Annotated in this window: 95 protein-coding genes, 1 tRNA gene, 1 other RNA gene and 1 pseudogene (2 of these 98 cut by a window edge); 22 read left to right on the top strand and 76 right to left on the bottom strand. The window is 59.1% G+C overall.

The window, feature by feature from the left end:
- The 4 genes from H2O65_RS03790 to pheS form a co-directional block, all read right to left on the bottom strand.
- A protein-coding gene (locus tag H2O65_RS03790; protein ID WP_182142326.1) for an argininosuccinate synthase crosses the window boundary here: on the bottom strand, window positions 1-387 show its 5' end (the start). The gene continues 837 nt to the left of window position 1, outside the view; the window shows 387 of its 1,224 coding nt (coding positions 1-387); it begins with the start codon at window positions 385-387; the stop codon falls past the left edge of the window.
- 130 nt (window positions 388-517) lie between these two features.
- Window positions 518-1,021: an arginine repressor gene (gene argR / locus H2O65_RS03785; RefSeq protein WP_182142324.1), complete on the bottom strand. Its 504-nt coding sequence runs from the start codon at window positions 1,019-1,021 to the stop codon at window positions 518-520.
- A gap of 193 nt (window positions 1,022-1,214) precedes the next feature.
- On the bottom strand, window positions 1,215-3,935 hold the full coding sequence (pheT, locus tag H2O65_RS03780) for a phenylalanine--tRNA ligase subunit beta (RefSeq protein ID WP_182142322.1): 2,721 nt from the start codon (window positions 3,933-3,935) through the stop codon (window positions 1,215-1,217).
- Between the two features lies 1 nt (window position 3,936).
- Complete coding sequence (gene pheS / locus H2O65_RS03775; RefSeq protein WP_182142645.1) at window positions 3,937-5,037, bottom strand: phenylalanine--tRNA ligase subunit alpha; 1,101 nt, start codon at window positions 5,035-5,037, stop codon at window positions 3,937-3,939.
- Window positions 5,038-5,228: 191 nt separating this feature from the next.
- Here pheS and panB point away from each other — a divergent pair, with 191 nt between their 5' ends.
- The 5 genes from panB to rnpB all read left to right on the top strand — a co-directional run bounded on the left by panB (window position 5,229) and on the right by rnpB (window position 9,262).
- Window positions 5,229-6,041, top strand: coding sequence for a 3-methyl-2-oxobutanoate hydroxymethyltransferase (gene panB, locus H2O65_RS03770; RefSeq protein ID WP_182142644.1), 813 nt, complete (start codon window positions 5,229-5,231; stop codon window positions 6,039-6,041).
- 85 nt (window positions 6,042-6,126) lie between these two features.
- Entirely contained in the window at window positions 6,127-7,011 is an 885-nt protein-coding gene (map, locus tag H2O65_RS03765; protein ID WP_259349604.1) for a type I methionyl aminopeptidase, read from the top strand.
- 48 nt (window positions 7,012-7,059) lie between these two features.
- Window positions 7,060-7,839 carry a polyphosphate--glucose phosphotransferase gene (gene ppgK, locus H2O65_RS03760; protein ID WP_182142320.1) on the top strand — a complete coding sequence of 260 codons (780 nt, stop codon included), beginning with the start codon at window positions 7,060-7,062 and terminating at the stop codon, window positions 7,837-7,839.
- Window positions 7,840-7,844: 5 nt separating this feature from the next.
- Window positions 7,845-8,807: a nucleoside hydrolase gene (locus H2O65_RS03755; protein ID WP_182142318.1), complete on the top strand. Its 963-nt coding sequence runs from the start codon at window positions 7,845-7,847 to the stop codon at window positions 8,805-8,807.
- 68 nt (window positions 8,808-8,875) lie between these two features.
- Window positions 8,876-9,262, top strand: an RNA gene (gene rnpB / locus H2O65_RS03750) — RNase P RNA component class A.
- Window positions 9,263-9,505: 243 nt separating this feature from the next.
- Here the strand turns inward: rnpB and H2O65_RS03745 are convergent.
- The 4 genes from H2O65_RS03745 to H2O65_RS03730 all read right to left on the bottom strand — a co-directional run bounded on the left by H2O65_RS03745 (window position 9,506) and on the right by H2O65_RS03730 (window position 14,366).
- Window positions 9,506-10,231: a zinc ribbon domain-containing protein gene (locus H2O65_RS03745; protein ID WP_182142316.1), complete on the bottom strand. Its 726-nt coding sequence runs from the start codon at window positions 10,229-10,231 to the stop codon at window positions 9,506-9,508.
- A complete protein-coding gene (locus tag H2O65_RS03740; protein WP_182142314.1) occupies window positions 10,228-11,097 on the bottom strand; it encodes a Nif3-like dinuclear metal center hexameric protein in 870 nt (289 codons plus the stop codon). Before H2O65_RS03740 ends, H2O65_RS03745 begins: the two co-directional genes overlap by 4 nt.
- Window positions 11,098-11,186: 89 nt before the next feature.
- Window positions 11,187-13,091, bottom strand: coding sequence for a chorismate-binding protein (locus tag H2O65_RS03735; RefSeq protein WP_220458784.1), 1,905 nt, complete (start codon window positions 13,089-13,091; stop codon window positions 11,187-11,189).
- Between the two features lie 210 nt (window positions 13,092-13,301).
- A complete protein-coding gene (locus H2O65_RS03730) occupies window positions 13,302-14,366 on the bottom strand; it encodes a zinc-binding alcohol dehydrogenase family protein (protein ID WP_182142306.1) in 1,065 nt (354 codons plus the stop codon).
- A 174-nt stretch (window positions 14,367-14,540) separates the two neighbouring features.
- On the opposite strand from H2O65_RS03730, the gene H2O65_RS10465 reads away from it, so the two are divergent.
- Window positions 14,541-15,326: a DNA-3-methyladenine glycosylase I gene (locus H2O65_RS10465; RefSeq protein ID WP_259349577.1), complete on the top strand. Its 786-nt coding sequence runs from the start codon at window positions 14,541-14,543 to the stop codon at window positions 15,324-15,326.
- 48 nt (window positions 15,327-15,374) lie between these two features.
- Here the strand turns inward: H2O65_RS10465 and H2O65_RS10650 are convergent.
- From H2O65_RS10650 to H2O65_RS03695, 6 genes and pseudogenes are all read right to left on the bottom strand, one after another.
- Window positions 15,375-15,983: pseudogene (locus H2O65_RS10650) on the bottom strand (DNA-formamidopyrimidine glycosylase family protein); the annotation flags it as partial.
- A 106-nt stretch (window positions 15,984-16,089) separates the two neighbouring features.
- Window positions 16,090-20,823 (bottom strand): DEAD/DEAH box helicase, encoded by a 4,734-nt coding sequence (locus H2O65_RS03715; protein ID WP_220458783.1) that lies wholly within the window; start codon window positions 20,821-20,823, stop codon window positions 16,090-16,092.
- 150 nt (window positions 20,824-20,973) lie between these two features.
- Window positions 20,974-21,888, bottom strand: a complete 915-nt coding sequence (locus H2O65_RS03710; protein WP_182142302.1) for a sugar ABC transporter permease — start codon at window positions 21,886-21,888, stop codon at window positions 20,974-20,976.
- Between the two features lies 1 nt (window position 21,889).
- Window positions 21,890-23,524: an ABC transporter permease subunit gene (locus H2O65_RS03705; protein ID WP_182142299.1), complete on the bottom strand. Its 1,635-nt coding sequence runs from the start codon at window positions 23,522-23,524 to the stop codon at window positions 21,890-21,892.
- Between the two features lie 249 nt (window positions 23,525-23,773).
- Window positions 23,774-25,027: a maltose ABC transporter substrate-binding protein gene (locus H2O65_RS03700; protein WP_182142297.1), complete on the bottom strand. Its 1,254-nt coding sequence runs from the start codon at window positions 25,025-25,027 to the stop codon at window positions 23,774-23,776.
- Window positions 25,028-25,319: 292 nt separating this feature from the next.
- A complete protein-coding gene (locus H2O65_RS03695; RefSeq protein WP_182142295.1) occupies window positions 25,320-26,951 on the bottom strand; it encodes a cell wall-binding repeat-containing protein in 1,632 nt (543 codons plus the stop codon).
- 339 nt (window positions 26,952-27,290) lie between these two features.
- Here H2O65_RS03695 and H2O65_RS03690 point away from each other — a divergent pair, with 339 nt between their 5' ends.
- Window positions 27,291-27,887 (top strand): TM2 domain-containing protein, encoded by a 597-nt coding sequence (locus tag H2O65_RS03690; RefSeq protein WP_182142294.1) that lies wholly within the window; start codon window positions 27,291-27,293, stop codon window positions 27,885-27,887.
- Between the two features lie 74 nt (window positions 27,888-27,961).
- Here H2O65_RS03690 and glnA read toward each other — a convergent pair whose 3' ends face one another.
- From glnA to H2O65_RS03655, 7 genes are all read right to left on the bottom strand, one after another.
- Window positions 27,962-29,383: a type I glutamate--ammonia ligase gene (glnA, locus tag H2O65_RS03685; RefSeq protein WP_182142292.1), complete on the bottom strand. Its 1,422-nt coding sequence runs from the start codon at window positions 29,381-29,383 to the stop codon at window positions 27,962-27,964.
- A gap of 266 nt (window positions 29,384-29,649) precedes the next feature.
- A complete protein-coding gene (locus tag H2O65_RS03680) occupies window positions 29,650-30,177 on the bottom strand; it encodes a hypothetical protein (protein ID WP_182142290.1) in 528 nt (175 codons plus the stop codon).
- A 183-nt stretch (window positions 30,178-30,360) separates the two neighbouring features.
- Window positions 30,361-31,131, bottom strand: a complete 771-nt coding sequence (locus tag H2O65_RS03675; RefSeq protein ID WP_182142288.1) for an SDR family oxidoreductase — start codon at window positions 31,129-31,131, stop codon at window positions 30,361-30,363.
- A complete protein-coding gene (locus H2O65_RS03670; protein ID WP_182142287.1) occupies window positions 31,128-32,117 on the bottom strand; it encodes a DUF4862 family protein in 990 nt (329 codons plus the stop codon). Before H2O65_RS03670 ends, H2O65_RS03675 begins: the two co-directional genes overlap by 4 nt.
- Window positions 32,118-32,182: 65 nt before the next feature.
- A complete protein-coding gene (gene guaA / locus H2O65_RS03665; RefSeq protein WP_182142285.1) occupies window positions 32,183-33,781 on the bottom strand; it encodes a glutamine-hydrolyzing GMP synthase in 1,599 nt (532 codons plus the stop codon).
- Between the two features lie 57 nt (window positions 33,782-33,838).
- Window positions 33,839-34,549, bottom strand: coding sequence for an SDR family oxidoreductase (locus H2O65_RS03660; protein WP_182142283.1), 711 nt, complete (start codon window positions 34,547-34,549; stop codon window positions 33,839-33,841).
- Window positions 34,550-34,684: 135 nt separating this feature from the next.
- The gene (locus H2O65_RS03655) at window positions 34,685-35,167 is read right to left on the bottom strand and encodes a MarR family winged helix-turn-helix transcriptional regulator (protein WP_220458782.1); all 483 of its coding nucleotides are present in this window, start codon (window positions 35,165-35,167) and stop codon (window positions 34,685-34,687) included.
- On the opposite strand from H2O65_RS03655, the gene H2O65_RS03650 reads away from it, so the two are divergent.
- From H2O65_RS03650 to H2O65_RS10645, 3 genes are all read left to right on the top strand, one after another.
- Window positions 35,155-36,159, top strand: a complete 1,005-nt coding sequence (locus H2O65_RS03650) for an alkene reductase (protein WP_220458781.1) — start codon at window positions 35,155-35,157, stop codon at window positions 36,157-36,159. The genes H2O65_RS03655 and H2O65_RS03650 overlap by 13 nt on opposite strands.
- A gap of 56 nt (window positions 36,160-36,215) precedes the next feature.
- Complete coding sequence (locus tag H2O65_RS03645) at window positions 36,216-37,163, top strand: nucleoside hydrolase (RefSeq protein WP_182142279.1); 948 nt, start codon at window positions 36,216-36,218, stop codon at window positions 37,161-37,163.
- 608 nt (window positions 37,164-37,771) lie between these two features.
- Window positions 37,772-38,125 carry a helix-turn-helix domain-containing protein gene (locus H2O65_RS10645; RefSeq protein WP_398396982.1) on the top strand — a complete coding sequence of 118 codons (354 nt, stop codon included), beginning with the start codon at window positions 37,772-37,774 and terminating at the stop codon, window positions 38,123-38,125.
- 2 nt (window positions 38,126-38,127) lie between these two features.
- On the opposite strand, the gene H2O65_RS03635 is transcribed toward H2O65_RS10645, so the two are convergent.
- The 6 genes from H2O65_RS03635 to H2O65_RS03610 all read right to left on the bottom strand — a co-directional run bounded on the left by H2O65_RS03635 (window position 38,128) and on the right by H2O65_RS03610 (window position 47,818).
- A complete protein-coding gene (locus H2O65_RS03635; RefSeq protein WP_182142276.1) occupies window positions 38,128-39,999 on the bottom strand; it encodes a hypothetical protein in 1,872 nt (623 codons plus the stop codon).
- Between the two features lie 80 nt (window positions 40,000-40,079).
- Window positions 40,080-43,037 (bottom strand): type I restriction endonuclease subunit R, encoded by a 2,958-nt coding sequence (locus tag H2O65_RS03630; protein WP_220458780.1) that lies wholly within the window; start codon window positions 43,035-43,037, stop codon window positions 40,080-40,082.
- 2 nt (window positions 43,038-43,039) lie between these two features.
- Window positions 43,040-44,131 carry an ImmA/IrrE family metallo-endopeptidase gene (locus H2O65_RS03625; RefSeq protein ID WP_259349576.1) on the bottom strand — a complete coding sequence of 364 codons (1,092 nt, stop codon included), beginning with the start codon at window positions 44,129-44,131 and terminating at the stop codon, window positions 43,040-43,042.
- Between the two features lie 22 nt (window positions 44,132-44,153).
- On the bottom strand, window positions 44,154-44,387 hold the full coding sequence (locus H2O65_RS03620; protein ID WP_259349575.1) for a type II toxin-antitoxin system RelE/ParE family toxin: 234 nt from the start codon (window positions 44,385-44,387) through the stop codon (window positions 44,154-44,156).
- Window positions 44,388-44,495: 108 nt separating this feature from the next.
- Window positions 44,496-45,851, bottom strand: a complete 1,356-nt coding sequence (locus H2O65_RS03615; RefSeq protein ID WP_182142272.1) for a hypothetical protein — start codon at window positions 45,849-45,851, stop codon at window positions 44,496-44,498.
- Window positions 45,852-45,853: 2 nt separating this feature from the next.
- Complete coding sequence (locus H2O65_RS03610) at window positions 45,854-47,818, bottom strand: class I SAM-dependent DNA methyltransferase (RefSeq protein WP_220458779.1); 1,965 nt, start codon at window positions 47,816-47,818, stop codon at window positions 45,854-45,856.
- Window positions 47,819-47,993: 175 nt separating this feature from the next.
- On the opposite strand from H2O65_RS03610, the gene H2O65_RS03605 reads away from it, so the two are divergent.
- Window positions 47,994-48,590: a TetR/AcrR family transcriptional regulator gene (locus tag H2O65_RS03605; protein WP_182142268.1), complete on the top strand. Its 597-nt coding sequence runs from the start codon at window positions 47,994-47,996 to the stop codon at window positions 48,588-48,590.
- A 188-nt stretch (window positions 48,591-48,778) separates the two neighbouring features.
- On the opposite strand, the gene H2O65_RS03600 is transcribed toward H2O65_RS03605, so the two are convergent.
- Window positions 48,779-50,314 (bottom strand): IS1634 family transposase, encoded by a 1,536-nt coding sequence (locus tag H2O65_RS03600; protein ID WP_182142267.1) that lies wholly within the window; start codon window positions 50,312-50,314, stop codon window positions 48,779-48,781.
- Between H2O65_RS03600 and H2O65_RS03595 the strand changes: the two genes are divergently transcribed.
- The 3 genes from H2O65_RS03595 to H2O65_RS10640 all read left to right on the top strand — a co-directional run bounded on the left by H2O65_RS03595 (window position 50,314) and on the right by H2O65_RS10640 (window position 54,454).
- Window positions 50,314-51,542 (top strand): IS3 family transposase gene (locus H2O65_RS03595; protein WP_182142265.1). Its coding sequence is split into 2 segments (ribosomal slippage): window positions 50,314-50,608 and window positions 50,608-51,542, totalling 1,230 coding nucleotides; the frame shifts between segments, so codons are not numbered across the junction. The genes H2O65_RS03600 and H2O65_RS03595 overlap by 1 nt on opposite strands.
- Before the next feature lie 330 nt (window positions 51,543-51,872).
- The gene (locus H2O65_RS03590) at window positions 51,873-52,469 is read left to right on the top strand and encodes a TetR/AcrR family transcriptional regulator (protein WP_182142262.1); all 597 of its coding nucleotides are present in this window, start codon (window positions 51,873-51,875) and stop codon (window positions 52,467-52,469) included.
- 260 nt (window positions 52,470-52,729) lie between these two features.
- Window positions 52,730-54,454, top strand: coding sequence for a recombinase family protein (locus H2O65_RS10640; protein ID WP_398397247.1), 1,725 nt, complete (start codon window positions 52,730-52,732; stop codon window positions 54,452-54,454).
- Here H2O65_RS10640 and H2O65_RS03580 read toward each other — a convergent pair.
- From H2O65_RS03580 to H2O65_RS03565, 4 genes are all read right to left on the bottom strand, one after another.
- A tRNA-Val gene (locus H2O65_RS03580) sits at window positions 54,414-54,487 on the bottom strand. The genes H2O65_RS10640 and H2O65_RS03580 overlap by 41 nt on opposite strands.
- A gap of 100 nt (window positions 54,488-54,587) precedes the next feature.
- Window positions 54,588-55,523, bottom strand: a complete 936-nt coding sequence (locus tag H2O65_RS03575; protein ID WP_182142260.1) for an alpha/beta hydrolase fold domain-containing protein — start codon at window positions 55,521-55,523, stop codon at window positions 54,588-54,590.
- On the bottom strand, window positions 55,520-56,800 hold the full coding sequence (locus H2O65_RS03570) for an MFS transporter (protein WP_182142259.1): 1,281 nt from the start codon (window positions 56,798-56,800) through the stop codon (window positions 55,520-55,522). The genes H2O65_RS03575 and H2O65_RS03570 overlap by 4 nt, the downstream gene beginning before the upstream one ends.
- A gap of 144 nt (window positions 56,801-56,944) precedes the next feature.
- Window positions 56,945-57,346: a DUF3052 domain-containing protein gene (locus H2O65_RS03565; protein ID WP_182142257.1), complete on the bottom strand. Its 402-nt coding sequence runs from the start codon at window positions 57,344-57,346 to the stop codon at window positions 56,945-56,947.
- Between the two features lie 275 nt (window positions 57,347-57,621).
- Between H2O65_RS03565 and aceE the strand changes: the two genes are divergently transcribed.
- Window positions 57,622-60,321 carry a pyruvate dehydrogenase (acetyl-transferring), homodimeric type gene (aceE, locus tag H2O65_RS03560; protein WP_398397244.1) on the top strand — a complete coding sequence of 900 codons (2,700 nt, stop codon included), beginning with the start codon at window positions 57,622-57,624 and terminating at the stop codon, window positions 60,319-60,321.
- 100 nt (window positions 60,322-60,421) lie between these two features.
- On the opposite strand, the gene H2O65_RS03555 is transcribed toward aceE, so the two are convergent.
- The 6 genes from H2O65_RS03555 to H2O65_RS03530 all read right to left on the bottom strand — a co-directional run bounded on the left by H2O65_RS03555 (window position 60,422) and on the right by H2O65_RS03530 (window position 67,203).
- The gene (locus H2O65_RS03555; RefSeq protein ID WP_182142253.1) at window positions 60,422-61,285 is read right to left on the bottom strand and encodes an HpcH/HpaI aldolase/citrate lyase family protein; all 864 of its coding nucleotides are present in this window, start codon (window positions 61,283-61,285) and stop codon (window positions 60,422-60,424) included.
- Complete coding sequence (hpaH, locus tag H2O65_RS03550) at window positions 61,270-62,055, bottom strand: 2-oxo-hept-4-ene-1,7-dioate hydratase (protein ID WP_182142251.1); 786 nt, start codon at window positions 62,053-62,055, stop codon at window positions 61,270-61,272. The genes H2O65_RS03555 and hpaH overlap by 16 nt, the downstream gene beginning before the upstream one ends.
- A 91-nt stretch (window positions 62,056-62,146) precedes the next feature.
- Window positions 62,147-63,295, bottom strand: coding sequence for a 3,4-dihydroxyphenylacetate 2,3-dioxygenase (gene hpaD / locus H2O65_RS03545; protein ID WP_182142249.1), 1,149 nt, complete (start codon window positions 63,293-63,295; stop codon window positions 62,147-62,149).
- 94 nt (window positions 63,296-63,389) lie between these two features.
- Window positions 63,390-64,904, bottom strand: a complete 1,515-nt coding sequence (hpaE, locus tag H2O65_RS03540; RefSeq protein ID WP_182142248.1) for a 5-carboxymethyl-2-hydroxymuconate semialdehyde dehydrogenase — start codon at window positions 64,902-64,904, stop codon at window positions 63,390-63,392.
- A gap of 20 nt (window positions 64,905-64,924) precedes the next feature.
- The gene (locus H2O65_RS03535) at window positions 64,925-65,629 is read right to left on the bottom strand and encodes a GntR family transcriptional regulator (protein ID WP_182142246.1); all 705 of its coding nucleotides are present in this window, start codon (window positions 65,627-65,629) and stop codon (window positions 64,925-64,927) included.
- Between the two features lie 2 nt (window positions 65,630-65,631).
- Window positions 65,632-67,203, bottom strand: coding sequence for a fumarylacetoacetate hydrolase family protein (locus H2O65_RS03530; protein ID WP_259349573.1), 1,572 nt, complete (start codon window positions 67,201-67,203; stop codon window positions 65,632-65,634).
- A 163-nt stretch (window positions 67,204-67,366) separates the two neighbouring features.
- Here H2O65_RS03530 and H2O65_RS03525 point away from each other — a divergent pair, with 163 nt between their 5' ends.
- Window positions 67,367-68,773: an MFS transporter gene (locus H2O65_RS03525; RefSeq protein WP_182142244.1), complete on the top strand. Its 1,407-nt coding sequence runs from the start codon at window positions 67,367-67,369 to the stop codon at window positions 68,771-68,773.
- Between the two features lie 157 nt (window positions 68,774-68,930).
- Here H2O65_RS03525 and H2O65_RS03520 read toward each other — a convergent pair whose 3' ends face one another.
- Window positions 68,931-70,397 (bottom strand): NAD-dependent succinate-semialdehyde dehydrogenase, encoded by a 1,467-nt coding sequence (locus H2O65_RS03520; RefSeq protein WP_182142242.1) that lies wholly within the window; start codon window positions 70,395-70,397, stop codon window positions 68,931-68,933.
- Window positions 70,398-70,592: 195 nt separating this feature from the next.
- On the opposite strand from H2O65_RS03520, the gene H2O65_RS03515 reads away from it, so the two are divergent.
- Both H2O65_RS03515 and H2O65_RS03510 read left to right on the top strand, forming a co-directional pair.
- A complete protein-coding gene (locus tag H2O65_RS03515) occupies window positions 70,593-71,342 on the top strand; it encodes an IclR family transcriptional regulator (protein WP_182142241.1) in 750 nt (249 codons plus the stop codon).
- Window positions 71,343-71,553: 211 nt separating this feature from the next.
- Window positions 71,554-73,437 (top strand): FAD-dependent monooxygenase, encoded by a 1,884-nt coding sequence (locus tag H2O65_RS03510; RefSeq protein WP_182142239.1) that lies wholly within the window; start codon window positions 71,554-71,556, stop codon window positions 73,435-73,437.
- Between the two features lie 458 nt (window positions 73,438-73,895).
- Here the strand turns inward: H2O65_RS03510 and H2O65_RS03505 are convergent, their stop codons facing one another.
- From H2O65_RS03505 to pyrH, 13 genes are all read right to left on the bottom strand, one after another.
- Window positions 73,896-74,417 carry an acyl carrier protein gene (locus tag H2O65_RS03505; protein WP_182142237.1) on the bottom strand — a complete coding sequence of 174 codons (522 nt, stop codon included), beginning with the start codon at window positions 74,415-74,417 and terminating at the stop codon, window positions 73,896-73,898.
- Between the two features lie 2 nt (window positions 74,418-74,419).
- The gene (locus H2O65_RS03500; RefSeq protein WP_182142236.1) at window positions 74,420-74,920 is read right to left on the bottom strand and encodes a DUF3145 domain-containing protein; all 501 of its coding nucleotides are present in this window, start codon (window positions 74,918-74,920) and stop codon (window positions 74,420-74,422) included.
- Window positions 74,921-75,029: 109 nt separating this feature from the next.
- On the bottom strand, window positions 75,030-75,521 hold the full coding sequence (gene def, locus H2O65_RS03495; RefSeq protein ID WP_182142234.1) for a peptide deformylase: 492 nt from the start codon (window positions 75,519-75,521) through the stop codon (window positions 75,030-75,032).
- Between the two features lie 6 nt (window positions 75,522-75,527).
- Window positions 75,528-77,366, bottom strand: coding sequence for a proline--tRNA ligase (locus tag H2O65_RS03490; RefSeq protein ID WP_182142233.1), 1,839 nt, complete (start codon window positions 77,364-77,366; stop codon window positions 75,528-75,530).
- An 8-nt stretch (window positions 77,367-77,374) separates the two neighbouring features.
- The gene (locus tag H2O65_RS03485; protein WP_182142231.1) at window positions 77,375-77,917 is read right to left on the bottom strand and encodes a hypothetical protein; all 543 of its coding nucleotides are present in this window, start codon (window positions 77,915-77,917) and stop codon (window positions 77,375-77,377) included.
- Entirely contained in the window at window positions 77,910-79,037 is a 1,128-nt protein-coding gene (gene ispG, locus H2O65_RS03480; protein ID WP_182142635.1) for a flavodoxin-dependent (E)-4-hydroxy-3-methylbut-2-enyl-diphosphate synthase, read from the bottom strand. Before ispG ends, H2O65_RS03485 begins: the two co-directional genes overlap by 8 nt.
- A gap of 52 nt (window positions 79,038-79,089) precedes the next feature.
- Entirely contained in the window at window positions 79,090-80,352 is a 1,263-nt protein-coding gene (locus H2O65_RS03475) for an RIP metalloprotease (protein WP_259349572.1), read from the bottom strand.
- 3 nt (window positions 80,353-80,355) lie between these two features.
- Entirely contained in the window at window positions 80,356-81,612 is a 1,257-nt protein-coding gene (gene dxr, locus H2O65_RS03470) for a 1-deoxy-D-xylulose-5-phosphate reductoisomerase (protein WP_182142229.1), read from the bottom strand.
- The gene (locus tag H2O65_RS03465) at window positions 81,609-82,163 is read right to left on the bottom strand and encodes a cell division protein DivIVA (protein ID WP_182142228.1); all 555 of its coding nucleotides are present in this window, start codon (window positions 82,161-82,163) and stop codon (window positions 81,609-81,611) included. The genes dxr and H2O65_RS03465 overlap by 4 nt, the downstream gene beginning before the upstream one ends.
- The gene (gene rlmN, locus H2O65_RS03460) at window positions 82,163-83,473 is read right to left on the bottom strand and encodes a 23S rRNA (adenine(2503)-C(2))-methyltransferase RlmN (protein ID WP_182142226.1); all 1,311 of its coding nucleotides are present in this window, start codon (window positions 83,471-83,473) and stop codon (window positions 82,163-82,165) included. The genes H2O65_RS03465 and rlmN overlap by 1 nt, the downstream gene beginning before the upstream one ends.
- A gap of 4 nt (window positions 83,474-83,477) precedes the next feature.
- Window positions 83,478-84,368, bottom strand: a complete 891-nt coding sequence (locus H2O65_RS03455) for a phosphatidate cytidylyltransferase (RefSeq protein WP_182142224.1) — start codon at window positions 84,366-84,368, stop codon at window positions 83,478-83,480.
- Window positions 84,369-84,421: 53 nt separating this feature from the next.
- Window positions 84,422-84,979 (bottom strand): ribosome recycling factor, encoded by a 558-nt coding sequence (gene frr, locus H2O65_RS03450; protein ID WP_182142222.1) that lies wholly within the window; start codon window positions 84,977-84,979, stop codon window positions 84,422-84,424.
- A gap of 4 nt (window positions 84,980-84,983) precedes the next feature.
- Window positions 84,984-85,733 (bottom strand): UMP kinase, encoded by a 750-nt coding sequence (gene pyrH / locus H2O65_RS03445; protein ID WP_220458778.1) that lies wholly within the window; start codon window positions 85,731-85,733, stop codon window positions 84,984-84,986.
- Between the two features lie 6 nt (window positions 85,734-85,739).
- Between pyrH and H2O65_RS03440 the strand changes: the two genes are divergently transcribed.
- Together H2O65_RS03440 and H2O65_RS03435 are read left to right on the top strand one after the other, a co-directional pair.
- Window positions 85,740-86,234, top strand: coding sequence for a hypothetical protein (locus H2O65_RS03440; protein ID WP_182142218.1), 495 nt, complete (start codon window positions 85,740-85,742; stop codon window positions 86,232-86,234).
- Between the two features lie 6 nt (window positions 86,235-86,240).
- Complete coding sequence (locus H2O65_RS03435) at window positions 86,241-88,154, top strand: DUF5671 domain-containing protein (protein WP_182142216.1); 1,914 nt, start codon at window positions 86,241-86,243, stop codon at window positions 88,152-88,154.
- A 169-nt stretch (window positions 88,155-88,323) separates the two neighbouring features.
- Here the strand turns inward: H2O65_RS03435 and tsf are convergent, their stop codons facing one another.
- Both tsf and rpsB read right to left on the bottom strand, forming a co-directional pair.
- Window positions 88,324-89,157: a translation elongation factor Ts gene (tsf, locus tag H2O65_RS03430; protein WP_182142214.1), complete on the bottom strand. Its 834-nt coding sequence runs from the start codon at window positions 89,155-89,157 to the stop codon at window positions 88,324-88,326.
- Window positions 89,158-89,187: 30 nt separating this feature from the next.
- Complete coding sequence (gene rpsB / locus H2O65_RS03425) at window positions 89,188-90,126, bottom strand: 30S ribosomal protein S2 (protein ID WP_182142213.1); 939 nt, start codon at window positions 90,124-90,126, stop codon at window positions 89,188-89,190.
- A 515-nt stretch (window positions 90,127-90,641) separates the two neighbouring features.
- Between rpsB and H2O65_RS03420 the strand changes: the two genes are divergently transcribed.
- Window positions 90,642-91,145, top strand: a complete 504-nt coding sequence (locus tag H2O65_RS03420) for a M23 family metallopeptidase (protein ID WP_182142211.1) — start codon at window positions 90,642-90,644, stop codon at window positions 91,143-91,145.
- Window positions 91,146-91,176: 31 nt separating this feature from the next.
- Here the strand turns inward: H2O65_RS03420 and H2O65_RS03415 are convergent, their stop codons facing one another.
- From H2O65_RS03415 to rpsP, 12 genes are all read right to left on the bottom strand, one after another.
- The gene (locus H2O65_RS03415; protein ID WP_182142209.1) at window positions 91,177-92,130 is read right to left on the bottom strand and encodes a tyrosine recombinase XerC; all 954 of its coding nucleotides are present in this window, start codon (window positions 92,128-92,130) and stop codon (window positions 91,177-91,179) included.
- A 60-nt stretch (window positions 92,131-92,190) separates the two neighbouring features.
- Window positions 92,191-93,447, bottom strand: a complete 1,257-nt coding sequence (locus tag H2O65_RS03410) for a DNA-processing protein DprA (RefSeq protein ID WP_182142208.1) — start codon at window positions 93,445-93,447, stop codon at window positions 92,191-92,193.
- Window positions 93,444-95,063 carry a YifB family Mg chelatase-like AAA ATPase gene (locus tag H2O65_RS03405; protein ID WP_182142206.1) on the bottom strand — a complete coding sequence of 540 codons (1,620 nt, stop codon included), beginning with the start codon at window positions 95,061-95,063 and terminating at the stop codon, window positions 93,444-93,446. The genes H2O65_RS03410 and H2O65_RS03405 overlap by 4 nt, the downstream gene beginning before the upstream one ends.
- Entirely contained in the window at window positions 95,060-95,440 is a 381-nt protein-coding gene (locus H2O65_RS03400; RefSeq protein WP_220458777.1) for a YraN family protein, read from the bottom strand. The genes H2O65_RS03405 and H2O65_RS03400 overlap by 4 nt, the downstream gene beginning before the upstream one ends.
- Before the next feature lie 78 nt (window positions 95,441-95,518).
- The gene (locus H2O65_RS03395; protein ID WP_182142204.1) at window positions 95,519-95,824 is read right to left on the bottom strand and encodes a DUF2469 domain-containing protein; all 306 of its coding nucleotides are present in this window, start codon (window positions 95,822-95,824) and stop codon (window positions 95,519-95,521) included.
- A 63-nt stretch (window positions 95,825-95,887) separates the two neighbouring features.
- Window positions 95,888-96,586 carry a ribonuclease HII gene (locus tag H2O65_RS03390; protein WP_182142202.1) on the bottom strand — a complete coding sequence of 233 codons (699 nt, stop codon included), beginning with the start codon at window positions 96,584-96,586 and terminating at the stop codon, window positions 95,888-95,890.
- Window positions 96,583-97,458: a signal peptidase I gene (gene lepB, locus H2O65_RS03385; RefSeq protein WP_182142200.1), complete on the bottom strand. Its 876-nt coding sequence runs from the start codon at window positions 97,456-97,458 to the stop codon at window positions 96,583-96,585. The genes H2O65_RS03390 and lepB overlap by 4 nt, the downstream gene beginning before the upstream one ends.
- Window positions 97,459-97,527: 69 nt before the next feature.
- Window positions 97,528-97,884, bottom strand: a complete 357-nt coding sequence (gene rplS, locus H2O65_RS03380) for a 50S ribosomal protein L19 (RefSeq protein ID WP_182142198.1) — start codon at window positions 97,882-97,884, stop codon at window positions 97,528-97,530.
- 168 nt (window positions 97,885-98,052) lie between these two features.
- Window positions 98,053-99,360, bottom strand: a complete 1,308-nt coding sequence (gene trmD / locus H2O65_RS03375) for a tRNA (guanosine(37)-N1)-methyltransferase TrmD (RefSeq protein ID WP_182142196.1) — start codon at window positions 99,358-99,360, stop codon at window positions 98,053-98,055.
- A gap of 13 nt (window positions 99,361-99,373) precedes the next feature.
- A complete protein-coding gene (gene rimM, locus H2O65_RS03370; protein ID WP_182142194.1) occupies window positions 99,374-99,910 on the bottom strand; it encodes a ribosome maturation factor RimM in 537 nt (178 codons plus the stop codon).
- A 178-nt stretch (window positions 99,911-100,088) separates the two neighbouring features.
- Window positions 100,089-100,334, bottom strand: coding sequence for an RNA-binding protein (locus tag H2O65_RS03365; RefSeq protein ID WP_182142193.1), 246 nt, complete (start codon window positions 100,332-100,334; stop codon window positions 100,089-100,091).
- Complete coding sequence (rpsP, locus tag H2O65_RS03360) at window positions 100,331-100,786, bottom strand: 30S ribosomal protein S16 (protein WP_182142192.1); 456 nt, start codon at window positions 100,784-100,786, stop codon at window positions 100,331-100,333. Before rpsP ends, H2O65_RS03365 begins: the two co-directional genes overlap by 4 nt.
- 232 nt (window positions 100,787-101,018) lie before the next feature.
- On the opposite strand from rpsP, the gene H2O65_RS03355 reads away from it, so the two are divergent.
- A complete protein-coding gene (locus H2O65_RS03355) occupies window positions 101,019-101,996 on the top strand; it encodes an inositol monophosphatase (protein WP_182142190.1) in 978 nt (325 codons plus the stop codon).
- 28 nt (window positions 101,997-102,024) lie between these two features.
- On the opposite strand, the gene H2O65_RS03350 is transcribed toward H2O65_RS03355, so the two are convergent.
- The 10 genes from H2O65_RS03350 to dhaK all read right to left on the bottom strand — a co-directional run.
- The gene (locus H2O65_RS03350; RefSeq protein WP_182142188.1) at window positions 102,025-103,656 is read right to left on the bottom strand and encodes an MFS transporter; all 1,632 of its coding nucleotides are present in this window, start codon (window positions 103,654-103,656) and stop codon (window positions 102,025-102,027) included.
- 23 nt (window positions 103,657-103,679) lie between these two features.
- Window positions 103,680-104,888 carry an amidohydrolase family protein gene (locus tag H2O65_RS03345; protein ID WP_182142186.1) on the bottom strand — a complete coding sequence of 403 codons (1,209 nt, stop codon included), beginning with the start codon at window positions 104,886-104,888 and terminating at the stop codon, window positions 103,680-103,682.
- 171 nt (window positions 104,889-105,059) lie between these two features.
- Window positions 105,060-106,670, bottom strand: coding sequence for a signal recognition particle protein (gene ffh, locus H2O65_RS03340; RefSeq protein WP_182142184.1), 1,611 nt, complete (start codon window positions 106,668-106,670; stop codon window positions 105,060-105,062).
- 39 nt (window positions 106,671-106,709) lie between these two features.
- Window positions 106,710-107,879 carry a signal recognition particle-docking protein FtsY gene (gene ftsY / locus H2O65_RS03335; RefSeq protein ID WP_182142182.1) on the bottom strand — a complete coding sequence of 390 codons (1,170 nt, stop codon included), beginning with the start codon at window positions 107,877-107,879 and terminating at the stop codon, window positions 106,710-106,712.
- A gap of 8 nt (window positions 107,880-107,887) precedes the next feature.
- The gene (locus tag H2O65_RS03330) at window positions 107,888-108,820 is read right to left on the bottom strand and encodes a hypothetical protein (protein ID WP_182142181.1); all 933 of its coding nucleotides are present in this window, start codon (window positions 108,818-108,820) and stop codon (window positions 107,888-107,890) included.
- A gap of 79 nt (window positions 108,821-108,899) precedes the next feature.
- Window positions 108,900-112,751 (bottom strand): AAA family ATPase, encoded by a 3,852-nt coding sequence (locus H2O65_RS03325; protein ID WP_182142179.1) that lies wholly within the window; start codon window positions 112,749-112,751, stop codon window positions 108,900-108,902.
- Window positions 112,752-112,786: 35 nt separating this feature from the next.
- Complete coding sequence (gene ndk, locus H2O65_RS03320; RefSeq protein ID WP_182142178.1) at window positions 112,787-113,263, bottom strand: nucleoside-diphosphate kinase; 477 nt, start codon at window positions 113,261-113,263, stop codon at window positions 112,787-112,789.
- 16 nt (window positions 113,264-113,279) lie between these two features.
- On the bottom strand, window positions 113,280-113,975 hold the full coding sequence (dhaM, locus tag H2O65_RS03315) for a dihydroxyacetone kinase phosphoryl donor subunit DhaM (RefSeq protein ID WP_182142177.1): 696 nt from the start codon (window positions 113,973-113,975) through the stop codon (window positions 113,280-113,282).
- 2 nt (window positions 113,976-113,977) lie between these two features.
- Entirely contained in the window at window positions 113,978-114,628 is a 651-nt protein-coding gene (gene dhaL, locus H2O65_RS03310) for a dihydroxyacetone kinase subunit DhaL (RefSeq protein ID WP_182142176.1), read from the bottom strand.
- A gap of 118 nt (window positions 114,629-114,746) precedes the next feature.
- A protein-coding gene (gene dhaK, locus H2O65_RS03305) for a dihydroxyacetone kinase subunit DhaK (protein ID WP_182142175.1) crosses the window boundary here: on the bottom strand, window positions 114,747-115,343 show its 3' portion. 399 nt of this gene lie beyond the right edge of the window; the window shows 597 of its 996 coding nt (coding positions 400-996); its start codon lies off the right edge, out of view; the stop codon is at window positions 114,747-114,749.

Below are 115,343 nucleotides of genomic sequence, written 5' to 3'. Positions count from 1 at the left end.
CACCTGATCATTGCCTTTGCCCGTGCAACCGTGCGCGACGGTGTGCGCGCCAAACTGGCGGGCAGCCTTCACCAGGTGCTTGGAAATAAGAGGACGGGAAATTGCGGACACCAGCGGGTACTGGTCCATGTAAAGGCTGTTCGCCTTGAGTGCCGGCATGCAGTACTCTTCGGCGAACTCGTCCTTAGCGTCAGCGACGTAGGCTTCGACGGCGCCACAATCGAGTGCGCGCTGGCGGATCACCTCGAGGTCTTCACCGCCCTGCCCCACGTCAACAGCCACTGCGACGACCTCGGCCCCAGTCTGTTCACCAATCCACCCGATTGCCACCGAGGTGTCCAAACCACCCGAGTACGCAAGAACAACCCGGTCATTTGTCTGGCTCATTGCCGCTACCTTTCACGCCCTTTTTGGGGACTTCCTGTTTCATGTCTTCACCCGGTGCAGTCACTCGGGATCTTTGTCTTCTCTTTGTCTGAAGTTCGTTTGCTAGGTGGGGCTAGCGCTCTGGCGCCGTCTACGAGGACGATCCGCGTTCAGCCAGCTTTGTGAGCAGGTCGCGGGTCTGTCGAGCACGCTCATCGTCGTCACAGATGAGCAGAATCGTGTCGTCCCCCGCTATTGTGCCGAGGACGCCTGGGAGCCGTGAGGTGTCAACGGCAGAACCAAGAAGGTTTGCCGCGCCCGAAGGAGTGCGCAAAACAAGCAGGTTTTGGGCCTCCTGGGCGCTGACCAAAAGGTCTTGACACCAGCGCGCCAAGCGAGCATTCCCCTCCAAAGTTGAACCCGTATGAACCCCGTTGACATCCGGAACGGAGTAAACGGACGCGCCGCTGCTCGTCTTGACTTTAACGGCCTGCAGTTCAGCAAGATCGCGTGACAGGGTTGCCTGGGCCGTTTCAAAGCCACGCTCAGAAAGCAGCTCCCGCAATTGCCCCTGCGATGTAACGGGCCCCGCAGAAACCAGTTCGAGGATGGCATCGTGACGCGCAGTCTTCGTGTCCAATCCGGTCTCCGCCACGGCACCCTCCGCCCCTAGTAGCACATCACCAACTGGATAATCATACGGTGGAGTGAATAAGTTGCAGTACCGTATCCAGGAATGAGACGGTGAGACTCAACACGTAGGCACCCCGTCAACGCGAAACCCGCCTTGCGGCTGCGCTACTGGGCGCAGGGAACCGAAAGGCGGGTTTGTGGGCGTCACACCAGTTTCATCCGGTGCGGACTGTTGCCTTCAACCTCTTCTCAACATCGCCAATAATCCTGGTGCGCACGTCGTTGACATCCTTGGGTTGCAGAGTGCGGTCCGCCGCCCTGAGTGTGAGTGAATATGCAAGGGACCGGGAACCTTGTGGAATCTGCTCACCTCGGTAAATGTCGAACAGGGTGAGTGACTCTAAGAGTGGACCCGCTCCGCGCCTGATCACTGCGGCAACGTCAGCCTCCGTGATGTAGTCACGAACGATGACAGCCAAGTCTTCCTTGACAGGTGGATATGTTGAGACTGGCTTGACCTGGAGGAACCCAGGTTTCGTCAAGGCAGCGATCGCCTCAAGGTCTATCTCCATCGCTGCGCTCCGTGCCGGTAGACCATATTCTTCAGCCACCTTGGGGTGCAGCTCGCCAGCGCGACCAACGACCTTGTAACCCTTACCTGCCCTGACAAACAGCGTCGCACAGCGTGCGGGATGGAAGGGAGCTGCCTCTTCGGGCTGCGCGACTGTCGCGGGTAGTGGTGCGCCACGCAGTGTCTCAGTCCCCTCGGGCAACCAGGTGCGGCTCGCTTCAACTTTGAGACCAGCGGTTGCGCCAACCTGCCGTGCCAAGTCGATCGCATCTGCCCAGCCCCAGTTCAGTTGCGGCTGAGCGCCTTCTTCCAGCTGCGTCCCAGACTGAGGCGCGAACATGCCGCCAACTATCGCGGCGGCATGCCACGGTTGTGAGGGAACCCCCTTCAGGAGTGCAGCCAGTTCCTCTTCGGAAGGCCGACGGTCAACGCCGAGGATCGGAGAAGGAACCGTGCCCGCAGGTAGTGTCACCTGTCCCATCTCGAATAACGCGAGGGGTGTGACTCCACGCGACGCATTGCGTTCCGCAATCTCAAGCATGCTGTCCAGCAGAGAGGTGCGCAGGAGCGGTGCGTCGTCAGCCAACGGGTTCCGCAAGCGGACTGCCTGACGTCTTGTGTCGTCGGCAGGCAGCAACTGGCGATCGTGGGCGTTCCCGACGAACGGGTATGACTTCACCTCGGCGAGGCCGGCATTGGCGAGGGCGTCAGCCGCGTTGCGTCGGACGGTCTGTGCTTCCGAAAGGCCCTGTGACCCCGGCCCCATCGCCACGCGAGTGGGGATCTTGTCGTACCCGTCGAGTCGAGCGATTTCTTCCACAAGGTGGGCTGGCCCAACAAGGTCGGGACGCCACGATGGTGGGACGACGAGGAACTGCGTGCCTGCGGCTCCCTTGTTGGCTGTGGCAGAGTCGGCTGCACCCTCATTTGCTTCGGTGGTGTGGACCGAGCACCCGATCGCCTCGAGGTAGTGGACAATCTGTTCTTCCGTGTAGGCAACCCCTGTGAGGCGCTCCGGTTCTGATGCTGCCATTGGGATTGCCTGGGGGGTGTGCACGGTGTTGAGGTCGAAGCCGGCCTCGTCAATTGTCCCTCCCCCGTATTCGGCCAGCAGTTCCGCCACCCGCGCCGCTGCAACCGGGGCGAGCCTGGGGTCTACCCCACGTTCAAACCGCTTGGACGATTCAGTGAAGAGGCGGTGGCGCCTAGATGTGCGGGCAATCGACACGCTGTCGAAATGGGCGGCCTCAATCACCACATCGGTAGTGTCGGCGCGCACTTCGGAATCCAGGCCACCCATGACCCCGGCGAGGCCGACAATGCGGCTTCCTGGTCCAGAGGGGGAATCTGTGATGACAATGTCGGTGCTATCCAGTTCCCGCTGCGTGCCATCCAGAGTCATGAATGGCTCACCCGCCCTGGCGCGGCGGACGACGAAAGGGGCTTGGACTGCGCGGAGGTCGTAGGCATGCAGGGGTTGTCCCAGATCGAGCATCACGTAGTTTGTGACGTCAACCGCGAGTCCAAGGGAACGCATGCCGGCCTGCTCAAGCCGCTTTCGCATCCAGTCCGGTGTCGGCGCGGATGAGTCAATCCCGCGCACAATTCTGGTTACAAACCGGTCGGCGCTAACACGCCCTTCGAGGATGGATTCTTCAGCCACCTGGACTTCAAACGCCCCTTCGCTTGACTGTGGCAACTGGCCATCTATCGCAGATTCCAGGCCACGGTCCGTGAACTTGGCGCCGGTGGAATGAGCGTATTCGCGCGCCAATCCACGCACAGCAAAGCAGTATCCCCGGTCTGGTGTTACGTTGACTTCCAGAACTTCTTCGCCGAGGTCGAGGAGGGGAATCATGTCCGTCCCCGCAGCGGGCAAATCTGCTGCTGAGAAGCGCTTGTCAAGGACGATGATGCCGTCGTGATCGTTACCTAGCCCGAGCTCGCGTTCAGAGCAGATCATGCCGTCCGAGACGTGGCCGTATGTCTTGCGTGATGCGATTGGGAAGGGCCCCGGCAAGATGGCGCCGGGAAGCGCAACGACGACCGTGTCCCCCACTGAGAAGTTGTGGGCCCCGCAGATGATGCCGCGGCTGGGCAAATCCGACTTTTCAACGCCAGTCCCGGGCGCGTCGTTGTACTGCGCAACATCGACACGGCAGTAGTTAATGTCTTTGCCGTTGGACTGCCTGGAAGTGTCGATGGAGAGGACTTTTCCTGCCACCAGAGGTCCCATTACGGCAGCCGGGAGGATTTCTTCCTCTTCTATTCCTACCTTTACCAGGGCCTCCGCAAGTTGGTCTGTCGTGGAGTCCTGGGGAACTTCAACGTGGTCACGCAGCCAAGAAAGAGAGATGTAAGGCATGTTATTGTCCCTTTCCGAACAGTCCGAACTGGCGCGAGAACCTCAAATCGCCCTCGACAATGTCATGCATGTCCGAGATTCCGTGTTGCAGCATCAGTGTGCGTTCCAAGCCCATCCCGAAGGCGAAACCCGAGTATTCGTCGGGGTCCAGGCCTGCGGCGACGAGGACGTTGGGGTTGACCATGCCGCATCCGCCCCACTCAATCCACCCTGGTCCACCCTTCTTCTGCGGGAACCAGAAGTCCATCTCAGCACTGGGTTCGGTGAAGGGAAAGAAGGAGGGACGGAGCCGTGTCTTTGCGCCCTCGCCAAACATGGCGCGAGCAAAATGGTCCAGCGTTCCCTTCAGATCGGCCATAGTCAGGTTCTTGTCAATCGCGAGCCCCTCCACCTGGTGGAATACCGGCGTGTGGGTAGCGTCCAGCGCATCACTGCGGAAGACCTTACCGGGGACTGCTGTGTAAAGAGGCACCCCATGTTCGAGCAGTGCGCGTGACTGAACCGGGGAAGTATGGGTGCGCATCACCAGCGCCCCATCGCCCTCGTCCGCCCCACCGACGGTGGTCCCGTCAATGTAGAAGGTGTCCTGCATCTGGCGGGCTGGGTGATCGGCATCAAAATTCAGTGCATCAAAGTTGAACCACTCATGTTCAACTTCCGGACCCTCACCAATCTGCCAACCCATGGAGAGGAAGAAGTCTTCAATTTGGCAAATCAGAAGCTCCAGCGGATGACGCGCACCAGTGGGGGTGCGACGGGTGGGAACGGTAACGTCGACGCCTTCGGAGCGAAGGACTTCCGCCTGGGCCTGCGCATCAACAGTTTCCTTACGGGCGTCGAATGCGGCAGTGAGCTCTTTGCGTGCCGCACCTAGGTTTTGCCCCGCCAACGCACGTTCACCAGCATCAATCTTGCCGATCATCCGGTTGGCAAGAACGAGGGCGGATTTGTCACCAAACACTTCGATCTTGACATCCCGCAGATCGCCCGGAGAACCGGCTGCGTCAATGAGCGCACGTGCAGAATCCACCCACGCTGAAATGGCTTCGCCATCGCGTGGGTCTAGTTGCGTGGCATTGAGAGCGTCGCCTGTGATCGGCATGAACGTCCCTTCATTCGTAAATCCGTAAAGAACCGGCGACACGACGTCGCCCAACTGTTCCCTTTTTCTTCGTCACTACTCTAACTGTCCCTTCCGACATCAACCGACAGAGCCCCAATCTTGAGAGAGCGAAGCGCAGCACACTGGAAATGTCGGAGGTGCGTGACAAGATAGTTGTGGAGGTGGAAGACATGACATCAACTGACCAACCACGCAGGGTTCGCTTGCACCACTTGCAACAGGCGAAAGAGGATCGCCGCCCCCTGACCATGCTCACCGCGTACGACGCTCTCATCGCCCCCATACTTGAAGCGGCCGGTGTCGATATGCTTCTGGTCGGTGACTCCCTGGGGAACGTGACGCTCGGGTTCGACTCAACACTCAAAGTCACCGTGGACGACATGGAACGTGCGGTGGGCGCGGTAGCCCGATCGACATCACGACCACTGATCGTTGCGGACCTTCCGTTCGGCAGCTATGAAACGGGACCGCAAGCAGCTTTTCAGACGGCGGCCCGGTTGATGAGGGCGGGTGCCCATGCGGTCAAGCTCGAAGGTGGCACGGAACGCGTGCCCGCCATAGAAATGCTGGTTGCGGGCGGAATCCCGGTCATGGGCCATATCGGGTATACACCTCAGTCTGAGCATGCACTCGGCGGTCCGCGACTTCAGGGACGCGGATCGGAAGGGGAACGGCTGTGGGCGGATGCCCTGGCGCTGCAGGATGCCGGCGCTTTTGGAATCGTCCTCGAAATGGTTCCAGCTCAACTAGCTAAAGAGATTACGAAGGCACTGAAGGTTCCAACCATCGGCATCGGTGCGGGTCCCAGGTGTGACGGGCAGGTCCTGGTTTGGTCGGACATGGCTGGAATGACCGAATGGACACCATCCTTCGTACGTCGCTTCGGTGAACTGGGAGCGCAACTGCAGCGCGCTGCAGCGGAGTATGTTGGTGCTGTTAGGCAGGGCTCGTTTCCGGGGCCTGACAACTACCGCGTTGAGTAGATAGATACGCACGTTGTAGGCGGTTTTTTGATTGTGGAGTGAAGCTCAGACCTGTTTCGTTTGGGCTGCAGAGAGGAAGTCGATGATGGTTGAAGCAACCGGAGCAATGCGAGCACCGCTGGGGACGCTTACCCCGGGGGTGGTCTCACCGATGCTGCCCGTGCCAACATCCATCGACCGGCCTGAGTACATGTTTCACGATGGGCCCGAAGTTGTGACAACCTCGGACGTGAAATCGCCAGAAACGATTCTCAAGATCCGCGAGGCGGGACGGATCGCGGCCCAAGCACTGGAACTTGCGGGATCCCTAGTTCAGCCCGGTGTGACCACCGATGCGATTGACCGGGCAGTACACAGTTTCATCATTGAGGCTGGCGCATATCCGTCATGTCTGGGATACATGGGCTTCCCAAAAGCGTGCTGCACGTCAATCAATGAGGTGATTTGCCACGGCATCCCCGATGATCGCCCTCTGGAGGAAGGCGACATCGTCAACATCGACATCACCGCTTACAAGGATGGCGTTCACGGCGACACCTGCGGCATGTTTGGTGTCGGCGCCATCGATGATGAGAGCGCACTGCTGATGGAACGGACGTACATGGCAATGATGCGCGGAATAAAGGCCGTCAAGCCGGGCCGCCCATTCAACGTCATCGGAAGAGTCATCACCGCGTATGCGAAGCGCTTCGGCTACGGCGTGGTACGTGATTACACGGGACACGGTGTTGGGGAAGCCTTCCACTCCGGCCTCATCGTCCCCCATTATGACGCGGCCCCTCTCTATGCGGACCTGATGGAGGAAGGCATGGTGTTCACAATCGAACCAATGCTCACACTTGGAACTGTTGAGTGGGACCAATGGGATGACGGTTGGACGGTTCTGACGAAGGATAAAGGCCGCACGGCCCAGTATGAACACACTATTGTTGTTACTGAAGATGGGGCGGAAATACTGACGCTCCCATAGCCGGTTTGCTAGGGGCACCCGATGGTGGGTTGCCAGAAGGGCTTTGACATGACACGTGTTGGCGTGGGAATTGACATTGGTGGATCAGGAGTCAAAGGCGCTCTTGTAGATCTCGACAAGGGAGAGTTCATCGGGGAACGAGTTCGCTATGACACCCCGGAAAGCTCAACGCCTTTGGCTGTAGCCAAGATCTGCAAGACCATTATTGATGAGCTGGGAGCCGCCCCGGAAGTCCCCATCGGCATTACAGTTCCCGCACCCGTCCTCCACGGTGTCATTCCGTTCATCGCTAACCTTGACCAGAGTTGGACCGGAATCAATGCTGATGAACTCTTCCAGGAGGTGACAGGTCACCAAGTCACGGTACTAAATGACGCAGATGCGGCAGGCGTCGCCGAATACTACTTTGGTGCCGCAAAAGGCGTGGCCGGGACCGTAATCGTCACGACGCTGGGCACTGGAATTGGCTCCGCCCTGCTCTATAACGGAATCCTGGTTCCCAACACTGAGCTGGGTCACGTTGAATTGGATGGTCGGGATGCGGAATCACATGCCGCAGCCAGTCAACGCGTCAAGCAAGATCTCTCCTGGGAAGAATGGATCTCACGTTTGCAGCGGTATTACAGCCACATCGAGATGCTCTTTTCCCCCGACCTGATGGTTGTCGGTGGCGGCGTCTCCAAGAAGCACGACAGGTTCCTGCCCAAGCTGGACTTGAAGTGCCCGATCGTTCCGGCTGCTCTGCGCAACACTGCCGGCATCGTTGGCGCGGCAGTCTATGCCGACGAGCAGGCCAAGAACAATGTCCCAACGGCCCCCGGAGTCTGAGAGACATGCAGAAGATAATCCTCGACTGCGATCCCGGGCACGATGATGCCATCGCTCTGATGCTCGCACACGGCAGCCCTGATATTGAACTGGTTGCCGTCACAACTGTGGGTGGCAATGCGGTCCTTGAGAAGACAACCCGCAACGCCCTCGGCATCATGACCATGGCAGGAATTACGGATGTACCCGTTGCCGCTGGATGTGTGCGCCCACTGATCGGGGAAGGTGAAGACGCGGACGTTCATGGCGTTTCCGGTCTGGATGGTGTTGACCTACCAGAACCGGCCATGGAGCTTGACCCACGCCATGGCGTCGACCTGATCATCGACACCATCATGGAGGCGGAACCAAAGACCATCTCCCTGGTCCCAACCGGTCCCCTCACCAACATTGCGATGGCAATCCGTAAAGAGCCACGAATCATTGACCGTGTCAAAGAGGTCGTCCTCATGGGCGGCGGCATGCACGTCGGCAACTGGTCGGCGGTCGCAGAGTTCAATATCAAGATTGATCCCGAAGCTGCTCACATTGTTTTTGATGCGCCGTGGGAGGTCACCATGATCGGTCTCGATGTTACCCACTTGGCGCTTGCCACAGATGAGGTAGCCGCAAAAATCGAGGCGCTTGACACCCCTCTTGGCCAGTTTGTGTTGGACTTGTTCGCTTTTTTCCGCCAGGCATATCACGACGAGCAGGGTTTCGACTTCCCGCCCGTTCATGACCCAGTTGCGGTCGCCAGAATCATCGATCCATCGATTGTCGGAACGGTGAGAGCACCAATCTCTGTGGAGATTCGTGGCGAGCACACGCAGGGCATGACGGTGACGGAACTGCGACCAGCGCATATTCCACCTGACTGCCATACCCAGGCGGCCGTATCTTTGGACGCCGACCGTTTCTGGGACCTGGTTGTTGACGCAATCGATCGCTTGGGCCAGGAACAGTCCTCCTCAACCCAAGTGAACTAGCACCGGCACTTCCTTGACCCCAGTGCTGTGTCGCCCTCATCGCCGCAACGATGTAGAGTTTGCATCGGTGAGTTGGCTAGGCGGCCGCGGGAGCTTCACGCAAGTGAAACTAACGAGGAACGTCCGGGCACCTCAGAGCAGGGTGGTGGCTAACAGCCACCCGGGGTAACCCGCGGGAAAGTGCCACAGAAAACAGACCGCCACGCCCTCGTCTCTTGGCGAGGACGCGGTAAGGGTGAAACGGTGCGGTAAGAGCGCACCAGCAGCCAAGGTGACTTGGCTGGCTAGGTAAACCCCACCCGGTGCAAGGTCAAGCAGAAGGCTGGAGCTGCTCGCTCCCCACCTTCGGGTAGACCGCTTGAGGCTTACGGCAACGTAAGCCCTAGATGAATGGTCGCCAGCGTTGTGCTTCGGCGCAGCGCCTACAGAACCCGGCGTATCGGCCAACTCACCACCACAAGCCCCTTCTTCGCAGACGGGGCTGTAGCCCCTTCGATGAAGAGCCGCATTGCGGAGCTGGTTACGCCATGCGGAGCCCGATAGGCCCAGCGCAGCCAGGGATTACACCGTTACGCAAGCCTAACCGGCTCCGTATGGCTCAAGTAGCTCCCTTATGACACGGGGTAGAGCACCGTTTCTGCAGGTTCCAGCTGGGGGCGAAACCCGCTGAGCCCGGGTTCGGGCCCGGGAGCAGTCCGCTAGACGCGCACCACCAAATACCCCGAGTCCTCCGCCTCCCACAGCTCATCCTTCGGGGCACGGGTCAGGGCCGCAAGTTCAGCATGGTTCAACTCAAGGGGGGCATTTACAAGCCGCCCCTCCTCAAACCGCAACACCACCAGGACCCCCAAACGACCTCTGAGATGGTCGTACTCATCCAAGACCGCCGCCGGAAGCTGTGCGCGCAGAGCCGTTGCCGTCTCTTCCGCCGCGGCCAACTCCGCCGCAGGTTCCGCAATATCCGCAGCCAACTGCTCGCGCGTCCTCGCCTCATCCTCAGCGAGTGCACTCACTGCTGCCTCAGTCTTTGCAAGAAACGCTTCATGCTTCTCGTAGTCCTCCTGTAGTTCGAGGACCTCCATCTCAAGCTGTTGCCGGCGGTCATGGATCTTCTTGATCTCATGCTCGACGGCACTCATATCGCGAATCCCTACCTTGCCGGAATCAAGACGTTGCTGCTGGACTACGCGGCGCTGTTCAACCTTCGCCACCTCAGCCTCAACATCAGCAATCTTGCGCTGCCGGTCACCAAGGTTTGCTGACTGAGCAATAACGGAACGGTGCAAATCCCCCGCACGCCCCGTCAGTTCCCGCAACTTCTCGTGGAGCGGGTTTGACTGAATGCGATGACCCAACCTCGAGATCTGCAAGTCAGTTTCCTGCAGTTCCAGCAGTGTCAATTGGTCCGCATGGGTTACTTTCACGCTGGTGCCCCTTCGTTAGGCATTGTGACGAGGTCCTGTGTCGAACCTGTCGTTGCAAGATGTTCGAACCATGGTTCAGTACAGATTTGGGAGACCACAACTTCCAGTTGCTCCCCCTCGGCTGCCGCCCGATCTACAAGTTGACGTGCGAGGACGGGAAGCCACGGCCATTCCGTAGCCCAGTGAGATCCACAGATCAGTGCAGGCCCACCCTCTTCCAAGTGTTCAGAGGCCGGATGGTGACGCAGGTCAGCCGTGACATACGCATCCGCCCCCAAATCACCTGCTAACGCGAGGAATGAATCCCCTGAGCCTCCCGAAACCGCCACGGAAGTCACCAGGCGGTCGGGATCCCCGCCCACCAGGATGCCATTTGGGCCAGCGGGCAGCGCGCTCGCAACCACGTCCGCAAAGTCCCCGAGGCGCATGGGTGACGGGAGCCTACCAATGCGGCCCAAACCAACCGTCGGGTCATCGGCCACTGGAACCATCGGGACGGTTTCAACAATTCCAACCAGGTCAGCAAGTGCTTGAGCAACACCACCGCGCGCCACATCGGCATTCGTGTGTGCATTAAGCAGAGCAATGTTGGACCTGATCAGGCCCGCGATCAAGCGCCCCTTCGCATCGTCCTCGGACACAAAAGAGGTTCCGCGCAAGTAGAGGGGATGGTGGGTAATGACCATTTGTGCCCCAAGCGCACGGGCCTGCTCCCCAACCGCTTCGACCGGATCAACAGCAAGTAACACTCGGGTAACCGGCGTGGTTCGCGATCCACTAATCAGCCCGACACGATCCCACGCCTCTGCAGTTGCTGGTGGATACCATTCCTGCATCCACCCGGCTACTGTGCCGACCTCTAGCATTTCGTCACGCTTCCACCCCTATACGCACACGTCAGACGGTTTGCCGATCAACGCCATTTGGCCCACCCGGCAGGTCTCTTTGCCTCAGCCTACCGAAGTGCACGCTCCACAACGGCACCTAGGGCGTCAAAACCATCGTACGACAGCACCGACTCAAGATGTCCCTGAACACTAACAACATGGTTTCCGACGAGGGCGTTGACGATCCCCGTCGTCGAATCCGCCTCAACAGTGAGGTTGAGGTCGGGAGTCATGCTCCCGTCCTCGGCAACCGCAGCAAACGTGTTGTAGAAGCCAATCAACCCTTCACTTCCAAGGATGCTGACCCGCAGAGGTAGACCTTGGCGCGACTCAGGAAGCACCTCGATGGGGAGCCCCGCCAACGTTGCGAGGATCTGGTGAGAAAGACACACGGCAACGGTTGGCAGGCCCGCCTCAACGCGGGCACGAAGAAGTTCCCTGACACGCACGACGCGGGGGTCGTGAAGGTCCGTCGGGTCCCCGGGGCCGGGGCCAAACACCACCAGATCGACATCCTCGAAGCCCGTCACGTCCTTCCAAGAGGCGATGTCGGCATCAAGCCCGAGGTGACGCAGCTGGTGGGCAAGCATTTGGTTGAAGTCATCACCGCAGTCCACAAGCAAAGCAGACCCGGAAAGCTCCCCGCGCGGTGTTTGCGCATCCCGCCAGAATGGGGCCAAGTCACGGTTGCGATCGGCGAGGGCGGCCTGAACCTCAGGTAGATTCACCATGTGAGCCGTCGGAGATGCAGACGGAGCCTGGATACCAGACTGCGCCGCTGTATGCCCCGCCCTCGGCAAAAGCCCCAACGCGGTGAGCATTCCGCTCGCTTTCGCACGCGTCTCATGTGCTTCGCTCAGCGGATCGGAGTGGCGAACCAACGTGGCTCCAGCCGAAACCGTGATGTCACCGTCCTCGTCGATGAACGCTGTCCGCAACAGTATTGGCGCATCCAAACGGTACCCTGCAGGCGTTGATTCAAACAGCGCGAGGACACCTGAGTAGTACCCGCGTGCGCTGGTCTCATGACGAGCAATGACCCGGCACGCACTTTCCATTGGTGATCCAATCACCGTGGGCGCAAACATGGTGGACCTGAGGATATCGCGTGGGTCGAGGTCGGACCTGCCCTCTAGTAAGTACTCGGTGTGCGTCACCCGGGTCATGGGCTTCAGGTAGGGGCCCCGCATGACACCACCGCCCGGGCAGACGGCCGACATCATCTTCAGTTCCTCGTCGACAACCATCACCAGTTCTTCGGATTCCTTACGGTTCGCAAGAAATTCCAGAAGGGCCTCCACCGTTGGGGCGTCAGGCTGGTGGCGGTATGTGCCGGAGATTGGGTTCATGAGGACGGTGCCGTCCTCGGCGGAAACATGGCGTTCCGGGGAAGCCCCCGCACATGCGACGCCTCCCCCAACCCAAGCAAACGTCCAGTACGAGCCGGCTTCAAAACTGAGAAGTGCGTGCAACCATGCCAACACAGCTTCGCGCGTTGGCGCATCGGTGTGGGCACGGTAGTCACGGCGAATGACGAAGTTTGCTCCTTCACCGCGGCCGATTTCGTCAGAAATGATCCGTCCGACCTCGTCCGCATACTCTTCGTCTGAAACGGCGAAACCGATATCCTCAGTCTTCGGTGGCGAAGGTGGCAGTGCGTCTAGGAGCGGCTGAAGAGGGACTTCCCAACGTGATGTGACCTGTAGGTAAAGCAGCTGCTCCTCTCCCGCAAGCGCTTCCCAACCCCTCTCACGAATCTGGTGGAAGGGAATGAGGGCGAGGACGTCGGGGCCGTCCAACGGTATCTCAGCAAGCAGGGCAACGCTGCCCACCGTCCCTGTCAACACGACGGCGACGTCGTCATCTTGCCGACGGACAATCGCCACAGGTTTGTCCGAGGCCGGATCCAGCAGCTCCGCGACGGCATCAGGAAGGACAGTCATGTCCTTCTCAAAGTTGGTGGTCGCTTCCATTGGGGCGTCCTTCCTTCCGGGTTGAACATTGTCCCCCGGGTTCGCCGCCCTCAGATTGCATAGCCTGCCTCTTTTGGGCGGCCGTCAATGATTGGCGACCGTTTAGGTCAGCCACCAGTCACTGCTCTGCATCTTCATCACTGAATGACTTTAGACCAGTGACACGCCTGACGGACGGGTGTCTCAGAAACCGGGTGCTCACCGAGGTTCTCACTGCATCTTGAACCCGCGCGGTATCAGGCCATTTTTTGGCACATCGTCACGGACGAGGACGATCTTTCCCGCAGTATGTCCAAGTTCGATGCGGCGGTGGGCTTCCCGGAGATTCGCAATGTTCACGCCGTGGAATACCTGTGTCATGGTGGGACGAATTTTGCGTGCCTCAACCAGGTCGGCGACGGCATCCAACACCCTGTGCTGGTTGGTGATGTCGAGGGCGCCATGCACGGCGCGTGCAAAGACGTTCTCCCAATGCCATGTCAACGCCTTGGGTTTCAGGACTTGGAAGTCGTCCTCGGGCGCAGAGTCAATCGCCACAATCTGCCCGAAAGGGTTCATAACACGCGCCAGGAGCGGGAGTATTCCGGCGGAATGGGTGGAAAACACGTAGTCGACACCCGCGGGAGCTGCGCGGCGGATCTCTTCCTCCAGGTTTTCAGATGAGTGATTCACGCTGACATGTGCGCCAAGTTCCCTCACCCAACGCTTCGTCTCCGGGCGCGAAGCAGACGCAATGATTCGCACGTCCGTGAGGGCGTGAGCCAACTGAATCACCATGGAGCCCACGCCGCCTCCACCACCCAAAACAAGGAGCGTGCCAACCGAATCCGAGGTGAGTCGCAGTTTGTCGAAGAGGCCCTCCCATGCCGTCAGGGCAGTAAGTGGAAGGGCTGCAGCCTCGGCAAACGAGACATTCTTCGGCTTGTGGCCAACGATCCGTTCGTCCACTACCTGTTGGTTCGTGTTAGCTCCGGATCTGTCTACTTGGCCCGCATAGTAGACGGGGTCTCCGACCTCGAACAGACGTGTCGTGGGCCCCACAGACGTCACAACTCCCGCGGCGTCAAAACCGAGTACACCACTTTCGGGCCCAACTGTCGCACCGCGGCGAATCCGGCAGTCAATGGGGTTCACGGATACAGCCCTGACCTCAACCAGCAGGTCACGACCTCGCGGTGGCGGTAGCACAGGGCCTTCCTGAGCTGTGAAGACTCCGGCGGCGTGGGCGCTACCAGTCTTCACCATGGCAATCGATGAACGCATTTCTCTTGTCATGGGCCCTCTCTTCCACAGCGTCGTGTTCTTGGCGATATCCACAGTAGCTTTTCTGCATTGAGCGCGGTGGGACCCTCACCGGGAAAACTAAGACTATGCCGTCATAAGGGGCATCTTCGCGTAGGGGCGGGGACAAGGGCGCGGCCATTCCGGGCTACGAGGGAGGGTATTTTCATGTTGCAGAGAACCAACGAACTCGCGGTGTTGGGGCGCAGAGATGGCGACGGGCAGGGCGGTGACCAGCACGGCGATGTCGTTGTCGGTGCCGATGAGTTGGCTCGGCCGCGGTGGGCGGCCCGCAACGCAGCGATGATGCGGTACTACGACAACGAGTGGGGTGTCCCGGTGTGGCAGGACAAGCAGGTTTTTCGCGTCCTTTCGCTACTGATTCTTCAGGCGGGACTGTTCTGGGGTTCCGCTTTGGGTCGCGCGGAGGAGCTGGCGGACCTGTTGGGAGCTTTCGACCCGGCCACCCTGGCTCTGTTCTCAGATGAGGACGTGGAGGCGTTGCTAGCAAACCCGCGAATGATCCGTAATGGTCGGAAGGTGCGGGCAATCGTTCACAATGCGCGCACGCTCGAGAGTTCGAACCCGGGGCTTGCGAAATTGGTGTGGAGCTTCCAGCCGGAGAGAACACCGCGGCCCCAAGCCCTTGAAGAAGTTCCTGTTGAGTCACCGCAGTCATCTGCGCTGGCGCGGGAACTGAAATCGTTGGGCTTCGTCTACGTGGGTCCGCGAATCTGCTATTCCCTTTTCCAGTGCATCGGCATGGTCGACACCAACCTCGTCGGGACACACAGGCGTGGTGCTTCGGGGTTATGGGCCGAGGACGGAACGAGGTTGGCAGCGCGGACACCAGTAGACATGCCGCCGCCGGCTCGGGTCTGCTCCCAGTCGTGTGAAGCGGATAATCTCTCCGCACCGCAAGCACGGTCGACCGGCTCTGCCGTAGATGAATAGCCGCCTACCTGGACGCGTGTCACCCGTCGTTGTGCGTTCCACCCGGTTGCGGTTTGCGCGAATCAGGCGGGCCCCAAGCCGCATGAAATCCATCGCGTCAACAGTGTTCGAAGGTGTCGAGGGGTCAATCCGCATTAGGAAGCACATTTCGTTTGCGTATTCGTTCCCGAAACCGGCAACGTTGGACTGATCCAGCAGCGCAACGTGAATCGGGCGGGGGTCTGCTGCGATGTTCGCTGCGGCAACAAAGCATCCTTCGGCATCCCAGTGCGGCTTGAGCGGGTCAGGTCCGAGGTGGCCCACCACGGTGTGTTCATCGGCTGTTGGAAGTAGCCGGATCTGGGCGACTCGGAAGCCAACAGTCTGCGCAGATTCCGTCGCTAGAACAATGCGTGCCTGATGGGCGGGGCGCCTCCACCTGGCGCCCGGCTTATAAATGTGCCAAGTCCCGTCCATCAGCATGTGGGAGTGCAGGGACCACTGCCCAATCCGGACGAATATGTGCTTACCAAAGGGTTCCACAGACGTGACGCTTTCCCCTGCTAGGTCTGCCGTTGCCAAAGCGGAGGTGCGTATCTCAAACTGCGTGAGTGCTGCGCCCTGGAGTGCTTTCCCCAGCTGCGCAGCCACGCGATATGCGCTGTCGCCTTCTGGCATTCCTTCACTCCCCTCTCTTCCCTAGCTATTTTCACTTCTCCAGTTATCTTCTCTTCCGTCCTTCACTTCCTTGCTTCTCTCCCGTGGCTAATTTTGCAGCGCGCTACTAGTGGATCTTGCGACGCAACGTCACACCCCGTGGTACCTCTGAGAAACCGGCATCGATCAGGTCTTGAAACCACTCGCTCTCCCTGACAGGCTTGCCATTCACCTTCTCAATCGTGAACGTGGCTAGGTCTCCGCGACGAGTCGCAGCCACGAGTGCAGTGACCCCGGCTTCGCGTTCCGCATCCGAGGCAGTCCGTTCTGTAAGTGCAGTGCGACCACCTCTCTCTAGGTAGAGGACTGGCTTTCCATCAACTAGCGCCACTAGCGCGCCAGGATTGCGCTTGGGATCGCCACCCTCACCCAGTGTTTCAGGCCAGGTAAGTGCTGCCCCATACGGGTTCGCCGGGTCCGTAGCCGCGAGTGCTAGCCCAACCTGGCCACCACCCACAAGTTGCGCCTCTTCATCGCTTGCGCGCAACTGATCGACTGCTCCCGGCGCGGCAAACTGGGCGCCACCCAAGCCCTGCACGAAGTAACCGCGCCGGGCATTGCCCGCGACCTCAAAGTCTGTGTAGAGCCGGTATGCCTGAGCAAAACCTCCAGGGAACTGTTCTGTACGTACCGCACCTCTTGTCACGATGCCATAGCGTTCAAGCATCTCTACGGCCCACGCCGTCGCCACGCCATCGGTTGCGGGCCCGTCCACAGGTTCTTCAACCAGTGACCACCTCCCGCTCAGAGATGGCTCAACTTGCCCGATGTTTGTGCCGCGTTGCCCGGGTGTGCTTGCCCCGGCTCCCTGATGTAGCGAAAGATTTCGTCTTGTCAGAGACCTTCCGCGAGGACGAACCCGCTGAGTCTTCTGCGCAGCTCGCCCTCCCCTGCTCCGCGCGCGCAGTGCCTGGGTGGAGTCGGAGGTGACCAATCCGTCCCAAACCAGAGCCCAGACGGCATCGACAAGCGTGTTTGCAGAAGCTTCGAATCCTTTGGTGACCAACCCGTCTTGGAGCGCGCCGATAAACAGCGCGCCGCGTGACGCCAGCTCATCGAGGATCGCCTGCTCAAGGCCGGTGCGAGGGCGCTCTGGTCGAAGTGCTCCGTGCACCGGTTGACCCGAGGTGAAGAACTTTACCCACCCGTCTTTGGCCCCGATCGCGCCACTACCCACCCAAAATACTTCACCATTGGCAACGAGGGTATCGAGCAGCGCACCCTCGTAGTTTGCGACCCGCTCTGGCAGAACCAGGCTCTCCCAAGCTGATGCGGGCACTGGGATCCCACTCAACTGTTCAAGGGCGGCATACACTCCGTCAAAACCGTTCAAACGTCGGCCACAATACTGCCACTTCGCCAGAAAACGCGTGAACACCGCGGGTGAGACAGGCTCCACAGCACCGCGGAGCATTGCCAAAGAACGTGACCGTATCCGCTCAAGTACAGGCTTTGCCAACCATTGCACGTCCCCGGGCTGAATGGATCTGGCTCTAGCCAGTTCCTCGGGAAGGAAGAGACCGGAGCTCACTTGCGAGTGATCTTCCAGCTCCCGCAATGCCAGCATGACCGTCGCGGGAGCAATCCCAAACCGTGCGGCTATATCCTCACAGCGAAGGGGCCCATGGCTGTTCATGTGGCGCAAAACCAACTGCATAACTGGGTCCGAGGGCGCCTCAAGAAATGCGGCGGGAACTCCTGCCGGAAGCATCGCACCGCACGCTGCGACCAAGAGCCCTGCATCCTCGCTAGCAGCCAGATATTTGATACCTGCTAGGCGGGTTTCCAGAACTTTCCGTCCCGCGATGGCTTCACCCACGATCATGTCAGTGGATGCTGGACTGCCCTCGGGAGCGACCAAACGCTCCCTAACCTCTTCTGCGGTGAGCGGACCCAGTATGCGTAACAGGTCGACGAGTCCTTCTTCACCACGTGCTTGCCAACCATCCTTGGTTCGCTGCAGTTCCGCCTCAACTTCAATGATTGCGTCTGCTTCGAACAACTCGGCCAGAGGAACGTCTCCCAGCAGCTCACGAAGCACTTTCGGGTCGACGCTGAGGGCCGCGAGTCGGCGTTCCCCGATGGGCGTGTCCCCCTGGTACATGAACTCCCCGACATACCCGAAGAGCAGGGAGCGAGCGAAAGGTGACGGCACCTCCGTTTCAACTTCCACTACGGAAGTCACCCGCTGCGCGATGTCAGCCATGGTCTGTGTCAGCGCCCCGATGTCGTAAACATCCTGCAACACCTCACGCATCGCCTCAAGGATGATGGGAAAATCCGGGTACTTTGCAGCCACTTCAAGCAGTGATGAAGCGCGAAGACGCTGCTGCCATAGCGGAGAACGCTTCCCGGGTTGTGAGCTCCCAAGAATTAACGCCCTCGACGCGGCCTCCCGAAACCGGGCAGCAAAGATGGCGGAGTTTTCCACTTCCGACTGAACGATCGTCGCTACTTCATCGGGATCGAGCAAAAAGATCTCACCCGCTGTAGGAGCCCCCTCCAGGCGAACAGGTGGGTACGAGCCAGATGCAGATCCTGACGCGGGTGGTGAGCCCAGCGTTCCCTGTGCTTCCGATGCCGGGAACCAGCCCAAGTCTACGTCCGCTTCTGAGTCTGGCAGCCGGACGATAATGCCATCATTGCTGGGAATGGCCTTACCCTCTAGGCCCCACTGGTCGCGAAGGCGAGCATTGATCGCCAACGCCCACGGCCCGTGAACAGCCAACCCTAGCGGTGATTGCAGAATCAGGAGCCAGTCGCCGACGTCATCACGGGTTCGTTCCACAACCAGTGTGGTGGAGTCCGGTACGTAGCCGGTGGCTTCCCTCTGTTCTTTCACGTACGCCAGCGCATTCGCGGCCGCGAACTCATCGAATCCCACATCATGCAACGTGGAAGTCCCGTCACGTCTACCTGCATCGACAGACGCGAGATTTGCAGACATTTCTCCGAGAGCAACCCCAACCTCAACGGGTCGAACCGGTGAGTCTCCGTGCCAGAACGGCATCTTTGCTACAACGCCAAATGCGGGCTCAACCTCCACGGTGTCCTTTGTGATCCGGCGAACACGCCAGGGGGTAGTACCCAGAGTAAAAACCTCGCCAATGCGGGTTTCGTACACCATTTCCTCATCTAGCTCGCCAACCCTAGTTCCGCCCTCGTCCCCAGAGCCAACGACAACGCGGTAGAGCCCGCGGTCGGGAATGGTGCCCCCATTGGTGACCGCCAGTCTTTGCGCACCTGGCCGCGCTGTCAGAGTGTTGGACGTACGGTCCCAGTCAACACGCGCGCGAAGTGAAGCAAAATCGGTGGATGGGTATCGACCCGAAATGAGGTCGAGGACGGAAACGTAGGCCGACCTCGGCAGGTTCGCAAATGGGGCTGAGCGACGAACCGTCGTGAACCATTCGTCCACGCTCAACGGACCAAGTACTGTCTGTGCGATTGTCTGTTGAGCCAGCACATCAAGCGGGTTCGACAGGACCCTCAACGTTTCAATCTCTCCTTTGAGCATGCGTTGTGCTATCACTGCGGTTTCAAGCAGTTTTGAACGGTGGGTGGGATAAAAGACTGCGCGAGACGCGCCACCGACCTGGTGTCCCGAACGACCCATCCGTTGTAGCCCAGCGGAAACAGAAGGAGGGGGATCAATCTGCACCACCAAATCGACCTCGCCCATGTCGATGCCTAGCTCAAGGGAGGCCGTCGCCACGACGCACCGGAGCGTTCCTGACTTGAGATCTTCTTCAACCTGAGCCCGCGTCTCTTTGGAAACGGAGCCGTGGTGCGCGCGAGCAAGGACCGGCTGATCCTCCCCTTGGAGTTGATTCAGCCGAGCCGTCAGCCTCTCTGCCATTCTGCGTGAGTTCGTGAACACGATGGTGGACTGTGCTGCAAGAATCCTTTGGTACAGCGATTTCTCAATGGCGGGCCACATCGAACCCAGTCGATGCTCTTCCACGGACGTGTTGGCGTTGATCATTTCCGGCTCAACTATTGGTGGGTTCGACATGTCCTCCACAGGCACCTCAACAGTGATGTCAAACCTCTTGTTGGCTGGCGGTCGCACCACTTGCACAGGTGACCCTCCTGCCAGAAAACGCGCGACTTCTGCCGCAGGCTCGACGGTAGCTGACAGTCCAATCCGTTGCGCAGGTTGCGGAAGTAGAGAGTCGAGGCGCTCCAGTGACAGGGCAAGGTGGGCGCCCCTCTTGTTTCCAGCGAGGGCGTGAACCTCATCAACGATGACGGTATCGACTGACTTGAGGGTTTCTGCTGCCTTCCCGGTGAGCATCAAGTAGAGGGATTCGGGCGTGGTGATGAGGATGTCAGGGGGATGCACTGCCAGCCTGCGTCGCTCAGCAGGTGTCGTGTCCCCTGAGCGGACTCCGACAGTGATGTCAGGCGGAGGTCCACCCGCCGCGATGCTGGCTTGTCGGATTCCCACGAGCGGCGCGCGAAGGTTGCGTTCAACGTCCACGCCCAGGGCTTTGAGAGGGGAAATGTAAAGGACCCGCACCCCGGCGGAAGGCGCGGGTTCCGCACTCTTGTCCCGTGCCAGGCGGTCGATAGCCCACAGGAATGCAGCCAGCGTTTTTCCGGACCCAGTCGGTGCAATGACGAGGACGTTCGCGCCACTGCGGATTGCCTGCCACGCTTCAACTTGCGCTGGCGTGGGGGCGCTAAAAGCATTTTGAAACCACGACGACACAGACGTGGAGAAACCACCCATTGTTGGGGGCCTCTGCTGGCTTTCGACGTCTGGCACGTCCACTTGCCTGCCTGGTTCTGTCTTCATAGTCGAACTGTAGCTTCGACCTCCGACATTGCGATCAATCTCCTCTTTGGGCTTACGCAATGGAGGGTGGGCCGCCAATTGGCGAACCACCCTCCAAGGGACCTTTCCCGGTGTCCTAAGCTTCCCGGTGGTCGAACCTTTCCCTGAGTTTTAGCCCTTCACAGCGCCGGCGGTCAGACCACCGACAATGTACTTCTGTAGGAAGAGGAACAGCGTCAGGACAGGAATTGTCGCGATGATAGCGCCGGCAGCGAACTGACCCCAGTTTGCATCCAAGCGGCTGGCAACCCAGGAGTAGAGCCCAATCGCCACCGTCCAGTTCTGCTCTTGCTGCAGAATGACGCGAGCAATAACGAACTCCCCGAAGGTCGAGATGAATGACAGCAGTGCCACTACTGACAGAATCGGCGCACACAAACGCAAAATGATTTGCCAGTAGATCTGCCCGTGAGACAAACCATCAATCTTCGCTGCTTCATCCAGCTCTTTCGGAATCGTGTTGAAGAAGCCGTAGAGAAGGAAGGTGTTCACACCCAAAGCACCACCAAGGTAAACGGCGATTAGTGCCAACGTGGAGTTAACACCCAGGATTGGTACCACGTCACCCAAACTCATGAGCAACAAGAAGATAGCGACGAAAGCCAGCATCTGCGGGAACATCTGAATAATCAACAATGCAGTGAGCCCGAAACGACGCCCCGCGAAACGGAACCTAGAGAAGGCGTATGCAGCAGCTGCCGCCATCAACACGGTACCAATGGACACCGAAATGGCAATCACCAGTGAGTTGCCCATCCAATGCCAGAACATGGTGGAAGACAAATTACTGTAGTTAGCAAAATCAATCGTCTGGAACAGTTGATTCGACCCAGTCAGCGTTCCCCCCGGGTTGAGGGAAGCAGAAAGGATATAGATGATTGGCACCAACGCGTAGATAACGACCAGCACGCCCACGAGGTGGCGCCACCCATATTCCCGAATCCAGTGTCCGAACGTGTGCTTGTTCTGTACGGGCTGGTAATCCGTATCCGCTCCAGGAGCTTTTGTGGTTACCTGTGTAGCCATTTCACATCATCTCCTCAAGCTTGCGCGTTTGACGGAAAGCGATAGCAGAGATCGTACCGACAATCACGAAGATCAGAATCGAAAGCGCAGAAGCGAGTCCGAAGTCTTTCGTGGCGCCGCCATCGATACCCGACATCTTGTAAACCATGGTGATCAGAATGTCCGTGTGACCCAGAGGAACTGACGGATCCCCGAACGATGGACCACCACCTGTCAACATGTAGATCAACGTGAAGTTGTTGAAGTTGAAGGCAAATGACGAGATCAGCAGTGGAGCCGTTGCAATCAGAACCAGCGGCATCTTGATAGACCGCCACTGCCTCCATGCACTAGCCCCATCAATCTTTGCTGCCTCTGTGACGTCCTCGGGCACCGACTGCAAAGCGCCCGTCGCAATCAAGAACATGTACGGGAAGCCAAGCCAAAGGTTCACAAACAAAATCGCGAACTTGGCGAGCCACGGGTCTTGCAACCAAGGAATCTGCGCACCTCCCAGCAGGACCTGGTTGATGAACCCATACGACCGGTTGAACATGCCAGCAAAGATCAGCGCTGAAATGAACCCCGGGATTGCGTAGGGCAAGATCATCAGGGTCCTGTAGATCTTCTGGCCTCGGATCTTCTTATCAAAAGTGATCGCAAGGAACAGGCCAAGCAAGAATGTCAGTGCAACAGATAGGAACGATTGCGCAAAAGTCCACCACAGAACCTGGTAGAAGTATCCGGAGAACTTCGAGTCACCAAAGGCCTTCGTATAGTTCTCAAACCCAATGCCGACACGCCATCCAACAGAGAGCGTCTGCCCATCGGAAGACTCAAACTGGCCGCGACCGTTATCGGTATAGACAACTCCGGTATCAACGTTGGTCATGGTGCCCGCATCGGGGTCCCACTCCAGCATTGACCTTGCCACAAAACCCGTCGAGCCATCTGAGGTTCTAATTGCCCCCTCATTGACATCTTCACTAACAGGGACTCGTAGCGAAACGACCTCCTGCTGGTTCTGCACAACCTGATTCATGGTGAGGACTTCCCACCCGGGAACCTCAGTTATCTGGCCGTCAGAGACAACCGCATTTGGCTCAACATGCAACGGGTCTTCTGCCGTTCCAATTAGAACCTGGCCGTCCTCATACACCGCAAAACCCAACTCCCCACCATCCTGAATCACCTTCAGAGGGTACGTAGCGGAATCTGGAACCCTGTTCTCATTCTGCATAAGCAGAGCGGAAATAGCGGCGTTCTTAGTGGAGTTATGCCCATCCCCATAATTCGTGAATGAGACATACACGGTGTAAAAAATTGTGTAAATCTGGAAAACCAGAAGGAAGGCAAGGCCAGGCAGGATGTACTTCAGCGGAATCGTACGACCCGAGAAATACACCCAGTCAGCAAACAGGACCAGCGCCAACATTGCAGCAAAAATACCCCATGAGCTCTTCGTAAAACTCATGAATATAACGTAAACACCAAAGGCATTTACAAAAGCCATCAAGATCAGCTTCACAACAAAGCCCGGACCCCAACGGTTTACATCTGGATCTTTAGGTGGAAGGCGAAAGCGACTCTTCTTGGCAGTGCGAACTTCGTCCACTTCCAAGGCAGCCGCAGACTCCGACGTCTGGACAGTGCCCATATTTCCTCCGTAATTCAGCATCTTTACTGAATACTCATGGCCTTGATCAGGCAAAATTGACACTTAATCAAGTGGTGGGTTACATGAAAATGATAGTCGCAAAGGCATCATCTGGCTTGATGAACGCCAAAGCTTGGGCGTTGACAGTCAGCCCATGAGGAAGGCGCGGAAGGAAGCCCCTCCGCGCCTTCCAGCCAGAACTTCGACCAGCGGGCTGCCGTGGGCAGAGAGTCGCTGGGGCACAGGTGACTAGCCGATCTCTGCCTGAATGTCAGTGATCATCTTGGCCCATGCTTCAGCTGGGTCAACCGAACCGGCAATGATCTGAGCTTCGGTGCGGCCCCAAGGGGTCCACACTGCAGCCATCTCAGGGATTGACGGCATCGGCTGTGCATCAGCACCCGCTGCAATGAAGCCAGCGGTGATCGGGTCCTGCGCAGCAACTGCGGCAGCGGACTTCAGTGCTGGCGGGCGCCCACCGGCCTCGTACATGGCGATCTGTGCTTCTTCAGACGAAAGGTAGTTAGCCATGAAGTCGGTAGCAATCAGCGGGTTCTTCGACTGAGCGGAAAGGTAGAAGCCCTGGACGCCTGCGAACGGTGCTGCAGGCTGGCCACCAGCAGAAGGAATGGGGTCAATCGACAGCTCAACGTCACCGAAGGAATCGAGCATCCACGGGCCGCCGACTAGGAATGGCGATTCACCCTTGGCGAATGCGTCAACGACGATGTCGTAGGTGCGGTCCTGGTTGAAGACATCGGTTCCCTTGGGGCCGTTATCTGCCAGGAACTGTGCGAACTCGTCCCCACCGGTGGCGAGGTTCAGTTCATTCGAGAAGGAGCCGTCATCGTTCTGCTTGAACACGGTCGATCCGAAAGAGGACTGCAGCGGGTAGAAGGTGTAGGGGTCGCCCTCTTCACCATTCATCTGCACGAGGAACTTGTACTTGGTGCCGGCAGCATCTGCCGCAGCCATTGCGTCTTCCCAGGTAGCAGGCGCTTCCGGAGCGAGAGCAACGTTACGAATCAACGCAATGTTCTCAATGGCATAGGGTATGCCGTACACAGAACCATCGAAGGTGAATGCGGAAATCGCAGCATCCTCGAAGTCGCCAGCCTTGTCACCAAGTTCGATGGGTGCAACAACGCCGTTTGCGGTCAGTTCACCCAGCCAGTCGTGAGCACCGACCGTGATGTCAGGGCCCTTACCTGTTGGGACCTGTGCGGTGAAGTCTGCGCGGATGTCATCAAAGTTCTTCAAAACCAAGTTCACCTTGGTCCCAGTTGCTTCGGTGAACTGCTCAGCAGCCGCCGTCACAGCAGCTTCACGAGTCTCATCAACCCAAACGGTCAGTTCACCCTCGGTCGCCTCAACCGGTGCAGCATCGCCGCTCTGATCGGTCGACTCGGGTTCGGTAGTGGTGCCACCGGAGGAGCAGCCACCCAGCACAAGTGCAAGTGCCGCCGCGGTTGCGGCGCCGCCGGCAAATACGGATTTACGCATTAGTACTACTTTCAGATAGTTGTTTGTAGTCGTCCGAGGCCGCGCCGCACGCACCAATAGAGGACGAGGGCTCGGCTGGCGACTTCGCTAACACACCTAAAGTAGTAGACTTTCAGGCGATCCGCCGGTTGGACTTGTCAATTCTGCTACTTCGTAACCGAAACGAGACTTCTGCGATCACGCCGCGCTTCGTGCGAACACATCGGTGCTTTTGCGTTGCCGATTAACCGCCAGGCGCCCCTCCGCGAAGGAGGGGCGCCATCAACGACTACGGCTCTAGAGCGACTCGACCTCAGCCAAAACGCAGATATGCGGTTGGTGTTGCATAGATGGCACGTTGCGAGACACCAACACGGGGGTTACCCGCGTCGATCATGACTCCTGGTGACACGTAGATCCCTACATGAGAGCCGCCGCCCAGCACCACAATATCGCCGGCGCGCGGGGTGGTCACACGCTTCCCCTTTGCCAGCTGCTCGTAGGTGGTGCGCGGAATTGTGACTCCCATCTGACGGTAGACATACTGGGTCAACCCAGAGCAATCAAAGGCATTCGGTCCGGTTGCACCGTTGGCGTATCGTTTTCCTACCTGTTGCTTCGCAACGGATAACAATGTCTTCGTCGGTGCGGCTGGCTTCGGCACACAAGTTGTGGTGTAAGAGGCCTTACTGACAGCGCCGGTCCCACCCAGTATTACCTTTGTCTTAGCCGTGTTGCTCAAGGCTTCAACTGACTTGGGCCGGCAGGTAGGTGTTGTAAGCACAATTGGCGAAGCTGTTACCGTCGCAACCGAGACACCTGCCAGAGCGTCAGGGAAAGTGGTCCCCGTCGCAAACGTGACAGTTGCGGGACCTGTCCCATAGAACGCATTCGCCACCTTGACACTAGTTGCGTAGCGATCGGCACCTGAGTAGGTCGTTACACTGGTTGCGCCAGTAGCGGCCTTGATCTTTGCAACTTCAGTGCTGGACCACTGGCCCCCAACGATGCTCACAGACGAAGATTTGACGCGCTCAAGCGCAGCCTGGGCACTCGCGTTGATCTTGTTCGTGGACGTCAAGATGACGGGCGCACCCTGCTTGACAGCAGGAGCCCCAGCTACAACTCCGTCGGCAAAGTTCGCTCCAGTGGTGACAAAGGCAGGTGATCCTTCGGGGAAGCACTCGGCAATCTCCGCAGACGTCTCATACCTATCAGCACCAGCAAAACGCTTCACTGTCACTTCTTCTGCGGGACGTCCGGTAGCCTCAATGATCTGCTTCTCCACGGAAGTGGAGACCGCGCCCGTTCCCCCCGCTATGTAAATGTGTGTGGGATGCAAGCCTGCTATAACCTTCTTCGCAGACGCGTCCAGACCATTGGAATGGGCCAAGAGGAGTGGCCACCCCGAGTGCGCTGCCAATGCGCCAAGTGTCAAACCATCCGCAAAGTCGGTGCCGGTAGCAATGAACACCGCGCTTTCCTCACCAACAGAGACACTAGAGACCGTTGTCGCGATGTTTGACGCAGTCTCATACCGCGTCGCTCCCGAAATACGAGGCTCACTACCGCTCACAGAGCCCGAGAACACCCCCTGTGGAATTACCCCGCACGCGGACGTGTCCACCGGGATCGATTCCGACGAGGTCGGGGCGGGCGTGGTTAGCGTCCTGCTCACCTCCAGCTCGGGCGCTTCCACTTCCTCAGAGTCGGACTGAGAGAGGTCCTGTTCGGATTCAGTCACGGAACCACCTGGTTCCGTGGTTAGAGCGCCACCTGTTCCTGTCTGTACGTCATCGCTGACCTCAGGCACCGCAGCTGTCGAAGTACTTCCCGAAGGATCTTCCGAACTCTCAGACGATGGAGCCGCAAGCGCGGGCCCCGCAAACGCCAGAGTTGCTACGAGTGAGAGGATCCCTGCGGAGGTAACCGCGGTTGATTTCATTGCATGGTTGCTGGTCGTGCGAAGCACCCATATTCCTGACTGTCGACTACATTTCCCGGTGCGAACGCCCTCAACCAAATGAGTGTGCGCCTCACCAGCAATCAGCTAACACGGTTACATCCCGCCGCGCAGGGTTTTGTTGTGTGAGGCTCGAACTCCACCTTTGACATCGAGGAGGTCGGAGTTTCAACGCTCAAGTTCTAGTTGAACGTCATGCTTGGCGCTTCTTTTGGCTCTGTTAGGGGTTTTTTGGGGGTGCTCCCCCATGGTGCCCAGAGACCGTCCCCGGCTAGGCTGTACACATCAAACACGTGTCTTACCAACGAAAAGCAGGGAAAAATGAGTGAAGAGAACCCGGGCGAACGATTCTCACCCGACGATAAGGACGATGTCGTAGTGGATGAGACCGTCGCATTCACGCCTCTGGCAACACCCGAAGGTGTTGTCTACGCCGAGGAGTCGGTGGAGACGAATTTCACCCCTCCACCAGCGTCTGAAATTCCACCTTTTGGACAGAGTGTTCCTCCCCCTCCGCAGCAGGGAATGCCTACAGGGGCACCTTCTGGCCAACCCAACTCTCCCTATACGGAGGGCTACCAGCAGCCGGGCCAACCATTCAATCAGCCCTACCCCGGCCAAACCTATGAACAAGTACGCGTTGAAGAAGTGCCGTGGAGTACGAAGAGTAAGCTCGCTGCAGGTCTCTTTGGGATCCTGCTCGGTTCGTTCGGCGTACACAACTTCTATCTGGGTTACACGGGTAAGGGAATCGCACAGCTGCTAATAACTGTCTTGTCGTTTGGCCTGCTGTCCTGGGTGTCCGCGATTTGGGGTCTAGTAGAAGGAATACTAATTCTGTCGTCCGAGGTCGGAACCCAGTGGGACCTAGACGCAACTGGCCGACCGATGCAGCCAATCGGGCAAACCTCGATCTAGCACTCACAGCCTGACACAGTTGGGGGTCACTCAAACTCAAGTTTGAGTGACCCCCAACTGCATAATCGGAACCTCTAAATTGCGTAGTACAGATCAAACTCCATCGGGTGCGGACGTGTCCCAATTGAACGGATCTCTTCGCGCTTCAAGTCAACCCACATCTGCAGCAGATCGCTGGTGAAGACATCCCCAGCCAGTAAGTACTCGAAGTCATTCTCCAGAGCGTCGAGAGCCTCACCAAGGGAAGCGGGCACGGAGGCAATCTTCGCCTTCTCTTCGTCCGCAAGGTTATAGAGGTCCTTATCGATTGGCGCAGGCGGCTCGATTTGATTCTGGATTCCATCGATTCCAGCCAGGAGCATTGCGGAGAACGCGAGGTAGGGGTTCCCTGATGCGTCGGGACACCGGAACTCAACACGCTTCGCCCTCGGGTTCGTCCCCGTTATGGGAATGCGAATCGCTGCTGACCTATTGCCCTGGGAGTAAACCAACGAGGTCGGAGCCTCATAACCGGGGACAAGGCGGTGGTATGAGTTCACCGTCGGGTTCGTGAACGCAAGCAGGGACGACGCATGCTTCAGGAGCCCACCTATATACCAGCGGGCCATGTCCGATAGACCCGCATATCCGCCCTCGTCATAAAAGAGTGGTTTGCCGTTCTTCCAGATTGACTGGTGGACGTGCATGCCAGACCCGTTCTCTCCAAAGAGGGGCTTAGGCATGAACGTCGCACTCTTGCCAACCTGCCAGGCTGCGTTCTTGACCAGATACTTGAAAGTCATGGCATCATCCGCTGCTTTGAGGAGGGTGTCGAACTTCCAGTTGATCTCACTCTGCCCGGCCGTCCCCACCTCGTGGTGAGCACGCTCAACTTCCAACCCTGCGTTCTCCATGTGAACCACGATGTCGTCGCGAAGATCATCAAAGTGGTCGGTGGGAGCCACCGGGAAGTACCCTCCTTGGGAAGGTGTCTTATACCCTTGGTTCCCGCCCTCCTCCTCGCGTCCTGTGTTCCATGATGCGCCGTGTGAATCGAGGTGGAAGTAGGAAGATTGAGGCTTCGTCTCAAACCTGACGTCATCAAAAATGTAGAATTCTGCCTCAGGGGCGAAGTATGCGGTGTCGCCAATGCCTGTTGACATCAGGTACTTCTGCGCCTTCCTCGCGATTGCACGGGGATCACGCGAGTAGGGAGTACCTGTTTTTGGGTCGTGGACAAAGCACGCGATGTTGAGTGCCTTCACCTCACGGAACGGATCTACGTAGGCAGTTGCCGGATCGGGGAACAACACCATGTCCGATTCGTGAACCTCTTGAAACCCGGTGATTGACGACCCGTCGAAGTTGAGGCCCTCAGTGAAGACTTCCGGCCCAAAAGACTTCGCCGGAATAGTGAAGTGCTGCATCACGCCTGGGATATCGCAGAAACGCACGTCGATATTGCGCACTCCCTGGTCCTTGATGTATGCCAAGAGTACGTCCGCACCTTGCAGCATTCCGTGATCCTTTCGCTGGATTCAGCCCGCGTGTGCAGCGGCCACCGCCGGAGCTCCGAACACAACCCGCATTTCTGCGCCCTGCGGCGAAAAAAGTATAAGCGCACGAGCCCTAGCCAACGCACGGGCGTTCCAGGTTTCGGGTCACCCACGCTTGCCGGTAAGCGATCTCACGAAGTGACAGGGGTGGACACCGACCTAAGTCGGTGCCCACCCTCCTATGTCAACCATCCGGGACCTCGCTGCCCCGGCGGCAACTCCTTGCTTTAGGCCTCAGCCTTGTCGACAACCTTGGCCAGGGCCTTGGCTACACGATCTGCATCAGCTTCCACATCCTTGCCGAGGTATTCCTCATCAAGTCCAAGCTTGTCCAAGCCCTTGAGAACGTGTGAGGCTGCTGCCTTGGCGTCACGCTCCAGGTGCTTGGCAACACGCTTGATGACCTTGGCGATGTGCTTCTCTGCGTCGTCCTCGACCTTGACTGCGTGCTCTGCTGCGCGCTCAATGGCCTTGTCGCTTTCACCCTTCTCCTGCTTCTCAGCAAGAACAGCGTAGGCGTGGTCAACACGCTTGGCTTCGTGAAGGACTACCTTCTCCAAGTACTCGATGTGGTGCTTTGCGAATGCCGCATCGAGAGCAACTTCGCGCTCAACGCGCTTTACCTCGCGAGCCTCAGCCTTGTCCGTGTGCTCAACCTGCTTCTCAAGGCGAGCAACCTCATCTTCGTAGACCTTCGAAGCATGCTTCTCAGCGTCGACGACCTTCTTTTCCCACTCAGCAGCTTTTTCTGCCATTTTGAATCCTCCAAAAGTTGGTTCACAGCCCAGGTAGGCAAGTGGTAAGGGAGTACAAAAATCACTCCCACTAATCAACCCTACGACCAGAAGATCAAACTCGCTCGCTGAAATGTACGATCTTTCTCCAACTCGAACAATCCGGCAGATTCCGTATGAAAATACCCTCTGACGACATGGTTTCTAGAGCCCCACCGCATCCCTAACCGCGAGCTGCCTGCGCACCACGTCCGTGTTCGTCGACTGGGCAACCGGGCGGAGCACCATCAGATCCACGTTGACGTGTAACGGTACGTCGAGGCTCCAGCGAATTGCCTCCGCAATATCACTGGCAACTAGTGGCTCCTCAACTCCCGCATACACATCCTCAGCTGCCCGCGGATCTCCTAACCTCACCAGGGAGAACTCTTCGGTTTTCACCATGCCCGGAGCGATCTCCGTGACCCTGATCGGCTCGCCTGCCAACTCGAGGCGCAGCGTTGTGGCAATCTGCCGTTCTGCATGCTTCGCGGCGGCGTAACCACCCCCTCCCGGGTAGGTGCCGTGCGCTGCTGTGGAGGTCACAAAGACTAGTGACCCTCCCCCGTTCCTGCGAAGCAGTGGCAGGCACGCCGAAGTGAGCTTCAGGGTCGCCATCACATTTATGTCGAACATGCGCTTCCAACGCTCAGTGTCGGCCTCGTCGATCCGATCAACACCGAGGGCACCACCCGCAACATTCACCACCGCATCAAGCCCAGTGGATCCGGCAAACTCTGCGAGGGCCGCAACGTCCTCGTCCCTGGTTAGATCCGCTGTAAAGACTTCACATCCGGTCTCGTCAGCAAGGGTTTCGAGCCGGTCGGAGCGCCTGGCCGTCGCCACGACCTCCCACCCGTCGCCCACCAGGGCGCGCACCGTGGCGCGCCCAATCCCACTGGAAGCGCCAGATACCAGCGCGCGTCGCGGCGTCATGAACGCGCGGCCCGCTCTACCCCGTCGAGGGCGTCTGCGACCATTTGAAGACGCTCAGCAACCGTGCCCCCGGGATGCGCCCAACCCACCTTGACGCCCAACCAATGTGGAGCATTGTCTTCGCCCGCCGACCTGGTCGCACGAAGCGCATCCGCAACCCTCTCCTCAGTCAAGAGCGAGGTCGGGTCTCCCAGCGGGTGCTGTGGCGAACGCCGGAAAGCGTGGTGGGCATCAATCCAGGCGTATCCCGCCTCACCCTCACGATCTGCCGCGCCGGAGAAGATGATTCCATCCAGCAATCCACTGGCAGCGGCCTCGCCAACCTGGCCTGCAACCTGCTCCCCTCCGCGCAGCTCAATGGCGCACCGCCCCCAGTTCATGCTGATCTTGACCGGGGCCTCCGAAGAACGAATCGCCGCGATTTCGTCCTCGAGCCGGAGGAATCCCTTCTCCGGAGCCTGACCGGAGATGAACGCATCACAGTGCTCAACCAGAAGCTGCGCCCCCTCCCAGTCCCACGCGGCGACCTCGTCAAGGCTGGCGGCAAGCGCGTCAGCAGTTCCGGTTCCCCGCGGCGCTGAATGCAGCTCTACCGCAGACACCACCTGCCGTCCGACCTCATCATTGAAGCGTCGTACGTCACCAAGAAGTTTCTTCGTGGTAGCTAGCGCCTTGTTGCGCGCGTCCTCGTCGGGGGATGCCAAGCCGAGTTCGTCCGCCGTTGACATGACGTTCCCAATACCCGTCACGACAGCCGTGAACCGCGCGGGAAAGTGCGTCAGTATCCACTGGTCATCGTGGGGGTGAAGACGTCCAAGCCAGGGGATTTCGAGGGCGTTCACGCGTGGCATGGCCGCCAGTCCAGAGTAGAACTCCTCTTCGAGGTCGGGGTGCCAGGTGCCGTGGGCGGGGGATGCCGCGTAGGCACCCACAACGTAGGAGGTAGTTTTCGCGGTGGGGGCATGCTGCGTTGAGGAAGTGCTCATGGTGCAATTACACCACGCAATTGCAGGATCGAGCTGCCGCCCCCGGTTGATCACGTTGGAGAGCTCTACTCCCACTCGATGGTGGCCGGGGGCTTCGATGTCACATCAATGACCACACGGTTCACCTGCGGCACCTCATTCGTGATGCGGTTCGATATCTTCCGCACTACTTCGGCGGGTAGCTCGGTCCAGTCCGCCGTCATCGCATCCTCGCTAGAGACCGGACGCAGAACGATCGGGTGCCCATACGTGCGACCATCCCCCTGCACGCCAACCGACCGCACGTCAGCAAGCAGGACAACCGGGCACTGCCAGATTTCTTCGTCGAGGCCGGCTGCGGTGAGCTCCTGTCGGGCAATCGCATCCGCTTCCCGGAGGATCTCGAGCCGCTCCTCAGTCACTTCGCCAATGATGCGGATGCCGAGGCCGGGACCCGGGAATGGCTGTCGCGAGACAATCACTTCGGGGACCCCCAGCTCGCGTCCGACTGCCCGCACTTCGTCCTTGAATAGGGCCCGCAATGGCTCCACCAGCTCGAATGTCATATCTTCTGGTAGGCCTCCAACATTGTGGTGGGACTTGATGTTGGCCGTACCTGAACCGCCACCGGATTCGACAACGTCCGGGTAGAGGGTTCCCTGAACGAGATACCTGATCGGTTCAGAATCGACGTTTTGGCGCGACTCGGCAACGAGGTTTGCCGCGGCTTCCTCAAACACTCGGATGAACTCGCGGCCAATAATCTTGCGCTTTTCTTCAGGGTCCGTCACGCCCTCGAGGTGGCGTAGAAACTGCTCCCTCGCATCCACCGTGACCAGGCGGACCCCGATTGCCTTTACGTAATCCTCCTCAACCTGGCGGCGTTCGCCCTTGCGGAGCAGGCCGTGGTCGACGAAGACACAGGTGAGCTGCTCCCCCACAGCCCTCTGTACGAGGGCGGCGGCGACAGAGGAGTCGACCCCTCCAGACAGCCCACAAATTACTTGGGCGTCGCCAACTTGCTCGCGGATCCGTTCCACCTGCTCCTCAATGATGGAGTCGGGATTCCATTCGGGTGCGATTCCCGCGGCCTCATGCAGGAATGCTTCGAGGACGGCTTGACCCTGCTCAGAGTGCACCACCTCAGGGTGCCACTGCACGCCGTAGAGTCCCCGTTCCTCATCTGCGAATGCGGCCACGGGAGTGGCCTCAGAGGACGCAAGCACTTCAAAGCCTTCCGGAGCCTTACTGACCGAGTCTCCGTGGCTCATCCAAACAATCTGACTCCCGGGCTGCCCTTCGAAAACGGTCGAGGACGCGGCGGCCCCAGATAAGGTCAGCTGCGTCGAACCGTACTCACGCTTCCCCGTGCGGGCGACCTCACCACCTAACGCGGTTGCCATGGTTTGGAACCCGTAGCAAATCCCCAGCGTCGGAATGCCCAAGGAGAGGATCCCCGCGTCGAATGCCGGGGCGTCCTCGGCATACACGCTTGAAGGGCCACCGGAAAGGATAATTGCCAGGGGTCGCATGCGGGCGACCTCCGACGCGCTGATCGAATGCGGAACGATCTCGGAATACACACCCGCCTCGCGGACGCGCCTCGCGATAAGTTGCGCGTACTGGGCGCCGAAGTCAACGACAAGTACTGGTCGGACGGCAGTTGGAGAAGCCTGTTCGTTCACTCGCGCCAGTATAGTAGCCTGCGGAACGGCCGCGTTTTCGCGCGTGTCTGGCCGTACCTATTCGCGCCCAGCTTTGAGCACTCCGGAACGAACCGCCGCAACAACACCTCCATCGACCAGAAGGTCGGTGCCCGTCACGAATGAGGATTCCGCGCCAAGCAAGAAGGCCGCAGCCGCCGTGATCTCTGAGGATGTCCCCGTGCGCCCGATCGACGACGCGGCAACCATCGCGCGCATTGCGCCACCAGATTCTCCCTCCAATTCTTCGCGACCCATCGCCGTTGAAATAATGCCCGGGCTAATGCTGTTCAGCCGAGCTCCGCGATGGCCCCACGCCAAGCTCGCCGCTTGGACGCGCAACTGGTTGGCGCGCTTTGCGAGGGAGTAGGCGGCACCCGGGTCCTGGAACTGCGGCGCCTTCAGTATGGGAAGGTCCAGGAGTTCCTCCGTGGGGGTTCGCTCCAGAGCCAGCTCCACTTCGGGTGGCAGCTTCCCGGCCATGAATGTACCGGCCATTGATGCAATAACAATTCCCGCACCACCCTTGGCGATCACTTTGCCAAACTCATCCAGAGTGTGCGCAACGCCAAGCAGGTCAACGTGAAGGATTGCGTCGGCCGATGCCTGCGCCGGAGATAGCCCCGCAGTGTGAACTACCGACTTCACACGTCCGAGGGCATCTGCAGCCCTTGCGACCTCGGCTACCGACTCAGCGTTGGAGACATCAACCCTATGGGTGACGACCTCGAAGCATGGCGTTCTTGACACCCGCGCGAAGACCGCCCTGTTTTGTCAGTACGGTGGAAGCGTAGCGCATACCGGACAGTCATGTCCGGTAGTGATTGCTCGTGACGTCCTAGCCGTACAGCAGCGCATGGCAGATGGAGCGCTGTTGCGCGACCGTCAGTCAACCGATTCTCGGGACTTCGCGATAGCCTCTGCCAGAGAGCACTGCATCTTGCCGAGAAGACTCAGCATGGACGCGAGCTCCTTCTCACTGAGGCCGCGGGTCACACAGTCCTCGAGTTCCCGCCACGATGCTTCAACGTCCTCCCTTGCACCAAGGCTCGCAGGGGTCGCTTCGACTATAGTTGCGCGTCTGTCATGTTCACAGGGAACGCGACGCACAAACCCTCCGGCCTCGAGACGCTGGATTGTGCGGGTCATCGTTGCCGAATCTGTCCCAAGCATTTTGGCTAAGTCAGCCTGACGCTGCGGCCCTTCCACCCACAGGCGCATCATCACCAACTCTTGGGAAGGGTGCAGCCCCACCTTGCGAAGCAGGGTTCCCGCTAGGACGCGGTGGAGTCGCGCAACACCGATGATGGCGTGCGTCAGATTGCCCGAGTCGACAGCGCATCGCCATGGCACCCATGACGCGTTCACGCGCGACAGCCGAGGGCGCCCTCGCCACACCCCTGATGGCGGAGTACTATGCACAGCGCGCAGGTGCGGGACTGATCATCACCGAGGGAATCCAGCCCTCTGCGGTTGGACAGGGCTACACGAACACGCCGGGTCTTCACTCAGCCGAGCAGGTTGAAGCGTGGAAGCAGGTGACAACCGCTGTTCACGAGGCCGGGGGCGTTATTTTTGCTCAGCTCATGCACGCGGGTCGCATTGGTCACCGCGCAACTCTTCCCGAAGGGATGGTCCCCCAGGGTCCGTCGGCTGTGCAGCCTCAAGGCAAGATCTTCACCCCTCAGGGACTACAGGAGTTTGAGGCTCCCCATGAGCTAACTGAGGCGGAGATACAGTCGACAATTGCCGACTTCACCCACGCCGCCAAGAATGCCATTGCCGCCGGGTTCGACGGTGTGGAAATCCACGGCGCCAACGGCTACATCATCCAGCAGTTCCTCTCCGTGAACGCGAACCAGCGCACCGACAGGTGGGGAGGATCTGCAGAGAACCGCCGTCGCTTCGCCCTCGAAGTTGCTCGGGCCGTGGCCAGCGAGATCGGGGCGGAGAAGACCGGGATCCGCCTCTCCCCCAGCTCAACCATCAACGATATTGTTGACGACCCCGACACTGCCGCGACATATGTGCCTCTTGTGGAGCAACTGGGGGAGCTCGACCTCGCCTACCTCCACATTGGCGAGCAGTCAGAACGCGACCTCACCCTGGAGCTGCGCAAGGCTTGGCCCAACACTTTTATCTTGAACCCGCGCACCGGGTTCGGAAACCCAACCGGCCCGGACGCCCTCGAACTGATCGAGGACGGGACAGCCGACATGATTTCCTTCGGTGCACTCTTTATTGCCAATCCCGACCTGCCCGTCCGACTCCGTTCTGGCGGTCCCTTCAACACTCCGATTCCCAGCGCCTTCTACGGTGGCGGGGCCGAGGGGTACACCGACTACACGATGCTGGCATAGAGCCAAGTCCTCTATCATTTGCCCAAGAGGCAATCTAGGGAACGGTCGAGGACGCAATGACGCACAACATTATCTTGGATGTCGACACTGGAATCGATGACGCGATGGCCATCATGTTCGCCGCGCGCCATCCACAGGTCGCCATCAAGGCAATCTCCTGTGTGGCTGGGAACACCTCTGTTGATCGAGTTGGTGAGAACACGCTACGCGTCCTCGACCTCATCCACGCACCCGATATCCCCGTTGCGATCGGCGCGCGCCGCCCCCTGATTGAAGAGGCACGTTCCGCGTCCGAGGTTCACGGAGAGTCGGGGCTAGGGAGCGTGAGTCTGCCACCCTCGCGGCGGAAACTGGACGATCGTGGCGCTATCGAGCTGTTGCGCTCCACTCTGATGAGTTCAGATCAGCCCATATCGATCGTCGCCCTCGCCCCCCAAACTAACATTGCCCTGCTGCTGCGAACCTATCCCGAGGTGGTGGACCATATCGAGCGGATCGTGTTCATGGGCGGCGCGGTCGGCATTGGCAATGCAACTGCGGCAGCAGAGTTCAACGTGTGGCACGACCCCGAGGCGGCCCACATCGTCCTTAACGCCGGTGTTCCGCTCACGATGTACGGGCTGGACGTCTTCTTCCAGGTTCGCGCAAGTGACAAGCAGATTGAAGACTTGCAGCAAAGCGGCGATCCTGTCGCTCATGCCCTGGGTGAACTGCTTGGCTTTGAGGCAGTAGATGAGGCAACCGGGCAGCCGTGGTCAAACCCAATCATTGGTGACGCGGGAGCCGTGTGCGCTCTGGTTGCTCCGGAGTTATTCACGTTCGAAACCCACCCCACCCAGGTGGAACTAGCACCGGGAATCGGAAGGGGTCAAACGCTGGTCGATCGTCGAGCGGTCCAAGTTGACCACGATCGGGAGCCCTGGCCAGACGTGCAGATCACGGTTGGTTGCAGACCTGAAGACGTCCTCGAGCTCTTCCTCGGAACTGTCCTCCACCGCCCCTGACGAAATCAGAAAGCCGGGAAGCACTCGCCGCGCTCGAGGACCCGTAGATTGTGTCGGCCGCATTCCTGGCTCTACGTTGTCCTTGTGTCAGCAGAACTACATCCGCCCAGTGCGGCTGAGACCAGAAACGCTGGCACAAGTAGTGTTTTCTTCGACATGGCAATCCTCCATGGGCTTCGTTCTCAGGGTTACACCTTCGACGATATGCGCGCGAAGACGTGGCAAACAGGGAGCGGTACACCCCCTCAAAGGTCGCCGATGTCTACAGCTCCACTCACCCAAGGTCGCCGATGTCTACCTAGGGCGCCATTGTTGAGACGAATTACCGGCGACCTATGCTGACCACGGCGACCCAGCGAAGATCAGCCGCGTCGCAGGAGTCAGTCTGCGACGTCGAGCCCGCCTAGGAATACCGCAACCACCCCTCCAGTTTCACGAAATGTATACGTGGGGAACAGGAGAGCCTCTGGCGTAGGAACCCCAGGGCCTCCCTTCGTCCCCACGTATAGATTTCACGCTGTGACGCTTGGACGGCGCCCTGAAACGTTGAAACTGGATGCGCACTAGGCACGTGAAAACCGGATGTGGAGGCGGCATATTGAATACCGATGTGGATGGGGAGTGTTGAAATGGGATTTTGGGCTTCCGAGATATCCGCACCATTGCAACGAAAAACCCTGGTGGGCCCAGAGGGACTCAATCAGAACACCTGGCGCAAGGTGCAGAAGCTCGCGGCCGCGTGGGAACAGGCACGAGCGAACAGCGGTGCTCGGCATCACCAGCGGCCGGAACCGCCGCTGATGCCTGTTGCACAGCCAAGTAGACGAGCTAGAGTACCGCTGACGCCGAGCGAAGTGGACTCAATCAGAACCCTGCGCGCCGCAGGCGTCAGCGTGAACCAGCTCGCGAAGCAGTTCGGCGTTCACAGATCCACCGTGTGGGGGAAAACTAGACAAACATGATGTCACTGTGACCTCGCTTGAGTACATCGTGGTACCCACACTCGACTCCATCCCCGAACCATCTCAACTTGCGTTGCAGCCCAGCCGATTGGATCGACCAATCTTGTTGCGATCGAATCTCTATCAGCTTGGCGGGCGTCTGGCGGAGTCAAGAGCACAAGTAACCCTGCACAGCGAATAAGCAGAGCTGCCTCGTCCGATTCGAGGCGGAACCGATGCCCATGCGCGAGCGCATTACGCAATGTCGCGATGGGATTTCTAAGGCAGCGCAACCAACTCGGGTCAAACTCATGCTCTTCAAGTTTCGTGAGGTACGTTTCCAGCGCGGGGAATTTGCCTGAAGCATCACCTGTCTGAATTCGAAAGAGCGGGCTGCCAAGCGACCATAACGTCCCACGTAGCGCCGCTTCGATAAGCGGGAATGCTGCACGACCAGCGTCAGAATACCTTCCTTCCCAATACAGACTCAGACATTCCGCAAACTCCTGACCCAGCTCGTCATTGCATCCGTATCGCCTAACAAAATGCGCCGCGATAAGACCTGGCTCGAGAACGCCGTACTCTTGCTTGATCGCATCAAGCTCACGCGCAAGCAATAAGCTATAGAATCGGGCATTGATCTGCTCTACACGTTCGAGTTCTTCAGTTTCTGCTTGCTCTGGGCCAACCGAAGTGCGTAATGGTAACCCGTTTGCTTCGAAAGTCGTACGAGTAACCAGCTGTCGGATACCCGAGCGCGAAAGTTCTCGCGATTGCTCCACGTTTGCTTCATGGTCTCCCGTCGGAGAATCAGTAGCCAACCAAATTTCAAGCGCGCTCAAAAGATCACGTGACCACCTATAACGCCTTAGTCGCCCGTCCTGAATATGCATCGGAAGCGTGAAATCGAACACGTGAGATTCCATGCCGAGAGACTCGGGCGGAATCGACTGCATATCCCGCACTGCTTTGTCACGCAAATCGGTAAGCCCGTACGCTTGCGAGTACTGCGCTGCAGTCTGCAGCCAATGCATTGAAAGCATCCCCTGCGACGCACTTGCAGTATCGAGATATGCCGCGGCAAGCACCCTTCGCGCCTCGGCTATTTCATCCGCATTCTCAGCAAGATCAACAAGAAGGTCTGTCACGCCTTCCTGAACAATCATTGACGCTTCATCTGCACGAATCTTCTCAAGAAGCTCTCGTACATCCTGTCGAGTCGGGTCTATAAAGTCGTCTGTTCGAGGAGGAACCACCAACGACTCAAAAGGCCTCAACAGAATTCCGGGCGGGACATCGCCTCGAATTGCCAGACTGTGTCCCATGGCGTACAACGCGCGGCGCAGGTCACGTTCCGTGGGTAGCTCATACTGACGCGCCACGCTCCAGGCTCGTCGAAGGCAGGACGCCCGGTAGTAGGGGTCAAGGTTCGAATTGGCCGCCAGATCCACGTAAATTTGGATGAGGCCGCTCGCTTGCTTGGGGCCGGAAATTCTTCTCGAGGTGAAGAGCAAGTCTAAGAGTTGGGCCTTCGGCAGTGGATGATTCACGAGTTCTGAGAGTTTTTCCCAAACTTCCTTCTCCTCAAGAGGCACCGTATCGATACCAGGAGGCCAGCTGCCATCGGGCGAAGAGAAACGAACTCCCATTCTTAGCGCACCCTTATGATTCGCTTCCTCCTCAAAACTGTGCGCAAAGGCCCTCTCAACGCAAACAATTAGCGCTGTTCTCTGGAACTCACCATCATCACCACGAAGCGCTACCGTCATTCGGTCAAGTAGATCCCAGGGTTCACGGGCTTCCACAGCTGCAGCGTCCAAGATTGCAGCTAAGGACTCCGCTTCTTCGCTTGTATAGTCGAGGCTAAATTTCTGTTGCGCATCTGCGTCAGACATCTTGCATCTATCCCATCAAGAATTCTGAAGGATAGCCCGCAGCAGGCTCAGTGCCACGATTTGAATGGCGCGTATACCGATCACGCCGCGTCCTTCAAGTAGGTGGCGTTGAAGACTGCGTCTTCGAGCCAGGACTTGAAGCTCTCGTTGTCCTGGAACTCCTTGAAAAGCTGCGTCTCGTCAGCGATGAGGCTCAGCATGGCCTTCGCCAGCGCCTTGTTACTCTCGACGCGGGCATTGACCGGGTCACCGTTCGCCTGGGCGTTGCGGTAGGCCTCGTCCTCGGCGACGAGGCGCGGGATCTCCTCGGCTATGCGGCGCTGGATGCGGTCTTCGTCTTCCCACTCGATATTGCCGAAGTGGTCATTGAAGCTTTTCACGATTGCGGAGAGCTTCTCGAGCGCGGGGTCATTGAGCATGCCGCTGCTGTTTGCGGGCACGGGCTCTAGGGAGCCTTCTTCGTCGTCGAGCACGATGCGCATCGCGACGGACTTCTCGGCCCGGTACGACTCAAGATCGATGTTCTCAAGAATGCCCGCGGAGAGGTCTTCATCCTTTGGTGCGGGAAGCTTCGGCACGAGGTTGTCGAGGAAAATTGCCCGCTTCTCCCACTCGACGCTGCCATAGGGCAGCACCGTTGCGAGGAAGTTGTAGGTGCGCAGGAACGCCTTCGCGTTGCCCTTAAACTTCACCTGGTCGTCTTCTTCGGGCAGCTCAATGTATTCCTGCACCGACCGATCAAGCAGCGGATGCAGGTGGTCGATTCTTACGCCATCGAGGTATCGACGCACGAAGTCGTCAACCTGTTCCGGCGTGTAGATCGCCATCGTATCGAGGTCATTGACTAGGTCGTGCAGCTTGTTCGCGTCGGTCTCCTCAGAGAGTACCGTCGTCCGGTAGTAAGGATCGAAGGCTCGCTTGATGTCGTCGGCGTCGTTCGCGAAGTCGAGCACGAAGGTGTCGCGCTTCGCCGGGTGCGCACGGTTGAGCCGCGAGAGCGTCTGCACGGCGAGCACTCCCGAGAGGGTCTTGTCGACGTACATCGTGTGCATGAGAGGTTCGTCGTACCCGGTCTGGAACTTGTTCGCAACGACGAGGATACGGAAGGGGTCTTCCTTGATTTTCTCGGCGATCTGACGCGAGGGGAATCCGTTGAGACTCGACTCGGTCACCTTCTCGCCCATGTAGTCGTGCTCACCCGAGAACGCCACGATCGCCTTGTACGGGCTCCGACGCTCGGCGAGCACCTTGCGCACAGCATGGAAGTACTCGATGCAGCGCGGGATCGAGGAGGTGACGATCATGGCACGCGCATGGCCGCCGACCTTCTGCTTCGCGATGACCTGCGCGAGGAAGTGGTCGACCATGATCTCGGACTTTTGCGCGATCGCGTGCTGGTTGCCCTCGACGTACGCGCGGAGCTTCTTCGATGCACGCTTCGCGTCGAACTCGGGGTCGTCCTCGACCGTCTTCATGAGCTTGTAGTAGCTGCCCACGGGCGTGTAGCTCGCGAGCACATCCATGATGAACCCCTCTTGAATGGCCTGCTTCATCGTGTACGAGTGGAATGGTCGGTATCCGATGGTTCCGTCTGCCTGAGGAACGGGATCGCCGAACATCTGCAGCGTCTTGTTCTTCGGCGTCGCCGTGAACGCGAAGTAGCTCGCGTTCGGCAACATCTTCTTGCCCTCGATGATCGCGTTGATTTGATCCTCGAAAGTGACCTCATCGTCGTCATCCACCTCGATGCCTGCCAGGGCGCGGGAGACGGCGGCGGAGGTCTTTGAACCTTGCGACGAGTGTGCCTCGTCGATGATGATCGCGAAGCGGCGGTCACGGTGATCAGACCCAATGTCGTCGAGGATGTACGGGAACTTCTGCACCGTCGTAATGATGATCTTCTTGCCATCAGTGATCGCGCGACGAAGGTCGCCCGATCTGTCGGCGTGCATCACCGTCGACCCCACCTGCAGGAACGACTTGATCGTCTGGGTAAGCTGACTGTCAAGGATGATGCGGTCGGTCACCACGATGATCGAATCGAAGGCGAGCTTGCCGTCGTACGTCGTCTCTGTCAGCTGATGCGTCAGCCACGCAATCGAATTCGACTTACCGCTGCCTGCCGAGTGCTGCACGAGGTACCGGTGCCCGGCACCGTTCTCTGCGACGTTCGACAGTAGCTTGCGCACCACGTCGAGCTGGTGGAAGCGCGGGAAGATTGCCTTGCGTTTCTTTTTGTTGGACTTCAGGTCTTTCTCTTCGACGATCTGTGCGTAGTTCTCGATGATCCCGGCGAGGCTCAGCGGCGAGAGCGTCCGCTTCCAGAGGTAGTCGGTCTTCACCCCGTTCGGGTTTGGCGGGTTGCCCGCACCATCGTTGAAACCCTGATCGAAAGGCAGGAACCAGGACGCCTTGCCCTTCAGTTCAGTACAGAACTTCACGCGCTGATCATCAAGGGCGAAGTGTGCGAGCGTTCGCCCGAATCCGAAGAGCGGATCCCGCGGGTCGCGGTCGCGCTGGTACTGGGCAACCGCGTCTTCCACGGTCTGCTTCGTGATGTTGTTCTTCAACTCGAAAGTCAAGATCGGCAGACCGTTGACGAACGCGACAAGGTCGATGGCGTCGCCGGGCTTGCTCACGCTGTGATGCACTTGGCGCGTGATGACCCAACGATTGGCGTTGAAGGCCTCTGCCGCACGCGCGTTACCGGGCGTGGGCATCGGGTAATACAGGTCGACGTGATGACCGAGGTGGTCGACGCCGTTACGCAGCAGGTGCACCACTCCACGTTTCGTGATCTCGCCCTGTAGGCGTGCGAGGAACTTATGCTGCCCCGGCGAATCAGCATTCAAACCAAGTGCCTCTGACAGGTGCGGTTGCGTCGCGGCGACGAAACCAGCCAACTCGCCGAGGTCGAGCGCATATGACGCATTGAACGCCGCAGCGTCGCCTTCGCGCCAACCGATCTCTGCCGAGTCATGCTCAGTCATCTGAGCGACGATGAGTTTCTCGAGGCTCTCTTCGTTGAGGTATTTCACGGTTAGGCCGCCTTCTCGCTCGCAGAGCCCCATTCGAGCTTGACCTTCAACGAGTGGCCCCATTTGTAGTCTTTCGTGATCCGCTGCGCTTGCCCGAGCACGATGCTTGGTGCAATGCCGAGCTCGTGTGCGAGTTCTTGAACTGCGGCGAGGTTTCGGCTCGTAGGAATGCGGTGTACGAACTCCTGCGGGATCAGTGTCCTAGAAGCAAAGTTGTCGGCTTCGTCTTCTTCCTTACCTTCGGTGCCCTGCACGAACACAGTCTTATGCCCGTGCAACAGCACATGCCCGAGCTCATGGAAGAGTGTGAACCAGAGTTGGTCGTCCGACTTACCCCTGACAGATAACTGCACAACCGGGTGCTCCGCAATCCAACGAGTCGCGCCGTAGACGCCGAACCCAGGGATCGGCGGGATGAGGACGAACGCCACTCCCACCTCGTGCAGTAACTCCTTGATCTTACGGAGGGACTCGATGGGGTTCGGTTCTACGGTGAGTGCGCGCAATGCTGGAATCAGACGTTCCAGAGCATCACGATCGAAATCGGGCAGGTCATCGATTGCGGCCTCACGCTCGCCGAGCGCCAACCATGTCGCTTGCTCGTGTGTCTTGTCGGTACTGAGCTTCGTCTTGCGGTACGCGACCTTCGCGTGCACCCATGTCGCCTCAAACGCTCCCAAATCCCCAATGCGGAATAGCTCCAGAAGCTCGCGCACCGTTCCAGCCTTGTCCTTGTTGGAAGACATCAGAAAACCGAACCTGCGAAGGTAGGGCAACGGAAACAACTTGGCCTGGTCGTACTGCGCCTCGAGCTTCTCGCACTCTGCGAGACGTGCGAGGTCCTCGCGGTAGATTGCCTCCGTGCGGTTCCACAACCTCGCCGGGGTGCCAGTAACACGCTCGAGAGCAATCGACAGAGTAGCGGAGAGTGGCGCCTTGCCAGAGAGCAGCTCGGACACATGCTTTGGCGTGACGTCAAGCCGACGTGCAAGCTCCGCAGCGTTGATGCCGTTCTCGTCGAGCCATTCCTGGATGAAGTCGCCCGGTGAGACTGCGTAGTCAGGCAGTGTCGGGGTCATGCTGTTGTGCGTCATGCCGCGATCTCCTCTCTGTTTACTAGTGGTAGTCAACGATCTCGATAATCCAAACGATGATGTCGTTACCTTCGGGTTCTACAATTAATCGCCAGTTCTTCGTCAACCTCGCAGACCACTGTCCTTGGCGGTCTTGCTTCAGCTCTTCCCAGTTGCCTGCGCCGAGCAACAGATCGGCCGGTTCGCTTGCCCTGCGCAGCTCCGTGAGGCGCAGCCGTAAAGACTTGGCCACCTGCACACCCAGCTTGCGCTGCATGTACCGTTCTTCGGTGCATTGTTTCTCAAGCTCGTTGGTTGCGTATCTCAACTCCATTATGTTACCTGAATCGTAACACTTTTTGAAGTAGTGCGGAAATGCTGGGGCTCAATCGTCTTCGTGCCCTAACAAATCTTCGAGACTAGTCCCGTCTTCATCAAGACTGACGTCGGGCATTATCGGATCGGGAAGTGTCTCCGCGACTGCGCGCACATCGACCTGCCCCGTCACCACATCGGCGACTAATCGCGTGCGGAACTCTTCCAGAAGTAGAATCTCTGTGCTGACACGGTTCGACGTGCGTTCTATAGCTCGGGATTCCACATGCTCACGCTTGACAATATTTCGTTGAATATCGATCGGTGGAACAGAAAACTCCATCCTCCGCAGAGCCGACAACGGAAGGTTGTTTGCCAGCCCTTCGGCACCACTAATGGCCGCAAGAACTTGCTGGCGGTACGATCGGGAATTCATCGATATCGCGAGAAAATCCGTATCAATATCGGGACGCAACACAAGCCTGAAAGTCTTATCGCTCAGGATCGACTGATGCACTAGCCCAACAACACGTGCGGCGGAACCGACCAAATCTGCTGAACCATTCGCCCTCGAGACCAAGAGATCTCCCTCAGCAATACACAGCGCCGTTGGAACTACGAATCCATCCGGTAGCCGTTTCACCTGATCGGCACGAAAGCGACCGTTGTTAACACAACCTGACTTGACCACTCCCCATTCACCGGGACCAGGCACCTGACTCTCCGCTTGCGGGCTAACACCTTGATCGACACGCAATAGAAGTGTCTTCAGTCTCTTACGTGGCCATGCGCCTTCTTCAATAAGCTTGTCTCGCACCGCTGCTCGTTGTTCCTCGAGGAGGGTGATGAGGCGTCGCTTGGCGGCGATGGCGTTGTCGATGCGGGCGTTCGCGTGGGCGAGGTACTTTACGATCGCTGTCTGCTCCTCCACCGGAGGCAGGGGAACTTGACTCGACAGGAAGCTGTCGATCGGAACCGTCTTCCGAAGGCCTCGGTACAAAGGCCTCAGTCCCTTCACGTCATCGACAGACTTATAGAACAGGTTTAGATACTCTGCCAGGACTTCGTCTTCCACAACGAACCGGTTGTAGGCACCAGTGATCATTCCCCGTTGCCTGGCGCGCCCGACCGTTCGAGGTGTCTCATCGACATCAAAAAGACACATAATCAAGTCGCCATCTTCGATGGCCTGGTAGTCATCGAACGCGGCGGGCATCTTGCCCTTCCCGCCATCGATGTCGCGGTAGATTACGCCAGCTTTGGTTAGAGACAGCAAGTCATAATCGCTACTTCGTAGACCGACCTTCTCGTGTTTCGGCTCTAGGAGAGCCTTGTTTCTCGACATGTGCCAGTGATCCGGAATGCTCGGACACCACGGCATGCTTGTTTCCTGCTGATTGAGGTACTGCGGCAGGTCACGAAACATCACTAGTCTCCCGCGATCTCTGCGATGAGGTCATCTGTCTCGGCTTCGAGCGCTCGGATGTCGGCCTGAATTTCGGCGAGGGTGCGCATCGGGGTGGGCTTGTAGAAGTGGCGAGTGAATGAGATCTCGTAGCCGATCTTGGTCTTCGATTCGTCGATCCAGGCGTCAGGGGCATAGGGCAAGACCTCCCGGCGGAAGAACGCCTCGATGCCTGTCTCGAACTCGCCCGTCGGCTCGGTGAGCGGCACTTGCTCTGTGTCGCGCAGTTCTGCGTCGGGCTCGTACTCAACGACGCGCTGCTCACCACCGATCGTCACCGCGAAGCGTCCTCGCAGCGGGTCGGCCACCGCGCTCTTCGGCAATACCTTCTTGATGACAGCGGGCGCGTTTTCGTCGCGCTCACCCACCTCCTTCAGCTTTTTGATCTCCGCGGCCTTGTACGCGCGCTCGGGGTCGATGCCGCGGATACGCAGCGGGCGTTCGACCACGATCTTCGAGTAGCCGAAGTCCTCACCGTCGAACACCTTCGAGTGGTCGGGGTCGTCGAACTCGTCGAAGGCATTGAACGCCGCGAGTACCTTGTCGGCGTCGGCAGCACTGACCTCGACACCCTTCTCGCCGAGGTTCTTGCGCAGCGGGGTGAACCAGTCGACCGCGTTAATCAGTTGGACCTTGCCCTTGCGGCGCTCTTCCTTGCGATTCGAGAGCACCCACACATAAGTGGCGATACCTGTGTTGTAGAACATCTTGAGCGGCAACGCGACGATCGCTTCGAGCCAGTCGTTCTCGATGATCCACCGTCGCATGTTGCTCTCGCCTTGCCCGGCGTCACCGGTGAAAAGCGACGAACCGTTATGCACCGATGCAATGCGTGAACCAAGCACCGTATCTTGCTTCATCTTGTCGATGAGGTTCGCAAGAAACATAAGTTGGCCGTCACTCGAACGCGTAACAAGCGAGTATTCGTTGTCACCCGCGTGCGAGACGATAAACCGCGAATCGATAATTTTCTTCGCACCACCGAGGCGCTCCTGGTCGGTCTTCCAGCTCTTGCCATACGGTGGGTTCGAGAGCATGAAGTCGAACTCCTGCCCAGCGAATGCATCGTTCGAAAGCGTCGAGTATTCGGGGCCACCGACGATGTTGTCGGCAGCTGCACCATCACCCTTGAGAATCAGGTCGGCCTTGGCGATTGCATAGGTTTCAGCGTTGATCTCCTGGCCGTACAAGTGCGTAGAAATTTGCTTACCCGCGGGCTCGGTGAGCTGCTTTAGAGTCGCTTCGGCCACAGTAAGCATGCCGCCAGTTCCCATCGCGCCGTCGTACAAGCGGTATGTGCCCGAAGGGATCTTGTCTGCAATGGGTTCGAACATTAGCCTCGTCATGAGACGCACCGCGTCACGCGGCGTCCAGTGCTCACCAGCTTCCTCATTGTTCTCTTCGTTGAAACGACGCACGAGTTCTTCGAACACCGTTCCCATACCGTGGTTGTCGAGGCCCGTGGGTGAAAGGTCAAGGTCGGGCTGCAGGAACTTCTCTATGAGCGAGCCCAGCGCGTCAGCCTTGGTGAGACGCGGAATTTGGTTGCGGAACTCAAAGTTGTCGATGATTTCCTGCACGTTCGGCGAGAAGCCATCGAGATAGGCCTCGAAGTTCTGCCGCAGACGTGTCTGATTCGCGGTGCTGCGCAGGTCTTTCAGCGTGAAGCCCGAGGTGTTGTAGAAGTCCTGCGCTGCGGCACTGCGCAGCGGGCCATCCTGGTTCGCGATGCCCGCGCCGTCCAGCGTCTTCTTCATTTCGATCACTGCGTCGCGAGTTGGTTCAAGCACGCTGTCGAGTCGCCGCAAGACAGTGAAAGGCAAAATAACATCGCGATACTTACCGCGCACGTACAGGTCGCGAAGCACATCATCGGCAATGCCCCAGATTAAGGCGACGATCCGTGCGTGATTGATAGAACTGTTCACCAATGAAAATCCTTTGGGTCGTGCGTAGTAGTGCAGATACCTGCCCCGAACTAGGCAAGTCTGGCCTTACTGGAAGACGGTATCGGACACCACTGACATTCTCGCAGAAGCCAATGGATATTCAGACTTACTGGTATGGAATTATGCTGGCGGTGTAAGAGAGCCGAGGTATCAGATGAGTGAAGTCAGACGAGGGCCAGGTCGCCCTTCGTACGATTCAAAGCAGAAACTTCTGGCAGCGGCATGTGCACTCTTAGCAGAACGCGGATTCGAAGCGACGAGTCCACAGATGATTCAGCAACGCTCAGGCGTCGGGCATGGCAGCATGTACCACCACTTTCGCGGCAAGGAAGATGTTGCGTTGAATGCCATCAGTCACATGCGGGGTCAGTCCATCACCTTTCTCGAAGGCCAGCTCCAACATGGCACAGAATCGGACCCTGCCACTGTGTCTGCAAGGGTTGAAAAGGCACTAGAACACTTATTCACACGCCGCGAAGGCCAGGCATTGATCCGCCTGTTGGCCGACTCTGTCGTAGGCGCAATCAAACCATTGGCAGCCACCATCGAAGACTGGCTGAACGACATTCAGGTGGGTATCATCATCGCGCTTCGCAATGATCAACCCGGAGATGATCCTGAGATCGCTGATGCTGCTGCTCGCTTTCTTGCCCCCGAATTCCAGACACGCGCAGACGAACTCCTCATCGCGGCACTTGGGCGAGGGCTACTCGGACTCTCTCGACCTGCCTCCCCTATAAGAATCGAGTAAACCAAGGTATTCTTGGCTACACAGCAATTACATACGGACTAGTACGTACCTCGATCTGCCAGAGGCGTGGTAGCTCAAGGCGGTCTAGAAATACGCTCATTAATTGAGGTGTGATCGAAGTTCCATGGGAACTGGTGTGCACCTACTCTGCATGAAGCACTTTCGGGTTACACCTGAGTTGGACCACTTTAGTTACCCGTGTTGGTTTTGAGGTTGGTGAGTATTTTTTGTGTTTGGGCGCTGATTTTGGGGGTGGCGGTGATTTGTTGGCCGCTGATCTGAATGGTGACGTCTCGTAGGGGCCGGAGGGTTTGTACCAGTTTTTTCAAGGTGGTCCCAGTTGCTGCGTAGAGGTAGCGGTTGATGGCTAGGGCAGTGAAGACCACGGTGAAATGGGCTTCAACAGCATCTCGCTCACGGTGGAAGATAGGGCGAGCCTGCAGATCGGTTTTACTCATGCGGAACGACTGCTCCACATGCCACAGTTCGTGGTAAGAAGCGACAACCTCTTGGGCGTCCATCACCGTTTTAGGGATGTTAGTGATGTAGCCTTTCCACCCGGCAAGCAGCAGGGCCCGCTCAAAAGTGGCTTGGTCAAAAACACGTTTGGTGCCACTGGTCTTCACAAACCTGGCCGCTTTACCGGGCCTTTCACCGCTGATAACTGCTTCGGCTCGTTCACGCTGCTTCTGGAGAGTGTGACGGTCTCTTACTGCGCGTTTGTGGCGGTGTTGCCACACCGTGCGCCACGACCTGGCGTGGGCCACATTGCCTGGGTCCCACACCGGCGGAGTGAGAGGAACACTGCCCTCCGGGTCAGCGCGGGGCTTACCGCGCTTCAAGGTAGTGGTGTCAACGATTTGACCATCGGTAGCGTCACTGCCGTGCCAGTGGAAGTGGCCCGCCAAGTCCTGGGGTGCTTTCGTCATCCGCGATCCCACAATGAACCGCAACCCGGCTTCCTCGATGGCATCAAGGTTGGTTGCTGACAGCATTCCCGCATCTGCTACCACCACCATGTCAACCACGTTATTACGGTCAGCGAAGGCTTTGATGACTGGAAGGATGGTTTGGGTTTCGGGTTTGTTACCAGCAAAATAGTGGATCTCTAAAGGGAAACCCGCCCGATCCACCAGTAAGCCCACCACGATTTGAGGGTCAACCCGGCGTTCTTTAGAGAACCCGACCTTGCGGTAGTCATCCTCCTTCTCAGCCTCAAAATACAAGGTCGTCACGTCGTAAAGCAGCAGGGACAGGCCACTCGTAACCAGGGAATGATTGAAGCAGGCCTTCGCGATTTGGCCCCGGTAATCACGCTCCCCAGCCCGCGTCAAGGCTCGTTTGAAGGTTGAGTAATGCACGGGGGTGACCCCCAGTTCTTCCAATACGCGGCAACTATCAACCATTGAAGTTGGCTCCACCAAACGGGCCAGGACCAGTTGAAAGAACCCCTCATCTGCGATTACATCAAACCCGAGAGCATCCCACGCATTTTGGATCACTTCCACCAACAAGCGTGATGACTGAGACTGCACAACAGCCCCGCCACGCACTGTGGGGTCTAAACCTAAATCCAGTTCCTCTTGACCCGGATGCAGCCGCTCCCGACCTACCTGCATTAGTGCGGCAAGCTCACCGGGGCTGTGAGCTGACCCCAGATGCTCAACAATGCGGTACTGAAGCGGTCCAGGTTTAGTTCCGTCCTTTTTGAGAGGATGGAGCAATGCCAGTAAAGTATGACAAGTCGTTTCGGGATCGTGCGGTACGCATGGTTTTGGATCGGCTAGAAAATGATCGGTCACTGTCGCAGTCAGCAGTGATCAAAGAGACGGCGCCTCGCCTTGAGATCGCTAATGAGACACTGCGCAGATGGATCAATCAAGAACATGTTGATGCCGGCAGGCGCCCTGGTGTTTCGACTGAGGAATCTGCTGAAGTTCGCAGGTTAAAGCGGGAAATCGCGGAACTGAGAAGAGCTAATGAAATCTTGAAAACTGCGTCAGCGTTTTTTGCAGCCGAGCTCGACCGCCCCGTGACGAGATGATCGCGTATATCGACATGTACAAGCATCGTTTCGGGGTCGAGCCGATCTGCCGCACTTTAGGTGCGACAGAGAGCGGGTTCCTCACTTCCAGAGGCTACAGGGCTGCTAAAACGCGTCCTGTCTGTCACAGGGAAGTACGTGATCGCCAGTTGTTACCCGTGTTGCGTGAGGTTCACGCCAATAATTACGGGGTTTACGGCAAACGCAAAATGTGGCATGCCTTACGCCGGCAGGGTTGGATGATCGGGCGTGAACAAACCGGGCGTCTTATGCGCAAGGCCGGCCTTCAAGGGATCCGCCGAGGTCGTAAACCCATGACTACCTGCGGATCTAAGACAGTTGATGCGCGTCTGGATTTGGTGGACCGTAAATTCACTGCCGTTGGCCCAAACCGGCTTTGGGTGGCAGACATTACGTATGTGAGAACTACGTCCGGGTTTTGTTACACCGCCTTTGTCACCGACGTGTTCTCCCGCAAGATCGTGGGATGGTCCACCCGCTCGACGATGCGAACCGAAGACCTGCCTTTGGAGGCGTTGGAACACGCACTGAACAGTGCAAAAAAACAGGCCCTAACTGGTTTAGTACATCATTCAGATCGCGGATCTCAATACGTGTCGATTCGTTATTCCGAGCGTCTGGAAGAAGCCGGCATTACCCCATCGGTTGGGTCACGCGGAGATTCCTATGACAATGCGCTGGCCGAGACCGTCAATGGCCTTTACAAAGCCGAACTCATCCACGCCCGCCGGCCCTGGCCCTCCGTAACCGAGGTCGAATTCGAGACGCTGAAATGGGTTCACTGGTGGAATCACGACCGTCTCCACGAAGCCTTAGATTACCTGACCCCAACCGAATACGAAGCAAACCACCATAACACCAATGCCAGAGCAAAAGCCCTAGCATAAACAGCGGAACAAAACCTGGACCGCTTCAGTACTGGCCCCCACTCTTATCCACGATCTGCACCGCGGTCGCCCCCGAAGCGGTGGGAACTTTACGCAAAAAGGGACTCACCTGGGCATTCTACCAACCCCGTTAGTTACCCAAACCCCAAACCCAAACCACCCATGACCAGCACAAACACAAACCCAACACACCAAAAGAGCCCCAGGTGGTCCAAGTCAGGTTACTGGAAGACGGTATCGGACACCACTGACATTCTCGCAGAAGCCAATGGATATTCAGACTTACTGGTATGGAATTATGCTGGCGGTGTAAGAGAGCCGAGGTATCAGATGAGTGAAGTCAGACGAGGGCCAGGTCGCCCTTCGTACGATTCAAAGCAGAAACTTCTGGCAGCGGCATGTGCACTCTTAGCAGAACGCGGATTCGAAGCGACGAGTCCACAGATGATTCAGCAACGCTCAGGCGTCGGGCATGGCAGCATGTACCACCACTTTCGCGGCAAGGAAGATGTTGCGTTGAATGCCATCAGTCACATGCGGGGTCAGTCCATCACCTTTCTCGAAGGCCAGCTCCAACATGGCACAGAATCGGACCCTGCCACTGTGTCTGCAAGGGTTGAAAAGGCACTAGAACACTTATTCACACGCCGCGAAGGCCAGGCATTGATCCGCCTGTTGGCCGACTCTGTCGTAGGCGCAATCAAACCATTGGCAGCCACCATCGAAGACTGGCTGAACGACATTCAGGTGGGTATCATCATCGCGCTTCGCAATGATCAACCCGGGGATGATCCTGAGATCGCTGACGCTGCTGCTCGCTTTCTTACCCCCGAATTCCAGACACGCGCAGACGAACTCCTCATCGCGGCACTTGGGCGAGGGCTACTCGGACTCTCTCGACCTGCCTTCCCTATAAGAATCGAGTAAACCAAGGTATTCTTGGCTACACAGCAATTACATACGGACTAGTACGTACCTCGATCTGCCAGAGGCGTGGTAGCTCAAGGCGGTCTAGAAATACGCTCATTAATTGAGGTGTGATCGAAGTTCCATGGGAACTGGTGTGCACCTACTCTGCATGAAGCAGTTTCGGGTTACAGGTACGGGTCGAACAATCTCGGCAGAACCCCGAGTGCGCGCTGCACCAGATTTTGCTCGCTTAACGGCGCTTGTGCTTCATCTTGCTGATGAACTACATGCTGAGGAGCTCCGCAACCGGCAGATCTCGGTTGATATGGCTGACGAGAAAACCACCACAAGTCATGACAGAACGGGAGGATACGGTGAAGGCACAATCCGGAGCGCCAGTTGAACTTGGAAACTTCACGGCACCAACCGCGGTCACGTACCAACGCGTTTCAACGAAGGAGCAGGCGGCCAAAGGAGGTCGCGATGAGGGCTTCTCAATTCCTGCCCAACGAGAGGCAAACGCGCGAAAGGCCGAGTCTCTTGGTGCTCAGATTGTCAGAGAGTTTGTCGATGCAGGTGAGTCCGCTCGATCGGCAGACCGACCTGAGCTGCAACGGATGCTCGAGTTCGTAGTTTCGCACCGCGTTACTTACTGCATTGTTCACAAGGTTGACCGTCTCGCTCGTAGCCGTATCGATGATGTCGAAATTCATCGCATCCTTATTGCTAACGGCGTGACACTCGTTTCTGCTACCGAGAACATCGACGAGACCCCCTCGGGGATGCTGCTGCACGGCATCATGTCCTCGATTGCCGAGTTCTACTCCAAGAACCTCGCCACTGAGGTCACCAAGGGCCTGACTCAGAAGTTCGAGACCGGCGGCACACCAGGGCGCGCACCCATCGGCTACCTCAACGTCCGTAAGCGCGACGAGCAAGGCCGCGAGTACCGCACCGTCGAGATCGACACCGAGCGGGCACCCTTCGTGAAATGGGTGTTCGAGCAGTACGCCACCGGTGACCGCACCGTCGTCGATCTCCTAGCTGAGGTCACCGCACGCGGCCTCAACACCGTGCCGACACCGCAACGACCGTCAGGCCCCGTCGCGCGCTCAGGCTTTTTCAAACTACTGCGCAACCCTTACTACATCGGCGTTGTCCGCTACAAAGGGGCCGAGCGGCCGGGCACACACGAGCCGCTAATCGATATCGAAACCTGGCAGCAAGTCCAAGCACTGCTTGATTCGCGCAGGATTGCCTCTGAACGGCGACGTTCACACGACCACTACCTCAAAGGCACACTGTACTGCGGATCGTGCGGATCACGGATGCAACTGGACTACCCAGCCAACAAGCAAGGCGTCCGATACGGCTACTACGTCTGCTCAGGGCGAGCTTCGAGACGCAAGAACTGCACTCGCCGCGCCGTTCCCATCGGTGTCGCTGAGCAACTCGTCGCCGACTGCTACCAAGACATCGCAATCACCGAGGCCGAGTACACCGCCCTCGCCGCGCAAGTCGAGGCCGCGTTCGATAAGCGCCTCGCCTCCCGCTCCCAAGAACTGGCCGAGCTGACCGAGAACCGCAAGCGGCTCCAGAACGAGAGCGACAAGCTCCTCGCCGCGCATTTCGCCGACGCCATCGACCTCGACACATTGAAGCGCCACCAAGACCGCATCCGTACCGGCGTCGCCGACATCGACCGGCGCCTCGCCAGCGAACACGACCACCACACCGGGGCACGCAAACAACTCAGTACAGCCCTCGGCCTGCTGGTCGACTGCGCCACGCTCTACGCTCGCACGAACGACCAAGGCAAACGGCTCGCGAACCAGGCGCTCACTGACGGCATCGAGATCAGCGAAGACGAAAGGGCGACGATTCGACTCGCTGAGCCCTTCGCGGCCCTCAAACCAAAACCCGCATCAACCGATGTCAGGTGTTCTAATACGTCTTCAATTGTGGGCCCAGAGGGACTCGAACCCCCGACATCCACGGTGTAAACGTGGCGCTCTAGCCAACTGAGCTATAGGCCCTGCAGTTACTGTCCGCGCCTTACGCTTCAAGCAACCGTTACATCATAGTGGTAAACCCTCGTCTGCCCCAAAACGCCGCCCAGCAGCTTGAGGGTGTCCTTCACCACTGCTTGGGCACTTCCCCATCCGCTAGGAAGTCCGCACTCACTTCGTAGAGGCGATCGACATCGTCAGCCACCATCGCCTCGAAGAAGGCGAAAGCATGGATCATGCCCGTGGCCACAATGAGGTGAGCAGAGGAACCCGCAGCCCTCATGGCCTCAACGTATGAGACGGCCTCGGAGAAAAGCGGATCGTACTCCGCCGCAATCACCAACGTCTCCGGCATCGCGGCGTTGAAGGGTCCGAGCCCGGGTGAAGCCTGCGCGCGGTCATCGCCCTCGTTGAAGTAGTTGTCGAAGTACCACTGAACCCGCTCTGCTGACAGGAAATAGTTCTGTCCGTAGGTGTCCATGGTCTCCCCGCTCATCGTGTAATCGAGGCTGGGGTAAAGCAGCACCTGCCGGTCAATAGGCGAACGCCACTCCCCACGTGCAACCCGCTGAGCGATGGACGCCAGCTTCGCCGCGCCACCCGAATCCGCAAACCCGTGGATCTTGCCCGTGACCCTCACGCCCGGCAATCCGTGACTTACCTCCTGAAGGGCCGCATACGTCTGTTCGAGGCCGATCGGGTATCGCGCCTCCGGAGACCTGGCGTAATCAACAGAAACAACCACCATCCCGGAAGAACCCGCTAAGCGGCGGGCCGAGAAGTCGTAAACATCGAGGTCTCCTGCCATATGCCCACCTCCGTGAACGAAGAAGACCACATCACAAGCTTCTTCGGGTTCAGGGATGTAGATACGCACCGGAATCCCACCCAGTGCTGATTCACGAACCTCTGCTACAGCCACCGCCGGGAGTGCGAACTGATTCAAACTAGCAAGCGCAGCGCGTGCTGAATCCGGGGTCGGTTGGACGCCCTCGGCGGCAGCCTTCACGACGAGTGGGTTCAACTGGTCCAGGTACTCGCGGAAAGCAGGATGAAGACTCATGACGCCACCGCCAGTGCATTCTGCTTCTTAAACCAGCGCCAGATCAAGAATGTCCCGATCAGGAATGTGGCCTCCGCAAAGACGATGAAGATCATCGGGGCCACTGAGACCGGGATGTTCGTGCCCGCTACCAACCCACCGGTGGCATCTGCGATCGCGGCGAAAATCATGATGATGACGACCGACCCCGCGTAGCTAACTGCCCAGAAGATGGAGAACGTCACCGCGATTTGGCGAGGTGTGACACCCGGTCGAATGAACGCGGTCTGCACGAAGAAGGGCATTGGGAAGAAGATCACGAAGCCAAGGATGACGCCGATGAGAACTTCAAGGCGATGCCCCGACATCGCCAGTACTGCGGCGGCAGCAATCACTTGCGCGAGGGCGCACCACACAACAACAAGTGGCTTGGTCGCGTTGTCTGTTTTTGCGGATACTACCGTGCCGCTCAGTGCCCCGACGATCCCCGCGTAAACCACCCAGCGGATCGTCGACGGATCCATGAATGTGAATGCGACGATGTAGTAGCTCAAGAGCCCGGTATATGCGAGGGCGAAAACCCAGTTGAACCACTCTTTGAAGCCATCCTTCATCGTAAAGGAAGTGTCCTGGGCCACCTCTTGCGCGGGTTCCGGGCGCAGAACCATCTTGGAGACGATCCACCAGGCGACGAGAAGGATTAGAGACAGCGAAGCAGCAATGAGGACGCCAATGATCGGCCGCCCCACCACCATTCCACCGAACGTCATGGCAACCGCGAGGCCGGTGTTGAAGGCAACAGAGCCGATACCGTTGGCGATCTGCAAATCGCGGCCGGTGAGGACCTTCGCCGCGATAGCGGACCCCATCACAACCATGAGGGCTCCACCAAGCCCCATTACGAAGCGGATGAAGAAAACCAACGGGAAAGCCTGAGTAAGGGAAACCAGTCCGCCGAAGACGATCAGTGCGCCGGCCAGTGCATAGGAGTTACGAATCCCCATCCGCACAATGACATTGGCAGCCACCAGGGATCCAACGACCTGCGCGAGCGTAATCGCGTTGGTCATAACCGCAGTTCGAGAAGCGCTAAACCCCAGGCTCGTCACATACATGTCGCCCCAGTTCCAGGCGAGGGCGAACAGCATGTAGCTGGTGAAAGTGGTTGCGACCAGCAGGATCTTGCGCGATAGAGAAAGATCAGCGTAGAGGTGGCCAACCATGTCGGCCATGGAAGTTGATGTGGGAGAGCCCGCCTCAGAAGAGGGAGATTTGGGCACCTTTGCAACGTTCGACATTGTCGTGTTCCCTTGGGTAGTGCCGTCCCAATGGCGGCAGACACCTAATGTAAGCACACGCCAGTACCCCCGAGGCGTCAAGTCGACAAGTGTCTCAGCAGTTGTCCAAAGTCAGAACACTGCCAGCCGTAGAGTATGCGCTATCTACCTCTTGCGAGGGCGCGCCACCAGGCGCATTGCAGCCCAATCAGGAGCCACCGACGTTGCGGTCGTAGCCTTGAGGCCCGCGGTCTTCGCGGCCTCAGCAACCTGGTCGATCGGGACAGACGACTTCCGCCCCGGCTTCGGCGTCATCACGTAGACGATGCCACCGGCATCATCCAGGTTTGCACTGGCATCCATCAGGACATCAGCCAGGTCCTCTTCAAACGCATCTTCTTCACGCCACCAAATGAGGACACCATCAACCATGTCCTCGTAGTCCCAGGCGACAATGGTTCCGCCGGTTTCCTTTTCAACGGTTGCCCGCAAAGTGTTGTCCACGTCCTCATCAAAGTAGAACTCTTGCACTACTTGACCAGGAGCAAACCCGAGGCCCTCGCCCACCTGTCAAACCACCTTCCGAATGGATACAGTTACTACCGATCAGATACTGCTCTGACCGATAGATCAAACCCTATTCTATAGCGGCGCGGTCGGTGCAAATGAGACGCTCAATTTGTCGGTGAGTCCAAGTTCATGGCCCGAAAGTCCCAGATCTGTCGCCAAGTCGGCCCCGATTGTTGGACAATAGGACTATGCCAGCCCACTGAACGTGGGCACTCAAGACTTCAAGGATGTGGTTGCTAGTGACTCCCCTGAACCGGCCAGTCGTAAACGGAATGCTCAGCCAGGTACCCGACAACGACCCCGATGAGACGCAGGAATGGATCGATTCTCTCGAGGGCCTTATTGCAGAGAAGGGCGCGCCTCGAGCTCGTTACCTGTTGCTGCACATGTTGGATGAGGCCCGTCGTCGTGACGTGTCGATCCCGCTTGAGACAACAACTCCCTACATCAACTCCATTCCTGTAGAGCAGGAACCTTACTTTCCCGGTGATGAGGCAATGGAGAAGCGCTATCGCATGTGGATCCGCTGGAATGCGGCCGCAATGGTGACCCGCGCTCAGCGACCCGGGGTTGGGGTCGGCGGACACATCTCTTCTTACGCTTCAGTTGCCACTTTGTACGAGGTCGGACTGAACCACTTCTTCCGCGGCAAGCAGCACCCCGGCGGCGGCGATCACATTTTCTTCCAGGGTCACGCCTCCCCCGGTAACTACGCACGCGCGTTCGTTGAGGGGCGCCTTACCGAGGACGATCTGGACGGATTCCGTCAGCAGGCTTCGACGGAACACGGTCTCCCCTCTTACCCGCACCCCCGCCAGCTTGACTGGTTCTGGGAGTACCCGACCGTGTCGCTCGGCCTCGGCCCCGCAGCCGCTATCTACCAGGCGTGGGTTGACCGTTACCTGCACCTTCGCGGCCTCAAAGACACCAGCCACCAGCACACCTGGGCATTCCTTGGTGACGGTGAAATGGACGAGCCAGAATCACGTGGACTCCTGCAAATGGCAGCAGTTCAAGGGCTGGATAACCTTACATTTGTCGTCAACTGCAACTTGCAACGCCTTGATGGTCCTGTGCGTGGTAACGGACAGATCGTCCAGGAGCTGGAGGCATTCTTCAAGGGTGCTGGCTGGAACGTCATCAAGGTCCTCTGGGGCCGTGGCTGGGACCAGTTGCTTGCTGCAGACAAGGATCACGCCCTCGTCAACCTGATGGGTAACACCCTGGACGGCGACTACCAGACCTTCAAAGCCAATGATGGCGCTTACGTGCGTGAGCACTTCTTTGGTCGGGACCCACGCACCAAGGCGATGGTTGAGAACTGGAGTGACCAGCAGATTTGGGATCTGCGTCGTGGTGGCCACGACTACCGCAAGGTCTATGCAGCCTACAAGGCAGCGATGGAACACACCGGTCAGCCCACCGTGATTCTGGCTCACACCATCAAGGGCTACGCCCTCGGCCCGTCGTTTGCTGGCCGCAACGCAACCCACCAGATGAAGAAGCTGTCCGCAGACGATGCGAAACTGCTACGTGACCGCTTGCAGATTCCGATCACGGATGAAGAGCTGGATGCAAGCCCGGGCGCTCCGCCCTACTACCGTCCTGCCGAAGACGATCCGGCACTGCTGTACATGAAGGAACGCCGTCACGTCCTCGGCGGATACCTGCCGGAGCGTCTGCCGAATGACCCGAGGTGGGAGACCATTCCGGACAAGCCTTTCAAGTCACTTGAGAAGGGGTCCGGAACCCAAAAGGTCGCCTCGACAATGGCGTTCGTTCGCGCACTGAAGGACCTGATGCGGGACAAGGAAGTCGGCAAGTACGTTGTGCCGATCATTCCGGATGAGGCGAGAACGTTCGGCCTCGACTCAATCTTCCCGTCAGCAAAGATCTTCAACACCCACGGGCAGAACTACACGTCGGTCGATGCCGACATGATGCTTTCCTACAAGGAGTCCACCGAGGGCCAGATTCTGCACACCGGCATCACCGAGGCCGGATCAGCAGCGGCCCTGCAGGTTTCGGGTACTGCTTACACGACCCACAATGTCCCCTTGCTGCCGGTTTACATCTTCTACTCGATGTTCGGATTCCAGAGGACAGGCGACCAGTTCTGGGCGGCGGCCGACATGTTGACCAAGGGTTTCGTGGTTGGCGCAACCGCTGGCCGCACCACCCTGACAGGTGAGGGCCTGCAGCACCTTGATGGCCACTCGCACCTGCTGGCGTCAACAAACCACGGCTTCGTTTCCTATGATCCGGCGTACGCGTACGAAATCAAGTACATCTTCAAAGACGGTATCAAGCGGATGTATGGCAAGGACGACCCGCGTGACCCGAACATCCTCTACTACCTGACGGTTTACAACGAGCCGATCGTTCAGCCTGCTGAGCCTGAGAATCTAGATGTCGAGGGCGTTCTGCGCGGTATCTACAAGGTGGATGACCACACGAATAACGGGGGCCTCAAGGCACAGATCCTCGCATCGGGTGTGGGCGTGCCGTGGGCTCGCGAAGCTCGTCGTCTTCTTGCTGAGGACTGGGGTGTTGACGCAGCCGTTTGGTCTGTGACCTCATGGAATGAGTTGCGGCGCGACGGGGTTGAGGCCGATGAGCACAACTTCTTGCACCCGAATGAGGAGTACCGCCACCCCTTCATCTCCCGCCAACTGGCTGGAACCGAAGGCCCGTACGTTGCGACATCCGACTGGTCCACCATGGTCCACGACCAAATCCGCCCATGGATCCCGGGCCGCTACCTGACGCTGGGCACAGATGGCTTCGGCATCTCGGACACTCGCCGCGCTGCACGCCGCTTCTTCCACGTTGATGCTGAGTCGACAGCCGTGCGAGTCCTGCAGGGACTGGTTTATGACGGGAAGCTGGACCACTCTGTGATCCAGCAGGCTATCGACAAGTACGAACTGTTCGATTACTCAATCGATGCGGCTCCGCGCCTGGAGAACTAACACTAGTCGCTCCAAGTCCGTGCGGACCCGTGAAAATGCCCCGGTTGGCTTCGGCCTTCCGGGGCATTGTCACACCCAGCCCTGCTGGAAGTACGCGTGACTAATAGGCTGCGGCCTCGGAAACGCCCACTTCCGGCACCCACTTTTGCGCCAGTGCTTCACTGCCCCGGGCCACCATGGTCACATCGGCGCCAACAAGGATAAAGCGCACTCCCCCGGCGATGTAGTCTTGCGCAGCATGAGTGTCAAAGGCATTAACGCCCACCGGTCTGCCCAAGGCGCGACCTCGGTCGACCACGGACATTACTGCCGAAACCACGTCAGGATGGGTCTGGCGACCAATCAGGCCCATGGATGCAGCCAGGTCTGACGGCCCCACAAACACGGCGTCAACTCCGTCAACCTGCATGATTTCTTCCGCGTTTGAAACGCCCTCGGCAGTTTCAATCTGCACGGTGACACTCACGTAGTCGTTGGCGTTCTCAAGGTAGCCGGGGACTCGCCCCCACCGACCGGAACGTGCGAGGGCGCTACCAACTCCTCTCACTCCAGCCGGCGCGTACCTGGCAGCGGCGACGGCCGCCCTGGCTTGGTCAGCGTCGGAAACCATCGGAACCACGATGTTCTGCACACCCAGGTCAAGAACCTGCTTGATCGTCACCGGGTCGGCGCTGGGAACACGAATGGCCGGGGTGATGGGGTTGGCAGCGATGGCTTGGAGCTGCATCTGCATTTGGGCAAGGCTCAACGGCGAGTGTTCTGCGTCAATCAGCAACCAGTCCAAGCCCGATCCCGCCGCAATCTCCGCCATGACACTTGAGCCCGAACAGAGCCACATCCCCACCAGGGGGCGGTCACCGGTTTCCGCAAGCAACCGTCCCAGTGTCTTTGGGAGCGCCGGACGCGGCTGGCCCAGTCCTTCGCGATGCGGCTGAACAGGCTCCGGGTCTAAATGAAGCGGCATGAGATTGTCCCCAGAGGTCCGTAGTCAGCCAGGATCGTGTCGCCCTGTTCCACCCACATTGGCCGGGTGAAGGAGCCAGCGAGGACGATATCGCCCGCCTTGAGACCATCGCCGTGCTGCGCCAGCTTTCCTGCCAACCATGCAACCCCCGTGGCGGGATGGTTCAACACGGCGGCCGCAACGCCGGATTCTTCGATGGTTTGGTTACGGTACAGCAGTGCGGAAACCCAGCGGAGATCAACAGCGTCGGGCGCGACCGGATTACCTCCGTAGACCATTCCCCCCATCGCAGCATTATCGCTGATGGTGTCCACGATCGTACGTCCTTGCATTTCGATCCGGGAAGAAAGAATCTCAAGGGCAGGAACCACGTACTCTGTCGCCCGAAGCACATCAAAGATCGTCACATCAGGACCGGAGAGATCCGTCTTCAGAACAAAGGCCAGTTCGACCTCGATCCGCACATTGGAGAAGCGGTCGAATGGGATCTCCCCACCATTGTCATAAACCATGTCCTCGAAAATCGCACCGTAGTCGGGCTCGGTGATTCCCGTTGCAACCTGCATGACTTTGCTGGTGAGACCAATTTTGCGTCCCACAAGGCGCCTGCCGTCGGCAATGCCGCGCTGAACCCACTTGGCCTGGACCCTGTAGGAATCTTCAACAACCATGTCTGGGTATCTCGCGGTGAGGAGCGGGACCATCGTGCGATCGGCCTCGGCCTGCGCCAGTTCATCCGCAATCGCGGTCAGTTGTGAATCGTCAAGCATTCAAGAACCCTTCGTCAGTAAGACCTACTAGAGGACAATTGCAACAAGCCCGGGCGCGTGACTCCGTTGTCACCACGCCCGGACTCGCAACTTACAGCTGGTTACCCAGCTTGAACTCACCGAGCTTCCACTCCGGCATGGAATCGTCCTCATCTTTGCGAGTATATGAGAATCCGTCGGCGCCAATGGTGGCCTCCAACTCGCTCTCATCCGTGCGACCCACTAGGGGCTGCACGTTGTCGTCAAGGTCGAGGACGCGTGACGCATCACGGTACCAGCTAGGCACAACCGGGGTGCCCCACCAGTCGCGGCGCTGGTTATCGTGAACATCCCACGAAACCTTGGGGTTGTCCGGATCGCCCGTGTAGTAATCCTGCGTATAAATCTCTACGCGGTGCCCATCGGGATCACGAAGGTACAGGTAGAAGGCATTTGAGACCCCGTGACGGCCAGGACCACGCTCAATGTGGTCCGAGAGCCGCAGAGCACCGAGCTTGTCGCAAATCGCTAGAATGTTGTGCTTCTCGTGGGTCGCGAAGGCAATGTGGTGCATTCTAGGTCCATCGCCACCGGTCATTGCAGTGTCGTGAACAGTTGGCTTGCGACGCACCCAGGCTGCGTAGACCGTTCCGTCCTCGTCGACAATCTCTTCAGTAACGCCGAAGCCCAGGTCTTCCATGTATCCAACTGCCCGGGGGACGTTCGGAGTCACCTGGTTGAAGTGGTCAAGTCGCACCAGGGCGCCGGGCGTGTAGAGCTGGTAGTCCCACGCGAGGCGCTTCTCATGGTCGACGTCGTAGAAGAACTCGTACGGGAAGCCCAGCGGGTCCTGAACCCTGACTATTTCTCCCATACCGGCAACAGTTCCAGCAGGAACGCGCTCCACGCGGCAACCCAGCTCTTTGTAGAACTCCTCAGCCTTCTCCAAATCTTCAGGTGTGCGAACCCGGTAACCGAAGGCACGAATCGCGGCCGTGTCACCCTTGCGCAGGATCAGGTTGTGGTGGATGAACTCCTCCAACGACCGCAGGTAGACCTCGGTGTCATTCTCTTCCGTAACGACCAGCCCGAGGATGTCGGCGTAGAACTTCTTTGATTCCTCCAAGTCCGTAACCACCATGTCCATGTACGCTGCGCGCAGGATGTCCGGGGGTGGGGCAACCGGGGTGGGAACCGGATCGGAACCAAGGATGACCTCGGCGTCTAGGTAATCGGGGCTGACCTTCTTGTCTTCACTCATGAGAGCACCTTTGCTTTCTATTCTTGGCGTTGTGGCGTGAGGGATTGGACGAGGGCGGAGCTAGGAGTCGCCCTCGTCCCGGTACTTCGTTGCGTTACTGCTTGCCCAATGACGGGTTGTGGACTTTGTCGAGGTTGATGTGCACTGCTTGCTGATCGGTGTAGAAGTCGATGGAGCGGTATCCGCCCTCGTGCCCCAGACCCGAGGCCTTCACGCCACCAAATGGCGTTCGCAAGTCGCGGACGTTGTTGGAGTTGAGCCACACCATCCCCGCCTCCACATTCTGAGCAAAGTTGTGTGCCCGCTTCAGGTCGTTGGTCCAGATGTAGGCAGCCAGCCCGTACTTGGTGTTGTTGGCCAGTTCGAGCGCTTCCTCATCAGTGTCGAAAGGCGTGATCGCCACAACCGGACCGAAAATCTCCTCCTGGAAAATCCTTGCGTCCGGGGCCACGTCAACAAAGACTGTCGGTGCAACGAAGTTGCCCTCTGGGAATCCCTCAGGTCTGCCACCGCCGGCAACCAGTCGCCCTTCTTCCTTGCCGATTTCGACGTAGCTCATCACCTTGTCATAGTGCTCAGGATGGACGAGGGCGCCCACCTCGGTGGTCGGATCGGAGGGTAGACCCACTTTGACGTTCCGGGCCTGCTTCGCGTACTTCTCGACAAACTCGTCGTAGATGTCGCGCTGAACCAAGATGCGGCTCCCCGCCGTGCAGCGCTCACCATTCAGGGAAAAGACGCCGAAGATGGTGGCGTCGACAGCATCGTCGACGTTCGCGTCGGCGAAGACTACCGCCGGGGACTTCCCACCCAACTCCATGGAGAGGCCCTTTAAGAAAGGAGCGGAGTTTCCGAAAATCAGGCTGCCAGTTGAGCTTTCACCGGTGAAGGAAATTAGGGGAACATCGGGGTGCTTGACCAGGGAATCCCCTGCGCTTTCACCAAAGCCGTTGACCATGTTGAAGACACCTGCGGGGACTCCGGCCTTCTCAAAGATCTCCCCCCACAGCGACGCTGAGAGCGGGGTGAACTCCGCGGGCTTGAGGACGACTGTATTGCCTGTGGCCAGGGCGGGCGCCAGCTTCCAAGACTCCAGCATGAACGGGGTGTTCCACGGCGTGATCAGGCCAGCAACCCCGATGGGCTTGCGGTTGACGTAGTTGATCTGGCGACCGGGCACCTTGTACACGTCATCCGTCTGAGCAACGATCAGATCCGCAAAGAACCTGAAGTTCTCTGCGGCGCGGCGTGCCTGTCCAAGCGCCTGCGTGATGGGAAGACCGGAGTCGAAGGACTCAAATGCCGCTAGGCGCTCATCTTCTGCCTCGATCAGATCCGCTACCTTGTGAAGGATTCGCGAGCGTTCCCGCGGCAGCATTTTCGGCCACGGACCCTCTTCGAATGCCTTTTTCGCAGCGGCAACAGCGCGTTCAACATCGGCCTTCTGGCCCGATGCTGCATCAATGTAGGACTCGTTGGTGACGGGGTTGATGACCTCAAAAGTCTCTCCCCCAAGAGAGGGCACGGCCTCTCCGTTGATGTAGTGCAGGATCTGGCTGGGTAAACCCTGTGGCACAGCCATTTCGGGCGCCACGCTAGCTTCCGACATTTGCTCTCCTAATAGTCAGATTAATCCAAGTCCAGTGAGGCTTGGTCGTGTTGGCGAATCAGATAGGCGTCCATGGTCGCCAATCGGTGGGCGCGTACTGCCCGTTCGATTTCCGAGGGCGGAGCCCCCTGTTCAATGAGCTCCAGAATCGCAGAGTGTTCCCGTACCGACTCCCTTGCCCGACCGGGGACGAATGAGAATGTCGACTCCCGAAGGTTGCCGAGCACCGCCCATTCTGCGTGAACCAGATCGGTGAGCCGCAGGTTGTGACAACCCGTCAGCAACGCCGAGTGGAACTCTTGGTTCAAGACTGTGAAAACGCGGGGATTGAAGTCATCCAAGGTTCCCCGCATTACCTCGTTGGTGCGGCGCGCCCGCTCTAACTGTTCCGGCGTGATGTTCGGAGCCGCAAGCGCGGTTGCTGCCCCTTCCAGAACCGCCAGTGTTTCCATTGACTGTGCGTACTGGCGATCATCGATCATCTTGACGCAGGCGCCGATGTTGCGTTCGAAGGTCACGAGGCCTTCGGCTTCGAGGCGCCGAATCGCCTCACGAACTGGAACGACGCTCATGTCGAGTTCGGAGCCAATGGAGGCCAGAACCAGCCGGTAGCCGGGTCCATACTGGCGCGAAAGAATCCGTTCCTTGAGTGTCAGGTAGGCGTGCTCTGCCTTTGAGACCGAGGCCTTCTTCTTAGGCTTCGCGGCTTTCTTTGGTGCATTCACTGCTACTGGCTTTTCTTCCACTGTTCGTACCGGTCCTTCCACTCTTCGTTCATTGGGAAAAGACCGTCGACGGGATTCCCCTCTGCGACACGTTGCGCAACCCAAGCGTCGGAATCTTCGGCTGCTTGCGCGCCTTCCACAACCTGTTTCACCAGGTCTTGGGGAATGACGAGGACGCCATCGCGGTCCCCGACAATGATGTCACCTGGCTCTACAGTGGTGCCCCCACACGCCACGCTTCCACCGACCTCCCACGGGAAGTGTTTGCGTCCGAGGACAGCCGGGTGGGCGCCCCGGGTGTAGACGGGGATGCCGACTTCTGCGACGGCGTCGTAATCACGGACTCCCCCATCGGTGACGATCCCCGCTGCGCCCAGGCTGTTCGCACGAATGGCAAGAATATCGCCGAGGGTGCCGGACCCGGCCTCGCCCCGAGCTTCGATCACCACAACGTCGTCGGGCTGGAGGGAATCGAAGGCACGCTTCTGAGCGTTGTAGCCACCACCGTGTTTCGCGAAGAGGTCCTCACGGTTGGGCAGGAAGCGCAGAGTCTTGGCGATGCCGACCAGTTTCTTCTCTGGATGCATGGCGCTGACACCGTCGATGCTGACGTTGTTCAGACCCATTTTGCGAAGCTGTGCGCTGAGTGCGGCTGTTGGGAGTCCCAGCAGCGACTCCTTGAGGTCTTCGGTAAGGGTAACCTCCGGCGTGGATTCTATAGGCGTGGTTCCCCACGCCTCGGCGATCTGCACCTCGTCGGTCTGGGGGACATCTCCCAAGCGGGGATCAAAGTCATGGTCATCCTGGGTAACGGTGGTGAGCAGTTCGCCCGAGCTGATTCCGTTTGCCACGACCTCGACCGTTACCGCATCACCTGGTTCAACTACGGAAGACCCAGCGGGGGTGCCCGTGAGGATGATGTCCCCGGGTTGAAGGGTGAAGTGCTGTGACAGGTCTGCAACTATCTGCGGCAGTGAGAAGAACATGCCGGCACTGGAGTCCTGCTGGGCGAGATTTCCATTGACCTTGGTCGTGATGGCGATATCCGCAGGGTCGAGGTCGGAGGCGCGAATGAAGTTTGGCCCAATCGGGGTGTAGCCGTCCCCGCCTTTGGAGCGAACATTCGAGCCCTTATCTGCCTTGCGCATGTCGTAGATGCCGAAGTCATTTGCGGCGGTTACCCAACCGACATAGGACCACGCGTCGGCGGTGGAGACCCAACGGGCAGGCTGCCCGATAATCAGAGCGATTTCCCCCTCGAATGCCAACAGGTCTGCTCCCTTTGGCCTGGATATATCTGCGCCAGTTGGCGCCAGGGAGCTGACGGGCTTAAAGAAGTAGGAGGGGTTCTTCGGCTTGCGTCCCCGCTGCTCAGCCCGCGAGTCGTAGGAAAGGTGAACCGCGATCACCTTTCCCGGCTTTAGCGGCAATTCTGCTATCGCACGCTGATTGGCTGCCTGCATGTCGCTCATACCGACCTCTTCTATTACTTCGAGTTCTATCGCTTCGCGTCCAACTGAAACCTGAAGATCACGTCGAGAGCCATTGCTACGCGAATCTGCAGTGACTAACATCGGTCATCCTTCTTTGGAGCCAACTGGGCCTTCATGCGAGAGAGTTTGCCTCGAATTTGGGAAATGCTCTTGCGTCGTATTCCAAATGATATACGATGTGTTCACGATGAGCAAGCCAAAGATGGCTCGCTCTCCGCACAACTCGACAAGGGAGTAACGAGTTATGACACAAACCGACTACGTCATCGCCGAGGGTGAGCCCACTGTTAGGCCGCCCAGCCTCCGCAAAGTCTTCAAGGAGAACCCTGATCAGGGCCGCGTCATCGCGGCGACCGTCATTGGTACCTCTCTGGAGTGGTATGACTTCTTCGTATACGCTGCGGCAGCCGGACTCGTGTTCAGCAGGCTGTTCTTCGAACCGGCTGGGCCAAATGCCGCAATGCTTCTGTCATTTGCGACGGTTGGAGTTTCGTTCCTGTTCCGCCCGCTGGGCGCCGTGATTGCCGGACACCTCGGTGACAAGTACGGGCGCCGTCTGGTGCTGGTACTGACACTGTGGACCATGGGGGCCGCTACTGCCCTGATTGGTCTTCTACCCACCTACGCCTCCATTGGTATCGCTGCACCAATCCTTCTTGTCCTACTCCGCGTCCTCCAAGGAATCTCCGCAGGCGGAGAATGGGGAGGCGCCGTACTTATGGCGGTGGAGCATGCAGCTCCCGGACGTCGCGGCCTACTTGGCGCACCCCCACAGATCGGCGTCCCGCTCGGTCTGCTGATGTCTTCCGCAGTCATGGCAATCATGGCGTGGATTGCGCCGGGAGAGGCATTCTTCGAATGGGGTTGGCGTGTCCCCTTCCTGCTTTCAGTGGTACTTGTGTTTGTTGGCTACTGGGTCCGCAAGTCCGTTGAAGAAAGCCCCGTTTTCAAGGAGATTTCTGAGCGCAAGCAAGAGACGAAGACTCCTCTGGTCGTGCTGCTCAAGAATTTCCTTCCCCTAGTTATCATCGCGGCCCTAGTCTTTGCCGGAAACAGCGCGGTGGGCTACATGACCACGGGTGGGTTCATCCAGGCCTACGCCGCAAATCCAGATGGTCCTCTGGGGCTCGATCGGCCCGCAATCCTCTGGGCGGTTGCAGGTGGCGCCGTAGTTTGGCTGGCCTTCACCCTCATTGCAGGATGGGCGTCGGACTTTATAGGGCGGCGTAACACCTACTTCGTTGGTTGGGTGTTGCAAGCGATCGGCGTCCTCGCGCTGTTCCCGCTGATAAACGGGGGAACAGCGATGTGGCTACTCGCGGGCCTTGGCTTCCTGAGCATCGGACTCGGTTTCACCTACGGACCGCAGGCAGCTTTCTACGCGGAGTTATACCCGGCGTCGGTTCGTTTCTCTGGTGTATCCATCTCATACGCTCTCGGCGCTGTACTCGGCGGGGCCTTCTCACCCCTCATCGCCCAGGCACTGCAGCAGCAAACCGGTTCGTGGCACGCCATCATGGTGTATCTGCTCATCATGACCGCAGTGGGTTTCCTGGCGACGCTCGCACTGCGAGACCGGTCGCGAATCCCCTTGGGTCCCGACCATGAGGCGGAGCAGGCAAAGAGCCCGCTGGTCTGGAAGAAGGACTAGCAGCCGACGTAGCAAACGGGCCCACCGTCCGATTTGCGAAATGTATATGGCGGGACGAAATGTGCGTCTGGGGTAGATACCCCAGACGCACATTTGCTCCCCACGTATACATTTGGGAAAGAAGGCTGGACCGCGGCCCGACCGCGGCGCGCTACAGCTACACGAATGGGTTCGGCGACAGGGTGTACTTGGTCTGCAGGTACTCTTCGATGCCTTCCGGTCCGCCCTCACGTCCCAACCCCGACATCTTCCATCCTCCAAACGGAGCAGCAGCGTTGGAAACCACACCCACGTTCAGACCCATCATGCCGGTCTGGATCGACTCAATCAGACGTTGCGCCCTCGCAAAATCACGGGTGTATGCGTAGGAAACCAGACCGTACTCTGTAGAGTTCGCGAGTGCGACCGCGTCCTCCTCGGTATCAAAGGGAACGACTGCAAGAACAGGACCGAAAATCTCCTCTTTGAGGATGTCCGAGCCCGCAGGAACGTTTGAGATCACGGTTGGTTCAATGAAGCTTCCCGGACCGGGGATCGCCACCCCACCAATCTTGAGTGTGGCCCCGCGTGCGGTCGCATCCGCAACCAGGGCGACGGTCTTCTCAACAGCACGATGGTCGATGAGAGGGCCGATGACAACGCCCTCGTCCGTACCACGGCCAACCCGCATTTCCCGGACTCGTTCGGTCACTTTCTCTACGAACTCGTCAACTAGAGGTCGCGCAACAATGAACCTGTTGGCGGCAGTGCACGCCTGACCAATGTTGCGGAACTTGGCCTGAATTGCGCCCTCCACAGCATCGTCGAGGTCGGCGTCCTCGAACACGAGGAACGGGGCGTTGCCACCCAACTCCATGGACGTACGCAGCACCCCGTTTGCGGCCTGCTTGAGAAGCTGCTGGCCAACTGGCGTTGAGCCCGTGAACGATACCTTTCGCAGCGCTGGGTGATCGATTATTGCGGCGGACACATCGACGGAATGATCCGTGGGAATGATGTTGACGACTCCGGCAGGCACGCCTGCCTCTTCCAGGGTTTGCGCCAAGTAAATGGTCGTGAGGGGGGTCAGCGCCGCCGGCTTCACGACAACTGTGCAACCTGCAGCGAGTGCCGGAGCGATTTTGCGCGTGCCCATTGCCAGCGGGAAGTTCCACGGGGTAATCAGGAATGCAGGACCGACCGGGTGCTTTGTGACAATCATGCGTCCCGTACCTTCGGGGTTTGATCCGTAGCGACCACTTATTCGCACGGCCTCCTCGCTGAACCAGCGGAGGAACTCCGCGCCGTACGCAACCTCTCCCCTGGCTTCCGCAAGCGGCTTGCCCATCTCGATCGTCATCAGCAAGGCGAAATCCTCCTTGCGTTCCTGGACCAGATCGAATGCCCTGCGCAGGATGTCTGCACGGACGCGGGGCGGGGTCGCGGCCCAGGCGGGGAATGCCCTGTCGGCAGCTTCAACTGCGTCGATCCCATCCTGTACCGAGGCACTTGAGATCTCCTTGAGGATCTCTCCGGTTGCGGGGTCGCGGACAGGTAGCGTGTTCCCGTCCGACGATGCGCGCCACTGCCCGTCAATGAGTAGTTGACTTTCTATCTTCTGCAGCAAATCTTTTTCAGCGTTCATGAACCATTCTCTTCACGTCGAGACAATCGGCGAACCCGGGGCGATCATCAGCGGTCGTTCCCCGGTCTGGAGCGAGGGCGCCACTGCCATCCACCTATACTGAACACAGCAACGCCTATACCGAATCGTATACGATCGCCATCGTGTAGACAATCCTTTGTGCGAGACCCTGCAGCATCCTAGAAGGAGGCCACTGTGACGCCCACTCCCACGGGCACCCCCACGGATACCCCGGTTGGGAACACCGGCGCGGGTGAAGGACTAGCAGGAACGCTGAGCAGAGGGATCCAAGTACTCAAGCTGGTGGCTGCCTCACCGTACCCCCTCGCCCCCGTGGCCATCGCGGACGAGGTCGGAGTATCCCGAGCCACTGCCTACCGCCTACTACGGACACTCGAACACCACGACCTCGTCGTGGCAACACCTGATGGTCGCTATGTGCGCGGGCCCGGACTTGGCCCCCTAGCCGCAGCAACGCAACGCAGCCTGCGCCAACTTGCCGCCCCAACGCTACGTAACCTTGCTGATCGAACTGGTCTCACAGCTTTCATTGCCATGCAGGATCAAGACGAGTGCGTGACACTCCTCAGCGCAACCCCAGAGGGGTTTACAACCTCCATCAGCCAACCCACGGGATCGCGTCACCCAGTCTCAAGCGGAGCCCCAGGAAAGGCAATTCTCTCCATAGTGCCCCGTGAGGATTGGCCTCTCCCACAAGAGCAGGCAGACTCGTTAGAAGAGGAGATTGAGGCCATTTGGCAACGGGGATTTGCCGTCAGCCACAACGAGGTACTCCCCGGAGTTAGCTCCGTGTCTGTGCCATTTCAGATTCCGGGAGAACGGCCCTGTGCCGTAGCTCTGCTCTGCACGGACCAGTCTTACGACCCCGCGGATTTAGCGGCAGATCTCAAGCACGCCGCGGCAGAAATCGAGAGCAGGGCGTAGCAGCACGCACGACGGTGGACCGGGCGCCGGGACCTCGGGCTACACGCCGCAGGAGGTTACGCCTCGTGGAATCAGGAAGTCTATGGATTTATGTTGCACGCCGGTCACGTATCATATACGATCTGTCTCACTGGGTGCGGTGAAGCACCTGCTGACCTTCCGATGGAAGACAACTTTAATCCGATGGAAGCCAACTTAAAGAGGAGTTGCAGTGCTTTTCCACCACCACGGTTATGTCTCAGAAAACCCGCGAACCAAGCCAACTGAAGAGGGCCACAGCCACGCCGACCAGCTTCCTGATAACATCGACGTCCTGATTGTTGGCAGCGGCCCCGCGGGAATGATCCTGGCTGCGCAGTTGTCAACGTTTCCTTCCATCACGACACGGATGGTCGAGCGCCGTCCTGGACGCCTAGTTCTGGGTCACGCCGATGGCATCCAAGCACGTTCTGTTGAAACCTTCCAGGCTTTTGACTTCGCTGAGCCCATCATCCAAGAGGCCTACCACCTCACGCAGATGAACATTTGGGGCCCCGACCCAGACCATCCCGAAGAGATCATCCGCACCGGCGTAACTATCGATGACGAAACCGGGGTCAGCGAGTTCCCTCACCTCATTGTCAATCAGGCCCGCGTCCTCGACTACTTTGCGGAGTTCGCAGCGAACTCTCCCAGCCGCTTCAAGCCGGACTGGGGTTGGGAGCTCACAGATCTGGTTGTTGGGGACGAGGGCGAGTACCCAGTCCGCGTGGAACTGTTGGGTACCGCGGACTCCAACAAGGACGAGAAGAAGACGGTCCACTGCAAGTATGTGGTCGGGGCCGACGGCGCACGTTCTCTGGTTCGCAAGAAGATCGGTCGGGAACTAAAGGGGGGCCAGTCGAACCACGCGTGGGCGGTCATGGATATCCTCTACAACACCGACTTCCCGGATATTCGCACCAAATGCGCCATCCAGTCCAAGGCCGGATCGATTCTGCTCATCCCCCGTGAAGGCGGATACCTTGTACGCCTCTACGTAGATCTTGGCGATGTTGCCGAGGACGATGGCGGCAAGGTCCGCGAAACCAGTATTGATGATGCCATCAAGAAGGCGAATGACATCCTCTACCCGTACAAGGTGGACGTTAAGAAGGTTGCGTGGTCATCCGTATACGAAGTCGGCCACCGGGTTACAGACAAGTTCGACAACGTACCCGCAGACTCGGATGACATGCCGCGTGTCTTTATCGCCGGGGATGCTTGCCACACCCACAGCGCAAAGGCTGGTCAGGGCATGAATGTCTCCATGCAGGACACCTTCAACCTTGGTTGGAAGCTGGCGTATGTGCTGACAGGGCTTGGCAAACCCCTCCTGTTGGACACCTATTCAGCAGAGCGTCAAGAGATCGCACAGAACCTCATCGACTTCGATCGTGAATGGTCTTCAATGATGGCCAAGAAGCCAGAGGATTTCAAAGACAAAGACGAACTAGCCCAGTTCTACGTGTCCACCCAGGAATTCCCCATGGGGTTCATGACACAGTACCGCCCCTCCGTGCTGACGGAGCCGGGCCAGAGCCAGGCGTTGGCAACCGGCTACCCCATTGGCAAGCGTTTCCATTCGGCGCAAGCAGTGCGGGTTGCGGACGGAAACAAGGTGCATTTGGGTCACCTTCACAAGGCTGATGGACGGTTCCGCATCTATGCCTTTGCTGATCAGGGCGGACTTGCGAAGAACTCCGAAATCAGCCGATGGGCGGAGTGGATGAAGACCGACCCGTCCTCACCCATTGTCAAGTACACACCACGCGGTGCTGATTTGAACTCGGTGTTCGATGTGAAGGCCATCTACCAGGACGACTACACGGACATCAATGTCCATAAGGCGCCCTCGCTGTTCCTCCCAGAAGTCGGCCCATACGGGATCGAGGACTTGAACAACGTCTTTGGCGGGGGTCTGCGCACGGACATCTTTGACGAGCGTGGCATCGACACGACCGAGGGGGTTGTCGTGGTGGTACGGCCCGATCAGTACGTGGCAGCGGTGCTCCCCATGAGTGCTACCGAGAGACTGTCGGAGCTCTTTGACGGCTTCCTCGTCGAGGCGCTCTAGCGTAGACACCAGTAGCGCTCTGACCGGGCACCAGTAGCGCTCTAACCCAGTATGGCGTTCACGGGCAGGGCGTTGGTGTTCCGGTCTGCCCAGCTCGGCCCGGCCCGGCCCGGCGAGTGTTAGGGAGCCGGGCCGGCTTGCATAACGCTGTCATTCGAAGTCGAGTCGGGCCTGGCGGGCTCCGCATGGCCTGGCGGGCTCCGCAACGGCGCGGGTCCAGCAATACGGAGCGTGCTTGGCCTTACGGAGCGTGCTTGGCCTTACGGAGCGAGTTTGGTCGACATAACACTGTGATTTAAGGCCCGATCGAGCCAAACACGCACCGTTTGGCTCAACACGCACCGTTGGGCCGGGTTGGGCCAGGTTGAGTTGGGTTGGGCCAAGGTAGGTGGCGCCGTAACCCCGGCGCGCCACGCAGCGGCAACGCCACGATCTGGGGTTTCAGCAGCCGACCCTGTCTACGCCTGATCCCTCGGGGCATCGAGGATGTCGCGGGGGGTCTGCCATGACTCAACAACTGGATCCGGGAACTTCGCGCCAGCAAACCGCTCCAGTTCAGCCACCAGTGCCCACAGTGGCAAACCCTGGATGTCCAGGTCGGTCGTCAAGCTCGCATCAAGGTCGAAGTCGTCGCTAGACATCCCGTTCAGGTCACAGATCGTTGCGATCAGGGTGGACTCAAACGTGGGGTCCGCAACTGCCGCCTCTGAGTTAGCGGAGATCCCAGTTGGCGTCGAAAGGGAAGCCGATCCTCCGGCGGTTGAGGTCTGTTGGGGGTGGCCTTGGACGGCGGTTGTGGCCGGTTGGGAATGCCCCTGACCGTTGGCGGGAGGCTGTCCGCCAGCAAGGTTACCGCCGACGAGGACGTCCTGGTCACCACTGTCCTTCTCCGGAGTTGGCGTTGCACCGTCCGATGGGGCTTCCCCTTCCCCACCGAACAGTGCCGCAAGATCGCCAAACTGCTCGCCAATTGAGCTCATGGTTACCCCACCCTGTGGAGCCAGCGCACCGGGGCGCCCGCACCTGCATAGCGGAACGGCTCTAACTCATCATCCCAGGCTTGACCCAACGCCAAATCGAGAGCGTCGCGCAGATCTGCGTAGTTACTGGAAGATTCCACTGCGGCACGAATCCGGTCCTCTGCAACCACCACGTTGCCCGCAGAGTCCATCTGATAGTGGAAGATCCCCAGCTCCGGGGTATGCGCCCAGCGTGATCCATCAGAATCACGTGACGCCTCTTCCGTCACCTCATAGCGAAGGTGTTCCCAACCCCTCAGGGCAGAGGCGAGGCGGGCACCAGTACCAACTTCACCGGTCCACGACAGCTCCGCGCGCATCATGCCGGGGGCTGCTGGTTGATCTGTCCATTCCAGGCGCACTTCACGCCCCAGCGCCGCACCGGCCGCCCACTGTACGTGCGGCCCAAGAGCTGGGGGGACTGAGTGTATGAACAACACACCCCGGGTTAACGTTCCTAGCATCGCTACCTCCAGTTGGAATCAAGGATCGTCTTCCCCAACGTTCTTGATCACCCAAGTGGTGTTTGCGATGCCTCTAGGTTATCCCAAACGCGCCCGGTACGAAAAGCCCTCAGAAGTCCGCGTTGCGGATCGCCTTCAATGCCTTACGCCTCGTGGCACGGTCCAGCCTGTCAATGTAGAGCATTCCCTCAAGGTGGTCGGTTTCGTGCTGCAAGGCGCGGGCCATAAGCTCTTCACCTTCCACCACAACCGGCTTCCCGTCGAGGTCGATTCCCTCAACCCGTGCGTACCAGGCACGCTCCGTCGGGTACCACAGGCCCGGGACCGAAAGACACCCCTCATCTCCGTCCTGGTACTCCTCCGTTGACACCTCGACCAGCCTGGGGTTCAGCACATAACCGATCTCATCATCAATGTTCCATGAGAAAGCGCGCAGCCCAACGCCGATCTGGGGTGCCGCAAGCCCCGCGCGGCCATCCATATCAACCGTCTCAAGCAAGTCCTCAACCAGGGAACGCACCCGATCGTCAATCTCTGTGATCCACTCGGTTGGAGTGCGGAGCACCGGGTCCCCGATGACGCGGATTTCACGAATTGCCATATCCTGCTACTTCCCTTCCAAGGCCGAAAGACCCGCGTTCTCCGCGGCAACAAGTGCATTCCGCGCAGCCGTTACAGCCATAAACGCCGCCTCCACCTTGACCTCTTGACGCTCACCTGAACGCCGTTCACGCAATTCGACCACGCCGTCCTTCAACCCGCGACCGATCACCACCGAAAGTGGAATCCCCAGCAGCTCTGAGTCCTTGAACTTCACGCCCGCTGAGGCCGAACGGCGGTCATCCAGCACAACATTCAGGCCGGAAGCGTCAAGATCTTCAGCCAAGACCCGCGCCGCGTCCTCCAGATCAGTTCCCTTACCGGCGACGATGACATCAACATCAAACGGTGCAACAGAGGCCGGCCACGCCAGCCCTTTATCATCGTGAGTCACCTCAGCAAGTGCAGCTAGGGCCCTAGAAACACCAATGCCGTACGACCCCATGGTGACCGTGCGTGCCTTGCCGTTTTCGTCGAGGACGGTGAGGCCGAGCGCTTCCGCATACTTGCGACCCAACTGGAAGATGTGGCCGATCTCGATCCCTCGGTTGAGACTCAGGGGTCCCGAACCATCCGGAGCCGGGTCGCCCTCGCGAACATCCGCTGCTTCGATGTATCCATCCGCCTCAAAGTCGCGTCCCATCACGAGGCCGGTGGTATGAAGGTCCTTCTCATTTGCGCCGCTAACCCACACGGTTCCCGAAACGATACGAGGATCAACCAGGTAGCGCACGGAACCCGAAGGGTTGCCGTCCTCGTCCACAACGCGTAGCGCCGAGTTCGGCCCAATGGCCTGTGGGCCGATGTAACCGGCAACCAACTCGGGGTGGGTCTTGAGGTCTTCCTCGGTTGCCACCTCGACCTCGAACGGCGACAGAGAAGCCTCAAGTCGCGTCATGTCGATGTCGCGATCCCCCGGAATACCAACGACAAGTAGCTCCCGTTTGCCATTCCCATCGATGACAGTGAAGACAACGTTCTTGAGGGTGTCCGAAGCCTGCCAGGGACGATCTCCGCGCGGAGCGGCCTCATCCAAGACCTCAACCAGTGTCTCGATTGTGTCAGCACCCGGAGTCTCAACGACGCGGGTCTGCGCCAGTCCTTCGGTTGGGGACGGCGTGGGCGAGGGCGTTGTGACGGCCTCGGAGTTAGCCACGTACCCACCCGGAGAAGTCACGAACGTGTCTTCGCCAACCGGGCTGGGCAGCAGGAACTCTTCTGAACGTGAGCCTCCCATCGCACCGGAAACGGCAGAGCAAATCACGTAATCCAAACCTAGGCGCGTGAAAATCCGCTCGTAGGCGGCCCTCTGCACCATGTAGGAATCGTTCAACTGGTCATCGGTGAGGTCGAAACTGTAGGCGTCCTTCATGGAGAACTCACGCCCACGCAGCAGCCCACCCCGGGCCCGCGCCTCATCGCGGTACTTCACCTGGATCTGGAACAGGGTGAGTGGCAGTTCCTTATAGGACGACACCATCTCTTTCACCAGCAGCGTGAACATCTCTTCATGAGTCGGCGCCAGCAGGTAGTCATTATCGCGACGGTCCTTGAGTCGGAACAGGTTGGGACCGTAATCAACCCAGCGGTTGGTCAACTTGTAAGGCTCGGCTGGAAGAAGGCCGGAAAAGAGGACCTCTTGCGCCCCAGCCCTGCCCATCTCCTCGCGGATAATCGCCTCAATGTTGCGCAGCACCATGAGGCCCAGCGGCAGCCAAGTGTAAATACCAGGGGCAACGCGGCGGATGTACCCTGCCCGAACAAGCAACTTGTGGCTCCCGAGCTCAGCTTCGGCCGGGTCTTCCCGCAGTGTCTTAACGAACAGCTGCTCCATTGTCGTAAGCATGTAACTCCCTAGTCTTTCAGTGGGTTCTTAGCTTGCCCCACGGCGACCTGGCGCCGAAATCCGTGCAGTTTTGCGCTGGTCACCACGGCGCTGGTGGCGAGGACGACCGAGGTCGCAAAACGCCCTCGTACCCCGTCTAGAACCGCGTAACGTTCACGCACGTGGATCATTGTTCCCCCGCTGACCGGGCGCAATGCCACGGCCACTGTAGCGCGGAACAGGTCTTGGTCGTGGTCATCATCGCGGGCGGGCATCACTGCCTCCCAGACAATCAGGTCCGGCGCCTGCCGATAGACAACCGCCAACTCTGAATCAAAGAGGTCCCCGTAGAGACTTTGCAGCTCGAGGGCGAGCGGCCACACATCCTCCGGGGTCCCCGAAACAACTACGGCTCGGTCACCCTGAACAGCTGCGGTTGGGAGCAGCAAATCCCCGGGCATGGAGACCTGCGCTTGCGACGCGGTCAAACCAACCCGAGCTGGGAAACCCATATAGGCCAAAGCGGCCAAACTGGCAGCCGGAATGAGGACTGCCTTTGCAAGCTTACGCAAGAACCTCGACCTCGCCATCCCCGGCCTCAAGACCCATTTCTTCAGCAAGCACGCCAGCGTGGCGGATCAGAGTCTCAACAATTTGGTCTTCGGGCACTGTCTCAACGACCTCGCCCCGAATGAAGATCTGTCCCTTGCCGTTGCCGGAAGCGACACCCAGGTCGGCCTCACGCGCCTCCCCCGGACCATTGACAACGCAGCCCATCACAGCAACTCGCAGGGGCACGGTAAGGTCCTTCAACCCCTCGGTCACCTCTTCAGCCAAGGTGTAAACGTCAACTTGGGCGCGCCCACACGACGGACAGGAAACAATCTCCAGGGTGCGTTCGCGAAGGCCCATCGACTGGAGGATCTGCAAACCAACCTTGACCTCTTCAACCGGCGGTGCTGAAAGGGAAACCCTAATCGTGTCGCCAATGCCTTCCCGCAGAAGGGCGCCAAACGCCGTGGCAGACTTGATGGTCCCCTGGAAGGCCGGACCGGCCTCGGTGACACCAAGGTGAAGGGGCCAGTCCCCGGCCTCGGACAAAAGCTCATAGGCACGAATCATCACGACGGGATCATTGTGCTTCACGGAAATTTTGAAGTCGTGGAAGCCGTGCTCCTCGAACAGGGACGCTTCCCAGACGGCGGATTCCACCAGGGCTTCCGGCGTCACTCCCCCATACTTGGCGTACATGCGACGGTCCAGCGAACCCGCGTTGACACCGATACGCAACGAGGTGCCGTGATCCGTCGCAGCCTTCGTGATCTCAGCAATCTGGTCGTCAAACTTACGGATATTTCCGGGGTTGACCCGCACCGCCGCACAACCGGCCTCGATAGCCTGAAAAACGTAGCGGGGCTGGAAATGAATGTCGGCAATAACCGGAATGGTGGACTGCCTCGCAATGATGGGCAGCGCTTCCGCATCCTTGTCAGTCGGGCATGCCACGCGCACAATGTCGCAACCAGCAGCGGTCAGTTCCGCAATCTGCTGCAACGTCGCACCAATGTCGTACGTCTTGGTCGTAGTCATTGACTGAACCGAAATGGGGCTGCCCCCGCCAACCGGCACATCTCCGACGTGGATGAGCCGAGTCTTCTTGCGGGGAAACGGCGTGTCTTTAACTTTGGGCATACCCAGGGAAACTTCACTCACCAAGCCATTATCCCACCTAGTTGCCGCCAGGTTACGCGAACGTAATTGGCTTCACGAGATCGGCGACAACCAGGATCACTGTCATCACCATGAGAACTGCGAAAACCCCGTACGCGAGCGGCACCATTCGTGCCGTATCCGCGGGTGCGGGGCGTGGTTTACCAGTCACTTTTGCGCCAACATTTCGTGCCCCACCCCACAGCGCACCGGCCACGTGGCCGCCGTCAAGTGGCGGCAGAGGGATGAGGTTGAAGGCGAAGAGTGCAACGTTTAGTGCAGCCAGCAAGGACAGCATCAGGGCTGCACGATCAAGGAATGACATACCGCCGGGGATGCCAGTCCCCGCCGTGGAATCACTATCTACTGCCGTGGGTGCTCCCGCAATATCCCCGGCCAGCCTCGCTACCCCAACCACTGAAATGACCCCCGAAGAATCCCTTTCCTCACCGGTAAAGAGGGACTGGACCAGATCAAACAGACTCACGGGTAGCGCGACGATGGCCCGCCCGGTTGCACTGACCTGCATCCACACGTTCTCAGCGACATCAGCGGGTGTTCCACGCTGACGTTCCACCGCGCTGACAATCCCTACGTAGCGTGTGCCGTCCTCGCGCAACTGCGGTTCCACCACTAGGTTTACGGGGCTCCCCTCACGAATCGCGACCACATCTACCGGACCGTCAGTCGCTTGGATCGCCTCCGTGAGACCTTCCCATGATTCAACGGGTCGGCCATCCCACTGGACAATCTGGTCCCCCGCTTCAATACCTGCGGTGACCGCCGGGCTCGCCGTACCGTCCTCGGCATTGCGCACTTCAGCAATGTTTGTCGAGGGCACATTGAAGCCTATTCCCATAACCACAATCGCGATGAGAACAACTGCTATCAGCAGGTTCATGACAGGACCCCCCGCCATAACCACCAGCTTCTGAGGGGTCGACAACCTATAGAACGGCTTCCCTGACTGGCCGCGACGGGCCGCGTCATCAAGTTCCGCGCCCGACTGCTGCCGGGCCATTTCCGCAAGCGTCAAACTTCCGTCAGCCTTGGTCTTACGCCCGTTTCCATTCGGGAAGTACATTCCAAGGATCCGCACGTATCCACCAAGCGGGAGGGCTTTGAGACCGTACGTGGTGTCACCCTTCTTAGTTTTCCAGACAGTTGGCCCAAACCCAATCCAGTATTCGGGGACGAGGGCGCCAAACTTCTTTGCGGGCAGCATGTGCCCAAGTTCGTGCAGGGCAACGGAGATCATCAGCCCGACAATGAGGATGACCAGACCGACGATGAACACGACCTAAAGCTCCTGCCCAGGGTTGCCCGGGAGTCCGAGGAGCTGTGCCGCGCGAGCGAAAGCCCAGTCCTGTACCGCAAGGACGTCACCGAGGGTCGGATCGTCGATTCCCTCATGCTCACCCAGGACTGCCGCAACCGTTTCAACAATGCGGTGCCAGGGGATCTGACCTTCTAGGAATGCCGCCACTCCGACCTCGTTCGCTGCGTTGAGGACGCAGGTGTGGGTTGCGGATGCCTCTAGCGCCTGACGAGCCAGGGCGAGGGCGGGAAAGGTTTCGTTGTCAACCGGCTCGAACGTCCACGAGGTCGCTTCACCCCACTGCAGCGGCCGCCCAATACTTGGCCGATGGTGATGCCAGTCGAGGCCGAGGGCGATGGGCAGCTTCATGTCGGGGTAAGAAGCTTGGGCGATGGTGGAGCCATCCTGCCATGTCACCATGGAATGGACGATTGACTGGGGGTGGATGACAGGGGTGATCTGCGCTGGGGGAACATCGAAGAGGAGTGCCGCCTCGATGAGTTCCAGTCCCTTATTCATCAGGGTTGAAGAGTTGACCGTGACCACGGGGCCCATTGCCCAGGTTGGGTGCGCCAGGGCCTGCTGCGCTGTCACATCGCGCAGCTCAGAGCTCTTCTTCCCCCGGAAGGGTCCACCGGAGGCAGTTAGCACTAACGAGTGCAGTTCACTGCGTCCCGTCACCACGGGCGACACCATGCCCTTCTCGTGGACTCCGGCAAGAAGACCCTGGGCGAGGGCGGAGTGCTCTGAATCAACCGGGATCACCTGACCCGGGTACTGCATTGCCGCGGTGACCAGTGAGCCACCGACAACCAACGATTCCTTGTTGGCAAGAGCAAGTCGACTGCCACATTCCAGTGCACGCAACGTTGCGGCAAGACCTATCCCGCCGTTGACACCATTGAGGACTGTGGCTTCCGGGTAGCGGCCTGCCAGTTCCTCCGTCGCTCCACTACCCATGAGTAGCTCGGCTCCTACCTCACGTACGGCGCGAGCTAGTTGCATGCCCGCACCTGCAGGATCTGAGAGTTCCGCTTCAAGAAGGGGCCGCGCGACTGCCACAACGCGAGGGCGGTAGCGTCGTATCTGCTGTGCTAAGAGCGCGAGGTTGCCCCCTGCGGCAGCCAAACCAACAACGCTGAAGCTGTCCGGATGACTGGAGACAACCTCCAGAGCCTGGGTTCCAATCGACCCGGTTGAACCAAGGATTGTCACCAGTTGGGGGGTGGAGCCGTTCACGACACTGCCATGAGCACCTGGATAGCGCGCCCCAGGTATGCGTCCACCTGTGCTTCGTTGTACGCCTTTTCACCACGCGTCACCTTGAAGGTGGCGAGGCGCAGATCCCGTTCTGTGATCTGGTCACGGTCATCAAAGAATGCTGAGAGACGGTCCAGCAGCGCGTCAACCTCAACGACCGAGTATCCCTGGGCGTTACCTTCAGGATGGCGGAACCTCTCACCCGCGGGGCGCAAGAGACGTGGGTAAAGGGTGGTTGCGTCCTCGGCAACTTTGTCGAACCAAGCATTCTCTCCGTGCTCCGCAACGAATGCTGAGCGGTCACGCTGGATGAATGCCATCTCAAGGCGGTTCAGCGCAGAATCAACCTGTGGCACCGTGTATCCGCCACGCACCAGGTCGAATGCTGCAGTGCGGATCTGCTCTGATGAGAATGTTTCAGCAGGCATCCCACCTTCATATGCTTCACGCGACTGTGCAAAGAACATATCGACCTGGTTCTGGTCGTAGCCACGTGCCATTCCTTTAGTCACGGGAAATAGGTCGCCCATCAGCCCTCCTCATTAGCGGCATGTGCCTTTTTCTCTTCGTTCTTACTAGCCCAGTTCGTGGCAAGTTGACCACAGGCCCCATCAATGTCCGCACCACGGGTGTCGCGGATTGTCGTGCGAATACCATTGTCGCGCAAGATCTTCACGAACTCATTCTGAGCTGCCTTGGTCGAGGCCGTCCAGATTGTTCCCGGGGTTGGGTTGAGTGGGATGGGGTTGACGTGTGCCCAGCCGTGTCCGCGCCTGTTGAGCTCGTCGGCTAGTCTTTGTGCGCGCCATGGTTGATCATTCATGTCCTGGATGAGTGCGTACTCAATCGAGACGCGCCGACCTGACTTCACGAAGTAGGCCCGAGCTGCATCTAGTAGCTCCCCAACCTTCCAGCGGGAGTTGATCGGGATCAACTCATCGCGTAGATCGTCATCCGGGGCGTGCAGAGAAATCGCCAGGGTGACCGGAATTCCCAAGGTGGTTAGCTTCTTGATTCCAGGGACAAGCCCAACCGTCGACACCGTGATGTTACGGGCTGACATGCCGAACCCGTCAGGGGCAGGATCAATCAGCCGGTGCAGAGTTTCCGTCACCGCACGGATATTGGCTAGAGGTTCACCCATGCCCATAAAAACAACGTTGGAGAGGTGATCGGGGCCGTCCGGGAAAACGCCCTCTGTACATTCGCGCCTAGCGTGGCGAACCTGCTCAATGATCTCAGCGGTGGAGAGGTTACGTGTCAGTCCCATCTGCCCGGTAGCGCAAAATGGGCACGCCATTCCGCAGCCTGCCTGGGAGGAAATACACAACGTCACCCTGTCGGGGTAAGCCATGAGGACACTCTCAACAAGAACCCCGTCATAGAGACGCCAGAGGTTCTTAATCGTCTCACCGGCATCCGCTATTTGCCGACTGGCTTCCGTCACCAACGTGGGGAGCATTTCCTTCGCGGCGCCCTCACGAACGGCGGGAGGCAGGTCAGTCATCTTCGCTGGGTCGGCCTGGTTATGGACGAAGTACTGCCGCGACATCTGATCCGCGCGGAACCCCTTGGTTCCCAGACTTTCAGCCCACTCTTTGCGCTTTGCAACATCAAAATCCGCGAGGTGGGCCGGGGCTTTGCCCCGACGCTTAGCTGCGAAACTGAGCACGGGGCGCGCATCCGGTTGAGCCGCCCCTTCTGGCGGCTGGTCCGTCGGGCGCACCTCGCGACGGGCCGGGGTGGAGACCCCGCCAATCCTGCCTGGTCTTGCAGCCCGGACGCCCTCGTGCGCCCCGCCTTGACCCTGGTTGTGTCTGCTTTTTCTTGGATCACTCATGTCGTCACCAACCTAACGCTACAGAGTAGATCAGGTAGAAGGCGGGCGCTGCAAACAGCAACGAGTCAAGGCGATCCATGATCCCACCGTGTCCGGGCACAATTGTCGACATATCTTTCAACCCGACGTCGCGCTTGATCAGTGATTCAGTGAGGTCGCCCAGTGTGCCGAGCACGGCACCGGCCGCTGCAAATACCAGCGCCCACCACCAGGGAATACCGAGGACGGCCGTAGCGGCCCCACCGGCGACACCGCACAGTAGAACCGAACCCGCAAATCCTTCCCAGGACTTCTTCGGCGACAACTTCGGCGCCATGGGGTGCTTGCCAAACAACACCCCGGCCATCCATCCGCCCAGATCGTTACAAACCACAACCACAATGAAAAACACCAGCGGCCACGGGGTGTCCGACCTCTGTGACATCAAACCCACAAATGAAGCCATGAAAGGGATGTACACGATAGTGAATGCCGTTGCCATCACATCCATGATTGGACGCCCCGGAGTGTTCGTGGATAGGATTCGCCACGCAGTTGACACCAGGAAGGTCAAGTACATTGCGTACATGACCCAGTCCAGGGACCCAAGCGCGCTGGCAACAAACATTCCCAAGCCACCCACATACACGGGTATCAGGGTGACATGGAGACCTTTACGAGCTAGTGCGCCAGCGATCTCCCAGAGTGCCACCACCATCAGACAACCAACAAGGATCAGGAACAGATCCCTCGCGAAGAACAACGCCAGAGCGACTGCCGCAACCAGGGTGACACCGGAGGCGACTGCCGCTGGGAGGTTCCGTCCAGCACGCCCGGTTGCTGGTAGCGGCGTGTTATCCGGAGTTGGCCCGGGGGCAAAAATCCGCGCCAATACTGACTGACTGTTCTGGCTCATGGCCTCGTGGTTGCTCTCTTCTTGTCTGCGTCCCTGTCACTGCAAGTGATGCGTTAGATCGTGAGGAGCTCAGCTTCCTTTGCGGCCAAAGCTGCGTCGACCTGGTCCACGTATTCGCGGGTTGTCACCTCAAGAGCCTTCTCTGCCCTCTCAGCCTCATCCTCGCCGACGTCGCCGTCCTTCTTCAGTGCTTCAATCTGGTCCTTGGCCTTACGGCGGATGCCACGAACCGCAATACGACCATCTTCCGCACGTGACTTCGCCTGCTTCACATACTCTTTGCGGCGATCCTCAGTGAGCGCCGGAAGGACGACGCGAATGACCTTGCCATCATCATTCGGGTTGACCCCAAGGTCCGAGTCGCGGATCGCGTGGATGATCTCATTGACCGCATTGCGGTCAAAGGGAGAGATGAGGACTGTCCGAGCCTCTGGGATATTGATTGTGGCCAACTGCTGCAGGGGCGTCGGTGCTCCATAGTAGTCAACCATCAGTGAGGTGAACATCTGCGGGTTTGCACGCCCGGTGCGGATGTTCCCAAACTCCTTCAGAGTTGCCTCTACTGCCTTGCTCATTCGGTCTTCTGTGTCCAAAAGAATGTCGTCAATCATTTCTCTACTTTCCGGCCGTGTCGTTCGACGTTGTCACCAATGTCCCGATTCTCTCACCCATTAGGGCCGCAGTGATGTTCCCTGGCGCATTCATGCCAAAAACGCGCATACTCAGTCCGTTCTCCTGGCAGAGCGCAAATGCGGCTGCGTCGACGACGCGTAACTGTAGGCGCAACGCGTCCTCGTACGTTAGAGCGTCAAGTAGTTCTGCATCGGGATCGATCTTTGGATCCGCGGTGTAAACACCGTCCACCCCATTCTTCGCCACCAACAGTTCATCACAGTGAGTTTCCAGAGCCCGTTGCGCAGCAACAGTATCTGTTGAAAAGAAGGGCATTCCAGATCCTGCACCAAACACAACGACCCGACCCTTCTCCATGTGGCGAATCGCGCGAAGCGGCGTGTATGGCTCAGCCACCTGGGTCATGGTGATCGCCGTCTGGACCCGGGTTTCAGCACCGGCCTTGTCAAGAAAGTCCTGAAGCGCAAGCGCGTTCATGACGGTCCCGAGCATGCCCATGTAATCGGCGCGAGCCCGATCAAGGCCGTGGGCGGACAGCTCTGCGCCGCGGTAGAAATTACCGCCCCCGACGACCACTGCCACTTCCACACCGGATGCAGCGGCCTTAGCAATCTGGGCTGCCACCCCGGAAATTACCTCCGGATCAAGCCCCACTTTTCCCCCGCCAAATACCTCACCTGAGAGTTTGAGCAGGACTCTGCGTCGATCTTGGGCCACACTGGCTCCCTTCATAGGTATATGAGCGAAAGCTTAGGCGACATTTTGGCCTCCGGGCGCCATACTGTGCTTATGAAGGTGCGACCGAACACAGTGTTGGCAATAACGGGGCTGGCCGTTGTTGTGCTCGCGCTGGTTGCCGCGCTCCTCAGCGGGCAACGCCAACGCAGCGATTTCGATGAGGCGACGCCCGAGGGAGTCGCGCAGCTCTACGTCATATCTCTCATCCGAGGCGATGACGAACAGGCACTGCAACTCATGGACCCAGCGCTGGGATGCTCCTCTCCCCTTGACTACTACGCTCCTGCGCAAGCTTCAATCGCCCTCGTCGATTCTGAGATTCAGGCTGGTTCACAGTCGGCAGATAGTGGCAGTAACGCAAAGGTCGTCCTCGAAATCACGGAGACCGAGGGCGGTTTCTCAACCTGGTCACACCGCGAAACACTGGAGTTGCGTCAGGTTGAGGGAGACTGGCGGATCACCGGTGAACCGTGGCCGATCTACAACTGTGAGTGAGGACCCATGATTGCAGGAGTTGCAGTAGCCGCAGTTCTCTTAACTGCCTTGGTCGCCCTCGTCGCCCTGGTAGCACGGCGATTCACACATGCGAAGAGGCCGCTCGGTGCCAGTGATGTGCGGGAGTTCTTCCAGTATGTCTTGCTCTACGGTCTCTACGTCATCGTCGGTATAGGCGCCACAGAGCTGCTTGGGCGCGTGTTCGGCGCGAGTGCAGACTCTTGGGATACCTCTGACTCCGCCCTCGCGCAAGCACTGGCCTTCGTCGTCATCGGCACCCCGCTTCTGGTGGTTGCACTGTGGTGGACCAGCCGGTTGCAACGAACCAAGTCGGACCAGCAGCGTTCCTCTCTTTACGCGGTCTACCTGACGGTTACTGCACTCACAGCGCTGCTCGTCGCTGCTTCCGCAGTGAGCCCAACACTGACCTTCCTGCTCGGAGGAGTACTTGGGAACAACGTGGCGGCGGATGGCGGGTCCCTCGCAACAGTGGTCGTTTGGGGTGCGATCTGGCTGGTGAACTGGTTGATCGCCGAGCGCACACTGACAGTCACCCAAAACACGCCCCATTTGCTGAGCGGATCTCTCATCGCCGTCCTCTACCTGGTTGGTGGGTTCATCACCACGGTGGGTGACTCAGCCTCAACCCTGTGGACTGGCGCAGTTGTTTATGGCACACCCACCGCAATTGCCGGTGGAGTCGGGACACTCCTGGCGGGGGTACTGATTTGGGTCCGCTACTGGGTATCGAGGGCGCAGAAACTTGAGCGCGGACCCCTGTGGATGATCTTCACACTTCCGCTGGGTGTGGGTGGTGGGCTGGTCCTCTTCCTCGGATCCATCTCGGCTCTGGTGTGGTCCGTCCTCGTCTGGTTCATCGGGAATACAGGGACCACCTCTGCCACTGACCACTTTGCTGCAGCGGGTAGCCAGGTGGGCGCCGCCCTCGCCGGCGGTCTTGTCTGGTGGTACTTCCGCACCACCCTGGGGGCGACGTTTTCACTGTCTTCGAACGCGCGGCGACTCTACCTCTACCTCATGGCGGGACTTGGGTTGGGTGCTCTCACGTTTGGCGTCGCAACGGTGGTTTTTGCCGCGATCGAGGCGCTGAGCCCATCTGTGGGGGTGGGCATGTCCCCGCTCAACACGCTGCTGATGGGGCTTGTTGCGATGGGGGTGGGAGCGCCAATCTGGGGGGTCTTCTGGCGCCGGGCCACGAGCCTCGACACCAGCGAGGTGCGGCTGGGCGACCATGCGCAGGCGGCCAACCCGATCCAGGCAAGCGACTCGACCCAGGCGGGCGACCGCACCACACCTCCCGAAGCAACCCGGCGGATCTACCTCTTGCTGTGGTTATGGTTGGGAGCCATCGCCGCAGTGGTCAGTTTGGTGAGCCTGGCGGTGACCTTCTTCCAGGATCTCGTCCTCGGAACGCTTGGTATCACCACCATCTTCACTGGGCGCTTTGCCCTAGGGACGCTAGTGGCGGCGGGGGCGGTGGTCGCCTATCACGCGGCCGTTTACCGCAGTGAGTACCGCCCTGAGCAGCTGGATGCCGTAGAAGCAGCCACCCCGCTCGGCGTTGCAAACTCCGACAAACAACACGTGCCTTCCCTCGTCGGCGAGTCAGAGGGGCCCCTGACCGTCAGTTCACGCAGTGAGGACCGGCGGGTTCCGGGACCGAGAAGCGTACTTGTGGTCGGAAGTAGTCCCCGTGGGCTAGCCAATCAGATCTCCCGCGCCATGGAAGACACAGTGGTGGAGGAATGGACAGACGCTGACATCTTCGTGATCCCCTCCCAAAGTGAGGCGGTCCTGGCCTTCCTTGCGCAGAAGGCTGGCCGTGACGTGCTTCTGGTGGAACCGGGCCAGCCAGAAGCCGAGGCCGACGGTGGGGAGCTCTGGGCGTACGTCAGATAGTCCTGATGTTGGCCGTGGCGTCCGAGTTCGCACTCCCGGCCCCAGCCCCGGCACGCAAAAGCCGGCCCCTCCCCCGTGGGGGATGGGACCGGCCCTATATGCTACGTACTTCCACCGAGGGCGCCAGGTTTCTACCTGGCGATCCAACTAGGCGGCAGTCGCTGGATGACTAGGCGCCAACCTGGAAACGGACGAACTCCGAAACCGATGCGCCCTCCGCGTCCAGAACCTTACCAACGGTAACTGACGGATCCTTAGCGTAATCCTGGGCGAGCAGCGTGTTCTCCTTGTAGAAGGCAGACAGACGGCCTTCGACAATCTTGGGAACAATATGCTCTGGCTTGCCTTCATTGAGGGTGATGGCGGTGAGCGTCTCACGCTCGCCCTCAACGACCTCGGCAGGGATAGCGTCCTTATCGAGCCAGCGAGGCTTGAACACTGCAATGTGCATTGCAATGTCACGAGCAACCTTCTCACCCTTGTCGTCAGTGGCGACAAGAATGCCGATCTGAGCGGGCAGGTCCTCGCTGGTCTTGTGCAGGTAAAGGCCAACATAGTCGCCCTCAACGCGAGCAATGCGGCTGACCAAAATCTTCTCACCAACCTGAGCACCCATGGCGTCGACCAGGTCCTGGACCTTTCCTTCGCCCGCTGGGGAAGCCAGCAGGGACTCAAGATCTGCAGCACCCGACGCAGCAGCAGCTGCCAGAACCTCGTTAGCAAACGCAATGAACTTCTCATTCTTTGCAACGAAGTCGGTCTCAGAGTTCACTTCAACCATGACGCCGGTCTTAAAGTCATCTGCAACCTGAGCAACAACCAGACCCGCAGAGGCCTCACGACCCTCACGCTTCGAAAGCGACTTGAGTCCCTTCATGCGGATGATCTTCAGAGCCTCGTCGTAGTTACCCTCAGCTTCGACGAGGGCGTTCTTGACATCCATCATTCCGGCGCCAGTCTGCTCACGCAGTGCCTTGACGTCGGCAAGTGTGTAGTTAGCCATTTCTAGCTTCTCCTTGTCCTTTGGTGCGCCTTAGGCCTGGTCAACGGGGGTGGCGGCTACCTCAGCAGCAACTTCGCCCTCGACCTCGGTAGCAACCTCAGCTACCTCGACGTCGCCGTCCTTGCTGGCGTTTGCTGCGGCCTCTGCTACGACTGGCGCTGCACTATCGACCTCGGCTGCAACAGCATCCTTGGTTGCTGACTGCTCCAGAAGCTCACGCTCCCACTCTGCCAGCGGCTCAGCGGCCTCGGCGGTAGCGGAATCATCCTTCTTAGGGGCTGAGCGGGCCAGGAGTCCCTCAGCCACGGCATCCGCAATAACGCGGGTCAACAGACCAACAGCGCGGATGGCGTCATCATTGCCGGGGATTCCGTAATCGACCTCGTCCGGATCCGAGTTGGTGTCCAGGATGGCGATGACGGGAATGTTGAGCTTGCGCGCCTCAGCAACTGCCAGGTGTTCCTTGACTGTGTCGACAACCCAGATAGCCGAGGGGACCTTAGCCATGTCGCGAATACCACCGAGGGTGCGCGACAGCTTGTCACGCTCGCGGCGCTGCATCAGCAGTTCCTTCTTGGTGAAGCCCGAGGACGCGACGTCGTCAAAGTCAACCTGCTCAAGCTCCTTGAGGCGGGACAGACGCTTGGAAACGGTCTGGAAGTTAGTGAGCATACCGCCCAACCAGCGGTGGTTGACATAGGGCATGCCGACGCGAGCAGCCTGCTCTGCGACTGGCTCCTGCGCCTGCTTCTTGGTGCCGACGAAAAGGATTGAGCCGCCACGGGTGACGGTTTCCTTCACGAAGTCGTAAGCGGAATCAATGTCCTTCAGCGACTGCTGAAGATCGATGATGTAGATGCCGTTACGCTCGGTAAGAATGTAGGGTTCCATCTTCGGGTTCCAGCGACGGGTCTGGTGACCGAAGTGCACACCACTTTCGAGCAGTTGACGCATGGTTACAACAGCCATGTTCGTCCTTTCGTTGCCTCTGGCAACAGTTGCGGGCCCAGGGCCCTTGTTTTTTGGTTATGTCCACTCACCATTCTTGAAGTGATCCCGCACCGAAATGCGGTTGCTGCCAAGAACGGATTGCAAACCCTGGTGCCATGACCGGAAGCGCCTCTAGGACCGTCGCCCCCGTGCCCCGCTGCGTCACGCCGGTAAGACCGGCGCCGTCCACGGAAAATGACACGCGTAGTCACCTGCGAACAGGTGCTTGACAAGTCTAGATGATGAAGCAGGTGGATCCTCACAGCGTTTGTGTGAGCCCTACCCCACTGGCAGCCCGTTTTGCGCCACCGGCGCGAAGCTTGGGCCCGTGTTCATCCCCAGAACCTTCGATGCGGTGATATCCCCAAGTAGCCCGGGTGGAGCCCCGGTACCTGACGCCTGTTTGCAACACTGGTTCTCTGCTCAGACACGGAGACCCACCCATGACAAACTATCGGAACCAAAGTTACAACCTTCGCAACTACGCCTTGGCCATGGTAATCGTATTGGCCACGCTGCTCAGCGCTCCGCCCATAGCCGTAGCGTCAGAGGTGCACTTACGCGATGGCGCCAGCGTCACTTCCGGGCCAGCGGCGGTCCGGTCGAAATGGCAGTGGCCAACCCTTACTCCCGTTGCAGTCAACCGCGCCTTTGACCCCCCGGCGCTGCCTTGGCTAAGCGGACACCGCGGCGTGGATCTCGGCGCGCCCATAGGGTTAACGATTGCCGCACCGGCAGATGGAATCGTCGTTTTCTCAGGCATGGTTGTGTCACGGCAGACCGTTTCAATCATGCACGAGGGCGGGCTGCGCTCCACCTATGAGCCCGTGATTCCGCTTGTGGGGCGCGGGGACGTTGTCGTTGCTGGCCAGCCTATTGCCACGGTTGAGCCGGGCCACAGTCCAGGCACGCTGCACTGGGGGGCACGCTATGGACCGGACGAGTACGTTAATCCCCTGCGCATGCTTGTCGGTCCCTCCGTCCTCAAACCCTGGTAGATGTGAACTTGAGTGCTCCGCTGTGGTGGACTCAGGCGCGCGGGTGCGCCCGCTTGTACACATCTCGGAGCCTCTTGGCGTCCACGTGGGTGTAGCGCTGAGTCGTCTGCAATGACGAATGCCCCAGGTACTCTTGCACAAACCGCAGATCCGCGCCCTCCTCGAGGAGGTGGGTCGCAGATGAGTGACGTAAACCGTGGGGCGCCACATCCCTCACTCCGGCCCTCGCAGTCAGGCGGTGAAGGTCCCCTCGTAGAACACGGCTATCCAACCGCCCGCCGCGGCTGCCCAAGAACAGGGCGTCGCTCGGAGTCCTCTCTCCCTCGAGAACGCGGCGGACGCTCAACCACTGCTTCAGCGCCGTGGCAGCGGGACCCCCGAAAGGCACGACCCTGACCTTGTTCCCTTTCCCCGTCACCCGGACGGTGGAGGATGCGAAGTCCACATCCGGGATATCGAGGCCGCACAGTTCTGCGACACGCAGGGCCGAAGAGTAGAGAAGCTCCACAGCAGCCCAGTTCCGCGCAGCTTCGGGAGGCGCACCGGAAACCTGCGCTTCAGACCGGGCCTGCTCCGCGAGCCGCACAGCGCCTGCTTGGCTCAGCACCGCCGGTAGTCTTGAATCCGGCTTCGCAACCTCGAGCGCAGCCGCTGGATCGTTCGCAAGCCACCCTTCCGCTACCAGGTAGGCGCACAGGTTGCGGGCTGATGCAGCATTCCTCGCTACGGTGGACTTGGCCAAGCCACTGGTCGTCCTGGCAGCCAACCACCCCTTCACTCTTCGCGCAGTCACAGCATCCGCTAGGTCCGTGGACGGGGAGTCAAACGTGACCCCGCAGTAGGCGAGGAGCAGCGCTGCATCGCTGAGATACGCCTTGGCTGTTGCCGGGCCCCTCCCCACTCTGCGGAGGAGGTGGGAGCGCCAGTCATCCAGCAGGGCGCCAACCGTTACGTCGCCTCTCCCGCTACCACCGTTGTCACTCACATCTTGATGGTAGCTGTACTTACTCCTTGTGGAGGAGCCGCACTGCGTGGGCGTAGCCCGTCACGCTGCGCGCGCCCACTTCTGCCCGTCCCTGCAGACAAGGTCAGCCAGACGAAGAGACAGTAGAGCTCCCCCAACGTCCTCGCTCGAAAGGCCGGCGGCACGCACCACACTGCTGGTCGTCGCGGAGCTGGTCGCTGGGAGCGCCTCGTAAACTCGCCGGGCAACAGGTCCGAGTCCCTTGAGTTTCGCTTCAACAATCACGCTTGGCGCATGGGGGTTACGACTCGGTGGTTGCCCGGTCGTATCTCTCTGTCTCGGTTGGTTGTCGACACCCACCATCAGTTCGATAACGTCGCGGGCAGACTCCACCAGGGCCGCACCATCTTGAATGAGGGAGTGCGGACCAGCGGAAGCAAACGAAGTTATGGGCCCAGGAACAGCGCCCACATCGCGTCCGAGCTCCAGGGCCCGATTTGCGGTTGCCAGCGCCCCCGACCGCAACCCAGCTTCAGGAACAACCGTCACATCAGCCCAGGCCGCGATTAGCCGGTTCCGTTCCAGGAACCTCCACCTCGCAGGTCGAAAGCGGGGCGGGACTTCCGCGACAATCGCACCACCTTCGGCCGTGATCCGCCTGAAGAGATTCTCATTGCCCTGAGGATAAAGGTTCGCAAGCCCCCCGCAGACGATGGCAACCGTACTGGGATGTACGCGTTCAGAGACACCACCGAGCGTCTCGCTCTTCTTGCTTTTCTCAACATAGGCGTCCAATGCACCCCTGTGTGCCGCGGCATCGACTCCGTAGGCACCTCCCGACACCACCGTGATGCCCGCTTCCCCGAGGTCAAAAGCCATTTCTGAGGAGACCCGAACCCCATACTGAGTAGCTGAACGGGCGCCCACAACCGCTACTGACGGTTCATCCTTGGCTCTCAGTCGTGCGTTTCCCAAAACCCAGAGGGCCGGCGGAACGCGAAACTCGAGATCCTCGAGCTGGTCTGGCCACTCGTCATCGCCCGGGATGACGAGTCGGCCACCAAGTGTCTGTAACTGCGCCAAATCCCTCTCAACGTCGAGATCGTAGAAGCGCGGTTGCCAGCGCTTATGTGCTGCCCTCCATCCCGGTGCGGCTCCTTTGCCGCTCTGTCCTCCCGGCCCCTCCACTCTGTGAGGAAGCGGATTGAATGGGTCGTGCGCCCAGCGAAGGGCATCGCTGGCTCCAAGTTCTTGGCGTAACGCTCCTGCCCAAACATCTCCGGGTTCGGCGATGTTTGACCAGCCAGCCGCCACAGATCGTGGATCTTCGAAGTTCATCGGATTCTCTCTTCCTGGCCACGCAACTCAAATGCGCGCGCCAAATCATCGGATTGTGGTACTTGGTGGTTCTCCCAGTCAGCAACAGACCAGGCCAAGCGAAGAATGCGGTCCACTCCTCTGAGGGAGATGTGACCGGATTCCGTTGCCTGTTCGAGGGCCCGGGCATCCGCACGGGCCAACCCGGTGCGCTCCCGTAAATAGCGTCCCGGAACTTGGGCATTAAACCGCCACGGGTGCCCTCGCCACCTGCGTTCCGACCGTGCTCTGGCCGCCACAGTCCTCTCCCGCAGGCTGGCGGTATCCACCGTGGAACCGCCTGTCAGCGCATTTCGGTCAGGCCGTTCAAGGAGGAGGCGGATGTCCAGCCTGTCCAGCAGTGGACCGGAGATCCTTGCCCAGTAGCGATCTCTTTGAGCGTGTGTGCACCGGCAGCGGTCCTCACCCGCTCTTACCCCACCGCCACAGGGACACGGGTTCGCTGTCATCACCAGTTGAAACCGCGCAGGAAAGACAACCCTCTGCCGGGCTCTGTGCACTGCGATTGTTCCAGATTCCAGGGGCTGACGTAGGGAGTCCAAGACCCTGACGCTGAACTCGGGAGCTTCATCGAGCACCAGAACTCCGGCGTGTGCAAGGGAAACAGAACCCGGCCGAATCGGGTTTCCCCCACCAATCAGGGATGCCAACGTCGCTGAATGATGGGGTTGCTCCAGGGGCGGCCTCGAAATCAGGGAATCAACAGCCCCGTCTGAACCCGCTAGGGATCGGAGGGCCGTCACCTCAACGGAGTCGCGAGTCGACAAGTCAGGGAGGAGCGCACGGAGTCGCGTTGCCAACATTGTCTTCCCCACACCGGGCGGGCCCAAGAGGATTGAGTGGTGCCCACCAACGGCGGCAATCCCCATTGCTTCAACCGCAAATGCCTGTCCTCGAACATCCACGATGTCCGCGTCATCGCCGGCAGCGGTGATGAGCGAAGCACCTCCACCTAAGGGACGGTCACTCGGTGCGTCACCACTTCTGAGAATGCGACCTTCAGCCTCCTGTTCAACCAGTTCCCACCCTTCAAGAGCATCGACAAGTTCCGGACCACTGTTCCCGAAGATCGCCAGAAGGTCCCGGAGATGACCACACGCCACGATTTGTACGTCCTCAACCAAGCCTGCTTCCGACGCCATGGCTGGGGCCACCACTATCCTCTTGAACCCGTTTTCACTTGCCGCCAACGCGATTGGGAGAGCTCCGGGTACTGCCTGCAGTGAGCCATCTAGTCCCAGTTCAGCAGCAAAAACAGTGTCCGCCGCTGCGATGATGCCCATTTGCTCACGCGCAATCAACATGGAAACTGCAATCGCGAGGTCGAAACCGGAGCCTGCCTTTGGAAGGTCCGCTGGGGAAAGGTTCACCGTTACCCGCTTACTAAGCGAGGGGATGGCGCAGGAGGAGAATGCTGCGCGAACCCTCTCTTTTGCTTCTCTAAGAGACGCATCTGGGAGCCCGACCAGAGTCGTCCCCACTAGCCCGGGGCCGACATGGGTCTGCACCTCAACGATCTTTCCGTTCAGCCCCTGCAGCGCTACGGCATATGTGCGGGCCAGGGTCGTCGAGTTCATTGGGCGACATCCTGAAGCCATGCAAAAGCCGGCTCTAAGCCCGGGGCAACGTGCACACCTATGACGTCGAAACGGTACCTCGCGGAAAGCTCACCCGCATGTGCGAGCCACGCCAGGGCAACCCGCTGCATGCGAGCCAGCTTTAGGGGCGACACTGCCTCGAGCGCGCCGTGCGCACCGATACGCCGCCGGGTCTTGACCTCTACGAAAACGATGAGGTCGTCAATCGTGGCGATGAGGTCGATTTCCCCGTCGCGACCGTTACGCCAGTTGGCCGCAACAATGGCGTAGCCGCGCTGTTCAAGAAAGCGTGCCGCAGCAGCTTCCCCATTGCGACCGATTTTTTGAGTGGTGTCTGTAGTTATGTTCACAGACACAGAATCTGCTCATCTCGAGCAACCTGCATCCCCACAAAGAACTATCTGTGGAAGACGCCGCAAACCGTGTTCTGTGGACTAAGAGGGAATATCCAGGTCCGGCTTCGTGAGTTCCTCGATGTTGACGTCCTTGAACGTGACCACCCGGACCGATTTCACGAAGCGGGAAGGACGGTAAATGTCCCAAACCCACGCATCCGTGAGCGTGAGCTCAAAGAAAATATCGTTACCCACCGGGCGTGCCTGTAACTCAACCGAGTTGCACAGATAGAAGCGACGGTCTGTTTCGACAACGTAGTTAAAGAGCGCGACGACGTCCCGGTACTCTTTGAAGAGCCCCAGCTCAGAGGCGTTCTCATAGTTCTCGATGTCGTCGCGGTTCACTTCTTTTTCCTTCCCGATCCCACGGCCTAAAAAGTCGAAATCGAATCCTGGCCTGGCTACAGGTTAGTTCACTCCGGGGAGTCGCCAACCCAGTCGATGCTGAGATGACACGCCAAGGCTCGCCAGTCCCTCCAGGTGCGACTTGGCCCCGTATCCCTTGTTCGATGCCCACCCGTAGCCGGGATCCCGCACGTCACACATGTAGCGATCCCGAGCGACTTTGGCAATAATCGATGCGGCCGCTACCACTTGGCTGTGCAGGTCAGCCTTGACCATTGTCGCCACGGGTAGCGCGGTGGGACCCGTCTCCCAGGGGTCCGGGAGAGCAGTGGAATCAGCCCCAAACAATGCGGGGGTGGGGTTCGAAAGGTAGTCGTGCTTCCCATCCAACAAGACCGCACCGAGTGGAGTGTGCCCGCCGCATTGCAATTGCCTGTGCACGAGGGCGAACGCCCTCAGCGACGCCATGCGAAGCGCTGCGGTGACACCCGCGGAACTAACTTCACTTGGGCTGGCCCAGCCAATGGCACTGGCACGAGCCCATGAACCTATTGGTTCGACCAGTGCCTCACGAACACTGGGGCGCAGGGTTTTTGAGTCCGCCACGCCCTCGGGCGCTGGCCCGCATTCCCTGTCAACCACCACAACCCCAACCGCGAGCGGCCCGGCAAGTGCGCCACGTCCGACCTCGTCCACCCCTGCCAGCGAACCCCAGGAATCCAGAAGTGCGCGATCGACTTCACCAGTGGGGATCACCTTCATGACACGTCTTGTGGGTCTGGGACGGATGCGAAGACATCCCGATTGCCCAGGTATGACCAGTCAGAAAGGGGCCAAATCTCCCACTGCGCCCTCCCGATCACAGAGCCTTCCGGAATGAACGGATTTTGACCATTCTCAAGGTGGTACTCGGAATCTGCTGACCGTTGCCGATTGTCACCCATCATCCAGTACGAGCCTTCCGGGACCACCACGGAGAAGGGTGTTGTCGATGGGACTGCGCCCTCCGCCAAGTACGGTTCGTCAATGGCAACTCCGTTTACGGAGAGTCGCCCGAGGTCGTCACAGCAGGTGACGGTATCCCCGCCGACACCGATCACACGTTTCACGACGATCTGCTCGGAACCCTGTGGAGCGAAGCCGAACCATCCCGCAACGGTTGACCAAACGGAGTTTGTGGTCTGATCGACAGGATCCAACCAGCCTTCTGAATCACGAAAGACAACAATGTCACCGCGTTCCACCTGTTTCCCCCAACCAGGAACACTGTTCACAGCGATACGGGAGCCGACATTCAGGGTGTCCATCATCGATTCGGAAGGAATCTTGTAAACCTGCACCACGAAAGCCCTCAGTCCGAGGGCGAGTATCGCAGCAATCCCAACAACCGCAACAACCTCTAGCAGGGCACGCCCAACACGTCTTGCTCGCGGGCTTTGGACGGTGCGGTTTCCCATGCGTGATGGCAACTGGGTGCCGTGTGGTGGCAGTTTTTCTACGGTGGGTCGGAGCTCACGACCTGGAGGCACAGCAAAAGACGGGGGCATTGCGGGCGGCGAGTTGGAATCCAGACGACCGTCTGTGCCGCCACCTTGTGGGGACGGAGGGTCCGTCTCTGGTAACTCTGGATGCATGATGGCCCAGTCTACCGCTCGCGGTGACTGGGCCATCGATGAAGTACCACGTTCGTGGTAACTCAATGTCTATTTCGTTACGTTGATACGCTTTTCCTTGATCCGCGCTGACTTACCAACACGGTCACGCAAGTAGTAAAGCTTTGCGCGGCGGACGTCACCACGGGAGACAACTTCGATCTCTTCAATCGTTGGGGAATGAAGAGGGAAGGTGCGTTCCACACCTACGCCAAAGGAAATCTTGCGGACGGTGAAAGTCTCCGTAACCCCGTGACCCTTGCGGGCGATGACGATGCCCTGGAAGATCTGGATACGGGAACGGCTACCTTCAATAACCTTCACGTGAACCTTTACGTTGTCACCGGGACGAAACGTGGGGATGCTTTCACGCATTGAGTCTGCGTCAAGGAAATCTAACTTCTGCATTTCTGCTCCTCGTTACCTTCGCCGCAGGTCGTGGCAACACATAACCGGACCGAAGTCCGTAAGGTTGGTCTGAGAAGCCTCATGGTGGCCCCCCGCGGCAGGTCTCACCAACATTCTCGGTGCACCAGTCTGCCACAACTCGCGGCGCCACTCCAAGAATATTGTGCGCTATCGGGGCGGGAACTGGGTGAGATCACGCACGTACACAAAATCAGAGTGACTCCGTCCACCCACATCAAAGGTCCGTCGACCAACTTTCTTAAAACCGTGGTTACGGTAGAACCTGATGGCACGCTTGTTCGCGCGATTGGTACCAAGGGCGACACTGCTAACGCCCCACAATGCCATGGCATCTGTAAGCGCGAAGTCAAGGAGAGCGCCGGCAACACCGGTGCCATGCACGTTCGGGTCCGAATAAATCTTCGACAGGTAGCAGGTCCGCTCCGACGCCCCGGGCAGATCCGGTGCAGTGCGCTCTTCGATCAGTGCATACGCTGCGATGGTGCCGTCTTTCAGTGAGCGTGCAATTGTGATTCGCGCCCCGTCCTCGACCGCTGCGAGAAGAGCGTCGACACTGAGGTGGGTGGCGACGTGATCATCAATCTCACTCTGGGTCGTCCCGGGTGGGCACGCGAGGGGGAAGGTCCTTGCAGCCAGGTCAGCAACCTCTGCAATATCGCCAGGCGTAGCGACCTCGAAGGTGAACCCACCTCCACCACCGGAGATGTCGATCCCTCTCGCAGTCAGAACCTCACTGTCATCTCTATCCAGTTCGCTGCCCCTCCCCAGCAGCTTTTCAATCATGTCCGGGCGGCGAGCAGCGGTTCTGCTAAGCGCCTGGTCACGCCGCCACCGCCGTATCCGACTGTGGTCTCCACTGAACAGCACTGCGGGGATCTCAAGACCGCGCCAACTACGAGGAAGCGTATAGACCGGATACTCCAGCAAACCTTCGGCAGAGTGCGACTCTTCGGCCAGTGACTCCGGGTTCCCGACTACACCCTCGACCAGACGCGACACACCTTCGACGAGGGCGATTGCGGCAACTTCCCCACCGTTGAGGACATAGTCCCCAAGCGAGTACTCGAAAACTTCCACGCTCGAGGTGCGGTAGTGCTCGGCAACACGCGCATCGATGCCCTCGTACCGCCCACACGCAATGACAATCTGCTTGGCGGTAGAGAGCCTCTCCAAGTCGCGCTGTGTCAGGGGCGCACCGCTTGGCGTCGGGATCGCGAGGACGGCACCCTCGGAAATGACATCGTCAATGGCGTGACCCCACACGTCGGCGCGCATCACCATGCCCGCACCGCCACCGCTGGGAGAATCATCAACCGACAGGTGTTTGCCAGTTGCCCAGTTCCGCAGATTGTGGACCTCGATGTCGAGGACGCCCGCGTCGCGCGCCTTTCCCACTAGGGAAAGATCCAAGACGGAGAAGAACTCTGAAAATGTGGAGATGACGTCAAAACGCATGTTGTCGCGCCCCTCAGTCTTGAGGTGCTACTTGATCTGCATCTGGGAACAAGCCCGATGGTGCGTTAACCACAACTCGACCTTCCTCAACCGAGATGGTTGGAACGATCTCTTCAACGAAGGGGACCATCACGTCCACCTGCCCTGCTCGAACGATGAGCAGATCATGAGCCGGAGCTGCAACAAGGCCCGACACGACGCCAAGTATGTTTCCATCAGCGTCTTCGACCTTGAGCCCTTCAAGCTCCGCTGCATACCAGGCATCATCTTCAGATTCTGGCTCCACGAGGAGCTCGACACCGCGCAGAGCCTCTGCGTCTTCGCGGGTGGTGACGTCCTCGAACTGCACGAAGAGGCGGCCGCTGTGCTCACGCGCGCGGACGACAACCAGCTCTGGGTGCGCAGGTGACGAGGTAGTTAATGTAGCGCCCTCATCGAAGACGCTTTGCGCCCGGTCCGTACGCACATCCACACTAACTTCACCCCGCAAGCCCCGGGCTGCGCCAACAATGCCGGCTAGAAGTAGGTCTGAAGAAGGTGATTTCGTCATGGTGCTCCCTGTTGTCGGACGCGACACCCGTTAGATGCGGGATCCAGGTAGATACGGGATCCGTGGCCTGCGTGCCGGTCGGTTCTGGAAAAAGACTTCGCGTCTGGCTGTTCTGATTAAAGACTAATGGGCCCGGCCCCTGGCCAGACCCATTAGTCACGAGTTTTCCCGCAAAAGATTATCGGCGGTCAGTCTCTACGACATCGACACGAACGAAATCCTTACCCTTGAGCGCAGAAACCACCTTTCGAAGCGAACGCGCTGTGCGTCCGTTCCGACCGATGACTCGCCCCAAGTCATCCGGGTGAACCCGGACTTCCAAGAGTTCGCCACGGCGCTGGTTTTTGCTGTCGACCCGAACATCTTCCGGGTGATCAACAATTCCTGACACCAAATGTTCTAGGGCATCGGCAAGCGAGCTCATTCTGCAGCAGCCTCTTCAGCTTCTTCAGTCTTAGCATTTGCGGCCTCAACCTCGGCTTCAGCCTTTGCGGCAGCCTTTGATTCAGCCTGCTTCGCCTTCGACTTGCGCGCCTTATCTTCCGCCGCAGTAATGGCTTCCTGCACTTCAGCGGCCTTATCAACGTCAGCAACCTTGATGCGGCTGACAACGTTCTCTTTACCTGATGCGCGAGCAAGGTCGCCATTCAGGCTGAGCAGACGACGTGCTGACTCGGAAGGCTGCGCGCCAACACCGAGCCAGTAGACGGCACGCTCAGAATCGATCTTGATAATCGAGGGGTTAGGGATCGGATCGTAAAAACCGATTTCCTCGATCACGCGACCATCGCGCTTTTTCCGCGAGTCGACAACAACAACGCGATACTTGGGGTCGTGGATTGCGCCGAGGCGCTTCAAACGAATACGTACAGCCACTTGAGTGGTTTCTCCTTGTTATTACGGTGGGCTCCACTTCCATTGGTGGGGCCAACGGCGTATCGCCCATAGAACGCGATTCACGTGCAGAGAGGGGGCACGGAGCCGAGTACAGTCACACATTCTGCCACCTACGGAGCACATTCCCAAGGCGAATCCGCATCCCCGCCCCAATTTAGTGACGTGGAGTTGCTCACCGACGCTCCGACAAGATGTGCGAGAGACTAGACCCATGTCTGAAAACTCAGTTTCTCCCCTGTCAATTCCCACTGCGCTTGCTGAACTGGCAGCAACCGCCACCACCCTGGTTGCCCCCTACTTGAGGAGCGTGGCCCGCTCTGCGCCGGAAGTTGGCTTGAAACAGGACATTCACGACCCCGTCACCGTGCACGACCAGCGCACCGAAGCGATCATCCGCTGGTTCCTCGCAAAGTTCGCGCCCGGTTCCACCGTACTTGGTGAAGAGATGGGTGAAGAACTAGACCCTGAACTTGTTGGGGATATTTCCGAGTACGTTCAAGCTCCAGCCGTCGCGCTCTCCGAGCAGGTGATTGAAGTCATCGCACCTCTTAGCAATCGGGTTCGCTGGATTGTCGACCCAATCGATGGAACCGCGAACTTTGCTTCCGGCCTCACCTACTTTGGAACTTCCATAGGTGTGGAGCTAGACGGAGAAGTGGTGGCGGGCGCGATCTCTGTTCCCTTCAACTACGAAATCTTCGTTGCCGATGACCGGCACTTCTGGCATGAGGACGAGAGGGACGGGGCCAGGAAACTACTGACCAGCAGGGGGCCCACAACAGAGACCGAAGCGCTGTTGGCTACCTACTATCCGGGCGTGCATGACCTCAATGCCAACCCGGATTTGTCCCTAGTCCATGAGACAACCCTCATGAACGCCTACTCCACTGTTCGCAGGCCAGGCGCAGGAGCAGTCGACCTCGCCATGGTCGCAGCTGGGTGGATCGGGGTCTCAATGGCGACCGCCCTCAAGCCGTGGGACGTGGCAGCCGGCATCCACATGGTGCGCGTCGCCGGGGGTAGCGTCCTCAATCTCCCCATGGGCACGGACCTTCCCGACGGTCTGCGCCCCGGAGTTGTCGCGTCAGTGAGCACTCTTCAAGCCACTACGGCAGAACGAGTGCTGCGTGAACTCGATGCCGAAGCAGACGCATCTCTAGCCGAAGCGGGCAATCTGCTAGAGGACTAGCACCCCACCCACTAGCGACATTCGCAACCTATCCTCGGACTGCGGCCGCGCCACTAGCGCTAGTAGCCTTCCAGAGGCGGAACGCGCCAAGCAGACCCAGAGCTAGGAAAAACGCTGCAACCACCAGCGACCACGAAGTCGCCTGGGCAAACCCGTGCGACAGCGCCTCAACTACCGTGCCTGTGGCAGAGCCGAGGTCGCTGTGGTCCCCCTGTGCGCGAAGCATTGAGATCGTCGTACCAGCCGACTGCCGAACCCCGTCGGCCAACTGGTCTGCCATGGCTCCGCCAACACCGACCGCATCGAGAGCGGCAGGCACGGTAACGGCCATTGCAATCGAGAGGGATGCCCCAGAGATAGCCGTGCCGAGGGCCGATCCCAACTGTCTCACTGTGCTCTGCGTCGCCGAACCCTGACCAGAAATCTCCACCGGCACATCGCGTAGCACAGTTCCGGTAAGTTGAGCCGAAGCCAAACCAAGCCCAAGCCCGTAAGCCACCAGTGGAAGTGCCACCAGCCACGCTGGCGTGTTGTCGCGAAGTACCAATGCCAACACCAGTACGCCAGACAACTCCAAGACCAAACCGATCAGAACGGTACCGGGTGACCCAAAACGTGCCGCAACATGGCGAGCGGCCGCACCTGACATGAATGCCCCCACTGCCATCGCAGCAAAAACAAGTCCCGCGCCCATCACATCCAGGCCCAGGGCATTAACCAGGTAGAGCGGCAAAACAAATACCAGGGCAAACTCTCCCGCAGCAACCGTCGCTGCCGTAACGTTGCCCCACGAGAAGGTCGGAAGTCTGAAGAGACTGAGATCAAGAAGGGCCGCCCGCGCCACCCGCTTGCGGTGCCTTTCCCAGAACACAAACAGGGTCAGCGCGATCGCAGCAATCAAGAACGCAACTGGCACGGGTGAGACGGCCATGGACGTCCCCCACGTCCACCCGAATAGGTGCAGTTCAGCCTGCGGGGTCCACCATCCCAAATCGGGACCCTCGATGATGGCAAAGACGAGGGCGCCAAACCCAATGGCACTAAGCAGGGCGCCGTCGACGTCGACTCCACGCCCACCCGGCTTACCGCGTGTTTCGGGGACAACAAGAAGTGTGGCGATGATGACGAGGACGCCAATGGGAAGGTTGACCAGGAAAATCCAGTTCCATGAAGCCCACTGGGTCAGGGCCCCACCGGCTAGCGGCCCAAGTGCTGCCGCCCCAGAAATCACCGCCCCCCAAACGCCAAAGGCAGCCGCCCTGTACGTCCCCCTGAATGTCGCATTGACGGTGGAAAGCGTCGAAGGCATGATCAGGGCGGCACCAATCGCCTGGACCGCGCGCGACCCAATCAGAGCGCCCGCACTTCCAGCGCCCGCAGCCAAGAGACTCCCTGCAACAAAAATGACGATCCCCAGCAGGAAGACCCGCTTGCGTCCCCACCTGTCTGCCAGACTGCCCGTTGACAGCAAGAGCGCCGCCAACATCACCGCGTAGAGGCTATTCACCCACTGAGCGTCGGTGAGATCCATGCCAAGGTCTTCAATAATGATGGGTAATGCCACCCCAACGATGGTCCCGTCGAGAACGATCAGCCCGAGCCCAACGGCCAGCACTGCGAGCGCTAGCCAGTCCTTCTTTGTGGGTGTGTGGTCTTGCATTCCGGCTCCTGCCTAACGCTCTGCTAATGCAGACGGTTTGTTGCGGGAACCACTCTACGACCATTTGTGACCACCGCTTGCGGGTGGCGCCAGACCTGGGGGGAGCTGCGCGGATCTTCAGCGAAGACAACTGCATCCGCGGGGGCGCCAACCTGCAAACAGTCCAGCCCCAGGAAGTCGCGAGCTTTCCATGTCGCGCTGGCCAGTACGTCCTCGGGCTCCATCCCCCACACAACCCACTGCTCCAGCTCATCAATCAAGGCACCGTGCACCTGGTAGCCGCCAGCGTCGGAGCCCGGAAGGATCATCACGCCCGAAGATAGCAGATCGGCAAACCACTTCTCACGCCCGTCGTAAAGATCGGTCATGGTCTCCGCATACCTGGGGTAGCGAGTTGCCGAGGACGCAAACTCAGGGAACTTGAAGACCTGGATGAGAGTTGGCACCACAACAACTCCCAGCCTGGCTGCGCGTCGCATCTGCGTTGCCGACATCCCGGTGCCGTGCTCAATCGAGTCCACTCCGGCATCAAGCAGGTCGTCGATTATGTCTCGTCCGAAAGTGTGAACGGCAACTTTGGCCCCCACCTCATGAGCGGCATCGATTGCGGCCAGCAGCTCTTCGCGGCTCCACAGTGGTTTAAGGTCCGAGGACGCCCCCTCTGAGCGGTCAATCCAATCCCCCACCAGTTTCACCCAGCCGTCAGAGGCGGACGCTTGACGTTGAACCTCGTCTGCAAGAAGACTTGTCCGGACGGGTACTTCTCCCTCCGTGGGATCCGCGGGAAGCTCGATGGCGAGCCCCCGGTTATAGCGCTTCTCCAGAGCGATGTGCCGACCTGCCGAAATGACGATTGGCCGTCCAAACGGCAGCTCGCCGGGGCTGACCTTCACTGGTGAACCTGGCTCCCGGACGGCTAGCACGCCGGCTCTGATCTCCTCCCACGCGTGTGCTCTGATCACGTCGGACGACTGCGGACCCTGGGCGATCGCCAGGTGAGAATGCAGATCAACGAAGCCGGGCACGATAAAGAGCTGCGAATCAGAGTCGGCTGTGGCGCGCTGCTCCACCATCGAGGATGACGCCGCAACCGACTGCTCAGCAAACGACTCGATAACCGAGTCTCGCCAGGTCAACGTACCGTAGCGGAATGTTGGCCTCTCTCCAGGGTTGTCACGCCACTGTACCCACCCCTGAACGGACCCGCTGGTGGATTTCTCACTATCTGCCATGCTCAGACTCTACCGCTGGCTCGGTTCCGTGTGCCCTTCACGGAAATGTCGTTGGCCCTGCGCGTCCACAGCTCTAAGGTTGCCGGAAGCGCCTAAGGTTGCCCATAATTCGCGAGAACGGCGGCAACCTTAGGCGCTTCCGGCAACCTTAGAGCTGTGGAGCGGGGCGGGCTAGAAGCCCTTCCCCAACATGCGTTTTAGGTCGTCCGGCAGAGAATCCATCGTCTCACGAACGTCTGTCGCCTCGGGAGCCGCAGCAAGCCCAAACGCACTCCCCTGGGGAGACACAGCTTTCCCACCGCGCTGCCCCTTTGGCAGCATTGCCTCAAGTTCCTGCTGACGACGCTTGGCCGGGTTTCCCGAACGCGCCTTCTTCTGCACGCGAGCCTTCTGTGCCTGTGCCTGACGCGCCTGTTCTTTCTGCTTCGCGCGCCCAGCAGCCCGACCGGGTCGCCCCTGCATCGCACCGAGGTTGGGCATCCCGCCCTGCCCCATCGAAGACATCATCTGCTTGGCTGCTTCAAACCTCTTGACGAGGCCGTTCACCTCAGTGACGGATGTTCCCGACCCCTTGGCAATACGAGCACGGCGGGATCCATTAAGGATCTTGACATCTTTGCGCTCACAGGGAGTCATGGAACGCACGATCGCCTCAACGCGATCAACATCCTTCTCATCAAAGTTCTCAAGCTGGTCGCGGACCTGGGCCATCCCAGGCATCATCCCCAAGACCTTCTTCATGGAGCCCATCTTGCGGACCTGCTGAAGTTGCTTCAAGAAGTCATCAAGAGTCAGATCTCCCGACATGGCCTTCGCGGCCATCTCTTCAGCAGTCTCTTGATCAATCTTCTTCTCAGCCTGCTCGATCAGGGTGAGGATATCGCCCATGTCGAGGATGCGGCCCGCCATGCGGTCAGCGTGAAAACGCTCAAAGTCGTCAAGGCCTTCACCGGTCGACGCAAAGAGAATAGGCGCACCGGTCACGCCACGAACGGACAGCGCAGCACCACCGCGTGCATCGCCGTCCATCTTCGACATAACAACACCGGTAAATCCAACCCCGTCGCGGAATGCCGTTGCGGTCTGTACCGCGTCCTGACCCACCATGGCGTCAAGGACGAACATCGTTTCGTGTGGTTTGACAGCATCGCGAATATCGCGAGCCTGCTGCATCATTTCCTCATCGACACCCAGTCGTCCTGCGGTATCAACAATGACGACGTCGTAGCCGTTCATAACGGCCTCGGACAAACCGCTGCGCGCAACCACAATGGGGTTGCCCACCCCGTTGCCAGGTTCAGGTGCCCAAACGTCAACTCCCGCGCGTTCGCCAACAATCTGCAGTTGGTTGACGGCGTTGGGACGCTGCAGGTCAGATGCAACAAGGAGGACGCGCTTATCGTTCTCCCGAAGCCACTTACCAAGCTTCCCGGCCAGGGTGGTTTTACCGGCCCCCTGCAGACCAGCGAGCATGAAGACCGTGGGCCCCCGCTGCGCAAATGTTAACTCCCGGGTTGCACCACCGAGGATCTCTACCAGTTGATCGTGCACAACCTGCACAACCTGTTGGCCGGGATTCAGAGCCTTCGAACGCGCTGCACCATAAGCCTTCTCCCGAACGTTGGCGATGAAATCGCGGACCACCGGGAGTGCAACGTCCGCATCCAGAAGTGCCCGACGAATCTCCCCGAGTGTCTCATCAACATCCGCTTCAGACAGCACACCTTTGCCACGGATGCGCTTGAACGAATCGCTCAGACGATCAGACAGAGTGTTAAACACACGTAAACCCTTCGTTTAGGACCCGCTTGGTGGCCGATGTTATTCCCCAACGATAGCGTCAACAAAGCCGCTGGGATCAAATGGTGCCAGATCATCCGGCCCCTCACCTAGGCCCACCAGCTTGACGGGAACGCCCAGTTCTTTTTGGACGGAGATGACAATTCCACCCTTCGCAGACCCATCCAACTTTGTGAGCACAATCCCTGTGATTCCCACGGCCTGCGCAAACACCTGGGCCTGCTTCATACCATTTTGTCCCGTGGTGGCATCCAGCACCAACAAGACCTCTCCAACTGGAACCTGTTTTTCCATGACGCGCCGAATCTTCCCCAGCTCGTCCATCAGTGCGGTCTTGGTCTGCAGTCTGCCTGCCGTATCAACAATCACGACATCAGACCCGGCTTCCAGCCCTACCTTTACTGCCTCAAAAGCGACCGAGGCCGGATCCCCACCTTCTCGATCTGAGGCGACAACTGGCACTCCAACCCGCGAACCCCAAGTCGCCAGCTGCTCGCTTGCAGCGGCCCTGAATGTGTCCGCGGCACCCAAAACAACGGTCTTATCCTCGGCGCGCAGTAGTCGAGCCATCTTTCCAACCGTCGTAGTCTTCCCTGTTCCATTGACTCCGACGACGAGGACGGCTGCCGGACCGAGCTTTCCACTGCTGGCAGTAACGGGCTCCAGGTTCAACGACCTATCCATGCCCGGATCAACTAGTTTCAGCAGCTCATCGCGGAGCACTTCCCTAGCTGCCTCAGAGTCGAGGCTTCCGCGAACCCGCGCCTCGTCCCGCAGTCTCGCAATGATCTCTTCTGTTGGGCCAAGACCAACATCGGCTAGCAGGAGGGTGTCTTCAATTTCTTCCCAATCGGAGGCACTCAGGTCACCGCGAGCAAAGACAGCGAGAAGAGCCTTCCCAATGCCACCCGACGACGCCATGCGAGCGCGGAGGCGCTGCATGCGACTTCGCACGGCCTCCGGCTCTTCAAGAGCAGGGGCAACAGCCTCGGTGTCTTCAGCAGTCGCAACCTCCTCAACCTCTTCCGGAGGTGGGGTTGCAGGAGCTGGCTTCGCCTTCTCAGCGGGTTCTTGGGGTGCTGATTTCCCAGAACGCACCGCCCGAACAATAACGGCCACGACAACAATCAAGACTAGGGCTGCAATCAAGAGTCCTAGCGGTGTTGTGAAGAACTCAGTTAGCGTGTTCATGGGGTGTCCTATTCTGTGTTTGAGGTCGGGCGCCAACTGGGATGATACCTGTTCACTCGGTCTTCCTCGCCCCCTGCGAGGCCGCGCACCCAGTTGTCAAGATCTTCTGGTTCAGGAGGGGGCGCTGGTACCAAAGGCGGCTGCGCTTGGGTTCCCTCGCTACCCCAGGTCTCGCCCTCCACGTCCAGTTCAGCGTCGTCCAAGATCACTACGTCCACTTCCAAGTCGTCTTGGACCATGGGCTCAGCGTCAACTAGGGCTTCAGAATCTACCTGAGGGTCTGGGTCGGGCTCAACAATGTGCTCTACCGAGTCGCTATCTGCATCGTCTTTGGCGAAGCGAGCTCGAACGGAACTCGCCGCGCCCGAGGTCCATGTGCTAACGCCAGACCACGCCGCTTTAGCAATCTCCGCCTTCTCACGCATCACATCGAGGAACTTCAGATCAGCGCCGTCCGTCCACTCTTCATCCTCTTCATAACCAGGACGATCGAGTGCAGCGTTGAAGATGGATACTTCACCTGTGATCACCGCGGGTTCATAGAACTCGTCGTCATCGAGAGATGGTGGTGGCGGTGCTGCTGGCCCCTGAGCAATCTGAGCCCCTAAGAAGACTCCCTGGTACTGCTGCACCAGTTCACGCGGAGCTGGAGCCAGGGCTGCCATCACCTCTTCACGATGAAGAAGCTTTGGCGCACCAAGATAGGCACTCTCCGGCACTGAGTTGGCGGCCCACATTTCGTCCAGACTAACTTTTCGAGGGCGCAATCCGGGATTGCGAATTGACGGCATTCCCGACTCCCTCACATCTTTGGTTTGGCCGCGCACTGCAACCTGCCATTCTTGGCGAGGGCGGCGCACTAAGGCGGCACTAACCAGGACCAGGATGGCGAGGAGCACAAGGATAATGAGCGCCAAGTAGAGGGCGTGATGTGCACTCATGAGGATCCGTCCTTCACAGCGATGCTCCTCCTGTCCACAGTTTGGATTCACAGTCAGCTTAGCTGCTTCAAGACTCTCGTTAGCCTGCCATTCTGTGTGACATTACCGCAGTGATACCGTCTTTCATGGTCACGCCATAGAGCGCGTCGGCGAACTCCATGGTCCGCTTCTGGTGGGTGATGATAAGCAGCTGGCTTTCGCGACGCAGATCTTCCAGCAGGCGCAGAACCCTGGTCAGGTTAATGTCGTCTAGTGCCGCTTCGATCTCATCAAGTACATAGAACGGTGACGGCCTCGCCTCAAAGATCGCTATCAGGTAGGCCAGTGCCGCCAGAGAACGTTCGCCACCACTGAGTAGAGACAACCTTGTAACGCGTTTTCCGGACGGCCGAGCATAGATTTCTACCCCTGTGGTGAGGGGGTCGTCTGGATCCGTCAGCTCTAGGCGTCCAGTTCCACCGGGGAAGAGGACTGAGAAGGTTCTTTCAAACTTCTGCGCAGTATCCGCAAACGCGTCAGTGAAAGCCGACTTAACCTGCGCGTCAACTTCCTTTATCAGCGCCAGCAAATCAGACTTGGAGCGGTTAAGGTCCTCCACCTGCGTCTGCAAGAAGTTGTACCGTGACGACGCCGCCTCATACTCCTCGACGGCCAGAGGATTGACTATCCCCAGGCGCGAGAGGGCACGCTCAGCTCGCCCTCGTTCTTCTTCCGCCTGCTGACGTGTGAACACGACATTTGAGTTGAGGTCGTCTCCCTCTTCCGCGTCTCCTTCTTCCGGGTGGGGCGGCTGAGGGTTCCACGGCACGTGAGGCCCAAACGAGGCAACTATTGCGTCCCCGCACAAGGCGTCCGTGTTGACCTGGGTATCTTCTTCAGGGTTTGCGCCACCATGTTCTTCCGATGAAGCCGGGACTTCCCCACTGCCGGCAGATTCCGTATTCCCGTACTTACCCAGCAGGGATGGCATGCGTAGATTCAGCAGTCTGCCGTAGTCCTCGACCAGGGTCTTCGCTTTCTCTTCCAGCGCGGTGACCTGGGAGCGTTCCTGAGCAACTGCCACTTCGGTCTGAAGCAATTCGTCGTTGCCGCTTGCACGTTCCTTCTCGATGGCACCAATCTGCATCAGCAACTGCTCGGCCTCGGACGACAGCTCCTCGAAGCGCTCCCGGGCTTGTGTACGCAAACTCAGGGCCTGCCCAGCAGCGCCCTCGGCCCGGGCAGCACCTTCACGTGCCTTAGTCATCACCGACTGAAAACCACCAACGGCGTGCTTGGCTGCGGCCTCGCGAGCGACCTGGCGCGCACGATCCTCACGTAGGCTCTGCGCCTGCGCGGCGAAAGCTCGTGCTTGGCGGTCAGCAGCCGTGGATCTTTCCCTAGCGACATGGGCGTCCAACCGGGCCTGGTTCTCTGCCGCCCAAGCCTCCTGTAGAGCCTGGCGTGCTGCCTCGACCGCTGACGAAGCGTCTGCCAAAGCCCGCGAATCCTCAGACGGGTCCGCGGCAGGTACCTTTGCCTCCGCTTCCGCCGCGAGCATTCGGCTGTGCTCCAGGCGCTTCTGCGCGTCCTCCACCTGCTTCGCTATTCGGTCAACGTCAACTTCACTAGCGTGGGCGAGGGCGTTCAGGCGGGCGGCCTCCTGAGCATGTTTCGCCCTCTCAGCATCTGCCGCGCGAAGCCGGGTCAGAGCCTCGTTCTTTCGCTTCACCGCATCCGTAAGAGTGGAACGCGCAGTCTCAACACTGCGAGTCGCGTCCTCGAGGGCGTCATTAGCGCGAGCCTCCTGGGCCGACGTTTCCTCCAAGTCGGCACGCAGGGACAAACGTGACGTTTCCTGCTGACCCCGCAAACGCACGTAATCATGGCCAAGGACCGCACCGTGACGCGTTGCAATTGTGGGCGTGGACTGCGGGTCCGAACCCGGCACCATCTCGGCTTCCAGACGGTCCAGGAAAGCAAGGGCGCCGCCCACCTCGTCGCAGACCCAGGTGTCCGCGAGTAACCGCTCGAGGTAGGAACCCGGTGAAGCCCCGGGTGCAGATGCCGACTTCACGACATCATGTGCCGGGCTGACCCCGCACTCCTGTGCCAGTGCTAATAGCTCGGGTTCCGGCTGGAGGGCCGCCACAGGCCCTTCAACGCCGCCCCCTCGACCCGCGGGAGTATCTGTGAAGACAAGACCCGCCGCACCTAAGTCGGGGGCGCTCAACATGTCGGGCATCTGACCGAGTAGGTTGCGGCTCTCACCTTCACCGACGACAACGCGCGCGGAGAGCATGGTTCCCAGAAGCGCGGTTATCGCCTCTTCCCAACCGCGCTCAATGACGAGAACGTCCTCAAGCCTCGGGCTGACCCCAATCCGATCCCGGAAGTGCCTCACTTCCTCAGATCTTGACGGGGTTGCCTCACGGCCCCCTTCAAGCGAAGCAGCTAGAGTCTCCCGCCTTGAACGCAGTCTAGAAACATCCTCGCGGCAGTCCCGCTCCAACCTCTCGGATACTGCGAGCCGATCCCGTGCTTCCTGTTCCTCACGCGCCGCGTCCTCGTATGCGGCGGCCTCCGAACCGACGGTGTCTCCCGCAATGCCGGTAAGGAGACCCGAATCGTGGTGGGGTGAGGTACTCACAAAATCAGCAACTGCCTTGCGAGCACCGTCACAACGTCCGTTTGCCGCGGTCAACCGCTCGCGTGCGCCCCGCACCTGTCCCGCCGAGGCCTCCACGGCAAGGGCAGCGGTCTCCGCATCTCGCTTGAGGCGCGCAAAGCTCTCTTGGGCAGCTCGTAGATCAGCGGTCACCTGCCGTAGGACCTTTTCAGCATCGCGCACCTTCGATTCACCCAACTCACGCCCGACGCTGGCATCCCGGTAAGCAACGTCGCTCGCCTCAGTGGCACTACGAAGAAGTTGCGCCTCCGCGGCGGCCTCCTTGGCTCTTTCGTCCGCAAGATCCACGGAACTCTGCGACACGGCCGTCGGTGTGCGTGCGGCGGAGGAGGCCCGTTCTTGAGCTATCTCTTCAACCGCAACGAATCGCTCTCTTGCCTCAGTGAAATCCCTGTACAGCTCACCAACCTGCTCGGCGCGCTCCCGGAAGCGGGATTGCTGTCCCACGACAGCCTTCTGACGTTCCTTCAGCTCTTCGAGGGCGTCGGTCTCGCGCCGTGCTGAGTCACGTAGTCTCTCAAGTCGTTCGAGGTCGCGGTCCAGCTTGGCGCGGGACACGACCAGGTCATCCCCGAGGATCCGGGCGGTTGCGTAGCCCAGACGATAGCGCACCCCTGCCGCTTCCCGCGCTGCTTTTGCCTGACGTGCCAGTGGACGCAGTCGTGCCCGCATCTCTTCTGTGAGGTCGAGGACGCGAACCAGGTTGGCATCCATCGACTCCAACTTGCGTAGCGCACGTTCCTTACGGCGCCGGTGCTTGGCAACGCCCGCGGCCTCGTCTATAAAGAGCCGCCTGTCGACCGGCGATGCAGACAGCACTGTGTCCAGTTGCCCCTGGCCCACAATGACGTGCATTTGCCGCCCCAACCCAGAATCGGAAAGGAGCTCCTGAACATCAAGGAGACGCACGGGAGAGCGGTTAATTGCGTATTCGGAGCCGCCTGAGCGAAACATCGTTCGCGAGATCGTGACTTCCGAGTAGGCGATCGGGAGCTTTCCATCGGAGTTGTCTATGGTGAGCTCAACGTGAGCACGCCCGAGGGCGCCACGGGTTGTTCCCCCGGCGAAAATCACGTCGGACATGTTGGAGCCACGCAGAGATTTAGCCCCCTGCTCCCCCATCACCCAGGATAATGCGTCTACGACATTGGATTTGCCGGACCCGTTGGGCCCAACAATGGCGGTGATGCCCGGTTCAAAGCGAAACCGGGTGGTCGAAGCAAAAGACTTGAATCCGGCGGCGGTTAACTCTTTGAGATACACGTTTGCCTACCGTGGACTTTCTTCTGGTGGGCGTACTACAGGGTGGACTCCCCTGATTCGTCATACGACAGTTCTGGGAACCACAACGCAATCTCCCTGATCGCAGACGTTGGCGAGTCTGAACTGTGAACCACGTTTTCTACTGCGTCCCGACCCCAGTCGCGGCCCAGGTCACCGCGAATGGTGCCGGGATTTGCGAGTGTGGGGTTCGTTGCACCGGCCATGATCCTCAGGGCTTCGATGACACGATCGCCCTCAACGACCACTGCAACCAGTGGGCCTTCCATCATGTAGTCGCGCAACGCTGGGAAGTAGTGCCTGTCCACGTGTTCTTCGTAGTGCTCTTCAAGGATTCTTGCTGAAGCCTTCTTGATCTTCAGTCCCTTGAGTACGAAACCCTTCTGTTCGATGCGGTGGAGGATCTCCCCAGTCAGCCCACGACGAACTCCGTCGGGCTTAATGAGGACGAGGGAGTGCTCCTTGCTTGGGTCCAGTAGATCGGGTGTTGGCATGAAGTTTCCTCGCTTGTTAGTTCGTTCCGTCAGTGTCAAAGCCGATAGTAATCGCGTCAGCCACGGCTTGCATTGCTTCTGCAGCCTGAGCGCCCTTGGCGGTGATTGTAACTTTATCGCCTTGACGCGCCCCCAGTCCCATGATTTCTATCATGGAGTCGGCGGGAGTCCCGTTCACATACACCTGAGCATCAAAGCCTGTCACCAGTTGCGCAAGCATGGCAGCTGGCCTGGCGTGTAATCCCGCAGCGTCCGCTATGACTGCTTCCGCAGACTCGGTGCCTGGCACGGCACCACCCTGATCGACCGAGTCCTTTTCACACCACTGCAACGCGGCTTCCTTCACGGAAGCCTCAACCGCGTCTAAGTCCCCACCCTGTTGCGCGGTAACTGCCGCCGCGACCGCGCCCTCAACGAGAGGCCCGGGCACAAAACGTAATGCGTCTGGATCGTCCGCAAATTCCAGCACTGTATCAACGGTGAGAGTGGCGGAACCCAGGTCGGTGAGCAAGACAACGCCGGCACCGTCAGACACCACCAGCGCCTCTTGCACCGCGGTTTCGACTAGGTCAAAGGACGTGCCAAGCCTTCCGTCGTCTGTGCCGGCCGCGGCACGAATATGGACGTCCGCGGCCATTGCCTTGGCCAGTTCAACCAGGCCCACCCCAAGTGCGTGGGAATGAGAAACCAGTACGAGGGCGACTTTCCCCATCCCTACTCCGAACTCTCAGCAAACACTTCGGATGCAGCGTCGGCAGCAGCCTGAAGAAGCAGTGCGGAAGAAGCCGACCCTGGATCAAGGTGGCCGATGCTGCGCTCACCGAGGTAGGAGGCGCGACCTTTGGTCGCCTTCATCGGAATCGTCGCTTCGGAACCGGCATGGCCAGCAGATGCGGCTGCAGCGAACGTGGCGACAACATCGCCGCCCTCGTCAGCCACATCGTGGGCGGCCTGCACCGCGGGAAGCCACGCGTCAACCATGGTCTTCTCTCCCGCCACCGCTTTGCCACGTGCTTGCACCCCCTTCACTGCGGCTTCGAGCACATTGGCCACGTCCTGACTTGTGAGGTCACCTTCCGGCATTGCTCCTGCGCCGCGTAGGTAGGCGGTTCCATACAGTGGTCCCGCTGCGCCACCCACGGTCGAAAGAAGAGTCTTCGCCACGTACTTCAACACATCTGCGCCGCTTTGGGCCTCACTAAGACCGGGCCCGCTAACGACGGCGGAGAAACCACGGTCCATGTTCTCCCCATGGTCGCCGTCACCGATCTGACGGTCGAGGTCGATCAGCAACTCGCGATTTTCCCCGATCCTCTCGGCAGAAAGCTCCACCCAGCGACGCGCCCACGTTACGTTCTTTCCCATGACGGACTCCACTTCTCTCAAGAAAATGCCACGGATACATTCTGCACTGTTTCAAGGCGACGTAGGTGCGCCCAGCCCACAGTTGCGAGCCGGGCGCACCCACATCATGAGGATCTTGCTAGTTCTTCCAAGCTGGAGTGTCGACCGGTGCATCAAAGTAGCCGAGCATTGCGTCATCGACGCGCGTCAGTGTGATTGACACACCCGGCATCTCTAGGCTGGTTACGTAGTTGCCCACCATCGGGCGGGCTGCCTCGATGCCATCGGCTGCCAGCAACTGCGCCAACTTGCGGTAGACAATGTACAGCTCTGACTCCGGGGTTCCCCCCATACCGTTGACGAGGGCGATAACACTGTCACCTGACTTCAAGCCGAGGTCGTCACGCACCTTCACATAGAGTTCCTCGGTGAGGTCGTCGGCCGGTTCCATCGGGCCACGACGGTATCCGGGCTCACCGTGAATACCTATACCCAACTCGATCTCATTTTCCTCCAGATCGAAGGAAGGCTTACCTGCGTGGGGAACCGTGCAGGGCCCAAGAGCCAGGCCCATTGAGCGCGTGTTGGCATTAACGTCGCGGCCAATCTGTGCGACTTCACCGAGCGGCAGGCCCGCTTCCGCCGCAGCGCCGACGATCTTCTCGACAATTACCGTGCCGGCAACGCCGCGCCGCCCAGCCGTGTACAGGGAATCTTCGACCGCACAGTCGTCGTC

The sequence above is a fragment of the Schaalia sp. JY-X169 genome, from assembly GCF_014069575.1.
GTDB lineage: Bacteria > Actinomycetota > Actinomycetes > Actinomycetales > Actinomycetaceae > Scrofimicrobium.
The sequence above is the reverse complement of the archived record's forward strand: the minus strand, read 5'-3'. Positions and strand labels throughout refer to the sequence as shown.

Bases quoted from the DNA above. Each gene is read 5' to 3' on its own strand.
- H2O65_RS03410 (WP_182142208.1), bottom strand. From the start codon at position 93,447: ATGAACTTCGAAGATCCACGATCTGTGGCGGCTGGCTGGTCAAACATC.
- H2O65_RS03755 (WP_182142318.1), top strand. From the start codon at position 7,845: ATGCAGAAGATAATCCTCGACTGCGATCCCGGGCACGATGATGCCATC.
- H2O65_RS10465 (WP_259349577.1), top strand. From the start codon at position 14,541: ATGTTGCAGAGAACCAACGAACTCGCGGTGTTGGGGCGCAGAGATGGC.
- H2O65_RS03530 (WP_259349573.1), bottom strand. From the start codon at position 67,203: ATGTTAGTCACTGCAGATTCGCGTAGCAATGGCTCTCGACGTGATCTT.
- H2O65_RS10645 (WP_398396982.1), top strand. From the start codon at position 37,772: ATGTGGATGGGGAGTGTTGAAATGGGATTTTGGGCTTCCGAGATATCC.
- pyrH (WP_220458778.1), bottom strand. From the start codon at position 85,733: ATGAAGGGAGCCAGTGTGGCCCAAGATCGACGCAGAGTCCTGCTCAAA.
- rplS (WP_182142198.1), bottom strand. From the start codon at position 97,884: ATGCAGAAGTTAGATTTCCTTGACGCAGACTCAATGCGTGAAAGCATC.
- ftsY (WP_182142182.1), bottom strand. From the start codon at position 107,879: ATGAACACGCTAACTGAGTTCTTCACAACACCGCTAGGACTCTTGATT.
- H2O65_RS03465 (WP_182142228.1), bottom strand. From the start codon at position 82,163: ATGGGCGACCTATTTCCCGTGACTAAAGGAATGGCACGTGGCTACGAC.
- H2O65_RS03715 (WP_220458783.1), bottom strand. From the start codon at position 20,823: ATGAAGACAGAACCAGGCAGGCAAGTGGACGTGCCAGACGTCGAAAGC.
- H2O65_RS03710 (WP_182142302.1), bottom strand. From the start codon at position 21,888: ATGGCTACACAGGTAACCACAAAAGCTCCTGGAGCGGATACGGATTAC.
- trmD (WP_182142196.1), bottom strand. From the start codon at position 99,360: ATGCGTTTTGACGTCATCTCCACATTTTCAGAGTTCTTCTCCGTCTTG.
- H2O65_RS03620 (WP_259349575.1), bottom strand. From the start codon at position 44,387: ATGCAGCGCAAGCTGGGTGTGCAGGTGGCCAAGTCTTTACGGCTGCGC.
- H2O65_RS03690 (WP_182142294.1), top strand. From the start codon at position 27,291: ATGAGTGAAGAGAACCCGGGCGAACGATTCTCACCCGACGATAAGGAC.
- H2O65_RS03695 (WP_182142295.1), bottom strand. From the start codon at position 26,951: ATGAAATCAACCGCGGTTACCTCCGCAGGGATCCTCTCACTCGTAGCA.
- panB (WP_182142644.1), top strand. From the start codon at position 5,229: ATGACATCAACTGACCAACCACGCAGGGTTCGCTTGCACCACTTGCAA.
- H2O65_RS03365 (WP_182142193.1), bottom strand. From the start codon at position 100,334: ATGAGCTCGCTTGCCGATGCCCTAGAACATTTGGTGTCAGGAATTGTT.
- H2O65_RS03440 (WP_182142218.1), top strand. From the start codon at position 85,740: ATGAGCGAAAGCTTAGGCGACATTTTGGCCTCCGGGCGCCATACTGTG.
- H2O65_RS03700 (WP_182142297.1), bottom strand. From the start codon at position 25,027: ATGCGTAAATCCGTATTTGCCGGCGGCGCCGCAACCGCGGCGGCACTT.
- H2O65_RS03520 (WP_182142242.1), bottom strand. From the start codon at position 70,397: ATGAACGCTGAAAAAGATTTGCTGCAGAAGATAGAAAGTCAACTACTC.
- H2O65_RS03575 (WP_182142260.1), bottom strand. From the start codon at position 55,523: ATGAGTCTTCATCCTGCTTTCCGCGAGTACCTGGACCAGTTGAACCCA.
- H2O65_RS03490 (WP_182142233.1), bottom strand. From the start codon at position 77,366: ATGCTTACGACAATGGAGCAGCTGTTCGTTAAGACACTGCGGGAAGAC.
- H2O65_RS03675 (WP_182142288.1), bottom strand. From the start codon at position 31,131: ATGACGCCGCGACGCGCGCTGGTATCTGGCGCTTCCAGTGGGATTGGG.
- rimM (WP_182142194.1), bottom strand. From the start codon at position 99,910: ATGACGAAATCACCTTCTTCAGACCTACTTCTAGCCGGCATTGTTGGC.
- H2O65_RS03500 (WP_182142236.1), bottom strand. From the start codon at position 74,920: ATGCTAGGAACGTTAACCCGGGGTGTGTTGTTCATACACTCAGTCCCC.
- H2O65_RS03420 (WP_182142211.1), top strand. From the start codon at position 90,642: ATGGTAATCGTATTGGCCACGCTGCTCAGCGCTCCGCCCATAGCCGTA.
- H2O65_RS03435 (WP_182142216.1), top strand. From the start codon at position 86,241: ATGATTGCAGGAGTTGCAGTAGCCGCAGTTCTCTTAACTGCCTTGGTC.
- H2O65_RS03330 (WP_182142181.1), bottom strand. From the start codon at position 108,820: ATGAGTGCACATCACGCCCTCTACTTGGCGCTCATTATCCTTGTGCTC.
- H2O65_RS03645 (WP_182142279.1), top strand. From the start codon at position 36,216: ATGACGCACAACATTATCTTGGATGTCGACACTGGAATCGATGACGCG.
- H2O65_RS03735 (WP_220458784.1), bottom strand. From the start codon at position 13,091: ATGGAAGCGACCACCAACTTTGAGAAGGACATGACTGTCCTTCCTGAT.
- map (WP_259349604.1), top strand. From the start codon at position 6,127: ATGGTTGAAGCAACCGGAGCAATGCGAGCACCGCTGGGGACGCTTACC.
- rlmN (WP_182142226.1), bottom strand. From the start codon at position 83,473: ATGAGTGATCCAAGAAAAAGCAGACACAACCAGGGTCAAGGCGGGGCG.
- rpsB (WP_182142213.1), bottom strand. From the start codon at position 90,126: ATGGCTGTTGTAACCATGCGTCAACTGCTCGAAAGTGGTGTGCACTTC.
- lepB (WP_182142200.1), bottom strand. From the start codon at position 97,458: ATGCATCCAGAGTTACCAGAGACGGACCCTCCGTCCCCACAAGGTGGC.
- ppgK (WP_182142320.1), top strand. From the start codon at position 7,060: ATGACACGTGTTGGCGTGGGAATTGACATTGGTGGATCAGGAGTCAAA.
- H2O65_RS03740 (WP_182142314.1), bottom strand. From the start codon at position 11,097: ATGCTAGAGGTCGGCACAGTAGCCGGGTGGATGCAGGAATGGTATCCA.
- H2O65_RS03505 (WP_182142237.1), bottom strand. From the start codon at position 74,417: ATGAGCTCAATTGGCGAGCAGTTTGGCGATCTTGCGGCACTGTTCGGT.
- pheS (WP_182142645.1), bottom strand. From the start codon at position 5,037: ATGCCGATCACAGGCGACGCTCTCAATGCCACGCAACTAGACCCACGC.
- H2O65_RS03355 (WP_182142190.1), top strand. From the start codon at position 101,019: ATGTCTGAAAACTCAGTTTCTCCCCTGTCAATTCCCACTGCGCTTGCT.
- def (WP_182142234.1), bottom strand. From the start codon at position 75,521: ATGGCAATTCGTGAAATCCGCGTCATCGGGGACCCGGTGCTCCGCACT.
- H2O65_RS03405 (WP_182142206.1), bottom strand. From the start codon at position 95,063: ATGAACTCGACGACCCTGGCCCGCACATATGCCGTAGCGCTGCAGGGG.
- H2O65_RS03555 (WP_182142253.1), bottom strand. From the start codon at position 61,285: ATGCCGCTTCATTTAGACCCGGAGCCTGTTCAGCCGCATCGCGAAGGA.
- tsf (WP_182142214.1), bottom strand. From the start codon at position 89,157: ATGGCTAACTACACACTTGCCGACGTCAAGGCACTGCGTGAGCAGACT.
- pheT (WP_182142322.1), bottom strand. From the start codon at position 3,935: ATGCCTTACATCTCTCTTTCTTGGCTGCGTGACCACGTTGAAGTTCCC.
- H2O65_RS03345 (WP_182142186.1), bottom strand. From the start codon at position 104,888: ATGGCAGATAGTGAGAAATCCACCAGCGGGTCCGTTCAGGGGTGGGTA.
- H2O65_RS03625 (WP_259349576.1), bottom strand. From the start codon at position 44,131: ATGACGCACAACAGCATGACCCCGACACTGCCTGACTACGCAGTCTCA.
- H2O65_RS03590 (WP_182142262.1), top strand. From the start codon at position 51,873: ATGAGTGAAGTCAGACGAGGGCCAGGTCGCCCTTCGTACGATTCAAAG.
- H2O65_RS10640 (WP_398397247.1), top strand. From the start codon at position 52,730: ATGAACTACATGCTGAGGAGCTCCGCAACCGGCAGATCTCGGTTGATA.
- glnA (WP_182142292.1), bottom strand. From the start codon at position 29,383: ATGCTGCAAGGTGCGGACGTACTCTTGGCATACATCAAGGACCAGGGA.
- hpaH (WP_182142251.1), bottom strand. From the start codon at position 62,055: ATGCTTGACGATTCACAACTGACCGCGATTGCGGATGAACTGGCGCAG.
- H2O65_RS03455 (WP_182142224.1), bottom strand. From the start codon at position 84,368: ATGAGCCAGAACAGTCAGTCAGTATTGGCGCGGATTTTTGCCCCCGGG.
- aceE (WP_398397244.1), top strand. From the start codon at position 57,622: ATGCTCAGCCAGGTACCCGACAACGACCCCGATGAGACGCAGGAATGG.
- hpaD (WP_182142249.1), bottom strand. From the start codon at position 63,295: ATGAGTGAAGACAAGAAGGTCAGCCCCGATTACCTAGACGCCGAGGTC.
- ndk (WP_182142178.1), bottom strand. From the start codon at position 113,263: ATGCCAACACCCGATCTACTGGACCCAAGCAAGGAGCACTCCCTCGTC.
- H2O65_RS03390 (WP_182142202.1), bottom strand. From the start codon at position 96,586: ATGAAGGTGATCCCCACTGGTGAAGTCGATCGCGCACTTCTGGATTCC.
- H2O65_RS03680 (WP_182142290.1), bottom strand. From the start codon at position 30,177: ATGGCAGAAAAAGCTGCTGAGTGGGAAAAGAAGGTCGTCGACGCTGAG.
- ispG (WP_182142635.1), bottom strand. From the start codon at position 79,037: ATGCCCAAAGTTAAAGACACGCCGTTTCCCCGCAAGAAGACTCGGCTC.
- dhaL (WP_182142176.1), bottom strand. From the start codon at position 114,628: ATGGGAAAGAACGTAACGTGGGCGCGTCGCTGGGTGGAGCTTTCTGCC.
- H2O65_RS03605 (WP_182142268.1), top strand. From the start codon at position 47,994: ATGAGTGAAGTCAGACGAGGGCCAGGTCGCCCTTCGTACGATTCAAAG.
- H2O65_RS03525 (WP_182142244.1), top strand. From the start codon at position 67,367: ATGACACAAACCGACTACGTCATCGCCGAGGGTGAGCCCACTGTTAGG.
- H2O65_RS03570 (WP_182142259.1), bottom strand. From the start codon at position 56,800: ATGTCGAACGTTGCAAAGGTGCCCAAATCTCCCTCTTCTGAGGCGGGC.
- H2O65_RS03705 (WP_182142299.1), bottom strand. From the start codon at position 23,524: ATGGGCACTGTCCAGACGTCGGAGTCTGCGGCTGCCTTGGAAGTGGAC.
- hpaE (WP_182142248.1), bottom strand. From the start codon at position 64,904: ATGTCGGAAGCTAGCGTGGCGCCCGAAATGGCTGTGCCACAGGGTTTA.
- H2O65_RS03350 (WP_182142188.1), bottom strand. From the start codon at position 103,656: ATGCAAGACCACACACCCACAAAGAAGGACTGGCTAGCGCTCGCAGTG.
- dhaM (WP_182142177.1), bottom strand. From the start codon at position 113,975: ATGGGGAAAGTCGCCCTCGTACTGGTTTCTCATTCCCACGCACTTGGG.
- H2O65_RS03615 (WP_182142272.1), bottom strand. From the start codon at position 45,851: ATGTTTCGTGACCTGCCGCAGTACCTCAATCAGCAGGAAACAAGCATG.
- H2O65_RS03730 (WP_182142306.1), bottom strand. From the start codon at position 14,366: ATGACAAGAGAAATGCGTTCATCGATTGCCATGGTGAAGACTGGTAGC.
- H2O65_RS03635 (WP_182142276.1), bottom strand. From the start codon at position 39,999: ATGTCTGACGCAGATGCGCAACAGAAATTTAGCCTCGACTATACAAGC.
- frr (WP_182142222.1), bottom strand. From the start codon at position 84,979: ATGATTGACGACATTCTTTTGGACACAGAAGACCGAATGAGCAAGGCA.
- H2O65_RS03670 (WP_182142287.1), bottom strand. From the start codon at position 32,117: ATGAGCACTTCCTCAACGCAGCATGCCCCCACCGCGAAAACTACCTCC.
- H2O65_RS03650 (WP_220458781.1), top strand. From the start codon at position 35,155: ATGACGCGTTCACGCGCGACAGCCGAGGGCGCCCTCGCCACACCCCTG.